The organism is Burkholderia sp. Bp9140, from assembly GCF_003853425.1.
GTDB lineage: Bacteria > Pseudomonadota > Gammaproteobacteria > Burkholderiales > Burkholderiaceae > Burkholderia.
This window is the reverse complement of record NZ_QTPQ01000017.1, coordinates 1-113,304: the sequence shown is the minus strand read 5'-3', so window position 1 is coordinate 113,304 and position 113,304 is coordinate 1. Positions and strand designations below refer to the sequence as shown.

Below are 113,304 nucleotides of genomic sequence, written 5' to 3'. Positions count from 1 at the left end.
GATGCTGATCTATCCGGGCGTGACGGGCAACCAGGACACCGAATCGCACGCCCGTCTCGCGAACGGCTACCTGCTGACACAGGACACGATCCAGTGGTTCTTCACGCAATACGTGCGCGATCGTTCCGACCGCGACGACTGGCGTTTCGCGCCGCTCGACGGCGAGCGCGATGCGCCGTCGTTCGCCGGTGTCGCGCCGGCCTGGATCGCGATGGCGGAATACGATCCGCTGAGCGACGAGGGCGCCGCATACGCGGACAAGTTGCGTGCAGCCGGCAATACGGTCACGCTGGTCTGCTATCCGGGGATGATCCACGAGTTCTTCAAGATGGGTGGCTACGTGCCCGAGGTGCGGGCCGCGCATGCCGATGCGGTGGCGGCGCTCAGGGCCGCATTCGACGACGTTTGACGGCGGCGGCGCCCGACGCCGCGCGGAGGAAGCGATGACCGACGGCTGGGTGGAAACGGGCGACTGGGCGGTGCTGGGCGGCGATGCCGCACGCATTCGCGACGCGGTGTTCGTGCGCGAGCAGCGGATTCCGCCGGAATGGGAACTCGACGACGAGGATCCGCTGTCGCTGCACGCGGTGGCTTACCGGGTCGATGCGGCGACCGGCGCACGCCGCGCGGTCGCGACGGGACGGCTGTTGCGCTCCGGCACGATCGGCCGTGTCGCGGTGCTGGCCGACGCGCGCGGGCAGGGCGCCGGGTCGGCCGTGCTGCATGCGTTGCTGGACGCGGCGCGCCACCGCGGCGAGCCGGTCGTGCGGCTCTACGCGCTGGATGCCGCGGTGTCGTTCTATGCGCGGCACGGCTTCGCCGCGATCGGCGAACCGTTCGTCGAAGCGGGCGTGCCGCACGTCGAGATGGCGCGGGCGCCCTAGCGCCGCACGCGCAGGCTCAGCGCGGCTGCGTCGCGTCGATGTCGAACGTGAACGCGCGCTCGAACGTGCCCGGGCGAACGGTGCGGTGCGAGCCGTCGTCGTCGCAGCGCTCCTTGATGTCGACCGTGAGCCGCACGCCTTCCTTCATCGTCACGCGCAGCGCGGTCGTGCCGCGCGTGCCGTATTCGGGCGTCTCGATGAACGCGGCCGACAGCGCACGCTCGCGCTCGATCGGAATGCCGGTGTGCGGCAGCGCGTCGTCGTCCGCGACATGCGGATCGCGCATCAGTTCGATCAGTTCGTCGAGCGACGGAGTCGGGTTGTCGGTCAGCAGCGTGCCGAGTTCCGCGCGCTTGCGCACGACTTTCGGCCAGGGCGTATCGAGCCGCGCGTTCGACAGCGCATGCACGCCGGCGCCGATCGCGACCGGCGCGGCGACACCGGTTTCGCCTTCGGCCGCGCGGTTGCAGAACCACGCGAGTTCGCGCCGCTTCCAGTCGCCGGCCAGCAGGTTGAAGCCGTTGTATACGGCCGCGTGCTCGGCCAGTTCGCGGAGGTAATCGAGCGGCGCGACGGACGGGCTGCGGAGGAAATCGGACACGAGCTTGCCGCGGGTCGGCGCGCCCGCGCGAATGTCGAACGGCGCGCGGTAATTGGTCAGCGCCGCGAAGCGGCCGTCGCGCGACACGCCGAGCCACGTGCCGCCCGCTTCGAGATCGCGGCCGGCCAGCACGCCCGGCACGTCCTCCCACCACGAAAGCGGCGCACTCGTACGGCGAAAGAATTCGTCGCGGTTGGCGGTCAGGGTAAAGACAGGACCGGCGGCGGCATCAGGCTGCCAGTCGAACGCAATCAGACACATCGGACGAATCTCTCGCAGGAAACATCGGGCGCCGGCCGCCATCTGCGAGCCGGCGTGCGAACGGGTTGTCAGTGCGTCACGCTTCCGTCGGCCACGCGTACGGCAGCGCGTCGAACGCAAGCGCCGGACCGTCGGCCGAACCGAGGTGCACCGTGCCGTCGTCGAGCGCGGCCAGCTTGATCTCGACGAGCGCGTCGACGCCGCCCGCGGGCGCGGCCGCCGCGGTGACGATCATCCCGCACGGCTGGCCCGGGTCGTCGCTGTGGAACAGCTCGACGCCAGCATGCACGGTGTCGGTCTCGCCGGCGACGTTCGCGAGCGCGGTGCGGCGCTTGATCGTGCCGCGGTACTGGCTGCGCGCGACGATCTCCTGGCCCGGGTAGCACCCCTTCCTGAAGTTAACGGCGCCGATCACGTCGAAGTTGACCATTTGCGGCACGAACTGTTCGACGGCCGGCTGCGTGATGCGCGGCTCGCCCGCGCGTATGTCGAGCCAGTCCCAGACGGCCGGCGACACGACCGGCAGCGTGCCGGCGAGCGTGGCGAGACGCGCGTCGACTTCCGCGCGCGGCCCGATCCACAGGTAGCGCTTGCGGCCGGCCGCGTCCGGCACGCGGATCAGCGCCCCGGCCGGGCCGTCGACCTTCACGTGCACGCCGTCCGGCAGCGCGTCGAAGATGCCCGACAGCGCCTCGCGCACGTCGCCCGCGAAGCCGACCACCGCGAGCGTGTCGCTCGCGTCCGTCAGCTTCGCCTTCGCACGCAGCACGAACATTGACAACCGTTTCTGCACGGCGGCCTGGACGTCCTTCGAGACCAGCAGGCGCACGCCGTGACCGGCGCGCCATGCGAGGAACGACGCGAGCAGGCGGCCCTTCGCCGAACAGTAGCCGGACAGGCGCGCGCTCGCGGCATCGAGATGCTCGATGTCGTTGGTGAGCTGGCTGTGCAGGAACGTCGCGGCGTCGTCGCCGGCCACGTCGATCACGCCGAACTGCGCGAGCGGCATGCAGGCGCCCGGCGCGTCGAAATCGGCAGCGGACGGACGGGGGAAAACGGGGAGCGAGGCAGATGCGGCCTGGGCAGCCGGTGAAGCGAACGGTGTGCTCATGGAATGAGGGGACAGTCAACCCTGACTTTGACGAAGGCGAGCAAGTATTATATGGGTCTTACCTGAGTCTCGTTTCCATGTCCCTACTGAAGAAATGCGCCGCGACGGTCGTGGCGCTGGTCGTCGTTGTGGCCGCTGCCGGCGCGGGCGGCGGGTATTACTGGGCGACCCGGCCGCTGCTGCTGGGCGCTGCAGCGCTCGACGTCACGATCAAGCCGCGCAGCAGCGTGAAGAGCGTCGCGCTGCAGCTCAAGCGCGGCGGCGTGCCGATGGCGCCGCTCGGCTTCGTCGCGATGACGCGCCTGCTCGGGCTGTCGAGCCGGCTCAAGTCCGGCAACTACGAATTCAAGACCGGCATCACGCCGTACGACGTGCTGCAGAAGATCGCGCGCGGCGACGTGAACGAGTACGTCGCGACCGTGATCGAAGGCTGGACCTTCAAGCGGATGCGCGCGGAACTCGACGGCAATCCCGATCTCGCGCACGCGACGGCCGGCATGAGCGACGCCGAGCTGCTGCGCGCGATCGGCGCATCGGACAGCGCGATCCAGCGCGCGAGTGGCGAGGGGCTGTTTTTCCCCGACACCTACCTGTTCGACAAGGGCACGAGCGACCTGAACATCTACCGGCGCGCGTACCACCTGATGCAGACGCGCCTCGACGAAGCGTGGGCCGCACGTGCGCCGGGGCTGCCGTACAAGACGCCTTACGAAGTGCTGACGATCGCGTCGATCGTCGAAAAGGAAACGGGCCACGCGGCCGATCGCGCGTTCGTCGCGGCGGTGTTCGCGAACCGGCTGCGCATCGGCATGCCGCTGCAGACCGATCCATCGGTGATCTACGGCCTCGGCGACACGTACGACGGCCGCCTGCGCAAGCGCGACCTGCAGGCCGACACTCCTTACAATACCTATACGCGCCGCGGACTGCCGCCGACGCCGATCGCCTTGCCGGGCGTCGCCTCGCTGCAGGCGGCGATCAATCCGGCCCCGACGAGCGCGCTCTATTTCGTCGCGAAGGGCGACGGCACGAGCGTGTTCTCGGACACGCTCGGCGATCACAACAAGGCCGTGGACAAGTACATACGAGGTCAATAATGGCGAGCGGTAAATTCATCACGTTCGAAGGCATCGACGGGGCGGGGAAGACCACCCACCTGCAATGGTTCTGCGAGCGCCTCCAGGCCAGGCTGGCCGCGAGCGGCCGGCAGGTCGTCGTCACCCGCGAGCCGGGCGGCACGCAGCTCGGCGAGAAGCTGCGCGAGATCCTGCTGAACCAGCCGATGGATCTCGAGACCGAAGCGCTGCTGATGTTCGCCGCGCGGCGCGAGCACCTCGCACTCGTGATCGAGCCCGCGCTCGCGCGCGGCGACTGGGTCGTGTCCGATCGCTTCACCGACGCGACGTTCGCGTACCAGGGCGGCGGCCGCGGGCTGCCGCGCGACAAGCTCGAGACGCTCGAACGCTGGGTGCAGGGCGGGTTCCAGCCCGACCTGACGGTGCTGTTCGACGTCGCACCGCAGGTGGCGAGCGAGCGCCGCGGTGCCGCGCGCATGCCCGACAAGTTCGAAAGCGAGTCGGACGCGTTTTTCTCGCGCACCCGCGGCGAATACCTGCGGCGCGCGGAAGAGGCGCCGCACCGCTTCGCGATCGTCGACGCGACGCAGACGATTCCCGAGATCCGCCAGCAGCTCGAACGCGTGCTCGCCGCGCTGTAACCCGAAGGAACGCATCACATGATCTATCCGTGGCAGACCGACGACTGGAACCGTCTGCAGCAGCTGCGCCCGCAATGGCCGCATGCACTGCTGTTGCATGGCCAGGCCGGAATCGGCAAGCTGCAGTTCGCCCAGCATCTCGCGCGGGGCTTCCTGTGCGAAGCGCCGCAGCCGGACGGCGAGCCGTGCGGCACCTGCGCGGCCTGCACGTGGTTCGCGCAGGGCAACCATCCGGACTACCGGATCGTGCTGCCCGAGGCGCTCGCGGGCGAAGCGCCGGGCGCGGCCGACGACGCGAAGCCGGCCGACGCGGACGAAGGCGGCAAGAAGACGCGCGCGCCGAGCAAGGAGATCAAGATCGAGCAGGTGCGTGCGCTGCTCGACTTCTGCGGGGTCGGATCGCACCGCGGCGGCGCGCGCGTCGTCGTGCTGTATCCGGCCGAGGCGCTGAACGTCGCCGCGTCGAATGCGCTGCTGAAGACACTGGAGGAGCCGCCGTCCGGCGTCGTGTTCCTGCTGGTGTCCGCGCGCATCGACCGGCTGCTGCCGACCATCATCAGCCGCTGCCGGCAGTGGCCGATGACCGTGCCGGCGCCCGACGCGGCCGCGGCGTGGCTCGCGGCGCAGGGCGTCGACGATGCGCGCGCGCTGCTCGCCGAGGCCGGCGGCGCGCCGCTCGCCGCGCTGGCGCTGGCGAGCGACGAGAACCGGCCGCTGCGCGATTTCACGCTCGGCCAGCTCGCGGCCGGCGCCGCGTGCGATCCGTTCGCCTGCGGCGAGACGCTGCAGAAGCTGCCGGTTCCGCTGGTGCTCGGCTGGCTGCAGCGCTGGCTGTACGATCTGCTCGCGCAGCGGATGGCGGGCGCGCCGCGCTACTTCCCGACGCAGGCGGCGGCGCTCGCGCGTTGCGCGCAAGCCGTCGACGCGAGTGCGTTCGCGCGCTTCATGAAGGCCGTGACGCGCCAGCGCACCGTCGAGAACCATCCGCTCAATGCGCGGCTCGTTTTCGAGGAACTGTTTCTCGGCTATCGGGAAATGTTCGCGTGAGCGCACATTGTTTCCCCGGGGTGGGGAAACGATTGCCGGCGAGCGCATGAGCGCCCGTCTTACGTATTCAGGAAACACGATGTTCGTCGATTCTCACTGTCACATCAATTTCAAGGGTCTCGCCGACCGCCTGCCTGCCGTGCTGGAGAACATGCGCGAGCACGACGTCACGCACGCGCTGTGCGTGTCGGTCGACTTCGAGACGCTGCCCGACGTGCTCGCGATCGCGCAGGCGCACGACAACGTCTATGCGTCGGTCGGCGTGCATCCGGATCACGAGGACGCACGGGAGCCGACGCTCGCGGAGCTGATCGAGCTGGCCGCGCACCCGAAGGTCGTCGCGATCGGCGAGACGGGCCTCGACTACTACCGCCTCGAAGGCCGCTCGATCGCCGACATGGAGTGGCAGCGCGAACGCTTTCGCACGCATATCCGCGCGGCGACCGCGACGATGAAGCCGCTGATCATCCATACGCGCTCGTCTTCGGAAGACACGCTGCGGATCATGGCCGAGGAGCGCGCGGACGTGCCGGGCGGCGTGATGCACTGCTTCACCGAGCCGTGGCCCGTGGCCGAGCAGGCGCTCGCGCAGAACTTCCATATCTCGCTGTCGGGGATCGTCACCTTCAAGAACGCGACCGACGTGCAGGACGTCGCGCGGCGCGTGCCGCTCGACCGGCTGCTGATCGAGACCGACTCGCCGTACCTCGCGCCGGTGCCGTATCGCGGCAAGCCGAATGAACCTGCGTACGTCAGCCATGTCGGACGCTTTATCGCATCCGAGCGCGGGATCGCCGTCGAGGCGCTGGCCGATGCGACGACGCAGAACTTTTTCCGGCTGTTCAAGATCGCCCGCTAACGACGCGCGTCCAGCCGACAACCCAGGGAAGGAGCCCACAACAATGACGAAGCCGACCACATATCTGCCCAAGCGCGCACTCGTCGCCGCCGCGCTCGTCGCGAGCGGCCTCATTGCCGCCGCCGGCGCGCATGCCGAGTCGCTCGACGCGATCGTCAAGGCGGTCAAGTTCGACGACATCGACGACATCGGCAAGCAGTTGAAGAGCGGCAAGCTCGATCCGAACACGCTCGCGCCCAACGGCGATCCGCTGCTCGTGATCGCCGCACGCGAGAAATCCGACAAGGTCGCGGCGGCGCTCGCCACGACGCCGAACGTCGACCTCGAGAAGGAAGACAAGGCGGGCGAGAACGCGCTGATGCTCGCGTCGCTGAATGGCGACGTCGGGCTCGTCAAGCTGCTGATCGACAAGGGCGCGGAAGTCAGCAAGAAGGGCTGGGCGCCGCTGCATTACGCGGCCACCAACGGCCAGGACGCGGTCGTCAGGGTCCTGCTCGACCACGACGCGTATATCGACACCGCGTCGCCGAACGGCACGACGCCGTTGATGATGGCCGCGCGCGGCAACCATGCGACGACCGTCAACCTGCTGCTCGACCAGGGTGCCGATCCGCAGGTGAAGAACCAGCTCGGCATCACCGCGCTCGAGTTCGCGAAGCACTACAAGGCGCCGGACGCGATCGACATCCTGAGCAAGCGGACGGTGCGCGTCGGCGCATCGGCGCCGGCAGATGCCCAAAAGAGTGCAAAATGACGGTTTTCGGCGCGGTGGCGCAGCGCCCGGCCGGCCGGAGCGCGGCCGGCAGCGGGCGTCCGGCCGCCGCGCCGGTCAGCGCAGTGAGCGGCCTGGGCCGCATTGACATAAGGAACACCATGTTGCGGGCTATGTTTTGTGCCGCGGCGTTTGCCGTGCCGTTGTCGGCTGCGGCTTTCACGGGCGCGGATCTCGACCGGCTGTGCGCGAAGACGGACGTCAAGTCGCGGGCGTCGTGCGCGGCCTACATCGAAGGCGCCGCCGATGGCGTCTACAACACCATCGACGCGATCGGCGGCACCACCGGGCCGCGCGTCGGGCAGTATTTCTGCCTGCCGCCCGACATCCGGGCACAGCAGATGACCGACGCGGTGCGCAAGTACATCGCGGAGAACCCGAAGCTTGCCGACTACAACGCGAGCACCGCGGTGTCGCTCGGTCTCGGCAAGGCGTTTCCGTGCCGGGGCGGCAACTGATCTGATGCCGGTCCGGGCGCGCGCGTCGCCCGGACGTCGCCGACGCATCCAGGACGAGGCCGCCGCGCCTCATAACCGAAGTATCCCGGGCGCCGATGATTTCAATCGAGGAAGTGCGGCGCGTCGCCGATGCGCCGCTGCATACGTGGCTCGGCACGCTGTGCGTGTCGGTCATCGTCGTACTCGTCGTCGTGATCGGGCATCGTCTCGGTGCACGCATCGTCAAGCGGATCGCGCGGCCGTATCCGCTGATGAGCGCGATCCTGCGCTACATCGACAAACCGTCGCTCGTCACGCTCGGGCTGCTCGCGCTCGAATTCCTGTGGGTCCAGGCGGACGACGGCATGTCATTCGTAGGCGGAATGCGTACCGCGGCCGCGGTCGGCTCGATCGTGGCGCTGACCTGGCTGCTGGTGCGGCTCGCGGCCGGGGTCGGCGATGCGATCATCCAGGCCCATCCGATGGATGCGGCCGACAACCTCCACGCGCGGCGCGTCCACACACAGGCCAGGGTGCTCGTGCGTACCGTGATGGTGCTCATCGTGATCATCGGCACGGGTGCCGCGCTGATGACGTTCCCGAACGTGCGGCAGATCGGCGCGAGCCTGCTGGCGTCGGCCGGCGTCGCGGGGCTGGTTGCCGGCATCGCCGCGCGGCCGGTGCTCGGCAACCTGATCGCCGGGCTGCAGATCGCGCTCACGCAGCCGATCCGGCTCGACGACGTCGTCGTGATCCAGGGCGAGTGGGGCCGCATCGAGGAAATCACCGGCTCGTTCGTGTCGGTGCGGCTGTGGGACCAGCGCCGGCTTGTCGTCCCGTTGCAGTGGATCATCGAAAACCCGTTCACGAACTGGACGCGCAGCAGCTCGGAGATCATCGGCACGGTGTACCTGCCGGTCGACTACCGCACACCGCTCGCGCCGCTGCGCGAGGAGCTCGCGCGGCTCGTCCACGCGGCGCCCGAGTGGGACGGCCGCGTGCAGGTGCTGCAGGTCACCGACGCGACCGAGCGCACGATGCAGTTGCGCGCGCTCGTCAGCGCGGTTGATTCGTCGGCATGCTGGGACCTGCGCTGCCGCGTGCGCGAAGGGTTGATCGCCTACCTGCAGGCGCGCTTTCCGCAATGCCTGCCGCGCAGCCGGATGGAACTGTATCCGCACGAATCCGCGCCGGGCGAGCCGAGTCCCGAACGGCCGCACGCGCGGCCGCCTGCCGCCAGCACGGCGGCCAACACCGCGGCCGATCCGAAGGCAACCGAAGGCCGCTGAACGCGCGCCGGTAGCCGTTGCCATTTTTCTCCCATGACCGCGCTGAAGCCGCTCGCCATTGCCAACTACCGCTCGCTGCGCGAGCTGATCGCGCCAATCGCGGCGCTCACCGTCGTCACGGGACCGAACGGCAGCGGCAAGTCGAGCGTGTACCGTGCGCTGCGGCTGCTCGCCGATACCGCGCAGGGGCGCGTGATTCCGTCGCTCGCGCGCGAAGGCGGGCTGCCCTCGACGTTGTGGGCCGGCCCCGAGCGCTTTTCGCGTTCGATGCTCGCCGGCGACACGCCGGTGACCGGCACGGTGCGCAATGGACCCGTGAGCCTCAAGCTCGGTTTCGCGGGCGACGATTTCGGCTATGCGATCGATCTCGGCATGCCGACCCCGAGCCGGTCGCAGTTCGCGCGCGATCCTGTCGTGAAGCGCGAATGCATCTGGGGCGGCGCGCTGCTGCGTCCGTCGACGCTGCTGGTCGACCGGCAGGGCGCGCAGATTCGCACCCGCACCGGCGCGGGCGACTGGCACACCGTGCCGCAGCCGGTCGCGAGTTTCGACAGCAAGATGACCGAGTTCGCGGATCCGGCCGGCGCGCCGGAGATGATCGCGGTGCGCGAGCGGATCCGGTCGTGGCGTTTCTACGATCATTTCCGGACCGACGCACAGGCGCCGGCCCGGCAGTCGCACATCGGCACCCATACGCCGGTGCTCGCGGACGACGGCGCCGATCTGGCCGCCGCGCTGCAGACGATCCGTGAGATCGGCGACGCCGCCGCGCTCGATGCGGCGATCGACGACGCGTTCCCCGGCGCGTCGATCGACATCGACAATCCGGGCGGCCGCGGCCGCTTCGACGTGTCGATGCGCCAGCCGGGGTTGCTGCGGCCGCTGTCGGCCGCCGAGCTGTCGGACGGCACGCTGCGCTACCTGCTGCTCGCGGCCGCGCTGCTGACGCCGCGGCCGCCCGCGCTGATGGTGCTGAACGAACCGGAGACGAGCCTGCACCCCGATCTGCTGCCGGCGCTCGGCCGCCTGATCGCGCAGGCCGCGCAGCGTTCGCAGGTGCTGGTCGTGTCGCACGCGGCGCGGCTCATCGCGACGCTCGAACGCGAGGCCGGCTGTGAATCGCTGATGCTCGACAAGCAGCTCGGCGCGACCGTGCTCGTCGATGCGGACACGCGCGAACTGCCGCGATGGAAGTGGCCGTCGCGCTGACGGGCGGGGTGGAGCGCGCGCGGCTCGCCGCCGGCGGCATGCCGTCGGTAGCCGCCGCCGCGGTCCGGTCGCACCGAAGCGGTGCGGGCGGGCCCGAGGATGAATGTATCCTGTCTGTAACAACCCCCATAAAATGAAAGACCGGCGCTTCCGGGCGCCGGGATCGCGAATAATAATGCGATATTCGACCGGCACGATGCCGGCCGCGCGCTGCACGGCGCTGGCGGTACGCAAGCACCCGTGCCGGCCGACCGAGGACACAGGAGACATGGACCATGAGAATTGCCCAGATCGCCCCGCTGACCGAATCCGTGCCGCCGAAGCTGTACGGCGGCACGGAGCGTGTCGTGTCCTACATTACCGAGGCGCTGGTCGACCTCGGCCATGACGTGACGCTGTTCGCCAGCGGCGATTCGACGACCCGGGCGAAGCTCGAACCGGTGTGGCCGCGCGCGCTGCGGCTCGACTCGTCGATCCGCGACCGCGTCGCGCCGCACATGCTGCTGATGGAGACGGTCGCGCGCCGCGCGAAGGACTTCGACGTGCTCCATTTCCACATGGATTACTACTCGTTTTCGGTTTTCAACCGGCAGGAAACGCCGTTCGTGACGACGCTGCACGGCCGGCTCGACCTGCCCGAGCAGCAGCCGGTGTTCGACACGTTCAACACCGCGCCGGTGATTTCGATCTCGAATTCGCAGCGCCAGCCGCTGCCGCAGGCGAAGTGGCTGACGACCGTCTACCACGGGCTGCCCGACACGCTGTACCTGCCGCAGCCCGTCGAGCCGCGCTATCTCGCGTTCCTCGGCCGCATCTCGCCGGAGAAGCGGGTCGACACGGCGATCCGCATCGCGCGCCAGTGCGGGCTGCCGATCCGGATCGCCGCGAAGATCGATGCGGCCGACGAGGAGTACTTCGAACGGGAGATCAAGCCGCTCTTCGCGCTGCCGCACGTCGAATACATCGGCGAGATCGCCGATCACCAGAAGGCCGAATTCCTGTCGGGCGCGCATGCGCTGCTGTTTCCGATCGACTGGCCGGAGCCGTTCGGGCTGGTGATGATCGAGGCGATGTCGTGCGGCACGCCGGTGATCGCGTTCAATCGCGGCGCGGTGCCGGAAGTGTTGGACGAGGGCGTGTCGGGCTTCATCGTCGAGGACGAGATCAGCGCGGTGGCCGCCGTGAACCGGCTGCACCTGCTGCCGCGCGCACGCGTGCGGCAGCGCTTCGAGGAGCGCTTCACGTCGCGGCGGATGGCGCAGCAGTACGTCGACGTGTACCAGTCGCTGATTCGCGCGCAGAAGCGCTCGCGCTTCAAGGTGATCGATTCGACGACCTGAAGCCCGGGTGCGCCAGGCGCGCGGGTAAAAAAACGGCGATGCCCGCAAGGACATCGCCGTTTGCATGTCGCCCGCGCGCGGCGCGCACGGGCGAGGACGCCGCAGCGTCAGATCTTCAGCTTCGTGACCTTCGTGCCGTTGATCGACACGTCGCCCATCAGGCCGGCGTTGGTCAGCACGACGACCTGGACCGGCGCGGTGGCCGTGGTCGTGTCGACCGCGCCGTTCGCGCCCATCTTCACGAGCGCGACCGAGGCGCCGGCGCCGGCTGCCCAGCCGTCCGAGCCGCGGAATTCGTCGAGCGCTTCCTGCGTCATGAAGAGGAACACGATCGCCTTCGACTGCGCGCCGGCCTGCAGGCCGACCGACAGCGACGACGTGTTGTAGTAGCCGACGGTGCTGCCGCCGACGCGCAGCGCGCCGTTGCCGGTCTGGCCGCCGACGATGAAGCCGGCCTGGATCACGTCCGGGAAGACCAGCACGCCGCGTGATTTCGCGACGAGTTCACGCGAACCCTTGACCGTGGAATACATGCGCGACAGCGTTGCGTCGACGCTCGAATCGATCGCCTGACGCTTCGACGCGTTGGTCGCCGCGTTGTCGGGCTTGTCAGGGGTGGTGGTGCAGCCGGTGAGCGCGAGGCTGCCGACGATCAGCGCAGCGGCGGCCTTCAGCACAAGATTCCGTTTTTGCATCGTTCTTCTCCATCGGATGATGTTCGGAGTGAGTCTCGCTCAATGAGCGGATCACGCCGGCAGTTATATCACAGCGGATTACAGCCTCATTTCGTCGTCGCGTGAAAAAGCGTCAAATCGTCCCGAGGATGTCGTGGTGTGCCAACGGACGAATCGGCGCGCGCACGCCCACGCGTCGCGCGCGCGGCCGACGGCGGGCAGAAAAACGGGAATCAGGCGCGGCGGTGCGCGTCAGTGCGTGACAGGCGGCGCCGGCGGGGTGGGTGGCTTGATCGGCGGGCGCCGCAGCGCGCGGCGGATCAGCGCGATCACGACCCCGCACGCGAACAGGAACGCGGCCGGCACGACCCAGTAGCCGACGAACGCGTGCCACAGGTAACCGGCGAGCGTATTGCGGCGCACCACGTATTCGTCGCGGGCCGCCTGCTGGCGTGCCGCGTTGGCAGCCAGCACGTCGGCCGGGCAGCCGGCCGCACGTGCCGCGTCAGGATCCCCGTGGCACTTCGCGGCGGCGCCCGCGGCCTGCTGCGCGTCGGTGAGCTGCCAGGTGCTCAGCGCGAGCGCCAGGTCGGCCTTGTTGTACGCCATTTCCTCGCGGATCTCGCGCACGGCAACGATCGCGACGGGCACGGCCCAGAACACGATCACGATCAGCCAGCGGCGGAACCAGCGGTGTTGTCTCCATGCCATCCATGCCTCCGTTTGACGCGGCGTGCGCGTCCGTCTCGAGGGCGGCCCGATGGCGCTTCTTGTACTTGGATGGGCCGCGTTGCAGCCATCATAGAAGAAATCGCGGCGAATTGCCGCACCATGTGTCGGCATTCGCACGGCGCGCCCGGAAAGCGGGGCGGGAGGGCGGCGGGGCGTATCGCGGCGGTGGCGTAACGGTGCCGTCGGCCGGACGGTGCAGCGAGGCGCCCGGCGTCGTCGCACGCGTCGATGCGCGTGCAACGAAAACAAAAATGCCGCGCTCGCCGAAGCGGTGCGCGGCATTCGCGCGGGAGCGCCGGAACTCAGGCGGCCGGCTGGCTGCTCAGGCAGCTCTTCATGAACGCCTTGCGGTCGTCGCCCTTCTTGTCGGCGGCCTGGGTGTTGCAGGCCTTCATCTTTTCCTGCTGCGACATCTTCTTCGCGGGCTTGGCCGACAGGCAGTCCTTCATGAACGCCTTGCGTTCGTCGCCCGTCTTGCCGGCAGCCTGCGTGTTACAGGCCTTCATCTTGTCCTGCTGGCTGTTCGCCGCGAACGCGGGGGAAGCCAGCATGCCGCCGAGAAGCACTGCGGCTACGAGCGATTGGATTTTCATTTCGACACTCCCATGGGGTGAATTGCGTTTTATATCGACGCCGTCACGAAGCCCGGCGCAACGGGAACAGGGCCGCATCGCGTCGCGCGCTCCGATTATGGCAAATCAATGTGAAAACACCAGAACGGCATTCCTATAACGCGGCGGGCCGCGTCGCCGTTGACGGTGCGTGCGCGCGCAGGCGATCGGGGCAAACCATGACGCGCGGCGTCCGGCCGGCCGTACACGCGGAATACCGGAGGCCGGCCGCGAGCCATTACAATCGCGGCCATGAATACTCCGAACCCCGCATCCCCTTCGTCCGCGACGGCCCTGCCGCGCATCGCCGTACTCGCCACCGGCGGCACGATCGCCGGCGCCGCGCCGGACGCCGCCAGCACGGCCGGCTACCAGGCCGGCGCGCTCGGCGTCAATTTCCTGCTCGACGCGGTGCCGGCGCTCGCGTCGGTCGCGCGCATCGACGCCGAGCAGGTCGCCAGCATCGACAGCAAGGATCTCGCGCTCCCGCTGTGGAATACGCTCGCCGCGCGCATCGACGCGCTGATGGCCGATCCGGCGATCGACGGCATCGTGATCACCCACGGTACCGACACGCTCGAGGAAACCGCGTACGCGCTGCATCTGGTCGTGACCGGCGACAAGCCGGTCGTGCTGACGGCCGCGATGCGGCCGGCCACCGCGCTGTCGTCCGACGGCCCGCTGAACCTGCTGAACGCGGTGACGGTCGCCGCTCACCCGGCCGCGCGCGGGCAGGGCGTGCTCGTTGCGTTCAACAACCGGATCCACGGCGCGCGTGACGTCGTGAAGACGAGCACCTACGCGGTCGACGCATTCCAGTCGCCGGAACTGGGCGCGCTCGGCTGGGTGCAGGACTGCCGCGTCGAATTCGCGCGACGCGTGACGCGCGCGCGCGATGCGCAACTGGCGATCGCCGCGGCGTGGCCGCCGGTCGAAGTCGTCGCGAGCTATGCGGGCGTGACGCGCACGGCCGTCGACGCGCTCGTCGCGGCGGGCGTGCGCGGCCTCGTCGTCGCGGGCACCGGCAACGGGTCGATCCATGCGACGCTGCAGGCGGCGCTCGCCGATGCGGCGAGCGCGGGCGTCGCCGTGGTGCGCGCGTCGCGCGTCGGCTCGGGGCACGTGATGCGCAATGGCGCCGCGAACGACGATGCGCTCGGTTTCGTGAGCGCCGGGTCGCTGAGCCCGTTCAAGGCGCGCGTGCTGCTGATGCTGGCGCTCGCGAACGGCATTCACGGGTGCGACGCGCTGCAACGCGCATTCGACACGCTGTGACCGGCGGCCGCCGATCGGGCGGCCCGCGGCGCGCATGAAAAAAAGGCAGACCGATGGCCTGCCTTTTTTGCGTCAGTGCTGCGCGATTGCTCAGGACTGCGGCGGAATCACGAGCTTCTGGCCCGGATAGATCCGGTCCGGGCTCGACAGCATCGGCTTGTTCGCCTCGAAGATCGCCGGGTACTTGTTCGCGTCGCCATACACTTCCTTGGCGATCGCCGACAGCGTGTCGCCCGGCTTCACGTCGTGGTACTGAACTTCCGCATCGTCCGGCTGCAGATCGTCGTCGTTCACGCCTGCGACGCCTTGCACGTTGCCGGCCGCGACCTTGACCTTCGCCTTCGTGTCGAGATCGGCGACGCTGCCCGACAGCGTGACGGTACGCGAAGCGCCGTCGAATGCGACGACCAGGTTCGACGTGTCGAGACCTTGTGTGCTGATGTAGTTCTTGATCGCATCGGCCGCGGTCTGGTTCGCGGCATTCGGATCTTCCGCTGCCTGTGCATCAGCGTGACCCAGCAGTTTTTCACCCGCCTCTTTGATAAACGAAAGAAGACCCATCGCTGCACTCCCTAGGTGGTTGAAAAGAAAACGCGCCGTGAAGTGGCGAAAAAAACACCGCGCTGGGCGCGATCACCGGAGTGAGCGCAAGCGCGGCGGATTTCTCGAAAGGCGTGGCGAAAGTGTAGGCGTTCATCACGACGATTGCATGAAAAATCGTACGCTTGAACGTAAAGAAATGTAATACGCGAAATCCGACAGGCGGACACCCGACGACGACGTCTGACCGACCAAGGCTTCCCCGGCGCCGCCGGGTGCCGCTGCGGACCCCACCACGCCGCTCTCAGCCCAGAGCGGCGTTTTTCGCCCCGTCGCGCACGCGTTCAGCGCGGCGCGGCGGGGCGCCCCACCGTGATGCGCGTGTGTTCGCGCATCGATGCGACCGGCCGCGGCCGGATCGCGTGTGTTCGTCGCGCGCCTCCGTCATTGCAGCGGAAACGCGCGGTGCGGCATCCGCGTTACGCGGCCGGCGTCTGGCCGATCTCGAAGTTCGACATGATCTCGAGCGCACGCACGAGCGCCGAGTGATCCCAGGCCTTGCCGCCGTGCGATGCGCACACGCTGAACAGCTGCTGCGCGCTCGCCGTGTGCGGCAGCGCGAGGCCGAGCTTGCGCGCGCCGTCGAGCGCGAGGTTCAGGTCCTTCTGGTGCAGCTCGATGCGGAAGCCCGGATCGAACGTGCGCTTGGTCATCCGCGCGCCGTGCACCTCGAGGATGCGCGACGCGGCGAAGCCGCCCATCAGCGCCTGGCGCACGCGCTCCGGATCGGCGCCCGAACGCGCGGCGAACAGCAGCGCTTCGCCGACCGCCTCGATGTTCAGCGCGACGATGATCTGGTTCGCGACCTTGCAGGTCTGGCCCGCACCGTTGTCGCCGACGAGCGTGATGTTCTTGCCCATCTTCTCGAACAGCGGCTTCGCGCGCTCGAATGCCTGCTCCGGGCCGCCGACCATGATCGTCAGCGTCGCTTCGCGCGCGCCGACTTCGCCGCCGGACACCGGCGCGTCGAGGTAGTCGCAGCCGAGCGCGTTGATCTGCTTCGCGAACGCCTGCGTGTCGAGCGGCGAGATCGAGCTCATGTCGATCACGAGCTTGCCGGCCGTCAGGCCCTTCGCGACGCCGTCGTCGGCGAACAGCACGTTACGCACGTCGGGCGTGTCCGGCACCATCGAGATGATGATGTCCGCGTTCTGCGCGACTTCGGTCGAGCTCGCGACGACCTTCGCGCTCGCGCGCAGGTCGTCGGGAATCGGGAACGCACCGTTCACGACGAGCTGATGATCGCCCTTGAGCAGGTTGCGCGCCATGTGCGCGCCCATGATGCCGAGGCCGATGAAACCGATGGTTGCCATGTGAAAGTCTCCTATAGGGGCGTATGCGGGAAGGGCGGTTCTCAGGCGGCGCGGCGCGCCGAGCCCGGTGCGCAGCCGGCGACGCTTTGCAGCCAGCCGAGCCCTTCCGTCGTGGTGGTGCGGGGCTTGTATTCGCAGCCGACGTAGCCGGCATAGCCGAGCCGGTCGAGCAGTGCGAACAGGAACGCGTAGTTGATCTCGCCCGTGCCCGGCTCGTTGCGGCCCGGGTTGTCCGCGAGCTGGACGTGGCCGATCGACGCGAGGTTGCGTTCGATCGTCGCGGCCAGTTCGCCTTCCATCCGCTGCATGTGATAGATGTCGTACTGCAGGAACAGGTTGTCCGAGCCGACCGCGCGGATCACGTCGAGCCCTTCGGCCGAGCGGTTCAGCGCGAAGCCCGGGATGTCGAAGCTGTTGCACGGCTCGACCAGCAGGCGGATGCCTTCGCGCTTCAGCGCGTCGGCGGCGAAGCGCAGGTTGTCGACGATCGTGACGAAGGTCTTGTCGCGCGCCGTGCTCGCCGACGGGATGCCGACGAGGCAGTTCAGCTGCGGCACCTTCAGCGCCTGCGCATACTCGATCGCACGGCCGACACCTTCCTGGAACTCGCCGACGCGATCGGGCAGGCACGCAATGCCGCGCTCGCCCTGGTCCCAGTTGCCGGCGGGCAGGTTGTGCAGCACGAGGCGCAGGCGGTGCGTCTCGAGCCGCTCGGCGAGTTCCTCTTTCGCGTACGGGTACGGGAACAGGAACTCGACGGCGTCGAAGCCGGCGTCCGCGGCCGCCTTGAAGCGGTCGAGGAACGGCACTTCGTTGAACAGCATGGTCAGGTTTGCAGCAAACTTCGGCATGAGCTAAGCCTCTTCGGTCGGTCAGTCAAAAAAGATGTCGTGCGGATCAGTCGAGCAGCGAGATCGCGGTCGGCGCGTGCTCGGCCTTTTCGGCGAGTTCCTCGAACTCGTTGATCGCGTCGATTTCGGCGCCCATCGAGATGTTCGTCACGCGCTCGAGGATCACTTCGACGACCACCGGCACGCTGAACTCTTCCGCGAGCGATTGCGCCTGACGCAGCGCGGGCTCGATCTCTTCCGGCTTGAACACGCGCAGCGCCTTGCAGCCGAGGCCTTCGGCGACGGCCACGTGGTCGACGCCATAGCCGTTCAGTTCCGGTGCGTTCACGTTGTCGAACGCGAGCTGCACGCAGTAGTCCATGTCGAACGCACGCTGTGCCTGGCGGATCAGCCCGAGGTACGAGTTGTTCACGACGACGTGCACGTACGGCAGCTTGAATTGCGCGCCGGCCGCCAGTTCCTCGATCATGAACTGGAAGTCGTAGTCGCCGGACAGCGCGACGATCTGTCGGGTCGGGTCGGCCGCCCGCACGCCGAGCGCGGCGGGGATCGTCCAGCCGAGCGGGCCGGCCTGGCCGCAGTTGATCCAGTTGCGTGCCTTGAACACGTGCAGGAACTGCGCGGCGGCGATCTGCGACAGGCCGATCGTGCTGACGTAGCACGTATCGCGGCCGAACACCTTGTTCATCTCTTCGTACACGCGCTGCGGCTTGACCGGCACGTTGTCGAAGTGGGTCTTGCGCTGCAGCGTGTGCTTGCGCGCCTGGCACTCGGACACCCACGTGCTGCGATCCTTCAGCTTGCCGGCGGCCTTCCATTCCTGCGCCACCGCGACGAACAGTTCGAGTGCGGCCTTCGCGTCGGACACGATGCCGAGATCCGGGCCGAACACGCGGCCGATCTGGGTCGGTTCGATGTCGACGTGCACGAACTTGCGGCCCTTCGTGTAGACCTCGACGCTGCCCGTGTGGCGGTTTGCCCAGCGGTTGCCGATGCCGAGCACGAAGTCGGACGCGAGCATCGTCGCGTTGCCGTAGCGGTGCGACGTCTGCAGGCCGACCATGCCGGCCATCAGCGGGTGGTCGTCCGGAATCGCGCCCCACGACATCAGCGTCGGGATCACCGGCACGCCGATCGTTTCGGCGAACTGGACGAGCAGGTCTTCGGCCGCGGCGTTGAGCACGCCGCCGCCCGACACGATCAGCGGCTTGTCCGCGTCGTTGAGCATCGCGAGCGCCTTCTCGATCTGCGCGCGGGTTGCCGCGGGCTTGTAGACCGGCAGCGGTTCATACGTGTCGATGTCGAATTCGATCTCGGCGAGCTGCACGTCGATCGGCAGGTCGACCAGCACCGGGCCCGGGCGTCCCGAGCGCATCAGGTGGAATGCCTGCTGGAACACGCGCGGCACGAGCGCCGGCTCGCGCACGGTGACGGCCCACTTGGTGACGGGCTTCGCGATCGACTCGATGTCGACGGCCTGGAAGTCCTCCTTGTACAGGCGCGCACGCGGTGCCTGGCCCGTGATCGCGAGGATCGGAATCGAGTCGGCCGACGCGGAGTAGAGGCCGGTGATCATGTCGGTGCCGGCGGGGCCCGACGTGCCGATGCACACGCCGATGTTGCCCGGCGCGGCACGCGTGAAGCCTTCGGCCATGTGCGACGCGCCTTCGACGTGGCGGGCCAGCACGTGGCTGATGCCGCCCGACTTGCGCATCGCGGAATAGAACGGGTTGATTGCCGCGCCCGGCACGCCGAACGCGGTCTGGATGCCTTCCTTCTCGAGCACGAGTACGGCTGCGTCGACGGCTCTCATCTTGGCCATGAATGTCTCCTTGAATGTGCGGATCTTGCGAATCGGTCTGTTGGGAACACTTTAGGGACGCAGGAATGGTTTGATAAGATCAGCCGAAGTCGCTTATTTCGAAACTAAAAGTATGGAATGACGGCCGGACGGGGCTTCCCGCCGGTGTCGGAGCCGGGACGGAGACAGGACATGGATCGTTTCAAGCAGATCGAGACGTTCGTGCGGGTCGCGGATGCAGGCAGCCTCGCGGCGGCCGCGCTCGAGGAGGGCGTGTCGCCGGTGGTGCTCGGGCGGCGCATCGACGCGCTCGAGAAGCGCCTCGGCGTGAAGCTGATGTACCGCTCGACGCGGCGGCTGGTGGTCAGCGAGGAGGGCGCCGCGTTCCTCGAGCGCTGCCGCGGGCTGCTGTCCGAATGGGACCAGGCCGAGAATGAGCTGGCCGCCGGGCGGCGCGCGGTCAGCGGGCACCTGATCGTGTCCGCGCCGGCCGCGTTCGGCCGCAAGCACGTCGCGCCGCACGCGCCCGGTTTCCTCGCCGACAAGCCGGAAATGCAGCTGTCGTTCAACCTGACCGACCGCGTCGTCGATCTCGTGCGCGAAGGCTACGACCTGTCGATCCGGATCGGCGGCGCGGTCGACCCGAACTTCGTCGCGGTGAAGCTCGCATCGAACCGGCGTGTCGTGTGCGGCACGCCCGACTATTTCCGCCGCCACGGCCGGCCGAAGTCGCTCGACGACCTGCTCCGGCACAACTGTCTCGCCTTCAACCTGCAGGGCGGCCAGAACCGCGGCTGGTATTTCCAGCGCCACGGCAAGATCGTGACGATGCGGGTGGCCGGCAATCTCGACTGCAACGACGGCGAGCTGCTGCATCGCTGGGTGGCCGAGAGCCTCGGGCTCGGCTGGCGCTCGACCTGGGAAATCGCCGCGCAACTCGAGACCGGCGAACTCGAGACGGTGCTCGACGAATATGCGCTGCCGGACTACGACATCCTCGCGGTCTACCCGCAGCAGCGCTACGTGCCCGCGCGCGTGCGCTACTTCATCGACTACCTGCGCGACGCGTATGCGCGCCCCGGCTACTGGAGCACCACGCCGTAGCGGGAGCGGGCGGCCCGACGCGGCCCGGCCGGTGTTTTTTTACGCTTCATGAGCGCGGCGCGGGAATAAACTCGATGCAGCGGCGGTAAGGTCATCGAGCGCGCACGTTGCCGGTCTGTCCGGGCGCCGTGCGCGGAACGGGCGCGGCGTTCGCCGCCGGGACCAGGGAGGCCATGTGGGGCAAGCCGGACAGGCGGTCGATGAACGGGCGGAGGACGACGGGGTCGCGCGCGGCGAGCGGTTTCGCGTGCTCGTGCTGCCGCATCTCGACGCCGCGTACAACCTCGCGCGCTGGCTGAGCGGCAACGCCGGCGATGCGGACGACGTCGTCCAGGACGCGTGCGTGCGCGCGCTGCGCTTCGTCGATTCGTGTCGCGGCGACGACGCGCGGCCGTGGCTGCTGACGATCGTGCGCCACACCTGGTACACCGAATGGCGCCGCCGCACCCATGCGCACGAGGTTGCGCTGCCCGACTCGCTCGACGACGCCGACGTTCCCGACGACTGGCAGCCCGCGACCGAGGATCCGCTCGCGCACCTGCTGCGCGGCGAGAACGTGCGGCTCGTGAATGCGGCGCTCGCGAAGCTGCCGCCCGAATACCGCGAGGTGCTCGTGCTGCGCGAGATGGAGGACCTGAGTTACCGCGAGATTGCGGCGATCGCGGATGTGCCGGTCGGCACGGTAATGTCGCGGCTCGCGCGCGGCCGCCGCAAGCTCGCCGCGCTGCTGGGCGGCGACGCAGCAACGGCGTCCGGCGCGAGGCCGGGGCGCACGCCGGCGGGCGGAACTGCATCGGAGGCGATCGATGGACTGTAACGAAGCGCGCGCATTGCTCGACGCGGACGTCGACCGGGAGCTGCCGGCGCCCGATGCGTTGCGCGTCCAGCGCCATGTCGAAGGGTGCGATGCATGCCGCCGCGAACGCGAGCGGATCGTCGCGCTGAGCCGGGCCGTGCGGCAGGCCGATTACCATCGCGCGCCGGCCGAGTTGCGCGCGCGCATCCTGGCGAGCCTGCCGGTGGAGGACGACGCGTCGGTCGGGGTGCTGTCGCGCCCGGAACCGGCGCCCCGGCCCGAGCCCCGATCGCAGCCGCAGCCGCAGCCGCAGCCGCAGCCGCAGCCGCGCGGTCGCCGCTGGTTTTCCTGGCCGGGCGGCCGTGGCGCATCGGCGCGCCCGGCGCCTGCCGGCCCGGGGCCGCGCGTCGCGGCGCTGCCGGGGCTCGGCTGGGGCGTGGCGCTGATGGTCGCGCTGGCCGCGGCGGCGGGGATGGCGCTGACTGCGCGCCACGCCGAGACCGACCGCACGGTCGACGAACTCGTGTCGAGCCACGTGCGGGCCGGCCTGTCGGCGCGCGACATCGATGTGATCTCGACCGACCGGCACACGGTCAAGCCGTGGTTCAACGGCCGGCTCGACTATGCGCCGCCGGTCGAGGATCTGGCCGCGAACGGCTTCGCGCTGGCCGGCGGCCGGCTCGACTACGTCGGGCGTCGCCGCGTCGCCGTGCTCGTGTACCGCTACCGGCAGCACGTGATCGACGTCTACGTGCGGCCGGCCGGCGAGGGACAGGCCGCGGCGCCTTACACGACCGTGTCGCAGGGCTACGCGCTCGACCGCTGGGACGCGGCCGGGATGACCTGGTGGGCCGTGACCGATGCCGAACCGCCGGCGCTGGCCGCGTTCAGGACCGCGCTCGACGCGCGGCTCGCCGGGGCGCGTACCGAATAGCGGCAAGCGGCGCGCGTCGTTGGCCGCGGAGGGGGCCGGCCGGCCCGGGCCCGCTGCAAGGCCCGGCCGCCGGCGGATCGCTCGCGCCGGCAACGATCCGGACCCGAATGCAAAACGGCCGCGCAGCCCGGCCGGCCCAGCCGTTGTTGCGGCCCGAGCGGCTCAAGTCGTTGAAAACATGGCCGAATCCGCCCGGAAATCGTCGATCGGTGTTGCATGTGCCCCGTATCCGGGTTAGAATCTTCGGCTTCTCACTTGCCACACCGGTTCAGACGCCCGGGTGGCTTCAATCCACAAGGAGTGTGTAATGCGTCATTACGAAATCGTATTCATCGTGCACCCCGATCAGAGCGAGCAAGTGCCCGCGATGATCGAGCGTTACAAGACCACGATCACGACGCACGGCGGCCAGATCCACCGTGTCGAAGACTGGGGCCGTCGCCAGCTGGCCTACATGATCGAGAAACTCGCGAAGGCTCACTACGTCTGCATGAACATCGAGTGCGACCAGACGACGCTCGACGAACTCGAACACGCGTTCAAGTTCAACGACGCCGTGCTGCGCCACCTCATCGTCAAGATGAAGAAGGCCGAGACCGGCCCGTCGCCGATGATGAAGGAAGTTCAGCGCGAAGAAGCCAAGAAGGCGGCTGCAGCTCAGCCGACCGAAGCGCAGGCTTAAGTTCGTCACTTATTTAAGCCATCAAGGAGCGCGTCACTTACGTGAACAGATTGCAATTGACGGCGAGCGTCGTCGAACGCGAACCGGTGCGATATACGCCGGCGGGTGTTCCGATCGCAAGCGCCACATTGCATCACCGCACGGAAGTCGTCGAGGCAGGCATTCCCCGTCAGGTCGAAATGACGATCGAGGCGGTGGCGGCCGGTGAGGCGAGCGGCAGGCTGGAGAGCCGTGAAATGGGCGTCGAGACGCTGTTCACGGGCTTCCTGGCGAAGAAAAGCCGCAACGCGAGAACCTTGGTGTTTCACATCACTGCATTGCAGGACATAGGAAAGGACTGAAATCATGGCCCGCCCGACTGGTAAGAAATTCGACAAGCGTCGTCAGCAACAAAACCCGCTCTTCAAGCGCAAGAAGTTCTGCCGTTTCACGGCAGCAGGCGTCGACCAGATCGACTACAAGGACACGGATACGCTGAAGGACTTCATCGGCGAAAACGGCAAGATCACGCCGGCTCGCCTGACGGGTACGAAGTCGCACTATCAGCGTCAGCTGGATACGGCAATCAAGCGTGCGCGTTTCCTCGCGCTGCTGCCGTACACCGATCAGCACAAGGCGTAATCAGGCGACGCAATAAGGAGAATTCGAATGCAAATCATTCTGTTGGAAAAAGTCGCCAATCTGGGCAACCTCGGCGATATCGTCAAGGTCAAGGACGGTTACGCTCGCAACTTCCTGATCCCGAACCGCAAGGCTCGCCGTGCAACGAAGGAAGCGATCGCCGAATTCGAAGTTCGCCGCGCTGAACTCGAAAAGATCGCCGCTGAAAAGCTGGCGGCATCGCAGGCAGTCGGCGAGAAGCTGAACGGCCAGTCGTTCGAAGTCACGCAGAAGTCGGGCGTTGACGGCCGCCTGTTCGGCTCGGTCACGAACGGCGACGTCGCGGAACTGCTGAAGAAGGCAGGTTTCGAAGTCGAGAAGCTGCAGGTTCGCATGCCGGAAGGCCCGCTGAAGATGATCGGCGAGCACAACGTCCAGGTCGCGCTGCACACGGACGTCGTCGTCGACGTCACGATCAACGTGATCGGCGACCACGCGTAAGCGTACGCAAGCTTTCCGGGCGGCTTCCGCCGTCCGGACAAGGGCAGGCGCCCGGGCAACCGGGGCCTGCCTTTTTTATTGCCGCATCACTGGCGGCCGGTATGGCGCCGTCCTGTGTAATTCGCGATAATCCCAACCCATGAACGCGCCGCAAGATCCTCAAATCGAATCGCTGAAAGTCCCGCCGCATTCGGTCGAAGCCGAGCAGTCGGTGCTCGGCGGCCTGTTGCTCGACAACGCGGCCTGGGACCGGATTGCCGACTTCCTGTCGCAGGGCGACTTCTACCGCTACGACCACCGGATCATCTACGAGCACATCGGCCGGCTGATCGCGTCGACGCGTCCGGCCGACGTCGTGACCGTGTATGAAGCGCTGGTCACGTCCGGCAAGGCCGACGACGTTGGCGGGCTCGCCTACCTGAACGCGCTCGCACAGAACACGCCGAGCGCAGCGAACATCCGTCGCTATGCGGAAATCGTGCGCGACCGGGCGGTGCTGCGCCGGCTCGTGTCGGTCGCCGATGAAATCTCGGCCGACGCGTTCAATCCGCAGGGCAAGGAAGTCCGCCAGCTGCTCGACGAGGCCGAGTCGAAGGTGTTTTCGATCGCCGAGGAAGGCGCGCGCGGCAATCAGGGCTTCCTCGAAGTCGGCCCGCTGCTTACGCAGGTCGTCGAGCGCATCGATACGCTGTATCACACCGCGAATCCGAGCGACGTCACGGGCACGCCGACGGGCTTCGTCGACCTCGACCGGATGACTTCCGGGATGCACGGCGGCGAGCTGATCATCGTCGCGGGGCGCCCGTCGATGGGCAAGACCGCGCTGTCGATGAACATCGGCGAATATGTCGCGGTCGAGTACGGGTTGCCCGTTGCGGTGTTCTCGATGGAAATGCCGGGCACCCAGCTCGTGATGCGGATGCTCGGCTCGATCGGCCGGCTCGACCAGCACCGGATGCGCACGGGCCGCCTGACGGACGAGGACTGGCCGAAGTTGACGCACGCGGTGCAGAAGATGAGCGAGGCGCAGCTCTTCATCGACGAGACGGGCGGCCTGAACCCGATGGAATTGCGCTCACGCGCGCGGCGTCTCGCGCGGCAATGCGGCAAGCTCGGCTTGATCATCGTCGACTACCTGCAGCTGATGTCGGGTTCGTCGCAGGGCGAGAACCGCGCGACCGAAATCTCGGAAATCTCGCGATCGCTGAAGAGTCTGGCGAAGGAGCTGGACGTGCCGGTGATCGCGCTGTCGCAGCTGAACCGCGGGCTGGAGCAGCGTCCGAACAAGCGTCCGGTGATGTCCGATTTGCGCGAATCGGGCGCAATCGAACAGGACGCGGACGTGATCCTGTTCATCTACCGCGACGAAGTCTACAACCCGGACAGCCCCGACAAGGGTACGGCCGAAATCATCATCGGCAAGCAGCGTAACGGCCCGATCGGTCCCGTTCGGCTCACGTTCCTGGGGCAATACACGAAGTTCGACAACTTTGCCGGGGCCCAGAACTTCCACGGCGACTAACGCCCGAAGTAAACCCTTATTTCGCCGACGTTGTATTCAATCCCGGCGTGCGCATATGCGCACGCCGCGTCACGCGTGGAAACGGTACAATGTCGCCCGTTTTCGTGACAGTAGTTTGACAATCTCTCAGGAATCCCATGTTCGGTCGATTCATGCCCACCGAGGGCAAGTTCTTTGAACTCTTCAACGCGCACGCCAAGCACATCGTGGCCGGCGGACGCGAACTCGAACTGCTGATCGACAATCTCGCCGACGCCGAGATTCACAAGCAAAACGTGCAAACCGCCGAGAAGGCCGCTGACAAGCTCACGCATGAAGCGATCGATCTGCTGCACAAGACCTTCATCACGCCGCTCGATCGCGACGAGATCCACAAGCTGATCACGACGATGGACGACATCCTCGACCTGATGGAGGACGTCGCGACGGCCGTGTCGCTGTACGACGTGCAGTCCGTCACGTCCGAGGCGAGCCAGCTCGCGCACATCGTCACGCAGTCGGCCCAGCACGTGCAGCAGGCCGTCGGCTTGCTGTCCGACATGAAGCAGTCGGCGCAGATCCTCAAGCAGTGCGAGGAGATCGACCGCTGGGAGTCGGAGGCCGATCGCGTGCTGCGCGCGGCAATGTCGAAGCTGTTCCGCGAGGAAGACGACGTGAAGACGCTCATCAAGCTGAAGGCGATCTACGAGCTGCTCGAAGAGATCACCGACAAGTGCGAGGACGTCGCGAACATCATCGAAGGCATCGTGCTGGAAAACGCCTGAGCGGACCACGATGCATTCGATACAACTCGCCCTATGGATGGTCGCGACGCTGGTGCTCGTCGCGCTCGTATTCGACTTCATGAACGGCTTTCACGACGCGGCGAACTCGATCGCCACGGTCGTGTCGACCGGGGTACTGAAGCCCCAGCAGGCCGTGGTGTTCGCGGCCGCGTTCAACGTCATCGCGTATTTCATCTTCCACCTGAAAGTTGCACAGACCGTCGGCAAAGGCACGATCGACCCCGAGATCGTCGACCACTACGTGGTGTTCGGCGCACTCGTCGGCGCGATCGGCTGGAACGTGATCACGTGGTACTACGGGATTCCGTCGAGCTCGTCGCATGCGCTGATCGGCGGCCTCGTCGGCGCGGCGCTCGCGAAGTCGGGCTGGGGTTCGCTGAACATCGACGGGTTGCTGAAGACGGTTGCGTTCATCTTCATCTCGCCGCTGCTCGGCTTCATTCTCGGCTCGCTGTTCATGCTCGGTGTTTCGTGGCTGTATTTCCGCACCGCGCCCAGCAAGGTCGACCGGCGGTTCCGCCGGCTGCAATTGCTGTCGGCCGGGCTGTACAGCCTGGGCCACGGCGGCAATGACGCGCAGAAGACGATCGGCATCATCTGGATGCTGCTGATCGCGTCGGGCTACGCGTCGGCGACGTCCGATGCGCCGCCCGCGTGGGTGATCGGCGCGTGCTATCTGTCGATGGGCCTCGGCACGCTGTTCGGCGGCTGGCGCATCGTGCGCACGATGGGCCAGAAGATCACGAAGCTCAAGCCGGTCGGCGGTTTCTGTGCGGAAACCGGCGGCGCGATGACGCTGTTCCTCGCATCGTTCCTCGGCATTCCGGTGTCGACCACGCACACGATCACCGGTGCGATCGTCGGCGTCGGCGCGACGCAGAAGCTGTCGGCCGTGCGCTGGGGCGTCGCCGGCAACATCGTGTGGGCGTGGGTGCTGACGCTGCCGGCGTCCGCGCTGTTCGCGGCCGGCGGCTGGTGGCTCGGGCACCAGATCTTCTGATTCCGCCGCTGCCGGACACGAAATGCGCCGCAAGCCGAAAGGTTGCGGCGCATTTTCTTTGGTGGTCGGGAAGGGGGCGGCCCATGGCGGGGCCGCCGCCGGGGATGCGCCGCGTCAGTAAGTTCCGTTCGCGAAGCGGGCGATCGGATCGTCCGCCGTGCCGGTGCGCGGACTGACGGGCGCGGATTGCGTCGACGCCCGCAGCACCTGCACGGGTTCGGTGGTGCGCGGCGACGGTGCGGTGGCCGCGGGCGGCGGTTCGTCATCGAACGCGGCCGCCTGGGCGGCTGTCAGTGCCGTCGTCGGAATCTGCGTGCCGACCTCTGCCGGGCCGGCCGGTGCTGCATTCGCGGTCAGGGTGGTCAGGTCGCCGTTCGCCGAGGTTGCCTGCTGCCGGGCGGCTTGCACGCGCGGCGGCGGTTCGTACGGATCGGCGGCGGGCACGGCTGCCGGGGCAACCGCGGCGGTCGCCACGACCGGAGCGGGCGACGGAGTCGCTCCGGCTTGCGACGGCGCATAGGCCGGCTGTCGCGGCGCGGCGGCCGTGACGACAGCGGCCGGTGCGGCCGCCGGCGCGTCGCGCCGTGCCTCGTAGGTCGGCGCATCGAATGGCGTCGGCGTGCCGCGCGGCGGCGCGACGCGGCGAATGCCGTCGAAGCGCTTGGCCCAGTACGGGTTCGTCAGGTAATCGAGCCGCACGGTGCCGCCGGTCGACGGCGCGTTGACGAAGCGCAGCTTGCCGACATAAATGCCGACGTGCGAGTGCGGGCGTCCGGTCGTGTTGAAGAAGATCAGGTCGCCCGGCGCGACCTGGTCGGGGTCGATCGACACGCCGCGGCTGCTCATGTCGGCGGTCGTGCGCGGCAGGTCCACGTCGGCCGCGCGGCCGATCACGTAGCGCACGAGCCCGCTGCAGTCGAAGCCGCTCGTCGGCGTGTTGCCGCCCCAGCGATACGGCACGCCGACGAGGCTCATCGCCTGGATCGAGATTTCTTCCTGACCGACGCTGTGATCGACGAACTTCGGGAAATTGGCGGGCGCCGGGAACGCGCGCGGCGTCGTGATCTTCATGCCGGAGGTGCGCGATGCCGACTGCGGCGGCACGCTGGAGCAGGCCGCGAGCAGTGAAACGACGGCGACGGGAACCCAGATTCGAAGCATGACAAGGCGGACGAGCGCGGCGCGCTCGCGAATCGTATGACAACAGACAGACCCGATGGTAGACGTTCCGGCGGGGCTTAGGCAACCATTCCTGAGAATTTACTTGAAGTTTCGTGCGTAAGTGAGGTCGTTGCGTAACGAAGCATGACCAACGATTCCGACCCCATAAATAAAAACGGCGCTCCGGGAACGGAGCGCCGCATGGCGTCGAAGGCCGGCGAGGAGCCGGCGTATCGCGTTACAGGATGTCCGACGCGTAGTCGGCGAGCCGCGAGCGTTCGCCGCGTGCGAGCGTCACGTGGCCGCTGTGGCCCCAGCCCTTGAAGCGGTCGACGACGTAGGTGAGGCCCGAACTGCCTTCGGTCAGGTAAGGCGTGTCGATCTGCGCGATGTTGCCGAGGCACACGATCTTCGTGCCGGGGCCCGCGCGCGTCACGAGCGTCTTCATCTGTTTCGGCGTCAGGTTCTGCGCCTCGTCGATGATTAGGTACTTGTCGACGAACGTGCGGCCGCGCATGAAGTTCATGCTCTTCACCTTCAGGCGCGAACGGATCAGTTCCTGCGTCGCCGCACGGCCCCATTCGCCGGCTGCGTCGTCGGTCTTCTGCAGCACTTCGAGGTTGTCGTCGAATGCACCCATCCACGGCTGCATCTTCTCTTCCTCGGTGCCGGGCAGGAAACCGATGTCCTCGCCGACGGGCACGGTCGCGCGCGTCACGATGATCTCGTTGTAGCGCTTGTCGTCGAGCACCTGCGCGAGGCCGGCCGCGAGCGCGACGAGCGTCTTGCCGGTGCCGGCCTGGCCAAGCAGCGTGACGAAGTCGATCTCGGGGTTCATCAGCAGGTTCAGCGCGAAGTTCTGCTCGCGGTTGCGCGCGGTAATGCCCCACACGTTGTTCTTGTGGTGGCTGTAGTCGCGCAGCGTCTGCAGCAGCGCCGTCTTGCCGTTCAGCTCGCGGACGATCGCGTGGAACGTCGGTTCGCCGTTCTGCGGCTCGAGATAGACGAACTCGTTGACGAGCATCGACGCGACGAGCGGGCCCGTCACGCGGTAGTACGTGGTGCCAGTCTTCGTGTCCTGCCAGCTCTCCATGCCCTTCGCGTGCCTGGTCCAGAAGTCCTGCGGCAGTTCGCGCACGCCGGAATACAGGAGGTCCTTGTCCTCGAGTACCTGGTCGTTGAAGTAGTCTTCCGCGGGCAGGCCGAGCGCATGCGCCTTGATCCGCATGTTGATGTCTTTCGACACCAGCACGACCTGGCGGTCCGGCCGGTCGCGCTGCAGTGCGCGCACGACGCCGAGGATCTGGTTGTCGGCCTTGCCTTCCGGCAAACCTTCGACCGGCGCGATGTCCGTGAGCTTCGTCTGGAAGTACAGGCGGCCGAGCGCCTCGCGGCTGCCGAGGCGCGACAGCGGAATGCCGGCCGAGATCGGGCCGCCGTCGGCGACCAGCGCGTCGAGCGTGCGGCTCACCTGGCGTGCGTTGCGCGCGACTTCGGACATCCCCTTCTTGTGGTTGTCGAGTTCCTCGAGCGTCATCATCGGCAGATAGACGTCGTGTTCCTCGAAGCGGAAGAGGCTGCTCGGGTCGTGCATCAGCACGTTGGTGTCGAGCACGAACAGCTTCTGCAGTTCGGCTTCGGCCGGCTTGCGGCTGCGCGACTTTGTCGCGGCGCCGGCATCGCGCGCGGGTGCCGCGGCAGGCTTCCCGGCAGCGGGCTTGTCGTGACGCGCGACGACCGGCGCGGCGGGGGCTGCGGGTGCCGCGGGTTCGGCCGGCGCCTGCATCGGCTGCAGCAGGGCAGCCGTCTGCCTGGTCTTGCGGCTGCGTGCGGGCGTGCCTGCGGCGTCTTGCGCCGACGATGCGACGGCGCGCAGCGGCGCGGCCGTGTTCGCGGCTTCGGTCATCGGTTGGGCCACGCTGGCCGGGCCATAGTCACCGGCTGTGGATGCGTCCCCTTCGGCGGATTTCTTCGCGGCTTTCGCGGGCCGCGCTTTCGCCTTGTATTCGTCGGGCGGCAGCAGGCTGCCGAGCTTGCTGGGGGGAGTAGGCAAAGGCATGGTGTCCCTCGGGAGGAATCGTGTCGCATGAAGTGCGCCGCTGATCGCATCCTGCGTGACGTAGACGCATGCAGTTTGCGCGCGGTGGCGCACAGGAATTTCGTCTAGCCGGTTCGCCTAGGTGTCGATCAGCTCCTTGACAGGGTGAGGGCCGGACCGAGGGCCGGCGCGCAGTCCATAAAAAAAGCCGCTGCCCCGTCGACAGGGACATGCGGCTCGGCTGATGCCGTCGTGATGCGCGTCAGGTGCCAGGAAGCATCGCAACGGGCACCGGCGCAGCTACGAGAAATATGGGGCGAACTGGCATTCATTGCGGCCCAATATAACGCGCCTCAAAGCGCTTGTACAGCACTTAGCACGTCGTCCACGTGACCGGGCACCTTGATGCCGCGCCATGCGTGGCGAAGCACGCCGTCGGCGTCGATGAGGAACGTCGAGCGCTCGATTCCGCGCACTTCCTTGCCATACATTTTCTTCATCTTGATGACATCGAACAGCGCGCACAGCGCTTCATCGGCATCGGAAATCAGCGGGAACGGCAGTTCCAGCTTTGCCTTGAAATTGTCATGCGAGCGCAGGCTGTCGCGCGACACGCCGATGACTTCGGCGCCGGCCTTCTTGAACTTCGGATAGAGATCGCGGAACTGCAGGCCTTCGGTCGTGCAGCCCGGCGTGTTGTCCTTCGGATAGAAATACAGGACGAGCTTCTTGCCCTTCAGGTCGGACAGCGAAATGTCGCCGCCCGTCGCCGGCGCGGTGAAATCGGGAACTTGACGGTCAACTTCGACGGACACGTGTTTCTCCTGTTGTTATGGAAAGGCGCCGCTCGGGCGGCGCGGTTCGGCGGGGCGCCGCGGCGGCACGCCGCAAGGGCGGCGCCGGCGCGCGCGAACTCAGTCGGGCTGGACGATCAGTTCGCCGGAGCGGCCGGGGATCTCGCCCCACGTGACAGGGTACGATGGCAGCGAGTCGCGGTCCAGCGTCGCGTGGTAATCGCCCATCGTCGCAAACGTATGGCCCTGCGCGCGCCAGCCGGCGAGCAACTGCTCGAACACGGGCGCGAGCTTCTGGCCTTCGAGTTCCGCATGCAGCGTGAACACCTGGTCGTGCGGATTGGTTTCCGTGAACTTCAGGATGTGCGCGGCGACGTTGTGCGTGTCGATGCCGTCGATGCCGAGCACTTCGTCGAGCGTCGGCAGCGAGGTCGGCATCTGCACGTGCGACAGCGTGCGGCCGCCGACCACGGGCAGGTACGGCGAATGGCCGCGACCGTCGGATGCGTAGCGCATCCCCCATGCGTCGATCTGCTCGAACGCCGCGTCGTTCATCTGCCAGCCGGCCGCGCCGTGCGTGACGGGCGGCGCGCCGAAGATGTCGATGAAGCGCGCGTGGCTCTTCTGCATTTCACGCGCGGTCCAGTCGCGATCGCGCATGCGCACGTTGTCCTGCCAGTACACGTGATCCCACGTATGGATCCCGCATTCGAAGCCGGCCTCGTGGATCGCGCGCATGTCGGCGATCGCGCGGCGGCCGATGTCGGGGCCCGGCAGCAGCACGCCGTACATCAGCTGCTTCACGCCGTAATGCTCGACCACCGACGTGCGCGACACCTTCTTCAGGAAGCCGGGGCGGAACACGCGCCGCAGCGCCCAGCCCGTGTGATCGGGCCCGAGGCTGAAGAGGAAGGTCGCGCGCGCACTGAAGCGGTCGAAGATGCGCGCGAGGTTCGGCACGCCTTCGCGTGTGCCGCGCAGCGTGTCGACGTCGATCTTGAGAACGATGCGAGCCAAGCGAGCGTCCCGATCAGCCTTGCTGTTCGACGAGCGCGCGCGCGTCGGCGACGTGGCCGCGATACGCTTCGAAGATGTTGCGCAGTGCGTCGTCGAACGTGGCTTGCGGCGCCCAGCCGAGTTCCTGCATCGTGTTGTCGATCTTCGGCACGCGGTTCTGCACGTCCTGGTAGCCGTTGCCGTAGTACGCGCCGGATGTCGTCTCGACGAGCTTCACCTGCTTGGCCGAATCGGCGTACTCGGGGAATTCCGCTGCCAGCTCGAGCATCTTGTGCGCGAGTTCGCGAACCGAGAAGTTGTTCTTCGGATTCCCGATGTTGTAGATCTTGCCCGACGCGACACCGTCCTTGTTCTCGATGATCTTCATCAGCGCACTGATGCCGTCGCCGATGTCGGTGAACGCGCGCTTCTGCGAGCCGCCGTCGACGAGGCTGATGTTCTCGCCGCGCACGATGTGGCCGAGGAACTGCGTGACCACGCGCGAGCTGCCTTCCTTCGGCGTGTAGATCGAGTCGAGGCCCGGCCCGATCCAGTTGAACGGACGGAACAGCGTGAAGTTCAGGCCTTCCATCCCGTAGCCCCAGATCACGCGGTCCATCAGCTGCTTCGAGCATGCGTAGATCCAGCGCGGCTTGTTGATCGGGCCGTAGGTGAGCGCCGATGCGTCCGGATCGAACTGCTCGTCCGAGCACATGCCGTAGACCTCGGAGGTCGACGGGAACACGAGGTGCTTGCCGTACTTGACGGCCGAACGCACGATCGGCAGGTTCGCCTCGAAGTCGAGCTCGAACACGCGCAGCGGCTGCTGGACGTAGGTCGCGGGCGTCGCGATCGCCACGAGCGGCAGGATCACGTCGCACTTCTTCACGTGATACTCGACCCACTCCTTGTTGATCGTGATGTCGCCTTCGAAGAAGTGCATCCGCTCGTGGTTGACGAGGTCGCCCAGCCGATCGGTCTGCATGTCCATGCCGAACACTTCCCAATCGGTGGTTTCAAGAATGCGCTTCGACAGGTGATGGCCGATGAAGCCGTTCACACCCAGGATCAGGACTTTTTTTGCTTTCATGAATGACGGGAAGAATGAATGAACTGCGCGAATTCCGCGGGCGTCACGACGGATTCGCTGCCGTCGCGCTGCTGCCACAGCTCGAGAATGGATAGGGCGCGGCTGTCGCCGCAGACGCCGAATAGCGCATTATCGCTTACGTGCAGGCCGGGCGGCAAATCCGCTGCGGCCGCGGCGAGCGCGCTGCCGGGCGCCGCGAGGCGCGCGCGGGCGATCACGAAACGCGTGCCGCCGATGTCGGTGAACGCGCCCGGATACGGGGGCGCGACCGCGCGCACCAGGTTGTAGACCTGCGCGGCCGGCTTCGACCAGTCGACGCGGCCGTCCTCCGGCTTGCGCCCGCCGTGGTAGCTGCCGCTCGCGAGATCGTTCGGCAGGTGCGGCGCATCGCCCGCGAGCAGCGCGGGCAGCACGCGCCAGAGCGTCTGCTCGGCGGCGACCGTCACCTTGTCGAACACCTGCGTGGCCGTGTCGTCGGGCAGGATCGGCACCGCGGTCTGGCCGATGATCGCGCCGGCGTCCGGCTTGGCGGCCATCTCGTGCAGCGTCGCGCCGGTTTCCGTTTCGCCGTTCAGCACGGCCCAGTTGGTCGGTACCCGACCCCGGTATTTCGGCAGCAGCGAACCGTGCATGTTGTACGCGCCGCGCGGCGCGATCGCGAGCAGGTCCACCGGCAGCATGTGGCGGTAGTAGAAGGAGAAGATGAAGTCCGGCTGCGCGTCGGACACCGCGCGGCGCAGCGCCGGGTCGGCGGGGTCGGCCGGCGTGACGACCGGAATCCCGTGCTCGGCGGCGACCGACGCGACGCTGCCGAACCAGATGTTCTCGTTCGGGTTGTCCTCGTGCGTGACGACGAGCGCGACGTCGACGCCGCGTGCCAGCAGTACCTGCAGGCAGCGCACGCCGACGTTGTGATACGCGAAGACGACGGCGCGCGGCTTCATTGCGCGGCCCCCGTGCGGTTCGTGGCGGCCGGCACCGCCGGCATGCCGTCGTGCTGTTCGAGCACGGCCTGGATCAGGTAGCGCGGCCGTGCACGCACCTGCTGGTAAATGCGGCCGACGTATTCGCCGAGCAGGCCGAGCGCGAAAATGATCACGCCGAGCAGGAAGAACGTGATCGCGAACAGCGTGAACACGCCTTGCACTTCCGCGCCGACGATGAAGCGGCGCACGAGCAGCAGCACGAACAGCGCGGCGGAGCCGAGCGACAGGATCACGCCGATGAACGACAGCCACTGCAGCGGCACGACCGAGAAGCCCGTCACGAGGTCGAAGTTCAGCCGGATCAGGCTGTACAGCGAGTACTTCGACTCGCCCGCGAAGCGTTCCTCGTGCGCGACCTCGATTTCGGTCGGTTTCTGCGCGAACGTGTAGGCCAGCGCGGGGATGAACGTGTTGACTTCGCCGCACACGTTGATCGTGTCGATGATGCGGCGGCTGTACGCGCGCAGCATGCAGCCCTGGTCGGTCATCTTGATCCGCGTGATGCGCTCGCGCAGCCGGTTCATCATCTGCGACGCCTTGCGCCGCCACAGGCTGTCCTGACGCTGCTTGCGGATCGAGCCGACGTAGTCGTAGCCCTCGCGCATCTTCGCGATCAGCTTGCCGATTTCTTCCGGCGGGTTCTGCAGGTCGGCATCGAGCGTGATGACGATCTCGCCGTGCGACTGCGCGAAGCCGGCGAGGATCGCCATGTGCTGGCCGTAGTTGCCGTTGAGCAGCACGACGCGCGTCGTGTCGGGGCGCACGTGGAACTGGTCTGCCAGCATCGCGGCCGAGCGGTCGCGGCTGCCGTCGTTGATCAGGATCACTTCGTACGACGTGCCGAGTGCGTCGAGTGCCGGGTAGAGCCGCGCGAACAGCGCAGCCAGGCCGTCTTCCTCGTTGTACACGGGGATGATGACCGATACCTCCGGGTTCGCGGCGCCCGGATGCCCGGCGCGTGCTTCAAGGTGATTCATGTACGCTTATTTTCCGTATTGTTCGCAAATGTGGTTGATGGCGTCGGCCACGCGACGCACGTCGTCTTCCGTCATCTGCGTGAAGAGCGGCAGCGTGACGGTCGATGCGCCGTACCGTTCGGCGTGGGGGAACATGCCCTCCTTGAAGCCGCGCGCACGGTACAGCGTGAAGAGATGGACGGCCGGGTAGTGGACGCCCGTGCCGATCCCGCGTTCCTTCATCTGCGCCATGAAATCGGCGCGCGAGATCGACAGCCGGTCGAGCGGCAGCGTGACCTGGAACATGTGCCAGTTGCTGTTCTCGAAATCGGCGACGGGCAGGCCGAGCCCGAGCTCCACGGCCGGGCCGCCGTCGAGCGCGGCGAAATACGCGCGCGCGAGTGCGCGGCGCTGCGCGGTGAAGCGCGCGAGGTGCGGCAGCTGGCCGAGGCCGACCCGGGCGGCGACGTCGGTCAGGTTGTACTTGCCGCCGAGCACGTCGCAGTCCATCCCGTCGAAGCCGGTGCGCGTGATGCCCTGCAGCCGGTACTTCTGCGCGAGCGTCGCCTCGGCCTCGTTGTTCAGCACGAGCGCGCCGCCTTCGATCGTCGTCAGGTTCTTGTTCGCGTGGAAGCTGAACGACACGATGTCGCCGAGCGCGCCGATCCGCTGGCCTTTCCACGTCGAGCCGAGCGCCTGCGCGGCGTCCTCGATCACGCGCAGGTTGTGCGCGCGTGCGATCGCGTACAGGCGGTCCATGTCGACCGGCAGGCCGGCCAGGTAGACCGGGATGATCGCCTTCGTGCGCGGCGTGATCGCCTGCTCGAGCTTGTCGAGGTCGATGTTGCGCGTGACGGGGTCGATGTCGGCGAACACGGGCGTCGCGCCGGTCTCGAGGATCACGTTGCTGGTTGATACCCACGTCGCCGGCGTCGTGATCACTTCGTCGCCCGGGCCGACGCCCGCAATGCGCAGACCGATCTCGAGCGTGCAGGTGCCCGAATTGAACGCACGGACCGGACGGCCGCCGCAATACTCGGACAGCGCGGCTTCGAATTTCTGGCTCTGCGGGCCGGTGGTGATCCAGCCCGAGCGCAGCACGTCGACGACGCCCTGGATGGTTTCCTCATCGATCTCGGGGCGGGTGAACGGCAGAAACGGAGCGGTAGTCTGGCTCATGAACGCGTTGGTCTGTAATGGCGTGTAATAAAGGGGTCGGGCGATCCGGCCCGAAACCGGCATTAAACACCGGTTGGCGGATTCGTACCGTGATTTTTTGTAGGCGGACGCTTAACGTGCGCCGGGCCCGCCGCGCGCGCTCAACTGCGCGCGAGCACGAGCACGCCGATCAGAATGATGCCGATGCCGACGAGCCGCTGGACCGACAGCACTTCGCCGAACAGGTACCAGGCGGCGAATGCGTTGACCACGTAGCCGAGCGACAGCATCGGATACGCGATCGACACGTCGACCCGCGACAGCCCGAGAATCCAGACGACGACGCTCAGCACGTAGCAGCCGAGGCCGCCGATGATCGGCAACTGGGTCGCGATCTTCAGGCCGACCGGGACGATGTTCGCACGGCTGAATTCGAAGTGTCCAACGGCGTTGACGCCGGCCTTCAGCAGAAGTTGCGCACAGGCGTTGAGCATCACGCCGGTGATGATGCAGACGAACGAAACGGGATTCATGCGGTGGACATCCTTACGATTGCGGTTTCTCGACGATCACGCGGCGGTTGTCGCGCGCGATCACGCGCATCGGCACGCCTTGCCTGACCAGCGTGTCGTACTGGCCGGGCGGCATGATCGCGAGCGCATGGGTTTCCTGCTTCCAGCGTTCGATCCATTGGTCGACGGTCGGGATCCATTTGTTCGGCTCGACCGAGATCCCGAAGGCGAGCTCGTCCTGGCGCTGGACCATGATCGTCGTGTGGCCCATGTAGAACGGGAACGTGTGATCGAGCATCTCGATCGAGTAGAACGGCGTGTCGGGCGGCAGCTTCGCCAGTTCGGCGCGCACGGCGGGCGCGAGCAGCGCGCCCGAGCTGTAGCGGCCGAATTCGTCGTGGCCGGTGCCGCCGATCGTGCCGAACGCGAGCCACGCGGCGCCGAACGCGGTGATCGCCGCCGCGACGCCCACGCGGCGGTTCAGCCAGGCAGCCGCGAGCGTCAGCGCGGCCGCGACGGCAAGGCCTGCGTACAGCCACATCTGGAACGCGCGGTACAACGCGTTCGGCGTGCGGGCGTCGCCCTGGTAGGCAAGGAAGATGATCCCGAACGCCGCGACGACGAAGAACACGAGATAGCCGAGCAGGTGACGACGGAACCGCTCGGCGGTCAGCAGCGGCAGGTACGCGCCGATCATCAGCGCGAGCGCCGGCGCGACCGGCAGCACGTACGAGATCAGCTTCGAATGCGACGCGCTGAAGAACAGGAAGATGAACGCGCTCCAGGTCAGCAGCACGAGCATCGGGGAGAAGCCGTTCGGCTGGCGCGGCATGCGCAGCGCATGGCGGATGCTCTGCCACGCGACCGACAGCCATGGCAGGAAGCCGACCAGCAGCACCGGCACGAAATAGTAGAGCGGGCCCGGGCGGTTCTGTTCCGGGGTCAGGTACCGGCGGAACTGCTGAACGATGAAGAAGAAGTTGAAGAACTCGGGGTTGCGCTGCTGGACGAGCACGAACCATGGCGTGACGATCGCGAAGAAGATCACGAGGCCGCTCACCAGGTACAGCCGCTTCCACAGCGCCCAGTCGCGGGCGATCAGCGTATAGAGCACCAGCACGGCGCCGGGCAGGATCAGGCCGACGAGGCCCTTGGACAGCACGGCGAACGCCATCGCGGCCCAGCACGTCCACATCCAGCCGCGCACCGCGCCCGCGGGCAGCCCGGGGCGCTGCGCGAGCAGCAGCGAGCAGAGCGACAGCGTCATCCAGAACGCGAGCCCCATGTCGAGCGCGTTGAAGTGGCCCATCAGGTTCCAGTACGGCGAGCACGCGAGCACGACGGCCGCGAGGAGGCCCGACAGCGGGTTGAACAGGCGCGCACCGGTGAAGCCGACCAGCAGCACGCCGGCGAAGCTGACGAGGCCCGTGTAGAGGCGCGCCTGCCATTCGCCGATGCCGAACCACGCGAACGTCAGCGCGTTCAGCCAGGTCTGCAGCGGCGGTTTCTCGAAGTACTTGTAGCCGTTGTAGCGCGGCGTGATCCAGTCGCCGGTGACGAACATTTCCCGCGCCATCTCCGCGTAGCGGCCTTCGTCGCTCGGGATCAGGTGGCGCAGCCCGAGCGGCGCGAACCAGACGATCGCGAGCGCGGCGAGCAGGAGGACGAGCGTGATGCGATTGAGCGGTAGCCTCGACGGCGTATCGTTCATGGATTTTCAGCCTGTTGGTTGTTGTGATGGGCCGCCGGCGGGTTACGCCGGGGGCGGGCGGCTCGCCGGTTATCGATCCGGGTGATGATCCGGGGATCGACCCGGTGTGCCGGCCCGAGTTTTACCGCATCGGGGATTAACGTTCAATTAAGAGCGCGGCGGCGACTTTGCGGCCTTCGGCCATCAGGATGTTGTAGGTGCGGCAGGCGGCCTGGAAATCCATCGTTTCGACGCCGATCCGCTTGGCCGTGAGCGCGGCCACGAGCCGCGGGTGCGGGAAGCGCAGCCGCGCGCCGCTGCCGAAGATCACGAGTTCGGGCGCCGGGTCGAGCAGCATCGCGAAATGCTCGGGCGCGAGCGCGTCGAACGACGACACAGGCCAGTCCCGCACCGGTGCGCCGGGCAGCACGATGACGCTTCCTTCGTGGCGTTGGAGGTTGACGTCGACATAATCGGGGCCGTAGCCGGTGACGGTGTTGAGCGCGCCGCTCGTGTCCTGGTGCAGTTTCAAATCGGTATTCCGCGGTTCCGTGGAGGGAATGTCTGGCAAGGGCCGCACGGGCCCGGGGCGGCCGGTTTCGCGACCGGCGCACGCGGGGGCGCCTGACGGCGCGGGCCCGGAGCGGCCATGGTGCATTGCGAAAGTCGGCCAAAATCCGCTAAATTATAACTTTTTGGTCGCCCCCGGGCGCCACTTGCATCGGGCGCCGCCACAAGCCGCGTCCGACCGCCCGCTTTTTTCCCAGTCTAGACAGCGCGCACAGACCGGCCGCTCTCCAGTTTTGATCCCGTCCCCCGGCCGCAAGGCCAACCCAGGAACCGTGTCGTCGTGAAACCGATTCAGAAGTCGAACAAGCTGCTCAACGTCTGCTACGACATCCGTGGCCCGGTGCTCGAGCACGCGAAGCGCCTCGAGGAAGAAGGCCATCGCATCATCAAGCTGAACATCGGCAACCTCGCGCCGTTCGGGTTCGATGCGCCGGACGAGATCATCCAGGACATGATCCGCAACCTGCCGGCGTCGTCCGGCTATTCGGATTCGAAGGGCGTGTTCTCGGCTCGCAAGGCCGTGATGCACTACACGCAGCAAAAGGGCGTCGTCGGCGTCGGCCTCGACGACATCTACATCGGCAACGGCGCGTCCGAGCTGATCGTGATGGCGACCCAGGCGCTCCTGAACGACGGCGACGAGGTGCTGCTGCCGGCGCCCGACTATCCGCTCTGGACGGCCGCCGTGAGCCTGTCGGGCGGCACGCCCGTGCACTACGTGTGCGACGAGCAGAACGCGTGGATGCCCGACCTCGACGACATCCGCCGGAAGATCACGCCGAACACCAAGGCGATCGTCGTGATCAACCCGAACAACCCGACCGGCGCGCTTTATTCCGACGAATTGCTGCTCGAGCTGCTCGAGATCGCGCGCCAGCACGGGCTGATCGTGTTTGCCGACGAGGTCTACGACAAGATCGTCTACGACGGGCTCGAGCACACCGCGCTGGGTTCGCTGTCGGAAGACGTGATCACCGTCACGTTCAACAGCCTGTCGAAGAGCTATCGCTCGTGCGGCTACCGCGCGGGCTGGATGGCCGTGTCGGGCCTCGGCGGCGACAATCGCCGGCGCGCGAAGGATTACCTGGAAGGCCTGGGGATCCTGTCGTCGATGCGCCTGTGCGCGAACGTGCCCGGGCAGTTCGCGATCCAGACCGCGCTCGGCGGCTACCAGAGCATCAACGAGCTGATCGTGCCGAGCGGGCGCCTGTACAAGCAGCGCGATCTCGCGTACGACATGCTCACGTCGATCCCCGGCGTGACCTGCGTGAAGCCGCAGGCCGCGCTGTACATGTTCCCGCGCCTCGATCCGAAGCTCTATCCGATCCAGAACGACCAGCAGTTCATCCTCGACCTGTTGCTCGAGGAACGCGTGCTGCTCGTGCAGGGGACGGGCTTCAACTGGGCGGACCCGGATCATTTCCGCGTGGTGTTCCTGCCGAACCTCGACGACCTGACCGATTCGATCAACCGGATCGCGCGCTTCCTCGACGGCTACCGCAAGCGCCATTCGGTCTGAGCGGACCGATTCCCCCCGGCATTCATTCACTCTTACTCATCGATCACACGCAGCATGGAACCGATCAAAGTTGGCCTGTTGGGCTTCGGCACCGTCGGCAGCGGCACCTTCACGGTGCTGCACCGCAACCAGGAAGAAATCAAGCGACGCGCGGGGCGCGGCATCGAGGTTGCGCGCATTGCGGTGCGCAACCCGGCCAAGGCGCGGGCTGCGCTCGGCGATAACGCCGGCGCCGTGCAGATCACCGACGATTTCAACGCGGTCGTCGACGATCCGTCGATCGCGATCATCGCCGAGATGATCGGCGGCACGGGCATCGCGCGCGAGCTCGTGCTGCGCGCGATCGCGAACGGCAAGCACGTCGTGACGGCGAACAAGGCGCTGCTCGCGGTGCACGGCACCGAGATCTTCGAGGCCGCGCGCGAACAGGGCGTGATGGTCGCGTTCGAGGCGGCCGTCGCCGGCGGCATCCCGATCATCAAGGCGCTGCGTGAAGGCCTGACCGCCAACCGCATCCAGTACATCGCGGGCATCATCAACGGCACGACGAACTACATCCTGTCGGAAATGCGCGACCGCGGGCTCGACTTCGCGACCGCGCTGAAGGCCGCGCAGGAGCTCGGCTACGCGGAAGCCGATCCGACCTTCGACATCGAAGGCGTCGACGCCGCGCACAAGGCGACCATCATGAGCGCGATCGCGTTCGGCGTGCCGGTCCAGTTCGACCGTGCGTACGTCGAAGGCATCAGCAAGCTCGACGCGACCGACATCCGCTACGCGGAAGAGCTCGGCTACCGGATCAAGCTGCTCGGCATCACGCGCCGCGCCGAAAACGGCATCGAGCTGCGCGTGCACCCGACGCTGATCCCGGAGAAGCGCCTGCTCGCGAACGTCGAAGGCGCGATGAACGCGGTCGTCGTGCACGGCGACGCGGTCGGCACGACGCTGTACTACGGCAAGGGCGCGGGCGCGGAACCGACCGCGTCGGCGGTCGTCGCGGATCTCGTCGACGTCACGCGCCTGCATACGGCCGACCCCGAGCATCGCGTGCCGCACCTCGCGTTCCAGCCGGACAGCCTGTCGAACACGCCGATCCTGCCGATCGACGAAGTGACGAGCGGCTACTACCTGCGCCTGCGCGTGGCCGACCAGACGGGCGTGCTCGCCGACATCACGCGCATCCTCGCCGCATCGGGCATCTCGATCGACGCGCTGCTGCAGAAGGAGTCGGAACAGGTCGACGACGCGAACGGCGAAACCGACATCATCCTGATCACGCACGTCACGCTCGAGAAGAACGTCAATGCGGCGATCGCGCAGATCGAGAACCTCCCGACGGTGGTCTCGAAGGTGACGAAGCTGCGCATGGAAGCGCTGAACTGAGGACCCGGAACGACATGAACTACATCTCCACGCGCGGCGCCGGCATCGGCGAGCGCCACACGTTCTCCGACATCCTGCTCGGCGGTCTCGCGAAGGACGGCGGGCTGTACCTGCCGGCCGAATATCCGCAGGTGTCCGCCGACGAGCTCGCGCGCTGGCGCACGCTGCCGTATGCGGATCTCGCGTTCGAGATCCTGTCGAAGTTCTGCGACGACGTGCCGGCCGAGGACCTGCGCGCGATCACGCGCCGCACGTACACGGCCGCCGTGTACAGCAACACGCGCCACGGCGAGAACGCGTCCGACATCACGCCGCTGAAGACGCTCGGCACCGAGAGCGGTGCGGCGCTGTCGCTGCTCGAACTGTCGAACGGCCCGACGCTCGCGTTCAAGGACATGGCGATGCAACTGCTCGGCAACCTGTTCGAGTACACGCTCGCGAAGCACGGGCAGACGCTGAACATCCTCGGTGCGACGTCGGGCGACACGGGCAGCGCGGCCGAATACGCGATGCGCGGCAAGGCCGGCGTGCGCGTGTTCATGCTGTCGCCGCACAAGAAGATGAGCGCGTTCCAGACGGCCCAGATGTTCAGCCTGCAGGATCCGAACATCTTCAACCTCGCGGTCGAAGGCGTGTTCGACGACTGCCAGGACATCGTCAAGGCCGTGTCGAACGATCACGCGTTCAAGGCGCAGCAGAAGATCGGCACGGTCAACTCGATCAACTGGGCGCGCGTCGTCGCGCAGGTCGTGTACTACTTCAAGGGCTATTTCGCGGCGACGCAGTCGAACGACGAGCGCGTGTCGTTCACGGTGCCGTCGGGCAACTTCGGCAACGTCTGCGCGGGCCATATCGCGCGGATGATGGGCCTGCCGATCGCGAAGCTCGTGGTCGCGACCAACGAGAACGACGTGCTCGACGAGTTCTTCCGCACCGGTGCATATCGCGTGCGCAGCGCGGAGAACACATATCACACGAGCAGCCCGAGCATGGACATCTCGAAGGCGTCGAACTTCGAGCGCTTCGTGTTCGACCTGCTCGGCCGCGATCCGGCACGCGTGATGCAGCTGTTCCGCGACGTCGAGGAGAAGGGCGGTTTCGACCTCGCGGCGAGCGGCGATTTCGCGCGCGTGGCCGAATTCGGCTTCGTGTCGGGCAGCAGCAGCCACACGGACCGCATCGCGACGATCCGCGACGTCTTCTCGCGCTACGACACGATGATCGATACGCATACGGCCGACGGCGTGAAGGTCGCGCGCGAGCATCTCGACGCGGGCGTGCCGATGGTCGTGCTCGAGACGGCCCAGCCGATCAAGTTCGGCGAGACGATCCGCGAGGCGCTCGCTCGCGAGGCCGAGCGGCCGGCCGCATTCGACGGGCTCGAGGCGCTGCCGCAGCGTTTCGAGGTCGTGAAGGCCGACGCGCAGCAGGTGAAGGACTTCATCGCCGCGCATACGGGCGCGTAACGCAGCGCCGGGCTGCCGGGTTCCCAGCCCGGCGGCGCGGGACGGCCGGAATGCCGATTCGTCGCACGGATCGGGGTTCCGGCCGTTTCGTTTGGTGGCGGCCATGCGCATGCGTGCCGTCCGATGCCGCGCGAAACAAGTGCCAGTGCAGCGCGTTCGCGCCGATCACAGTTTTCGCATGTCCGCCATATCGCGCGTGGGCGCGACGGCGTCGCTACAATGACGTATTGACACCAACGATCCCCGATTCCATCGATGTCGAACCCGAATCCCGCGGCGCCGCGCGCGCCGATGCTGTCGACCGCCGAAGCGCTCGCCGCGCTGCTCGATGCCGCGAAGCCGCTGCCCGGCGCCGAAACCGTCGCCACGCTCGATGCGCTCGGCCGCGTGCTGGCGGCCGACGTGAGTTCGCCGCTCGACGTGCCGCCGATGCATACGAGCGCGATGGACGGCTATGCGGTGCGAGTCGCCGACCTGCTGCACGGCGAGCGGCGCCTGCCGGTGTCGCAGCGGATTCCGGCAGGCCATCCGGCCGCGCCGCTCGCGGCCGGCACGGCCGCGCGGATCTTCACCGGCGCGACGGTGCCGCCCGGCGCCGACGCCGTCGTGATGCAGGAGCAGACGGCGGCCGACGGCGATGCGGTCGAGATCCTGCACACGCCGAAGGCCGGTGAATGGATCACCGCGCAAGGCGCGGACATCCGCCAGGGTTCGGTGATCCTGCCGGCCGGCACGCGGCTCACGCCGCAGGCGCTCGGCCTCGCCGCATCGGTCGGCCGCGCGCAGCTGCCGGTCGCGCGGCGGATTCGCGTCGCGGTGTTCTTCACCGGCGACGAACTGACGATGCCGGGCGAGCCGCTCAAGCCCGGCGCGATCTACAACTCGAACCGTTTCACGCTGCGCGGGCTGCTCGAGCGGCTCGGCTGCCATGTGACCGACTACGGGATCGTGCCCGACTCGCTCGCCGCGACCCGCGACACGCTGCGCGAGGCCGCGCGCGATCACGACGTGATCCTGACGAGCGGCGGCGTATCGGTCGGCGACGAGGATCACGTGAAGCCGGCCGTCGAGGCCGAAGGGCGGCTCGCGCTGTGGCAGATCGCGATGAAGCCCGGCAAGCCGCTCGCGTTCGGTGCGCTCCGCCGCGGCGACGAGCGCCCCGACGCACACTTCATCGGGCTGCCGGGCAACCCCGTGTCGAGCTTCGTCACGTTCCTGCTGTTCGTGCGGCCGTTCCTGCTGCGCCTGTCCGGCGTGCGCGACGTCGCGCCGCGCGCGCTGTCGCTGCGCGCGGACTTCTCGCAAGGCAAGGGCGACCGGCGCAACGAGTTCCTGCGCGCACGCGTCAATGCGGCCGGCGGCCTCGACCTGTTCCCGAACCAGAGTTCGGCGGTGCTGACGTCGACGGTCTGGGGCGACGGCCTGATCGACAATCCGCCGCAGCACGCGATCAGCGCGGGCGAGACCGTGCGTTTCATTCCGTTTTCCGAACTGCTGTCGTAACGCGACGGCTTCCCGACCTATGAAGATTCAACTGAAATTCTTTGCAAGCGTGCGCGAGGCGCTGGGCGTGTCCGATGAGCAGGCCGACGTGCCGGACGGCGTGACGACCGTCGGCGACGTGCGTGCGTGGCTGCGCCTGCGCGGCGGTGCGTGGGCCGAAACGCTCGCCGAAGGGCGCGCGTTGCGTATGGCGTGCAATCACGAGATGACCAACCCTGACACGCGGCTCACCGATGGTTGCGAGGTCGCGTTCTTTCCGCCGGTAACGGGCGGTTGAGGGAGGCCGGGCGATGGCTACGGTACGAGTCCAGACCGGCGATTTCGACCTGGGCGCCGAAGTGGCGGCATTGCGCGCGCGCAATCCGAAGATCGGCGCGGTCGCGTGTTTCGTCGGCACGGTGCGCGACCTGAACGAAGGCGATTCGGTCGCCGCGATGGAGCTCGAGCACTATCCGGGGATGACCGAGAAGGCGCTCGAGAAGATCGCCGCCGAAGCCGGCCGGCGCTGGCCCGGGATCGACGTCGCGATCGTGCATCGCGTCGGCCGGCTGCTGCCGCTCGACCAGATCGTGATGGTCGCGACGGTCGCGTCGCACCGCGGCGATGCGTTCGCGTCGTGCGAGTTCGTGATGGATTACCTGAAGACCGAGGCGCCGTTCTGGAAGAAGGAAACGACGCCGGACGGCGAGCGCTGGGTCGATGCCCGCAGCACCGACGACGCGGCGCTTGCGCGCTGGGGCGTCGAATCGGGCAACACGCCGCGCTGAGCGCGCGTTCGGGTCGTGCGGCGATGTGCCGCAGGCGGCTCGATTGTCGCGAGCCGGTCAAGCGTCCGGATCGGCGCCGCGCCCGATGATCCTCGTCGGAAACGGCTCGCCGCGGGCGCGTGACGGCAGCGCATGCGGATCGTCGCCCGCGTCGCGGCGGCGCGGCGCGATCGCATCGAGCAACGCCTGCTGCTCGGGCGGAATCTGATAATCCCAGCCGAAGCGGCTCAACTGCAGGCTCTGCGCGATCCGCAGCGCGGGTTCCATGAAGCGGATCGCAGCGGGCGGCGTGTAGCGGCCCTCGACGGTTTTCAGGAACAGCGACAGCCAGCGGCTGAAATGCGCGGGCTCGATCCCGTCGAGCGGCTGGTGCGCCTGCTGCACGTTGCCGCGATAGCCTTTGGTGCCGAGCACGAGGCTCGACCAGAAGCTGACCATCTTCGGCAGATGGTCGTCCCAGCGGCCGTCCAGCTTCGCGTCGAACACGGGCCCGAGCAGCGGATCGGCGCGCACGCGGTCGTAGAACGCGTAGACGAGGTCGCGGATATTGTCTTCGGTCGGTTCGGCGTCGCGAGGGCGGGCCGGTGCGGTATCGGGCGAGGCGGGCAGGGCGGTCATGGCAAAAAGGGCCGGAAAATCGGGGCGTCGGCGGCGCATCGGCGCGGTGCCGCTGGAACGGCGGCGCGGGCAACGCGCAGGACGCCGACAGGATTTTGACGCAAAATAGCGTCCACCAACGCCTGAAAAATGTGTGGATGCCATGCATCTTATTGCGCGCAGGCCGTCCCGGCAACCCGGCGCCGTCAAGCGGCTCCGAGAGCCGGTCCGGCGCGCGCGTCGATTGCCCCGGCTTGCACAATCGGGGCACGATCGATAATTTTCCGTATTCGCTCATGAGACTCACCGACTACACCGACTACTCGCTGCGCGTCATGCTGTACCTCGCCGTGCGCGGCGAGGGGCTCGCGACGATCCAGGAGATCTCGGACGCCTACGGCATTTCGAAGAACCATCTGATGAAGGTCGTCCAGCAGCTCGGCGAGCTTGGCTGGGTCGATACCGTCCGCGGCCGCAACGGCGGGCTGCGGCTGTTCCCCGAATCGCTGAAGCTGACGGTCGGCCAGGTGGTGCGCGCGACCGAGAGCGATTTCGCGCTGGTCGGCTGCTTTGCGGCCGACGGCGGCGAGTCGCGCGGCTGCGTGATCGAGCCGCAGTGCCGCCTGAAGGGCGTGCTGGCGGCGGCGCGCGATGCGTTCTTCGCCGAACTCGACCGCCACACGCTCGGCGAGCTGGCCGTGCCCGCGTCGCCGCTCATCGCGTTGCTGGGCATTCGTCCGATTGCACTGGTGCGTGCCGGGCCGCTCGAGGATGACGCACCTGCCTCCGCCGAATCACCGTCGAAGGCCGGCTGACACGCCGGCGCAGCACCCTCTCATCCGGCTGCGGCGAGCCCGCAGGCCGCCGCGTCGCCGCCCGGCAATGTTTGTGCTGAATCAACCTGAATTTCGCTTGAAACCCGTATAACCATCCTCATCTTGGTGTTAATCGAAAATTGGAGGTCTCACTCAATGAGAATCGACAAGCTCACCACCAAGTTCCAGGAAGCAATCGCGGACGCGCAGAGCCTCGCGGCAGGCCGTGACAATCAATACATCGAACCCGTTCACGTGCTGGCCGCGCTGGTCGCGCAGCAGGACGGCTCCGCCCGCTCGCTGATGTCGCGCGCAGGCGTTCACGTGCAGGCGCTGCAAGGCGCGCTGAACGAGGCGATTTCGCGCCTGCCGCAAGTGACGGGCACGGGCGGCGACATCCAGGTCAGCCGTGATCTGGCGGGGCTGCTGAACCAGGCCGACAAGGAAGCGCAGAAGCTCAACGACACGTTCATCGCGAGCGAGATGTTCCTGCTCGCCGTGTCCGACGACAAGGGCGAAGCCGGCAAGCTGGCCCGCCAGCACGGCCTCACGCGCAAGGCGCTCGAAGCCGCGATCGCCGCGGTGCGCGGCGGCTCGCAGGTGCACAGCCAGGACGCGGAAAGCCAGCGCGAGGCGCTGAAGAAATACACGGTCGACCTGACCGAGCGCGCCCGCGCGGGCAAGCTCGATCCGGTGATCGGCCGCGACGACGAAATCCGCCGCTCGATCCAGATCCTGCAGCGCCGCACCAAGAACAACCCGGTGCTGATCGGCGAGCCGGGCGTCGGCAAGACCGCGATCGTCGAAGGGCTCGCGCAGCGGATCGTCAACGGCGAAGTGCCCGAGACGCTGAAGGGCAAGCGCGTGCTGTCGCTCGACATGGCTGCTCTGCTCGCCGGCGCGAAATATCGCGGCGAGTTCGAGGAGCGCCTGAAGGCCGTGCTCAACGACATCGCGAAGGACGAAGGCCGGACGATCGTGTTCATCGACGAGATCCACACGATGGTCGGTGCCGGCAAGGCCGAAGGCGCGATGGACGCGGGCAACATGCTGAAGCCGGCGCTGTCGCGCGGCGAGCTGCACTGCATCGGCGCAACCACCCTCGACGAATACCGCAAGTACATCGAGAAGGACGCCGCGCTCGAGCGCCGCTTCCAGAAGGTGCTCGTCGACGAGCCGAGCGTCGAGGCGACGATCGCGATCCTGCGCGGGCTGCAGGAGAAGTACGAACTGCACCACGGCGTCGACATCACCGACCCGGCGATCGTCGCCGCGGCCGAACTGTCGCATCGCTACATCACCGACCGTTTCCTGCCGGACAAGGCGATCGACCTGATCGACGAGGCTGCCTCGAAGATCAAGATGGAAATCGATTCGAAGCCCGAGGAGATGGACAAGCTCGACCGTCGTCTGATCCAGCTGAAGATCGAGCGCGAGGCCGTGAAGAAGGAGCAGGACGAAGCGTCGCAGAAGCGCCTGCAGCTGATCGAGGAAGAGATCGAGCGCCTCGGCCGCGAGTATGCGGACCTCGAGGAGATCTGGACCGCCGAGAAGGCCGCGGTGCAGGGCAGCGCGCAGCTCAAGGAAGAGATCGAGAAGGCGCGGGCCGACATCGCCCGTCTGCAGCGTGAAGGCAAGCTGGAGAAGGTCGCCGAACTGCAGTACGGCAAGCTGCCGCAGCTCGAGTCGCAACTGAAGCAGGTCACGCAGGCCGAAGAGCAGGAGCAGCACAACCCGACGCGTCCGCGTCTGCTGCGCACGCAGGTCGGCGCCGAGGAAATCGCGGAAGTCGTGTCGCGCGCAACCGGGATTCCGGTGTCGCGGATGATGCAGGGCGAACGCGAGAAGCTGCTGCACATCGAGGAAAAGCTGCACGAGCGCGTGGTCGGCCAGCACGAGGCGATCAGCGCGGTCGCGGATGCGATCCGTCGTTCGCGCGCGGGTCTCGCCGATCCGAACCGTCCGTACGGCTCGTTCCTGTTCCTCGGCCCGACGGGTGTCGGCAAGACCGAGCTGTGCAAGGCGCTGGCGTCGTTCCTGTTCGATTCGGAAGATCACCTGATCCGCATCGACATGAGCGAGTTCATGGAGAAGCACAGCGTCGCGCGGCTGATCGGCGCGCCGCCGGGCTATGTCGGTTATGAGGAAGGCGGCTACCTGACGGAGGCCGTGCGCCGCAAGCCGTACAGCGTGATCCTGCTCGACGAGATCGAGAAGGCGCATCCGGACGTGTTCAACGTGCTGCTGCAGGTGCTCGACGACGGTCGCATGACCGACGGGCAGGGGCGTACGGTCGACTTCAAGAACACGGTGATCGTGATGACGTCGAACCTCGGCTCGCAGGTGATCCAGGCCCTGACGGGTTCGCCGCAGGAAGAGATCAAGGACGCCGTGTGGCTCGAGGTGAAGCAGCACTTCCGTCCGGAATTCCTGAACCGGATCGACGACGTCGTCGTGTTCCACGCGCTCGATCGCAGCAACATCGAATCGATCGCGAGGATCCAGCTCGCCCGCCTGCACGACCGGCTCGCGAAGCTCGACATGGCGCTCGACGTGTCGCCGGCGGCGCTCGAACAGATCGGGAAGGTCGGCTACGATCCGCTGTTCGGCGCGCGGCCGCTGAAGCGCGCGATCCAGCAGGAGATCGAGAACCCGGTCGCGAAGCTGATCCTCGCGGGCCGCTTCGGTCCGAAGGACGTGATCCCGGTCGACGTCAACGACGGCAAGTTCGTGTTCGACCGCGTCGTGCACTGATCGCCGGTGATCGGCCGCACGCCCGGTTCGCGCCGGGCGCGCAAAAACAAACACCCCGCCTCAGAGCGGGGTGTTTGCATAGGGAGCGGCCGAAACCGCTGCCGCGGCTGTCGGCCGGCGCTGTCCGGGCTCAGGCCTGCTTGTTGCCGCCGAACATGCCGGCGAGCTGCGTGAGCGTGCCGAGCACGTTCGACGTGTCGACCTGGCCGCCGGCCGGCACTTCGCCGTTCGGCGTCGCGCCGTTGACGACGTGCGGCAGCACCTGCGCGAGGATCGACGATGCCTGGGACGGATCGATGCCGACCTTGCTCGCGAGCGCACCGACGATGTCGGAGCCGAGCACGTTCTGCAGCGTGTCGGCCGAGATCGGCTGGTTTTCGCCGGTGCCGACCCACGAGCCGATGATGTCGCCGGCGCCGCCGGCCTTGAACTTCTCGATCAGCCCGTTCAGGCCACCCGGCTGGTTGTTGATGAATTCGAGCGCGGTCGTGATGAGTGCGCTTTGCGAGTTGCCGCCGGCCTGGCCGCCGATCAGACCGCCAACGATGTCGAGGAGACCCATGGTTCTTCACCTTCACTGAAAAGGGCGCCGCAACGACGGCGCCCGTTGATCGAATGCCGCGCGCACGCCGTCGCGCGCGCGGCGCACATCAGGCGCCCGACGCCGCGGCGGCGGAGGCTGCCTTGTCCTTCTTGCTCTTCTTCTTCGAACCCTTCGTCGCCTGCGTGGACGACGCTGCGGCCGGCGCGCTCGCGCCCGCGTCGGCGGATGCCGCCGCGGCTGAGGCCGTCTTGTCCTTCTTCGATGCGCGTTTGCTCTTCGCCGGCTTGGCTGCTGCTTCCGGTGCGCTCGCGGACGGCGCCGGTGCCGTCGCCGTCGTGCCGGCCGTCGCGGTCGTCGATGTCGAGGCGGTGCCTGCCGACGTCGTGGCCGACGTGGTCGCCGACGTCGTCGCGGCCGGCTTCGACAGCTTCACGCCCTTCGGTGGCGTCGACGAGCCGCCGATCGTCAGGCCGTTTTCCTCGAGATGCCCGACCGACTTGGTGCCGAGACCCTTCACGCGGTTCGCGAGATCGTCCGCGTCCTTGAACGGGCCGTTCTTGGTGCGTTCGTCGACGATCGCCTTCGACTTCACGGGCCCGAGCCCCTTCACCGATTCGAGCGCGGCCTGGTCGGCCGTGTTGACTTCGACGGCCGCGGCGAGGCCGGCGGCGAGCGACAGCGACAGCGCGACGAACAGCATCAGCAGCTTCTTCAGCATGGCAAAGGCTCCCTGGTTCTGACGGATGAATGGCTGTTGCAACGGACGGCGGGGTGAGGCCTGGCCGGGCGTCGCCGTTAAGCATAGGACAAATGCGTGCCCTTTTTGAGACAAGCTGACCGAATCTTGCTGAAGGCTTGCGTTGCTGTAAAGACGGAAAGCCACGCCGGACGACGGTTTTGACCATTCTTTACGGTGTCCGCGAAGGTGTGCGCGGCGGGGACTGCGGATTGTCGTACTTGGCGGTTCGATGATGCTTGACTTAGAGTGAACTCTAACTCCTAACCTTGCTCCTGCCATGTCGAAAACCGTATCCAGACCTTCCGCCGCCGGTCCGCTGACGATCGGGCAAGTCGCCGAACTGACCGGCGTGTCGACGCATACGCTGCGGTATTACGAGCAGGCCGGCCTGCTGCGCGCGATTTCGCGCACGGCGGCCGGGCACCGGCTCTATGCGCCGGCCGACCTTGACTGGCTTGCCTTCGTGATGCGCCTGAAGGCGACCGGCATGCCGATCGCGCAGATGCAGCAGTTCGCGGCGCTGCGTGCGGAGGGCGAGTCGACGTTCGGTGCGCGGCGGCGGTTGCTGGTCGCGCATCGCGACGCGGTGCGCGCGCATATCGCGGAGCTGCAGGCGAGCCTCAACGTGATCAGCGACAAGATCGAGAACTATGAGGCACAGGAGCGGGATATGGCACGACGGGCAAAACCTTCTCACTCTCCATCGGAACAGGACGGACACAATGGAACGACTCGTTGAAGACCGCTACACCCGCGGCTGGAACAAACTGAAGGAAATCGACGGCGAAGTGGGTGAGCGCGTGATTGCGGCCCTCGCACCGATCGCGCCGGATTTCGGACGGCTGATCGTCGAGTTCAGCTTCGGCGACATCTACAGCCGGCCGCAACTCGACCTGAAAGCGCGCGAAATCGCGACGATCGCGGCGCTGGCCGCGCTCGGCAATGCGCAGCCGCAGCTGAAGGTGCATATCGAGGCCGCGCTGAACGTCGGCTGCACGCGCGACGAGATCGTCGAGGTCTTCATGCAGATGGCCGTATACGCGGGTTTCCCGGCCGCGCTCAACGCGCTGTTCGCCGCGCACGAGGTGTTCTCGCGGCGTGACGAAGGGGCCGGCAAGGCCGGAGCGGCGAGCGAAGCGGCTGGGCAGGCCTCATGATGGAGCGGAGCGCGCGCCCACACGTTACGCCCGATGCGGCGCGACGATCCGGTGCTTCGCGATGCGCCGGTACAGCGTCGCGCGCGAGATGCCGAGCGCCTGCGCGGCCGCTTCGGGCCGCCAGCGATGCGCGGTGAGCGCCGCGACGATGCGGCCGCGTTCGTCGTCCGGCAGCGCGCCGGCCGGACCGGCACCGAGCTGCGCGGCGAGATCGGCCGGCAGGTCGCGCATCGTCACGCGCGCGGTGTCGCACACCGCGCACGCATAACGCAGCACGTTGCGCAGCTGGCGCACGTTGCCGGGCCACGGATACGCGGCGAGCTGCTCGGCGAGCGTCGCGTCGAGCGTGAGCACGTGGCCGGTCGCCTGCGCCTCTTCGGCGAACACCGCGGCGATCACGTCGCGCACGTCCGCGCGCCCGCGCAGCGGCGGCAGCTCGAACGTCGCGCCGCTCAGCCGGTAATACAGGTCCTCGCGGAACGTGCCGTCGGTCACCATCTGGGCGAGATCGCGGTGTGTCGCGCAGATCACGTCGAGATCGACACGCACGGGCGTATCGCTGCCGAGCGGTACGAGCTCGCCGTCGGCGAGCACGCGCAGCAGGCGCGTCTGCAGCGTGAGCGGCATGTCGCCGATTTCGTCGAGGAACAGCGTGCCGCCGTCGGCGAGCGCGATCTTGCCGCGCGCGCCATGCTTGCGCGCACCGGTGAACGCGCCGGCCGTGTAGCCGAACAGTTCGCTTTCGATCAGTGCCTCGGGCAGCGCGCCGCAGTTGACCGCGACGAACGGCCGCGCGCGCCGCGCGCCGGCGTCGTGGATCGCGCGGGCGAACACCTCCTTGCCCGCGCCGGTTTCACCCAGCACGAGGATCGGCAGCCGCTTGCTCGCCACGCGCAGCGCGAGTTCGGCCTGCTGTGCGACGCGCGCGTCGCTGCTGTTCAGGAACGGCGCCAGCGCGCCGACGTGACGCTGCGCGGTGCCGGGGCGGCGCGATGCCGGGGCGGCCCGTGCCGTGCCGGTCTCGCGGCCGGCGCGCCGTAGCGGCGCACGCAGTCGCGCATAGAGCGGGGCACCGGTCGCGCGCAGTCGCAGCGCGACGATCGCATCGAGCCGTGCGGCGTCGCGCAGCGGCATCTCGGTCGCATCGAAGATCTCGTCGATATGGCGCGGTTCGCGTAGCGCCGGCAGCGCGTCGCGCGCCTGCCGGTTCGCGGCGACGATATTGCCGCATTCGTCGAACGCGATCAGCCATTCGGGCTGTGCCTCGACGTAGTGACGGTTCGGATGCCCGAACAATATCCAGTGCTGCGCGGTGCTGTGCACGAAATAGCCGTCCTCGATCAGCGCCGCGCTCTGCCGCACGAGCTGGTACACGAGACGCTGGCTGTCGCGGCCGTCGGGCGACTGGACGGCCGACGCATCGAGCACGCCGATCAGTTCGCCGCCCGGCGAGAAGATCGGGGCCGCGCTGCAGGTGAGCGTGGTGAATGCCGCGCGGAAGTGGTCGGTCTTGTGCACGGTGATCGGCGCGAGATCGGTCAGCACGCTTGCCACGCCACAGGTGCCTTCCTCGCTTTCCGACCAGCACGAGCCGATGTGCAGCCCCGCATGACGGAAGTCGGTGCGGCGCTCGCGGTCGATCCGGTAGTCGATCGTCACGCCGTGCGCGTCAGTCAGCATCACGCAATAGTCGGCGACGCGAATCATGTCGTGCAGGCGCGTGAGGCACTGGCCCGAGGCGCGCAGGAACGCCTCCTCCTTGTCGCGCACCTCCCGCAGCTCGGCCGCGGTCAGCACGCGCGGGCCGATCGACGACGCGGGGTCGAGCGCGTAGCGCTCGAGCGAGCGCTGCCACGACGACACGAGGCGCGCGGAGTCCGCCGGCGCGGGCAGGCGTCCGGCGAGCGCGCCGAGCACACGGTCGGCGTGCTGGGCCTGGGGGACGGCGTAGGGCATGGTCGGCTCCGGTTCCGTACGGCGGGAATGCGATGTTCTTGTAGCACATCCGCTTGCGCGGATCACATTGCATCGCAGCACGCGCGCGGCGTGAGACGTTCGTCTCAGCGGTATCTCAGCCGATCTCGCGCGGTTGAGACGCGGGGACATGCCACGCGCGACAGTGGTCCGGAGCACGGCGGTGCGCGTCGCGCCGCGATCCGCGTGGCTTGCCGGCGAAATCGCAACGCGGATGAAGGTGCCGAAACCGGTGCGCCGGGAGCGCGGCGGCGTGAGACGCACGGGCGGTTTCGCGCAGCGTCGGGCTGCCACGGCAGCCCGGTGTCGATGACAGGCGTACCCGCCGAGCCAGTCCGTACGCGGGTTTCGCGGTCGTTGCCCACACGGTGGCACGCGGCTTGCAGATGTCACGGGCAAGTCCGGCGCGGTCGCGTCGGCGACGACGATCCGCTGCCCTCGATGACGGCGGACGACACATGCGGGGCCGGTGCGCGAGCGCCGGTCCACTGGATGGAGACAAGCCCGTGACGACGCCCGTGACCGTCGGCGTGATCGCGAACCCCGCATCGGGGCGCGACATTCGCCGCCTGACGACACATGCATCCGTGTTCCCGACCGCGGAAAAGGCCAACATGGTCGTACGCCTGCTCGCCGGCCTCGGCGCGATGGGCGTCGAGCGCGTGCTGACCCTGCGCGACAAGACCGGCATCGCGACGCTGCTGATGCGTGCGCTCGAGACGCATCGCGCGCTCGTGCCGCAGGAACGCTGGCCCGACGTCGAATTCGTCGACCTGCCGATCTCGGATACCGTCGCCGACACACAGGCGGGCGCCGCGTACATGCACCGGATGGAAGTCGCGCTGATCGTCGTGCTCGGCGGCGACGGCACCCATCGCGCAGTCGCCGCGCATTGCGGCGCGACACCGCTCGTCGCGCTGTCCACCGGCACCAACAACGCGTTTCCCGAACATCGCGAGGCGACCGTCGCGGGCGTCGCGGCAGGACTCGCCGCGACCGGCGCCGTGCCGGCCGAGGTCGCGTTCATGCGCAACAAGCGGCTCGTCGTGCGCTGCGTGGCGGGGGCGAACGCGGGGCGCGAGGAGATTGCGCTCGTCGACGTGTGCGCGGCACGCCAGCGCTTCATCGGCGCGCGCGCGATCTCGGCGCCCGACGACATCGACACGCTCTACCTGACTTTCGCGGAACCGGACGGCATCGGCCTGTCCGCGCTCGGCGGCGCGTGGGCGCCGCTCGAGCGCAGCGCGCCGCACGGGCTCGCGATGCGCTTCGCCGCCGACGGCAGGACGGCCGGCACGCCGCTCGTCGCGCCGATCGCACCCGGGCGCGTCGATCGTGTCGTGATGCGCAGCTGCGAGCGGCTCGAACCGGGTGCGTGGCAGACGATCCCGTTCGAGCACGGCACGCTCGCGTTCGACGGCGAGCGCGAGATCGAGGTCGCGCGCGGCGACCGCTACGAGATCGCGCTCGACTGGCACGGGCCGCTGACGGTCGATGTCGGCCGCACGCTCCGTTACGCGTCGTCGCGGCAGGTGTTGCGCGACGCCGGCGCGTGGCGCGGTTGAGCCTCCGCTGTCCCGGACGGAATTTCGACATCCATAACGATCATCAAGGAGACATCGCCATGACAACCCCACTCGAAGGACAGGTCGCCATCGTGACCGGCGGCGCGCGCGGCATCGGCCGCGGCATTGCGCTGACGCTCGCCGGTGCGGGCGCGGACATCCTGCTGGCCGATCTGCTCGACGACGCACTCGACGCGACCGCCCGCGAAGTGCGCGCGCTCGGCCGCCGGGCGGCGGTCGCGAAGGTCGACGTCACACGGGCCGCGCAGGTCGATGCGATGGTCGCGCAGGCACTCGCCGAACTGGGCCGGCTCGACATCCTCGTGAATTGCGCGGGCGTGATCAGCATTCATCCGGTCGAGGCGCTGACCGAGCGCGACTGGGATTTCGTGATGGACGTGAACGCGAAGGGCACGTTCCTCGGTTCTCGCGCGGCGCTCCCGCATCTGAAGGCGCAGGGGCGCGGCCGGATCATCAACGTCGCATCGATCGCCGGCAAGGAAGGGTTTCCGAATCTCGCCCACTACAGCGCATCGAAATTCGCGGTGGTCGGCTTCACGAACGCGCTCGCGAAGGAGCTCGCGCGCGACGGCGTGACCGTCAACGCGATCTGCCCGGGCATCGTGCGGACCTACATGTGGGACCGGCTGTCCGACGAATGGAAGACCGGCGGCGAATCGGTCGAGCAATCGTGGCAGCGGCACCAGCTCACGCTGATTCCGCAGGGCCGCGCGCAGACGCCCGAGGACATGGGCCGGCTCGCGCTGTTCTTCGCGACGATGGACAACGTGACCGGCCAGGCCGTGAACGTCGACGGCGGCTTCACGTTCCATTGACGGCGCAAGCCGTGCAATCCGTCGCCGCGGCGTTGCCGCGGCGGCATTCGCAGTCAGACCTACCAGGAGACACACATGACCGTTTCGACACAGCTCAGCAGGGACACGCTGCTGGACGCCTACCGGCTGATGCGCACCATCCGCGAATTCGAGGAGCGCCTGCACGTCGAGTTCGCGACCGGCGAAATCCCCGGCTTCGTTCACCTGTACGCGGGCGAGGAGGCCTCCGCGGTCGGCACGATGCTGCACCTCGGTCTCGAGGACTACGTCGCGACCACGCACCGCGGGCACGGCCACTGCATCGCGAAAGGCGTCGACGTGCACGGCATGATGGCCGAGATCTACGGCAAGCAGACGGGCATCTGCCACGGCAAGGGCGGCTCGATGCACATCGCCGACCTGTCGATGGGGATGCTCGGCGCGAACGGGATCGTCGGCGCGGGCGGCCCGCTCGTGTGCGGCGCGGCACTCGCGGCCAAGCACAAGAAGACCGGCGGTGTCGGCGTGTGCTTCTTCGGCGATGGCGCATCGAACCAGGGCGTGATCTTCGAATCGATGAACCTCGCGTCGGTGTGGCGGCTGCCGGCAATCTTCGTGGCCGAGAACAACGGCTATGCGGAAGCGACGTCGTCGAGCTGGTCGGTCGCGACCGACAACATCGCCGATCGCGCGAACGGCTTCGGGATGCCCGGCGTGATCGTCGACGGCTTCGACTTCTTCGCGGTGCACGAGGCGCTCGGCGAAGCGGTCGCACGCGCGCGCAACGGCGGCGGCCCGACGCTCGTCGAGGTGAAGTTCACGCGCTACTTCGGCCACTTCGAAGGCGATGCGCAGACCTACCGCGCGCCGGGCGAAGTGCAGAAGCTGCGCGACGAGAAGGACTGCCTGAAGCATTTCGAAACGCGTGTCGTGCGCGCCGAAGCGCTGACGACCGACGACCTGCGTGCGGTCGATGCGCAGGTGAAGGCGCTGATCGACGACGCGGTCGCGCAGGCGAAGGCCGCGCCGCTGCCCGACGCGGCCGACCTGCTGACCGACGTGTACGTGTCGTACCCGTGAGCGCGGCCTGATCCACCCGCTGGCAGCCGGCACGGCGAACCGAATATCCCAGGAGACAGACATGGCAAGGAAAATCACTTATTCGCAGGCGATCAACGAGGCGCTCGCGCAGGAAATGGCGCGCGACGACAGCGTGATCGTGATGGGCGAGGACAACGCAGGCGGCGCGGGCGCGCCGGGCGAGGACGACGCATGGGGCGGCGTGCTCGGCGTGACGAAGGGGCTGTTCCACAAGTTTCCGGGCCGCGTGCTCGATACGCCGCTGTCGGAAGGCGGCTACATCGGCGCGGCGGTCGGCGCGGCCGCATGCGGGATGCGGCCCGTCGCGGAGCTGATGTTCATCGATTTCATGGGCGTGTGCTTCGACCAGATCTTCAACCAGGCCGCGAAATTCCGCTACATGTTCGGCGGCAAGGCGGTGACGCCGGTCGTGATCCGCGCGATGTATGGCGCCGGCCTGCGTGCGGCCGCGCAGCATTCGCAGATGCTCACGTCGCTGTTTACGCACATTCCGGGGCTGAAGGTCGTGTGCCCGTCGACGCCTTACGACGCAAAGGGGCTGTTGATCCAGTCGATCCGCGACAACGACCCGGTGATCTTCCTCGAACACAAGCTGCTCTATACGCGCGAAGGCGACGTTCCAGAGGAATCCTATGCGATTCCGTTCGGCGAGGCGAACGTCGTGCGCGACGGCGACGACGCGACGATCGTCACGTATGGCCGGATGGTGCATCTCGCGACCGACGCGGCCGCGAAGCTCGCGAAGGACGGCATCCAGGTCGACGTGATCGACCTGCGCACCACGTCGCCGCTCGACGAGGACACTATCCTCGAGAGCGCGGAGCGCACCGGGCGCGTGGTGGTGGTCGATGAAGCGAACCCGCGCTGCTCGATCGCGACCGATATTGCCGCACTGGTCGCCCAGCGGGCGTTCCGTTCGCTGCAGGCACCGATCGAGCTCGTTACCGCGCCGCACACGCCCGCGCCGTTCGCCGGCGTGCTGGAAGACCTGTACATCCCGTCCGCCGATGCAATCGCGCAGGCGGTACTGAAGACGAGGAGCTGACACGATGTCGATTCACATGATCACGATGCCCAAGTGGGGGCTGTCGATGGAGCAGGGGCAGGTCAACGGCTGGCTGAAGGCGATCGGCGAGCGCGTGACGAAGGGCGACGAAGTGCTCGACGTCGAGACCGACAAGATCTCGTCGGGCGTCGAGTGCGCGTTCGACGGCACGCTGCGCCGGCAGGTCGCGCAGGAGGGCGAGACGCTGCCGGTCGGTGCGCTGCTCGGCGTGGTGGCCGCGGCCGAGGCGAGCGATGCCGACATCGACGCGGCGATCGCCGAATTCCAGCGCGATTTCGTGCCGAGCGCGACCGCCGACGACGCGGCGGGCCCGCAGCCCGAGAAGGCGCAGATCGGCGGACGCACGGTCCGGTTCCTGAAGTTGGGCGAGGGTTCGGGCACGCCTGCCGTGCTGATCCACGGCTTCGGCGGCGACCTCAACAACTGGCTGTTCAACCATGCGGAACTCGCCGCGCACCGGCCCGCGTGGGCGCTCGACCTGCCCGGGCACGGCGAGTCGGGCAAGACGGTCGACACCGGCAGCCTCGACGAACTGGCCGGCGCGGTGCTCGCGCTGCTCGATGCGCGGCACATCGACCGCGCGCACCTGATCGGCCATTCGATGGGCGGCGCGGTCGCGATGGCGGCGGCCGAGCGCGCACCGGAACGCGTGGCGTCACTGACGCTGATCGCGAGCGCCGGGCTCGGCACCGACATCAACCGCGGCTACATCGACGGCTTCGTCGCCGGCAACAGCCGCAATGCGCTGAAGCCGCACCTCGGCGCGCTGTTCGCGGACCATGCGCTCGTCACGCGGCAACTGGTCGAGGACCTCGTCAAGTACAAGCGGCTCGAAGGCGTGCAGGCCGCGCTGGAGAAGATCGCGAATGCCGCGTTCGATGGCGCGACCCAGCGGCGCGTGTTCCGCGACCGCGTCGCGTCGCTCGCGCCGCGCACGCTCGTGATCTGGGGCGAGCGCGACCAGGTGATTCCGGCGCAGCATGCGCAGGGCTTGCCGGACGGCGTGCGGGCCGAGGTGATCGCCGGCAGCGGCCACATGGTGCAGATGGAGGCGGCTGCCGACGTGAACCGCCTGATCGTCGCGTTTCTCGGAGACTGACGATGGCCGCCGCGCTCGAACGACCCAGCCTCACCGCGCTCGGCCAGCCGGGCGCGAGGAGCCGCGACAAGCTCGCGCGCATTCCGGTGCGCGTCGAGCCCGCGGCCGGCGCGGCGCTGCCGAAGCCGCCGTGGCTGCGGGCGCGGCCGATGATGAGCGGGGCGGTCGCCGACATGGCGGCCGTGCTGCGCGATCACCGGCTGCATTCCGTCTGCGAGGAGGCGATGTGCCCGAACATCGGCGAATGCTTCGCGCAGCGCACCGCGACCTTCATGATCATGGGCGGGCTGTGCACGCGGCGCTGCCCGTTCTGCGATGTCGCGCACGGGCGTCCCGAGCCGCTCGATCCCGGCGAGCCCGCGCGGCTCGCCGACGCGGTCGCGGCGCTCGGGCTGCGCTACGTCGTGATCACGTCGGTCGATCGCGACGACCTGCGCGACGGCGGCGCCGCGCACTTTGCCGCGTGCATCGCGGCGGTGCGCGCGAGCGTGCCGGGCATCGGCGTCGAGGTGCTGACGCCCGATTTCCGCGGCCGCGTTCCACGTGCGCTCGATGCATTGTCGTCGGCGTGGCCGGACGTGTTCAATCACAACATCGAGACGGTGCCGTCGCTGTATCGGGCGGCGCGGCCCGGCGCCGACTATCGCGGCTCGCTCGAACTGCTCGCGCAGGCGAAGGCCGCGCGGCCGACGCTCGTGACGAAATCGGGGTTGATGCTCGGGCTCGGCGAGCGCGACGACGAGGTGCGCGACACGCTGCGCGACCTGCGCGCGCACGAGGTCGACGTGCTGACGCTCGGTCAGTATCTGGCGCCGTCCGCGCACCATCTGCCGGTGCGGCGCTACGTGAGCCCGGACGCGTTCGCCGCGTGGCGCGACGAAGGGCTGGCGCTCGGTTTCAGGGAAGTCGTTGCCGGCCCGCTCGTGCGGTCGTCGTATCACGCGGCCAACGTGCTGGAGGATGCTTAAACCGCGGGCCGAATGTCTGCGCCGACGGACAGTTGCGCGCGGCTGACGTGGCGCAGGTAGAGCGCGAGCCCCGCGCCCGCGAGCATCAGGCTGATCGTGTTCGCGAACCAGAAGCCGCGCGCGCCGGTCAGCCATGCGGGCGCGATGCCGCCGACGTCGAAGCCGAGCACGTAGCCGCCGCCGAGCCCGACGCCCCACAGCGCGACCGCATAGATGACGGTCGGCACGATCGCGACCTTGTATGCGCGCAGCACGAATGCGGACGTGATCTGCAGCGCGTCGAAGAAGTGATAGCAGGTGACGATCGCGACCAGTGGCAGCGCGGCGGCGGCCACGGCCGGGTTCGGCGTGTAGCCGGCGACGATCAGCGGACGCAGCGTGAACACGAGCACGCCGTACACGGCCGCGATCCCGCACGCGAGCATCACGCTGTGCCGGCCGAGCAGGCGCGCCTCGTCCGCGCGGCCGGCACCGAGTGCGCGCGCGACGAGCGTCGATGCCGCGACGCCGATCGACAGCGGCGTCATGTACAGCACCGCGCCGATGTTGCCGGCGATCTGGTGGCCGGCGAGCGTCGTCGTGCCGAACTGCGCGATGAAGAGCGCCATGCACGTGTACGACGTGACCTCGATCAGGTACGACAGGCCCATCGGCACGCCGAGCTTCAGGATCGCCTTCTGGCGCGCCCAGACGGGCCAGCAGAAGCGCGAGAAGATCGCGAGCGGCGCGAACACGTCGAGCTTCGCGAGCAGCGTGAAGCCGATCAGCGCGAGCGCCCAGTTGATCAGCGTGCTCGCGAGCCCGCAGCCGGGGCCGCCGAGGGCCGGCATGCCGAACCCGCCGAAGATGAACCACACGTTGAGCGGAAACTTGAGCAGCAGCGCGCCGACCTGCAGGATCATCGCGAGGCGCGGCTTGCCGGCCGCGTTGGTCAGCGCGTTGTAGATCCGGAACACGAGGCTCGCCGGCAGGCCGTACGACAGGGTCCGCAGGTAATCGACGGTGCGGTCGTGCAGCGCGGGCGGCGCGTGGGCGACATGCAGCAGCGGTTCGGGAAAATGCAGCAGCAGGAAGCCGGGTACCGCGAGCATCAGCGCGAGCCACAGCGCCTGGCGGACTTCCTCGCCGATTTCCGCATGGCGCCGCGCGCCGTACAACTGCCCGGTGATCGGCTGCAGCGCGGACAGGATGCCCGTCATCCCGATGTAGACGGACACGTAGATCGACGAACCGAGCCCGAGCGCGGCCAGGTCGATGGCCGAGTAGCGGCCGACCATCGCCGTGTCGATCACACCGAACGCGATGATCGCGAGCTGGCCGACGAGCACCGGCCACGCCAGACCGACGATCCGGCGGATGTCGGCGAGCATCGTCAATCGACCGCCCGGTGGCGCGGGCCGCGGCGCTTGACGGGCGCCGTCGGCCGCTCGATGCGCTCGTACAGGCGGAAGCGCTCGTCGCGGTCGGCGACGCGGCGGCCTTCCCACACGAGACGCCACACGTATCGCGACATCGCGCTCGGCTCGCCGAAGTCCGCGCGGTCCTGGCGCAGGATCACGTCGCAGTCGCCCGAGAATTCGAAGTGCATGTCGCCGAAGTACGCGAAGGTCGCGATCTGCGCATCGCCGAGCCGGACAGGCGAGATGCACTCATAGTCTTTCGGCAGGTGCGACGCGATCTGTTGCGCGACGTCGCTGTAGGTCCGGCCGTAGTTGACGATCGGCAGCCACAGCGTCATCAGCAGCACCCACATCAGCGTGGTGCCCGCGCCCGACAGCACGACGCTGCGCCACAGCACCTTCGGCTGTCGCGAGACGCGCCAGCGCGCGAGCAGGCACCAGCACGCGGTGACAATCACCGCGCAGATGAACGACAGGATCTTGAAGTGCGGTTCGTAGCCCGGCACGAGGCGTGCGAGGTTGCGCGCGAGCGGATGCGGGAAGCCCGTGAGCGACGCAAGCCACACGAGCCACACGAAGGTGCCGAGGATCGTGAAGCTCAGCACCGCGAACCAGTCGAACGCATTGATCGCGCCGCGCTTGAGGGTCGGCAGCGCGAAGGTGGCGAGCACCGCGAGCGGCGGCAGCAGCAGCATGTACATGCGGTTCGACTGCTGGCTCTGCAGGATCACGAGCGCGACGAGCGGCACCACGACCGACAGCGGAATCGCGATGTGCGCGCGGCGACGCATGCCGGCCCAGCTCCACCAGGCCCAGATCGCGAGCGGCCACGCGGGCCACGTGAACAGCGGCAGGTTCTTCGCCGCGTAGGCGAGCACCGCGGTCGGCGGGCCCGAGAAGCGCATCAGGCTGCCGTGGATCCACTGGTTGAAGAACCACGCGGCGTCGTCGGGCGCCGCATTGACGGCGGCGAGCGGCCACAGCGCGAAGATCGCGGCCGCGAGCGGCAGGCCGACCAGCGGCAGGCGCAGGTTGCGCATCTCCGGCGTGACGAGCCACAGCGCGGCCGTGCCGGCGAGCAGCGCGACGACGAGCACCGGATTGCCGGACAAGGCGACGAGGCCGACCGCGACGCCCCACCACAGCGCACCCTGCATCGGCTTGTCGATGCCGCGCACGATGCCGTACACGAGCATCGCGATCCACGCGAACTGCGCGAGCTGCGGCGTCGTTTCGTGGCCGCGCTCCGCGAGCCCGAAGCACGCGACGAGGATCAGCAGTGCGCCGTCGGCGAGCGTGCGGCCGTAGTCGCGCGGTTCCGGCTCGCCGCCGAATGCGTACTTGAACGGCTGGACCTCGGCACGCCGGCCGAGCAGGTAGGCGGCGTACCAGACGAACGCGCAGGCGACGCAGAACAGCACGCCCGTGTCGACGCGCGACGCGTTGCTCGCGTCGACCCACGGCGCCAGCGCGCGGATCGACAGTGCGCCGAGCCAGTAGCCGAGCGGCCCGTCGGTCGTGATGAACTTGCCGACGAGATTCGGCAGCAGCCAGTCGTGCCAGCCGCCGGTGGCCATCGTCCACATCACGCCGAAGCCCGCCGCGTCCTCGTTCTTCCACGGGTCGCGGCCGAACAGGCCGAACGCCGCGTAGACGAGGCAGAGCGTGAGCAGCAGCCAGCGCGGCAGCGCGCGCGTGGCGGAGGCGGTGAGACGAACGACAGGCTTCATGCAGATGAGCGATTTGTTATGGGCGGGCGGCCGGTGCGGTCATGCGCCGACGGCGCTCGGATTCGAGCATCCGGCATTGTAGACGCGCCGGCCGTTGCGCGTCAGGCGATTGCCTGGGCGCCGGCCGGCGTGTGGCGTTTTCCCGGCGAGCGGAGACAAAAAAGGGCAGCCTGGGCTGCCCTTTCGTGCGGTACCGGTGCGTTGCAGCCACCGGATCGGTGCGAAGCTTACTTCGCCTTGCCGCTGGCGCGTACGCCGAACTTGTTCTTGAACTTCTCGACACGGCCTGCCGTGTCCATGATCTTTTGCTGACCCGTGTAGAACGAGTGCGATTCCGACGACACTTCGATCTTGGCGAGCGGGTAGGTCTTGCCTTCGTGTTCGATGGTTTCACGCGTCTGGATCGTCGAGCGCGTGATGAACTTGAAGCCGTTCGACATGTCTTGGAAGACGACTTCGCGGTAGTTCGGGTGGATGCCTTCTTTCATGGTCTTTCCTTGGTGAGAGCGGTAGCCAACCCGCCGCTTGCCGTGCCGGATCGCGCAATTTGCGCGGATCAGCCGACGTCAAGCCCGGCGCGAGCCACTTGCCTAAGGTCGAAAAACGAAGATTATGCCAGAAAATCAGACGGTTGACGAATAATTTTCATCACGCGTCGAGGGCGCCCGTCCGGGCCGGATCCTGCCGGTAGTAGCGGGCGAGCAGGCGGTAGAGCTCCGGAAATTCGGACTCGAACGCACGCGGCCGCACGAACAGCGCCTCGCTGCACACCGCAAAGAATTCCGACGGATGATCGGCCGCATAGGGATCGATCAGCGAGTCGCGCTCGAAGCGCGCCCACGCGCGATCCGGCACCGCATCGACCCGCGCGCAGAACTGGTCGTACGCGTGCTCGAACACGTCGGCCCACGCCTGCGCGTCCAGGTGCGGCGCGTGCCAGCGGCGAAAGAGGGGCGGATACCCGTTGGCCTCGCCGTTGACCATGTCGATCTTGTGCGCGAACTCATGGATCACGACGTTGTACGCGTCGCGGCCGTCCGTCATCTGCGCGTCTTCCCACGACAGGATCACTGGGCCGCCTTCCCACGCTTCGCCGCTCGCATCCTGCTCGACTTCATGGACGACGCCGTCCTCGTCCTGCACGGTCTTGCGGATCACGAATTCGCCCGGATACACGACGACGCCGACCCAGCCGTCGTACAGCGATAAATCGAGGTTCAGCACGGGCAGGCACGCCTGGGCGGCGATCGCGACGATCATCTCGTCGGTCAGTTCGAGCCCGTGCGCGGTCGAAAACGATTTCTTCGCGATGAACAGGCTCGTCAGCGCGCGCAGCCGGCCCAGGTCGCCGGGCGTCAGCGCATCGAGGAACGGCAGGCGCGCGACGGTGTCCTGCCACAGCGCATCGGGAATCGGGTGGCTCCGCAGTGCGCGGTCGCGGCGGCGGTCGTCGAACCAGCGGGTCAGTTTCGAGAGCATGGAAGCAGCGCAGGAAGATCCAAAGCCTGTCTTTTAACTCAATCGATCTCTTTTTGCCATGCCGCGAAGAGGCCGCCGACCAGCGCGACGCCCGCGAGGAAATAGAAACCGTCGAGCGACGCGAGGAACGACGCCTGTTGCGCGACCATCCGCGCGATCGACGCGATCGCGAGCGCGTGTGCCTCGTTCAGTGCATGGCCGGCGGCCGCATAGCTGCGCGTGAGGGCGTCGACGGTCTGCTGGAACAGCGGATCGAACACGTTCGCGCGCTCGACGAGCCGCGTCTGGTGGACGGCCAGCCGGTGCTGCTCGACGATGATCACCGATGACGTCGCGAACGAGATCGTCAGTTGCCGCACGATGTTCTTCAGCCGGTAGCCGTGCGTGTATTCGTCGATCGCGAAGATGCGGAACGTCAGGTTCGCGACCGGCAGCACGATGAACAGCAGCAACAACCCGCGCAGCAGCAGCGGGACGATCAGCGCGGCCTCGCCGACCTGAGGCGTCATCCGCGTCATCCACAGCGCGGCGGCGATCGCGATCGCGAACCCCGGCACCACGAACCATTTCTTGTGCGTGACGCGCTTCGCATGGCGCAGGTAGGCGAACAGCGCGGTGGCCGAGATCAGCGACATCGTGCCGACCAGGCGCCCGGCGTTCTCGACCGGATAGCCGAGCCCGCCTTCGAGCAGGCGGGAGGTCAGGTAGCTGAAGCCGGTCGACTCGTAGTAATAGAACATGTACAGCAGCAGCCCGACCTGGAACGTGCGCTCGCGAAACGCATGCAGCCGCACGAGCGGCGTCGGATGGTGCCACTGGTGATGGGCGAACCACGCGAGCGCGCCGAGACCGGCGAACGTCAGCATGATCAGCATCGGCGAGCCGCTGTAGAGCTGGTAGTGCACCTGCTGCAGCACGATCTGCAGCGCGCCTTGCGCGAGCGCGAACACGACGTAGGGCCAGAAATGCCCGGAGCCGCGTTCGTCGTCGGGCGTCCGGCCCGAATCGGGCAGCGTGAGGAGGGCGAGGATCGCGAACGCGATGCCCGCGGGCGCGGTGCACGCGAACAGCGCGCGCCACGTCGAATGCGCGACGAGCAGCCCGCCGACGATCGGCGCGAGCGCGCTGCCGAGCAGGATCATGATCAGGAACGCGCGCGTGGCGGGCGGCCGCTCCTGCGGCTTGAAGCTGACCTGGATCAGGATCCGGCAGGCTCCCATCATCGGGCCGATGAAGTAGCCCTGGAAGCCGCGCGCGAACGCGAGTTCGAGCGACGTGTCGGCGAGCGCGGCGGCGATCGCGCCGAACGAGAACATCAGCATGCAGCCGGCGACGTAGCGGCGATGCCCGAGCCGGTCGACCCACCATTGCTGCTGCAGGATGCCGAGCACGGCCGTGACCGCGTATGCGCTCGACGACCACACGAGTTCGTCGGGCGACGCGTTGATGCCGCCCGCGATGTAGCTCGCGAAGAACGAGAAGGCTGCGTTGTCGAAGTAGTCGATGCCGGTGACGAGCGCGAGCGCCCACGGGAACAGGTCGGCGCGCAGGTTCGCGCGGCTCCAGAGCGGCGAGCGACCTGGCGCGACGTTCATTCGCGGTTCTTGCGCGCGCGTCGCGTGCCGGCTTCCGCCTGCCGCTGCGCGATCAGCGCGTCGGGGTTTTCGCCGGCGAGCCGCCGCTCGATGTAGTCGATGTCGTGCTGCAGTTCCTTGCGCAGCGCGACGGCTTCCTTCAGTTCGCGCTGGACGGCCGCGATCCGCTGGTCGAGCGTGTCGATCTGCTCGGCCAGCCCCGTGCGGATGTCGCGCAGCGATGCGTCCGAATAACGACGCCGGCCGTCGCCCGTTTCCTCGAGCGGGCGCTTGAGCATCTCGGTGATGCCGTGCAGCGAAAAGCCGAGCGCGCGCAGCCGCAGGATGCGGGCGAAGCGTTCGAGATCGGCTTCGTCGTAAAGGCGATAGCGCCCGCCGCTGCGCGACGGCGTGACGAGCCCGCGCTCTTCGTAATACTTCAGCGTGCGCGGCGTGACGCCGAGCCGCGACGCGGCGTCGCTCACGGTCAGCAGCGAGGAAGGCGTGTCGTTCGGCATCGGGATGGCGGGACTTCGGTCGAGGCAATGGCGCGATTATAGATCAACCTGTACGTTCACGTACAGGTTGGGTCGAAAAAACGGCCGCCGTGCGACGCGCGCGGGCGGCCGTTCGTTGCGCGGCGAGGGCGATCAGCCGCCGCGGCGCATCAGGTCGAAGAACTCGGAATTGCTCTTCGTCTGGCGGATCTTGTCGAGCAGGAATTCCATCGCCTCGACTTCGTCCATGTCGTGGATGAACTTGCGCAGCACCCAGATCTTTTGCAGGATCTCGGGCTTGATCAGCATTTCCTCGCGCCGCGTGCCCGACTTGTTCAGGTTGATCGACGGATAGACGCGCTTTTCCGCGAGACGGCGTTCGAGGTGCACTTCCATGTTGCCGGTGCCCTTGAACTCTTCGTAGATCACGTCGTCCATGCGGCTGCCGGTTTCGATCAGCGCGGTGCCGATGATCGTCAGCGAGCCGCCTTCCTCGATGTTGCGCGCCGCGCCGAAGAAGCGCTTCGGACGCTGCAGCGCGTTCGCGTCGACACCGCCCGTCAGCACCTTGCCCGACGCCGGGATCACGGTGTTGTACGCGCGTGCGAGACGCGTGATCGAATCGAGCAGAATCACGACGTCGTGTTTCATTTCGACGAGGCGCTTGGCCTTCTCGATCACCATTTCGGCGACCTGCACGTGACGCGTGGCCGGTTCGTCGAACGTCGACGCGATCACTTCGCCGGCGACCGAGCGCTGCATTTCGGTCACTTCTTCAGGACGCTCGTCGATCAGCAGCACGAACAGGATGACGTCCGGGTGGTTCTGCTTGATCGCGTGTGCGATGTGCTGGAGCATCACGGTCTTGCCCGACTTCGGCGACGCGACGAGCAGGCCGCGCTGGCCCTTGCCGATCGGCGCGATCATGTCGATGATGCGGCCCGTGACGTTCTCCTCGCCGCGCATCTCGCGTTCGAGCGACAGCGGCTTGTTCGGGTGCAGCGGCGTGAGGTTCTCGAACATGATCTTGTGTTTCGAGGCCTCGGGCGGCTGCCCGTTGACTTTGTCGACCTTCACCAGCGCGAAGTAGCGCTCGCCGTCCTTCGGCGTGCGGACTTCACCTTCGATCGTGTCGCCGGTGTGCAGGTTGAAGCGGCGGATCTGCGACGGGCTGATGTAGATGTCGTCGGTGCTCGCGAGGTACGACATTTCCGGCGAGCGCAGGAAGCCGAAACCGTCCGGCAGCACTTCGAGCGTGCCGTCGCCGAAGATCGTCTCTCCCGTCTTGGCGCGCTTTTTGAGAATGGCGAACATCAGCTCCTGCTTGCGCAGGCGGTTCGCGTTTTCGATCTCCAGGCCATTGGCCATTTCGATCAGTTCGGACACGTGCAGAGACTTGAGCTCGGATAAATGCATACGGAGAACCCGCCAGGGAGGAGAAGCGACGAAAAGAAATAAGGGAGGAGGGCGAGCGGAAGCGCTCTGAGACTTAATGCGTCTTGTAGACGTTTTTTGATTCTAGCATACGCCGATTCGTGCCTGAGCGGCCGACCGGCGGCTTGACGGCGGACGTGTTGCCGGTTGACAACACGTCCGCGGAACAGCCGGTATTACAGGTGGCTGTCCAGGAATGCGGTGAGCTGCGACTTCGACAGCGCGCCGACCTTCTGTGCGGCGGCCGCACCGTTCTTGAACAGGATCAGCGTCGGGATGCCGCGCACGCCGAACTTCGCAGGCGTCGCCTGGTTGTCGTCAACGTTGATCTTTGCGATCTGCAGCTTGTCGCCGTAGTCTTTCGCGACTTCGTCGAGGATCGGGGCGATCATCTTGCACGGACCGCACCATTCGGCCCAGAAGTCGACGAGCACGGGCTTGTCGGATTTGACGACGTCCTGTTCGAACGATGCGTCGCTGATGTGTTTGATCTGTTCGCTCATTGGGTCAATACCTCTTACGGTTCGGGGACTGCCTGCTTGGCGCGTTGCGGCGCTCCGGCCGCCTGACGGCTGCCGGCCGCTGCGGCAGGCCACTCCGCTCTCCGGAAGGAAGGGCGTAAGCGCTGCATCGCGCGGCTCGCGGGTCGTTCGGGCGTCATATTAGCCTAAATTGCTATCTGCTGCGGGCGGCGATAGTAGCCGCTACGCGAGTAGGGGTACGACGCGCCGTTCGACCGTTGTGTTCCGAAGGTGGAGGCCGGCCTGCAAAATACAAGAGTCGCAATACGGGAGAGTCACGGCCATTCCTGCGCGCTCGCACCGGCTTCATGCGCCCATGCGCGCGCCGGTTTGCTCGATCATTCGCATTGTTGCGAACAAACGGTCGCATTCGGCCGGAAGCGGTGATAGAATATGCCGTGACGGGCCTCCTCGCATGGTGGGGCGGTGAACCTGGTCAGGTCGGGAACGAAGCAGCCACAATCGTTTTCCGCCAGTGCCGAGGGTCGGGCTCGTCACCTTTCCTCTCGCCCCGTTCGCCGGGCGTTTTTTATTTCTGCGTCATTCTCCGTTTTACCCGCGCTTTGCCCGTCTTCCGCACCGTTTCGCGTGTCGGCGCGACGCAGCGTTACTGATACAATTTCCCGATGACCTATCAAGTTCTCGCACGCAAGTGGCGTCCGAAGGATTTCGCTTCGCTCGTCGGCCAGGAGCACGTCGTCAGGGCGCTCACGCACGCGCTCGACGGCGGGCGTCTCCATCACGCCTATCTGTTTACCGGAACCCGCGGCGTCGGCAAGACGACGCTGTCGCGGATCTTCGCGAAGGCGCTCAACTGTGAAACCGGCGTCACGTCGCAGCCGTGCGGCGTGTGCCGCGCGTGCCGCGAGATCGACGAAGGCCGCTTCGTCGACTACGTCGAGATGGATGCGGCGAGCAACCGCGGCGTCGACGAGATGGCCGCGCTGCTCGAGCGCGCGGTATACGCGCCCGTCGATGCGCGCTTCAAGGTCTACATGATCGACGAAGTGCACATGCTGACGAACCACGCGTTCAACGCGATGCTGAAGACGCTCGAGGAGCCGCCGCCGCACGTCAAGTTCATCCTCGCGACGACCGATCCGCAGAAGATTCCCGTCACCGTGCTGTCGCGCTGCCTGCAGTTCAACCTGAAGCAGATGCCGGCCGGGCACATCGTGTCGCATCTCGAACGGATCCTCGGCGAAGAGCGGATCTCGTTCGAGCAGCAGGCGCTGCGCCTGCTCGCGCGCGCCGCGCAGGGCAGCATGCGCGATGCGCTGTCGCTGACCGACCAGGCGATCGCCTATTCGGCGAACGAAGTGACCGAATCGGCGGTGTCGGGCATGCTCGGCGCACTCGACCAGACCTACATGGTGCGCCTGCTCGAAGCGCTCGCGGCCGGCGACGGCCCGGAGATCCTCGCGATCGCCGACGAGATGTCGCTGCGCAGCCTGTCCTTTTCCACCGCGCTGCAGGATCTCGCGAGCCTGCTGCACCGGATCGCATGGGCGCAGTTCGCGCCGGGCTCGGTGCTCGACGAATGGCCGGAAGCGGCCGACCTGCGCCGCTTCGCGCAGGCGCTGAGCGCCGAGCAGGTGCAGCTGTTCTATCAGATCGCGACAGTCGGACGTGCGGAGCTCGGCCTTGCGCCGGACGAATACGCCGGCTTCACGATGACGCTGCTGCGGATGCTCGCGTTCGAGCCGGCCGTCGGTGCCGGCAGTGCGCCGGGCGGTCAGCCGGCCGTGCCGCGTGCCGTACCCGCACCTGCGCCGCGTGCGGCCGCTGCTGCGTCGGCCGCGGCGCTCAAGCCGCCCGCCAACGCAACTGCCGCGGAGGCCGCCCGCCCGCAAGCTGCCGCACCGGTCGCGCCCGCTGCACGTCCGTCGCCGGCCCAGTCCGGCGATGCGGCGACTTCGCCCGCCGTGAAGCCTGCTGCGACACCGGCGGCGGCTGCGGCCGACGTGCCGGCCGCACCGCAGCCGCAAGCGAACCCGGCACCTCAGGCGGCACCGGCGAGCGATGCGCCGCCGGCCGTCCGCAACGAACCTGAACCGCCTGCTGCCGCCAAGCGCAACGACGCGCCTGCAACGCCAGCCGAACCGCCGCCGCGAGCCGTGCCGGCCGAGCCTGCCGCGCGTCCGTCGGCCCGCGGTGGTGCCGCTGCCGCACTCGACGTGCTGCGCAATGCCGGCATGCGCGTGTCCTCCGACCGCTCGCGGGCGGGCGCCGCGCCGAAGCCGGCGGAGGCCCGGCCGGCCGCCGAGAAACCGGCGCCGTCGCGCCCTGCCGTGCAGGTGCCGACGCCGCGTGCGGCGGCCCGCGCGCCGCAGGCTGCCGACACGCGCCAGGCGCCGCCGCCGTGGGAAGACATTCCGCCGGACGAATACGTGCCGCTCAGCGCCGACGAGATGTTCGGCGGCGGGGCCGACGACGGCTTCGTCCCGGTATTCGACAGCGGCCCGGACGATCTGCGCATTGCGCCGAAGCCGGCGGAGGTCCGTCCGTCCGCACCGGTCGACACGCGCCCGCTGCCGCCGGCGATCGCGCTCGACCCGGTCGGCTTCGACGGCGAATGGCCGGCGCTGGCCGCGCGGTTGCCGCTGAAGGGCGTCGCGTATCAGCTTGCGTTCAACAGCGAGCTGACGGCTGTCGACGCGACGACGTTGAAACTGTCCGTGCCGGTGCCGCAGTATGCGGATGCCGCCCAGGTCGCGAAGCTGAAGGCCGCGCTGGCCGACGCGCTCGGCAAGCCTGTCGAGGTCGCGGTCGAGGTCGGGCCCGCGCGGCGCACCGCGGCGGCGCTCGATGCGGCCGCACGCGCGGCACGCCAGCGCGAGGCGGAGCAGGACATCCATGGCGATCCGTTCGTCCAGCAGCTCGTGCGTGATTTCGGCGCGCGTATCGTCGAAGGCTCGGTGCGGCCGCTCGCCGATTCGGCGCCGGACGGCACGCCGCCGACGCTGCATTGAACGAATCGCACCGCGACAGGCACAATCACGCCCGCACACATTGACCGGCACGCGCCGCGTGCCGGTTTTCACACGATCAAGAAGGAGTATTTCCATGTTGAAAGGCAACCTCGCCGGACTGATGAAGCAAGCGCAGCAAATGCAGGAAAACATGAAGAAGATGCAGGAGCAGCTTGCGCAGATCGAAGTCGAAGGGCAGTCGGGCGCCGGCCTCGTCAAGGTGACGATGACCTGCCGCAACGAAGTGCGTCGCGTGGCGATCGACCCGAGCCTGCTCGCGGACGACAAGGACATGCTCGAGGATCTGGTCGCGGCCGCGTTCAACGATGCCGTGCGCAAGGCCGAAGCGACGTCGCAGGAGAAGATGAGCGGCATGACGTCGGGCCTGCCGCTGCCCCCGGGCTTCAAGCTGCCGTTCTGAGCGCAGCGTCCGTGCAGCCCGTTCAGCCTTCAGCCGCCGTATGAAACAGCCGTCTGCCCTGTCCGCGCTCGTCGAGGCGCTGCGCGTATTGCCCGGTGTCGGGCCGAAATCCGCGCAGCGCATGGCGTACCACCTGATGCAGCACGATCGGGAGGGCGCGGAGCGGCTCGGCCGGTCGCTGCTGTTCGCGACCGAGCACCTGCAGCACTGCGAGAAGTGCAACACGTTCACGGAAGCGCAGATCTGCGAGGTGTGCAGCGACGAGGAGCGTGATCCGACGTTGCTGTGCGTCGTCGAGACGCCGGCCGACCAGATCATGCTCGAGCAGACGATGACGTACCGCGGGCTGTATTTCGTGCTGATGGGGCGGCTGAGCCCGCTCGACGGGATCGGCCCGAAGGAAATCCATTTCGACCGCCTCGTGCGGCGCGCGTCCGACGGCGTCGTCAAGGAGGTCGTGCTCGCGACCAACTTCACGAACGAGGGCGAAGCCACCGCGCACTATCTCGGCCAGACGCTGAAGGCGCGCGGGCTCGCGGTCACGCGCCTCGCGCGCGGCGTGCCGGTGGGCGGCGAGCTCGAATACGTCGACGCGGGCACCATCGCCCGCGCGATGCTCGACCGCCGCACGATGTAAGCCGGGCGCCGCCGGCCGGCGGCGCCGTTCCTCATGCCAGGGAGACACATGAGCACCAGCCAGGGCCCGCTCGCGGGCGTCAAAGTGCTCGAATTCGGGACGCTGATCGCGGGGCCGTTCGCGTCGCGCCTCTTTGCCGAATTCGGCGCGGAAGTGATCAAGATCGAGGATCCGAACGGCGGCGACCCGCTGCGCAAGTGGCGCAAGCTGCATCCGGAGCAGGGCGGCACGTCGCTGTGGTGGTCGGTCCAGGCGCGCAACAAGAAATCGGTCACCCTCAACCTGAAATCCGATGGCGGCAAGGCGATCGCGCGGCAACTCGCGCGCGAGGCCGACATCGTGATCGAAAACTTCCGCCCGGGCCTGCTCGAGAAGCTCGGGCTCGGCTACGACGTGCTGTCGGCCGACAACCCGGGCCTCGTGATGGTGCGCTTGTCCGGCTACGGGCAGACGGGCCCGTACCGCGACCGGCCCGGCTTCGGCGCGATCGCCGAATCGATGGGCGGATTGCGTCACATCACCGGCTATCCGGACCTGCCGCCGCCGCGCATCGGCATCTCGATCGGCGACTCGATCGCCGCGCTGCACGGCGTGATCGGCGCGCTGATGGCGCTCCACCATCGCAAGGTGAACGGCGGCGCGGGGCAGGTGGTCGACGTTGCACTGTATGAAGCGGTGTTCAACATGATGGAAAGCGTGGTGCCCGAGTACGGCGTGTACGGGATGGTGCGCGAGCGCACCGGCGCGTCGCTGCCGGGCATCGTGCCGTCGAATACCTACGCGTGCCGCGACGGCAGCATCGTGATCGGCGGCAACAGCGATCCGATCTTCAAGCGGCTGATGAAGGCGATCGAGCGCGACGACCTCGCCGACGATCCTGCACTCGCACGGAACGACGGCCGCGTGCCGCGCACGCAGGAGATCGACGACGCGATCGCAGCGTGGCTCGCGCCGCGCACGATCGACGACGCGCTGGCCGTGCTCAACGCGGCCGACGTGCCGGCCGGGCGCATCTATAGTGCCGCCGACATGTTCACCGATCCGCAGTTCGTCGCGCGCCAGATGATCCAGCATTTCAAACTGGCCGACGGCACCGACATTCCGCTGCCGAACATCACGCCGAAGCTGTCCGGCACGCCGGGCGAAACGCGCTGGCTCGGGCCCGAACTCGGCGAGCATACGGACGAGGTGCTGCGCGGCCTCGGCTACGACGCGCAGGCAATCGCCGCGCTGCGCGAGGCCGGCGCGATCTGAGCGCCACGAAACCTGGCGCTGTGCGCCGGGCTCCCCCCGAGGGGACTTCCTCCAAGGCGGAAAACTGCAGGCGGCCCGGTGTTTCCTCGAACGAGCGGAACGCCGCCGCGCAATGCGGCGGCGCACCGCACACGCGTCGTGCGCGGGGGGAGCCAGCCGCCGCCGGACTGTCGCTCTCGCGCCATCTTTCCTCGGTTACAATCGCCGGATGCGAATCCTACTCAGCAACGACGACGGCTATCTCGCCCCCGGTCTCGCCGCGCTCAGCGACGCGCTGCAGCCGCTGGCCGACCTCACGGTGATCGCGCCCGAGCAGAACTGCAGCGGCGCATCGAATTCCCTGACGCTGTCGCGGCCGCTGTCGGTGCAGCGTGCGACGAATACGGGTTTCTTCTACGTGAACGGTACGCCGACCGATTCGGTGCACGTCGCGTTGACGGGGATGGCCGACGAGCGGCCGGACCTCGTCGTGTCGGGGATCAACAACGGCCAGAACATGGGCGAAGACACGCTCTATTCAGGGACAGTTGCGGCCGCCACCGAAGGCATCATGTTCGGCGTGCCGGCCATCGCGTTCTCGCTGGCCGACAAGGGCTGGGCGCATCTGACGGACGCCGCGCGCGTCGCCGCGGAAATCGTCGAGCATTACCTCGCGCATCCGCTGCCCGGTCAGCCGCTGCTGAACGTCAATATTCCGAATCTGCCGTACGGCGAACTGAAAGGCTGGAAGGTCACGCGCCTCGGCAAGCGTCACCCGTCCCAGCCGGTGATTCGCCAGACCGACCCGCGCGGCGAGCCGGTCTACTGGATCGGTGCCGCGGGTGCGGCGCTGGACGCGAGCGAAGGCACCGATTTCCATGCCGTCGCAAACGGTTTCGTGTCGATCACGCCGCTGCAGCTCGATCTCACGCATACGCAAATGCTGCCTGCAACGCGCGAATGGGCGCGCGCAGGAGGGCGGGCTTCATGAGCGGCGAGCGCGCGAAGCGGTTCCCGCTCGCGCTCGAAGATCTCAAGCGAGCGCCACGCAAATCGGAGGGCCGGGCCGGCGAACGCCATGCGGCGATCGGTGTGCCGAAGGCCGTCGACAAGCCCGCCGCCGTGCCCAAGCCGGTGGCGGTGAAGACCGGCGCCGCCCGCGCGCTGCCCGGCACGGTCGCCACGAAGCCTGCGACCGCACCGAAGCCGACGGTGCTGAAGCCCGCGCTGCCGAAGCCGGCCGCGCCGAGCATCGCGCCGGCCGGCGCGTTCGCGCTGACGTCGGAACGCGTGCGCGAGCGCATGGTCGAACGCCTGCGTGCGAACGGCGTGACCGACGCGCGCGTGCTGGATGCGATGGCCGCGGTGCCGCGCCACATGTTCGTGGATCCGGGGCTCGCGACGCAGGCCTATGAGGATTCCGCGTTGCCGATCGGCCACCAGCAAACGATCTCAAAGCCGTCGGTCGTCGCGCGCATGATCGAGCTCGCGATGGCCGGCCGCACGCTCGATCGCGTCCTCGAGATCGGCACCGGTTGCGGCTACCAGGCCGCGGTGCTGAGTCACGTGGCACGCGACGTGTATTCGATTGAACGCATCAAGCCGCTCTATGAGCGCGCAAAGCTGAACCTGCGGCCGCTGCGCGTGCCGAACATCCGTCTGCATTACGGCGACGGGCGGGTCGGCCTGCCTTCCGCGGCTCCGTTCGACGCGATCGTGATCGCGGCGGCGGGGCTCGACGTGCCGCAGGCGCTGCTCGAGCAGCTCGCGATCGGCGGGCGGCTCGTCGCGCCGGTCGGCGCGCAGAGCGGGCAGCACCAGGTGCTCACGCTTGTCGAGCGCGTCGCGCAGACGCAATGGCGAGAGTCGCGGCTTGATCGCGTTTTCTTTGTCCCTTTAAAATCCGGAGTGATTTGAAACCGATGAGTATGTTGCGCGCGATGCAAAACAACCGAACCAGGGAACCGCTCACGTTCGCCCAGCGCGCGATCTGTGTGGCTGCGTTTTCCACGCTGCTGGCCGCCTGTGCGACGCGGCTCGACAACGCGCCCGTCGTCGACCGCTCCGGATCGCTCGGCACGACCGCTGCCGCGCAGCCGGCGGTGCCGCTCGGCCCGCCGCCGCCCGGCTTCTACCGTGTGAAACCGGGTGACACGCTGTACCGGATCGCACTCGAGAACGGGCAGAACTATCGCGACATCGCCGCGTGGAACAACCTGGCGAACGCGAACCAGATCGAAGTCGACCAACTGCTGCGTGTCGCGCCGCCGGGCGGCGCCGCGGTTGCCGGTTCGCCGGCTGCCGCGCCGATCGCCGGCGCCGCCGTCGCGACCGCACCGCTCAGCAGCGGCCCCGCGACGCCGGCCGCCGGCTCGTCGTCCGCGATCACGCCGCCGGCTGCCGCCGCATCGAGCGATACGGCTGCCGCGCCGAGCGGCCCCGTGACGTTTGCATGGCCCGTGCGCGGCCCGTTGCTGAACGGTTTCGACGACGCGAAGAACAAGGGCGTCAATATCGGCGGCACGTCCGGTGAAGCCGTGAAGGCGGCGGCAGACGGCCGTGTCGTCTACTCCGGCAATGGCCTGCGCGGCTACGGCAACCTCATTATCATCAAACACGATGCAACTTACCTCACGGCGTATGCACACAATCGCGCTTTGATGGTAAAAGAGGGGGACGCGGTAACGAAGGGGCAGAAGATCGCCGAGATGGGTAACAGCGATGCCGACCGCGTGATGCTGCATTTCGAGGTTCGCCGGCAGGGTAAACCTGTCGATCCGCTGAAGTATTTGCCGCCTCAATAACCGAGACGACCATGCCGAAATCGAAGCGCCACGAGCCGCAAGCCGAGTCTGAGAAGATCAGTCGTGCCACGCAAGCATCGGTGGAGCGAGCTGGCGCTTCGACGGACGACGAAGACGACGTCGCGGACAACGAACGTGACCTCGAGGCACGCGACGCCGAAGCGGACGGCGAAGAGGAGCGCGAAGGCCGGGCGGAAGCCGCGCCCGACGTCGACGATTTCCGCGCATTGCTGCAGGCCGAACTCACGGCCGACACGATCCAGCATTACCTGAACCGCATCAGCGTGAAGCCGCTCCTGACCGTCGAGGAGGAGCAGCGCTATTCCCGTCTTGCGAAGGCCGGCGAATTCGAGGCGCGGCAGGTGATGATCGAACGCAACCTGCGTCTCGTCGTCAGCATCGCGAAGGGTTACCTGAACCGCGGCGTGCCGCTGCTCGACCTGATCGAGGAAGGCAACCTCGGCCTGATGCACGCGATCGAGAAATTCGACCCGACGCGCGGTTTTCGCTTCTCGACCTATGCGACGTGGTGGATCCGCCAGAGCATCGAGCGGGCGATCATGAACCAGGCCCGCACCGTGCGCCTGCCCGTGCACGTGATCCGCGAACTGAACCAGGTGCTGCGCGCGAAGCGCCACCTCGAAAAGAATTCGATGTCGACGGGTGAGGCGGCCGAGCGCCGCGAAGCCAGCATCGACGACATCGCCTATCTCACCGGCAAGACCGCCGAGGAAGTCACCGACATCCTCGCGCTCAACGAGCACACCGCGTCGCTCGACGCGCCGCTCGACCTCGATCCCGCGAGCAGCCTGCTCGACCTGCTGCCCGACGACCAGAGCCAGTCGCCCGATGCCGAGGTGCAGCACCGCGAGCTCGAGACGCTCACGCGCGCGTGGCTGTCGCGGCTGTCCGACAAGCACCGGCACGTGATCGAGCGCCGCTTCGGCCTGAACCACATCGAACCGGCGACGCTCGAGGAGCTGGCCGACGAGATGGGGCTCACGCGCGAGCGCGTGCGGCAGATCCAGCAGGAAGCGCTGGTGCGCCTCAAGCGGTTCTTCGCCTCCAATGGCGTGCGCAAGGACGCCGTTCTGTAACCGATGACTCCGATTCTCGTTTTTGACATCGAGACCATTCCCGATGTCGACGGCATTCGCCGTCTGGAAGACCTGCCCGCGACGCTCGACGATGCCGCGGTGGCCGAGCATGCGTTCGCCGCGCGCCGCGAGAAGACCGGCAGCGATTTCCTGCCGCATCATCTGCAGCGCATCGCGGCGATTTCCTGCGTGTTCCGCGACAACAACGGTTTTCGCGTGCGCTCCCTGGGGACGCCCCAGGACAACGAGGCGACGCTGGTCCAGTCGTTCTACCGCGTGATCGAGAAATACACGCCGCAGCTCGTGTCGTGGAACGGTGGCGGCTTCGATCTGCCGGTGCTCCATTACCGTGCGCTCGTGCACGGGATCCCCGCGACGCGCTACTGGGATCTGGGCGAGGACGACCGCGACTTCAAGTGGAACAACTACATCTCGCGCTATCACTCGCGGCATACCGATCTGATGGACGTGCTCGCGATGTATCAGGCACGTGCGAATGCGCCGCTCGACGCGCTGGCGAAGCTGTGCGGCTTTCCGGGCAAGCTCGGGATGGACGGCAGTCAGGTGTGGCCGGCGTTCCAGGACGGGCGGATCGAGGAAATCCGCAACTACTGCGAGACCGACGTCGTCAACACGTATCTGCTCTATTGCCGGTTCCAGCTGATGCGCGGCGGCCTGACGCCGAGCGAATATGCGGACGAGATCCTGCTCGTGAAGAACGCGCTTGCGCAGGAGCCCGCGTCGCATTGGGCCGAATACCTGGCCGGTTTCGACGTGTGACGCGGGCGGCCCGCGTCGCGGCCGCAATCAATCTCGATCGAGTTCGAGCACGACCGGCTGATGATCCGACGCGCGCACGTCGCCGTCGATCTCGCAGCGCGTGACGCGCGGCAGCAGCGTATCGGTCACGAACACGAAATCGCACGCGAGCGGCCCCTCCGACCATTGCACCGTGTCGTAGACGCCGGCCGTCGGCGGCGGCGTGCGGCCCGGGTGCCGGGCGACCCACGCATCGATGAACGGCGGCGCGTCGGCGATCGGTTCGAGCAGGCGCCGGTAGGCATCGCTGTCGAACGCGCTGTTGAAGTCGCCGCAGACGATCGCATCGCGCGGCTGGCCGGTCGACGCGAACGGCCCCGCGGCATTCTCCGCCGGCGCGGGCCGGTCCGCGTGCGCGCAGGCCTCGCGGTGCCGGGCGCGCAACGCATCGACCTGCGCGAGTCGCTGGCGCGCCGAGTAGTATTCGAGGTGTGTCGTGACGACCCGCAGCGGGCCTGACGGCGTCGCCAGCTCGACATCCAGCGCGACGCGCGGCATCGACGGCGCGCCGGGGTCGGCCGGCCAGGGCAGCAGCTGGCGCAGCACGCGCCCGACCGGCAGCCGCGTCGCGATCGCATTGCCGAACTGGCGGCGCGGCGCGCCGGGTTCGAGCGCCGGCAGGTCGGCGCCGATCGCGTCGACGATCGTATAGCCGGGCAGCAACGCCGCCAGCTCGGCGAACTGGTCGGGGCCCGGCTGGCCGGGCAGGGCGCCGAAGCCGCGCGTGACTTCCTGCAGGCACAGCACGTCGAAGTCGCCGAGCCGGCGGGCGGCGGCGATGGTGCGCGGGAGGTCGACGACGCCGTCCGCGTCCCGACCCCATTGAATGTTCCAGTCGATCAGTCGCATGGTCGAGTCTCCTGCGAGCAGAATGTGTATGGCCGGTTGGCTGGCGAGGTGTCGCGCATGCGGGCCGGCGGCGGGCGGCCGGCTCGCATGCCGGCAGGCCGTTCGTGCATCACGTGGCGCGATCGATGCGTCAGCGTCGACGCTTGCGCCACGAAAGCGGGCGATGCGGGCTTTCGTCGTCTACAATCTCGCCTTCTTCAACGTTTTGTCAGGAAAAGCTGGTGTCCGAAGCCGTCCCCACTTCTGCGCGCAAATCGAAAAACGCGCCCGTCGCGCCCGGGCCTGCCCCGGTTCTCGAGATCGAATCGCTCGACATGGAAGCGCGCGGTGTCGGCCGCACGGCGACCGAGGACGGCACGCCGGGCAAGGTCATCTTTGTCGAGGGCGCGCTGCCCGGCGAGCGCGTGACCTATTCGAGCTACCGTCGCAAGCCGAGCTACGAGCAGGCGACCGTTGTCGACATTCTGCGCCCGAGCGTGCTGCGCACGCAGCCGAAATGCAAGTTCTTCGGCACCTGCGGCGGTTGCTCGATGCAGCACCTCGACATGCGCGCGCAAGTGGCGATCAAGCAGCGCGTGCTCGAGGACAACCTGTGGCACCTGTCGAAGCTGCGCGCCGAGACGATGTTCGCGCCGATCCATGGCCCGTCATGGGGCTACCGTTATCGCGCGCGCCTGACCGTGCGCAACGTCGCGAAGAAGGGCGGCGTGCTGGTCGGGTTCCACGAAAAGAAGAGCAGCTATGTCGCCGACATGACGAGCTGCGAAGTGCTGCCGCCGCACGTGTCGGCGATGCTCGTGCCGTTGCGCCGGCTGGTCGAGGGGCTGTCGATCCGTGACCGGATGCCGCAGATCGAACTCGCGGTCGGTTCGCAAGTCACGGCGCTGGTGCTGCGCGTGCTGGAGCCGATCAATGCGGACGACGAAGCGCTGCTCCGCGCGTTCGCGGACGAGCACAAGGTGCAGTTCTGGCTGCAGCCGAAGGGTCCGGACACGGTGACGCCGTTCTATCCGCTCGACGTGCCGCTCGACTACACGCTGCCGGAGTTCGGCATCCGCATGCCGTTCAAGCCGACCGACTTCACGCAGGTCAACCATCAGATCAACCGTGTGCTGGTCGGCCGCGCGCTGCGCCTGCTCGCGCCGTCGCGCGATGATCGCGTGCTCGACCTGTTCTGCGGGATCGGCAACTTCACGCTGCCGCTCGCGCGGCTGTCGCGCGAGGTGATGGGCATCGAAGGCAGCGAAACGCTGACGACGCGCGCGCTGGCGAATGCGCGCGAGAACGGCGTCGACGGCCACACGACGTTCGCGTGCCGGAACCTGTTCGAAGTGACGGGCGACGACATCCGCGCGCTCGGCGCATTCGACAAGTTCCTGATCGACCCGCCGCGCGAAGGCGCGCTCGCGGTGTCGAAGGCGCTGGCCGAAATCGCGCAGAGCGGCGAAGGCCCGCTGCCGAAGCGCATCGTCTACGTGTCGTGCAACCCGTCGACGCTCGCGCGCGATGCAGGCCTGCTCGTGCACGAGGCCGGCTACCGCCTGAAGGGCGCCGGGGTCGTGAACATGTTCCCGAATACGTCGCACGTCGAATCGATCGCGCTGTTCGAGCGCGACTGAGCGGGCGGACGGCGGACGTAAAAAAACCGGCCCGCGGGCCGGTTTTTTTATGGGGTGCGGCGAACGTCAGTTGCGGTTGCCGCCGAAGATGCCGAGCAGCGCGAGCAGGTTCGTGAACACGTTGTACAGGTCGAGGTAGATCGCGAGCGTGGCCGAGATGTAGTTCGTCTCGCCGCCGTTCACGACGCGCTGGACGTCGAACAGCATGTAGGCCGAGAAGATCGCGATCGCGAGCACCGACACCGTGAGCATCAGCGCCGGCAGTTGCAGGAAGATGTTCGCGACCGAGGCCAGCAGGATCACGATCACGCCCATGAACAGCCACTTGCCGAGCCCCGAGAAGTCACGCTTGCTGACGGTGGCGATCGTCGCCATCGCGGCGAAGATGATGCCGGTGCCGCCGAACGCGAGCATGATCAGCGACGGGCCGTTCGAGAAGCCCAGGATGAAGCTCAGCAGGCGCGACAGCATCAGGCCCATGAAGAACGTGAAGCCGAGCAGCACGAACACGCCGGCCGCGCTGTTTTTCGTCCGCTCGATCGCGAACATGAAGCCGAACGCGATCGCGAAGAAGGCAAGCAGGCTCATCATCGGGCTCGTGGCCGCGAACAGCGAGAAGCCCGTCGCGACGCCGACCCAGGCGCCCAACACGGTCGGCACCATCGATAGCGCGAGCAGCCAGTACGTGTTCCGCAGCACGCGGTTGCGAACTTCGGCGGTGCTGACGGAACCGCCGCGGCCGAAATTGTACGGATAGTCGTTCATGGTTTCTCCTAACATTGAACGCGTGGGCGTCCGGGGCCGGTTCGGCGCGCGCGGTGTGCGGCGCAGCAAACCGGAGCAGCTATGGCTAAGATACGTTCCGCGCCGCGAGGTTTCAATGGCCGGGCGGCGCAAAAACATATGGATTCGGAACCTTTCACTCGTGTAAGGGTTCAATCGCAATGATACACGGGATCGTGCTACAATAGCGGATTCATTTGAACCTGTAACTTCTTAATTTCTTGGAGTTTTTATGGCAATCGAGCGCACCCTGTCGATCATCAAGCCGGATGCGGTGGCAAAGAACGTGATCGGCCAGATCTACAGCCGTTTCGAAGGCGCCGGCCTGAAGATCGTCGCATCGCGCATGGCACACCTGTCGCGTGCGGACGCAGAGAAGTTCTACGCAGTTCACGCAGCACGTCCGTTCTTCAAGGACCTCGTCGATTTCATGATCTCGGGCCCGGTGATGATCCAGGTTCTGGAAGGTGAAGGCGCGATCCTGAAGAACCGCGACCTGATGGGCGCGACGGATCCGAAGAAGGCGGAACAGGGCACGATCCGCGCCGACTTCGCCGACAGCATCGACGCGAACGCCGTGCACGGCTCGGACGCTGCCGAAACGGCCGCGGTCGAAGTCGCGTTCTTCTTCCCGGAAATGAACGTTTACTCGCGCTAAGCCCTGGCTGGCAACAAGTAGGCAGGATTCAGCGCACGCGGCAAGGCAGCACATCATGACGAGCGAAACTTCCGTCAATCTTCTCGACTTCGATGCCGAGGGTCTTGTCGCGTACTGCGGCAGCCTCGGCGAGAAGCCGTTCCGCGCCAAGCAATTGCAGCGCTGGATCCACCAGTACAACGCCGGCGATTTCGACGGCATGACCGATCTCGCGAAGTCCCTGAGAGAAAAGCTCAAGGGCCGCGCGTCGATCGTGATGCCCGATATCGTCAGCGATCACGTTTCCACCGACGGCACGCGCAAGTGGCTGATCGACGTCGGAAACGGCAATGCGGTCGAAACCGTGTTCATCCCGGAAGAGACGCGCGGCACGCTGTGCGTGTCGTCGCAGGCCGGGTGTGCGGTCAACTGCCGCTTCTGCTCGACGGGCAAGCAGGGTTTCTCCCGCAACCTGTCGACAGCCGAAATCATCGGCCAACTCCGGATGGCCGAATTTGCACTGCGTGCGTCGCTCGGTCGCGCGCCCGGTCCGAACGGCAAGGCCGAACGGGTCGTCACCAACGTGGTGATGATGGGCATGGGCGAGCCGCTGCTGAACTACAGCGCGGTCGTGCCCGCGATGCGGCTGATGCTCGACGACAACGCGTACGGCCTGTCGCGCCGCCGCGTCACGCTGTCGACGTCCGGCGTGGTGCCGATGATGGACCGCCTCGGCGCCGAATTGCCGGTCGCGCTCGCCGTTTCGCTGCACGCGCCGAACGATGCGCTGCGCGACGAACTGGTGCCGCTCAACAAGAAGCATCCGCTTCGCGAGTTGATGGCCGCGTGCCAGCGCTATCTGAAAGTCGCACCGCGCGACTTCATTACTTTCGAATACTGCATGCTCGACGGCGTCAACGACACCGAAGCGCATGCGCGCGAATTGCTGGCCGTCACGCGCGACGTGCCTTGCAAGTTCAATCTGATCCCGTTCAATCCGTTTCCGGAATCGGGCCTCATCCGCTCGAAGCCGGAGCAGATCAAGCGTTTTGCACAGGTCCTCATCGACGCGGGTGTCGTCACGACCGTGCGCAAGACGCGCGGCGACGACATCGACGCCGCGTGCGGCCAACTGGCCGGCGCCGTGAAGGATCGCACGCGCCTGGCGGAGCGAACGGGCGCAGCAGCAAAAATCATCGAAGTTCGGGCGGTTTGACGGGGACGCCCAGTCGGGGCGGCCTGGCCGCGGATGCCCGAATTTTTTGGCGGTACAACACGCGAATAGCGATCGGTCGCGGCGCCTCGGCGCCGCGCATGGTATGGACAGTTGCGGGTGCCGACCGGCAAGAGCCGGCGACGCCCCAGTGAAGAAGAATCGACGCGAGGACAAGGATGAGTGAGCCGCAGCCGACAAACGGCGCAGAGACGAATGCCGCGAAGCCGGCACCGGCGGGACTGGAAACGCTGGTGGCCGTCGGCGGCCGGCTGGCGCAGCTCCGGGAAGCGAAGGGCTGGACGGTCGACGACGTGTCGGCGCGGCTCAAGGTCGCCCCGCAGAAGCTGCGGGCGCTCGAGGCAGGCGACATCAGCCATTTGCCTGGCGTGACGTTCGCGCTCGGCGTCGTGCGCAGCTACGCAAAGATGCTCGGCGTCGATCCGGAGCCGTTTGCGCAGGCGTTGCGCCGCGAACGCGGCGTCCCGGAAGTCGATCTGTCGATGCCGGCGTCGTCGGGGACGGATCTGCCGCGCGGCCGCGTATCGATTCCGCTCGGCGGCTCGTCGCGCCATCATCCGTGGCTGTGGGGGACGGCGATCGTCGTCGTCGCGGTGATCGCGGTGCTCATGTGGCACACTGGCGGCGATTCGTCGAGCTGGCTTGCACGTATCAAGGGCGGCGACGCGGAGCATGCGTCGGCGGCCAGCGCGCCGGCGGCTTCTTCCGTCGAGGAAGCGGCCGCGGGCGGCGCGTCGACGGCAGCCGGCAACGACGCCCCGGCGCAGGTTGCGGCATCCGCCGTGGCGCCGCAGGCCGTTGCGTCGGCTGTGCCGGCGCCTGCCCCGATCGCTGCAGCGCCTGCGTCGCAACCCGTCGTCGCAACCGCGGCGGCGAGCGGTGCGGCCGCGCCGGCCCAGCCGGCGAGCGTCGTGGTGGCGGCAGGCCAGTCGATGGTCGAACTGAAGGTCAAGCAGGATTGCTGGTTCAGCGTGCGCGACAAGAACGGCAAGGAGCTGTTCTCGGCGCTGGTGCGGGCCGGCGAGACGAAGCAGGTCGCCGGCGACGGGCCGTTCAAGGTTACGATCGGCAACAAGGCAGGCCTTGATTCCGTCGCGTTCGACGGAAAACCGGTCGATCCGGCAAAATATTCGGCAGCGCGGGGTAACGTGGCGCGGTTCACGTTGCCCTGACGTCAAGCGCCGTGGCGAAGGCCTGTCCTGGGCAGGCCGCGAGGGCACGGCGCTTTTTCAATTCATGCGCCGCCTCGCGGCGCATTCCGCGTAAATGGATCTATCGATGCAATCCGAAGCTCAATCCCCACGCAGCAGTCAGATTTGTTCAACCGAGCCGGTGTTCGGCGGGCATCAGCCGCGTCGCGTGTCGCATGCGGTGGATGTTCGTTGGGGCGGGCAGCTCGTCACGATCGGCGGCGATGCGCCGGTGCGCGTGCAGTCGATGACGAATACCGACACGGCCGACGCGATCGGCACGGCGATCCAGATCAAGGAACTTGCGAACGCAGGCTCCGAGCTGGTGCGTATCACCGTCAACACGCCGGAGGCCGCGGCCGCCGTGCCGGCGATCCGCGAGCAACTCGACCGGATGGGCGTGACCGTCCCGCTCGTCGGCGATTTCCACTACAACGGCCACCTGCTGCTGCGCGACTATCCGGGCTGCGCGGAGTCGCTGTCGAAGTACCGGATCAACCCGGGCAACGTCGGTCAGGGCGCGAAGCGTGACACGCAGTTCGCGCTGATGATCGAAGCGGCCGCCAAGTACGACAAGGCGGTGCGGATCGGCGTGAACTGGGGCAGCCTCGACCAGGACCTGCTCGCGCGCATGATGGACGAGAACGGCGCACGTTCGCAGCCGTGGGATGCGCAGAGCGTGATGTACGAAGCGCTGATCCAGTCGGCGATCGGGTCGGCCGAGCGCGCGGTCGAGCTGGGCCTCGGCCGCGACCGCATCGTGCTGTCGTGCAAGGTCAGCGGCGTGCAGGACCTGATCGCCGTGTACCGTGAACTCGGCCGCCGCTGCGGCTTCGCGCTGCACCTCGGCCTGACCGAGGCCGGCATGGGCTCGAAGGGCATCGTCGCGTCGACGGCCGCGCTCGGCGTGCTGCTGCAGGAGGGGATCGGCGACACGATCCGTATTTCGCTGACGCCGGAACCGGGCGCGTCGCGCACCGGCGAGGTGATCGTCGGCCAGGAAATCCTGCAGACGATGGGCCTGCGCTCGTTCGCGCCGATGGTGATCGCGTGCCCGGGCTGCGGCCGCACGACGAGCACGCTGTTCCAGGAACTCGCGATGCAGATCCAGACCTACCTGCGCGAGCAGATGCCGGTCTGGCGCAAGGCGTATCCGGGCGTCGAGAAGATGAACGTCGCGGTGATGGGCTGCATCGTCAACGGCCCGGGCGAGTCGAAGCACGCGAACATCGGCATCAGCCTGCCGGGCTCGGGCGAGAACCCGGCCGCACCCGTCTTCATCGACGGCGAGAAGGTCAAGACGCTGCGCGGCGAGCGGATCGCCGAGGAATTCCAGCAGATCGTCAGCGACTACGTCGCACGCAATTACGGCCGCACCGAGGCCCTGAACTAAATTCGTCCAAACACACGAACGATGACTGAACAGAAACGCAAGATCGAGAAGCTCAGCGGCGTCAAGGGCATGAACGACATCCTCCCGCAGGATGCCGGCCTGTGGGAGTTCTTCGAAGCTACCGTGAAATCGCTGCTGCGCGCGTACGGCTACCAGAACATCCGCACGCCGATCGTCGAACACACGCAGCTTTTCACGCGCGGCATCGGCGAAGTCACGGACATCGTCGAGAAGGAGATGTACAGCTTCACCGATGCGCTGAACGGCGAGAACCTGACGATGCGCCCGGAAAACACCGCGGCCGTCGTGCGCGCGTCGATCGAGCACAACATGCTGTACGACGGCCCGAAGCGCCTGTGGTACATCGGCCCGATGTTCCGTCACGAGCGTCCGCAGCGCGGCCGCTACCGCCAGTTCCACCAGGTCGGCGTCGAGGCGCTCGGCTTCGCGGGCCCGGATGCGGATGCCGAGATCATCATGATGTGCCAGCGCCTGTGGGACGACCTCGGTCTGACCGGCATCAAGCTCGAGATCAACTCGCTCGGCCTCGCCGAAGAGCGTGCCGCGCACCGCGTCGAGCTGATCAAGTACCTGGAGCAGTTCGCCGACGTACTGGACGAGGACGCGAAGCGCCGCCTGTATACGAATCCGCTGCGCGTGCTCGACACGAAGAACCCCGCGCTGCAGGAAATCGCGCAAAACGCGCCGAAGCTGATCGACTTCCTCGGCGACGAATCGCGTGCGCACTTCGAAGGGCTGCAGCGCCTGCTGCTCGCGAACAACATTCCGTTCAAGATCAACCCGCGTCTCGTGCGTGGTCTCGACTACTACAACCTGACCGTGTTCGAGTGGGTGACCGACAAGCTCGGCGCGCAGGGCACGGTCGCGGCCGGCGGCCGCTACGATCCGCTGATCGAGCAGCTCGGTGGCAAGCCGACCGCCGCATGCGGCTGGGCGATGGGTATCGAGCGCATTCTCGAACTGCTGAAGGAAGACGATCTCGCGCCCGAGCAGGAAGGTGTCGACGTGTACGTGGTGCACCAGGGCGAGACGGCGCGCGAACAGGCGTTCATCGCGGCCGAGCGTCTGCGCGATACGGGTCTCGATGTGATTTTCCACTGCAGCGCCGACGGCGGGCCGGCAAGCTTCAAGTCGCAGATGAAGCGTGCCGACGCAAGCGGCGCCGCGTTCGCGGTGATCTTCGGCGAAGAAGAGGTCGCGAACGGCACGGTGGGCGTGAAAGCGCTGCGCGGTGCGGGCGAGGAAGGGGAAAAGAACGTTCAGCAGACCGTACCGGTCGAAAGCTTGACCGAATTCCTAATCAATGCGATGGTTGCATCCGCCGAAGACGGCGACGACTGATCGCGCTGGCATTCGCTCGACAAGAAAAGCCTGAAAAGGAAGGAATCGCTCGCCGATGAGTTATCACGACGAACAAGAATCGATTGAAAGTCTGAAGGCGTGGTGGGCCCGCTGGGGCAACCTCACCACGTGGATCGTGCTCGCGGCGCTGGTCGTCGCGGCCGGTTTCAACGGCTGGAATTACTGGCAGCGCCGTCAGGCCGCCGAGGCTTCCGGGTTGTACGAGCAGGTCCAGAAGGCCGCCGCCGCGAACGACAAGGCGACGATGGCCCGTGCGGCCGCCGACATGGAAGACAAGTTCGGCAGCACGCCGTACGCGCAGATGACCGCACTGTCGGCCGCGAAAACGCTGTACGCGGCCGGCGACGCCGCCGGCGCGAAGGCGCAGCTGCAATGGGCCGTCGATCACGCCAAGGACGACGAGTACAAGCAGATCGCGAGGCTGCGTCTCGCGTCGCTGCTGCTCGACGAGAAGGCGTACGACGCGGGCCTCGCGCTGCTGTCCGGCACGCCGCTCGACGCATTCAAGGGCCTCGTGGCCGATCGCCGCGGCGACCTGCTCGCCGCGCAAGGCAAGACCGACGACGCACGCGCCGCGTACAAGCTCGCGCTCGACGGCCTGTCGCAGGACGACCAGTCCGCGCGCCAGCTCGTGCAGTTCAAGCTTGACGCTCTCGGCGGCTGATCCCGGTCCCCTCAACCTCTTAACTCTGCTTCGCTAACCGATGAATTTGCTGAAACGTTACGCTGTGCCCGTAGCCTGCGCGGCGGCTGTCCTGGCATTGGCGGCCTGCTCGTCGTCGAAGGACGCGCGCCGCGTGCCGACGCCGCTCACCGAGTTCAAGCCCGTCATGGACGTGCAACAGGTCTGGAAGGCGGGCGTCGGCAAGGGCGGGCGCTACCTGTTCTCGCCGGTGGCCGTGGGCGACGCCGTCTACGCGGCGGGCGAGAACGGTTCGGTCGAGAAGATCGACGCGAAGACGGGCCAGACGCTGTGGCGCGCGAAGGTCGGTTCGGATCTGTCGGCCGGGGTCGGCAGCGACGGCAACCTGACCGCGGTCGGCGCGCTGAAGGGCGGCGTGTTCGTGCTCGGTCCCGACGGCAAGCAGCTGTGGAAGACGAGCGTGCAGGGCGAGATCTTCTCGCCGCCGCTGGTCGGCAACGGCCTCGTGATCGTGCGCACGATCGACGGCCAGGTGATCGCGTTCAACGCGCAGACGGGCGAGCAGAAGTGGAACTACCGCAACCGCGCGGTGCCGCTGAACCTGCGCGTGTCGGCCGGCATGACGTTCGCGGGCGATGCGGCCGTGCTGGCGGGCTTCCCCGGCGGCGGTCTCGTCGCGATCAACCTGCAGACGGGCGAGCCGTTCTGGCAGACGCCCGTGTCGTTCCCGAAGGGCGTGACCGAAGTGGAGCGCATCAACGACGTCAGCGGTCCGCCGACGCTCGTGGGTGCCCAAGCGTGCGCGGTCACGTTCCAGGGTCAGCTCGGCTGCTTCGACGCGAACTCGGGTCGTCCGCTGTGGGAAAAGGCGTTCTCGAGCCGCAGCGGTCTCGCGCAGGACGATTCGGTCGTCGCCGGCGGCGACGACTGGTCGGTCGTGACGGCCTACGACGCGGCGAGCGGCAACCAGCTCTGGCGCAACGACAAGCTGAAGAGCCGTGACGTCGGCGTGCCGTACCTGCTCGGGCACGCGGTCGTGATGGGCGATTACAAGGGCTTCGTGCACTTCCTGTCGCGCGAGGACGGCAGCTTCATCGCCCGGATGAAGACCGACGGCAGCGCGATTACGGCGGCGCCGGTCCTCGCGGGCAACACGCTCGTCGTGCAGACGAAGGACGGCGGCCTGTACGGATTCCGTCCGCGCTGACGCGCAGGAAACATGCGCGGCCGCGGCGCGGCGGGCTTGTCCCGCGCGCCGCGGCCGCGCGACTTGAAGGCGGCCGGCGCTCCCGGCCGCTCGGTATTTGAAAGGCAGTTCGCAACGAAAGACGACGGCGCGCAACGCGCGCCCGGCGCGCGCATCCGGCGCGGCGCGAATTCGTGATATTTTCATTCAGCGCAGCCGCCCGCAGCAGCGGGCCTCCCGCTGCTGCGCATCACCGTAGAAAACACAGATGAAACCGGTCATTGCCCTCGTTGGGCGCCCCAATGTGGGGAAATCCACGCTGTTCAACCGGCTCACGCGCTCGCGCGATGCGCTGGTCGCCGACCTGCCGGGCCTGACGCGCGATCGCCATTACGGCGAAGGGCGCGTCGGCGAGCGTCCGTACCTGGTCGTCGATACGGGCGGCTTCGAGCCCGTCGCGAAGGACGGCATCCTGCACGAGATGGCACGCCAGACACGGCAGGCCGTCGAGGAAGCCGACGTCGTCGTGTTCATCGTCGACGGCCGTAACGGGCTCGCGCCACAGGACAAGTCGATCGCCGACTACCTGCGCAAGACCGGCCGGCCGATCTTCCTGGTCGTCAACAAGGCCGAGGGGATGAAATACACGGCGGTCGCGACGGACTTCTACGAGCTCGGGCTCGGCGATCCGCGCGCGATCTCGGCCGCGCACGGCGACGGCGTGACCGACATGATCAACGAGGCGCTGGAAGTCGCGTACGCGGGCCAGCCCGAGGAAGCGGACGAGGACGATCCGTCGCGCGGCATCAAGATCGCGATCGTCGGCCGGCCGAACGTCGGCAAGTCGACGCTCGTGAACGCGCTGATCGGCGAGGACCGCGTGATCGCGTTCGACATGCCGGGCACCACGCGCGACTCGATCTATGTCGACTTCGAGCGTAACGGCAAGAAATACACGCTGATCGATACCGCGGGCCTGCGGCGTCGCGGCAAGGTGTTCGAGGCGATCGAGAAGTTCTCGGTCGTGAAGACGCTGCAGTCGATCTCCGACGCGAACGTCGTCATTCTTCTGCTGGATGCGCAGCAGGATATTTCCGACCAGGACGCGCACATCGCCGGCTTTGTCGTCGAACAGGGCCGCGCGCTCGTGATCGGCGTCAACAAGTGGGACGGTCTCGACGATCATGCACGCGATCGCGCGAAAGCGGATTTGACCCGCAAGCTGAAATTCCTCGACTTCGCGAAATCGCACTACATTTCGGCCGCGAAGAAGACGGGCATCGGCGCGCTGATGCGCTCGGTCGACGACGCGTACACGGCGGCGATGGCGAAACTGCCGACGCCGAAGCTCACGCGCGCGCTGATCGAGGCCGTCGAGTTCCAGCAGCCGCGCCGTCGCGGCCCGGTGCGTCCGAAGCTGCGCTACGCGCACCAGGGCGGCCAGAATCCGCCGCTGATCGTCATCCACGGCAACGCGCTCGACGCGGTGACCGAGACGTACAAGCGCTACCTCGAAAACCGATTCCGCGAAACTTTCTCCCTGACCGGGACTCCATTGCGCATAGAGTTCCGTTCGTCGAACAATCCGTACGCGGACAAGGGCTGAAGCATGCCTGCCACGCACGTCCGGCAAGGGGTAGGCCGCATGGCCTGCTGCCGGGCGGGGCAGGCAAAATCAGCTATAGTGTAGCGATTGGCGCCGGATCTCTTTTTCTTCGTCGCCAATCCAGATCAACCTGCAAAAAAAGATGGAGTACGCCATGAGCAACAAAGGGCAATTGTTACAAGACCCGTTTTTGAACGCACTGCGCAAAGAGCACGTTCCCGTTTCGATCTATCTCGTCAACGGCATCAAGCTCCAAGGGAACATCGAATCGTTCGACCAGTACGTCGTGTTGCTCCGTAATACGGTGACCCAGATGGTCTACAAGCACGCCATCTCGACGGTCGTGCCGGCCCGCCCGGTGAATTTCCACCCGGACGCGGAAGCCTCGTCCTAACCTATCGCAGCGGCCGGCATCCGGTCGCCGCGAGCGACCGATGCCAGCCGCCTTATCTTGACATCCGATAATTTGATCAACGCAGCGCTCGTCGGCATCGACTTCGGCAAGACCGATTTCGAAGCCAGTCTGGAAGAACTCAGTCTTCTCGCCTCCAGTGCGGGGGCCCGTCCCGCCGTCACCCTCACCGGTCGTCGCGCCAGTCCCGATGCCAAGATGTTCATCGGCAGCGGCAAAGCCGAAGAACTGCGGCTTGCCTGCGACGCACACGACGTCGAAATCGTCATCTTCAACCACGCACTGGCACCGGCCCAGCAACGCAATCTGGAGCAAGCGCTTAACAGGCGGGTGGTCGATCGCACGAGCCTCATCCTCGACATCTTTGCGCAGCGCGCCCGCAGCCATGAAGGCAAGCTGCAGGTCGAGCTTGCGCAGCTGCAATACCTGTCGACCCGCCTGATTCGCGCGTGGACCCACCTGGAGCGGCAAAAGGGTGGTATCGGCCTGCGCGGCCCTGGCGAAACCCAGCTCGAAACCGACCGCCGGCTGATCGGCGAGCGCATCAAGATGCTGAAGTCGCGGCTCGACCGGCTGCGCCGGCAGCACAGCACGCAGCGTCGCCAGCGCGCGCGCAGCGGCACGATGTCGGTGTCGCTCGTCGGCTATACGAACGCGGGCAAGTCGACGCTGTTCAACGCGCTGACGAAAGCGCAGGCCTATGCGGCCGACCAGCTGTTCGCGACGCTCGATACGACGTCGCGGCGCGTGTACCTCGGCGACGAGGCCGGCCAGATCGTCGTGTCCGATACGGTCGGGTTCATCCGCGAACTGCCTCACCAGCTGGTTGCCGCGTTTCGCGCGACCCTCGAGGAAACGATTCATGCGGATCTGCTGCTGCACGTGGTCGACGCGTCGAGCGCGGTGCGGCTCGAACAGATCGAGCAGGTGAACGGTGTGCTGCACGAGATCGGCGCGGACACGATCCGGCAGGTGCTGGTCTTCAACAAGATCGACGCCGTGCCGGAGCTGGCGGCCCGCGGCGATGCGGTCGAGCGGGACGAGTATGGTAATATTTCGCGCGTCTTTTTGAGCGCGCGCACCGGTCAGGGTCTTGACGCGTTGCGTGCCGCCATCGCCGAGATCGCCTCCGCGGAACATCTTTCCGGCGCGACGTTACCCAACGGCGCGCTCGACGGCGCACCCGCTGAACCACGCGAAGACCACACGATTTCCGAACACGGGCGCTAACCGGTCCCGGCCGGTTCGCCGGCGTCTAATCTGGTGAACAAACTCTGGTGAACGAATACAACGAGCGGAGTACCTGGCGGCGGATGCGCGCCTTGCTGTCGATCAACGATCCCCGCTGGGGACGCGGCGAAGGCAAGGGCAACGACGGATCCCGTCCGCGTGCGAATGAATCGAAGCGTCCGCCCGGTGGCGACGGTGACGGTCCGCCCGATCTCGACGAGATGTGGCGCAACTTCAACCGGCGTCTGAGCGGCCTGTTCGGCGGCAAGGGCGGCAACGGCTTCCGGCCCGACAACGGCCGGGCCGCGCGCGTCGGCGTCGGCATCGTGATCGGCGTGCTGGTCGCGGTCTACGCGGGCAGCGGGTTGTTCGTCGTGCAGGACGGCCAGACGGGCGTCGTGCTGCAGTTCGGCAAGCTGTCCGGCACGGTCGGGCAGGGTGTGCACTGGCGTGCGCCCTATCCGTTCGCGTCGCACGAGATCGTCGACACGTCGCAGGTCCGTTCGATCGAGATCGGCCGCAACAACGTCGTGCGTCTCGCGAACGTGAAGGAAGCGGCGATGCTGACGCGCGATGCCGACATCGTCGACGTGCGTTTCGTCGTCCAGTACCGGATTCGTTCGGCGACCGATTACCTGTTCCGCAGCGTCGATCCCGAGCGCAGCGTGTCGCAGGCCGCCCAGGCCGCGGTGCGTGCGATCGTCGGCACGCGCAGCGCGGCCGACATGCTGAACCAGGACCGCGACGCGCTGCGCGGGCAGTTGTCCGCCGCGATCCAGCGCGATCTCGACCGTTACCAGTCGGGGCTCGAGGTCACGGCCGTGACGATGCAGAGCGTCGCCGCGCCCGAGCAGACGCAGGCCGCGTACGCCGAAGTCGCGAAGGCGCGCGACGACCGCGAGGCCACCAAGCGTGCCGCGCAGGCCTATGCGAACAACCTGCTGCCGAAGGCGCAGGGCGATGCCGCGAAACTCGTCGACGAAGCGAAGGCGTATGCCGATCGCGTGGTCACGGAGGCCGAGGGCGACGCCGACCGGTTCAAGCAGGTCTATGCGCAGTATTCGAAGGCGCCCGCGGTGATCCGCGAGCGGATGTACCTCGAGACGATGCAGGAAATCTATTCGAACGCGACGAAGGTGTTCGTCGGCAACAAGGGCGGCAACAGCGTCGTGTACCTGCCGCTCGACAAGCTCGTCGAGCAGGGGCGACAAGGCGCCGTGAATGGCACGAATGCCGCGACGCCCGCCGGCGCATCCGCGTCCGACGCGGCGTCGGCCCCTGTCGCAGCCGCGGCGAGTGCACCGGCGAGCGCGGCTTCGGCCGCGGCGGCGCCCGCACCGGGCAGCGACGTGCTGCGGTCGCGCGAAGCGTTCCGCAGCCGCTCGCGCGAAGACGATACGAAGTAACGGGGAGCGCAGAACATGAACCGAATCATTGCGCTCGTCGTCGCAATCGTGATCGTTGCCTTCGCGGCATCGTCGACCGTCCTGACCGTCGATCCGCGCCATACGGCCGTGCTGTCGGGCCGCGACGGCGCACAGCCCGAACTCGCGGGCCCCGGTATCCATTTCAAGTTGCCGCCGCCGCTCCAGACGGCGACGCTGATCGACACGCGCCTGCAATCGCTGGAAGCGCCGGATCCGCTGCAACTGGCGACCGAAGACAAGCACGACCTGCTCGTCGCGTATGCGGTCAAGTACCGTATCAGCGATCCGATGAAGTACTTCACGGCAACGAGCGGCGACCCGGCGGCCGCTGCCGAGCGTCTGGCCGGCGCGCTGAAGAGCGCGCTCGGCGAGGCGTTCGGCAAGCGCGCGCTGGACGACGCGCTCGGCGGGCAGCGCGACATAGCCGATGCGGCGCGCGATGCGGCCCGTGCGAAGGCATCCAGCTTCGGCGTCGACGTGGTCGATGTGCAGTTGACGCGCGTCGACCTGCCGGCTGCGCAGACGGACGCCGTTTATCAGCGGATGATTGCCGCGCTGCGCGACCAGGCCGCACAGGTGCGCGCGGATGGCGCCGCCGATGTCGAGCAGATCAAGGCCGATGCGGAACGCGAACAGCAGGCGGTGCTCGCGAATGCGTACAAGTCCGCGCAGACGATCAAGGGCGAGGGCGACGCGAAGGCCGCGTCGATCGCCGCCGACGCGTTCGGCCGCGATCCTCAGTTCTACCAGTTCTACGCGAGCCTGCAGGCTTACCGGAATACCTTCAAGCGCAACGACATCATCGTCGTCGATCCCGACAGCGAGTTTTTCCGTTTCATGCGCAGCCCGACGGGCGGTGCCGCACCGGCGGCACCCGCTCCCCGCAAACACTGACCTTGGGGCGCCGCGTCGAGCGGCGCCGTCGCTCGCATGGATCTGGCTGGCTCGTTGTTGCTTGCAGTAGCACTGATGCTGATCATCGAGGGGGCGTTCCCCTTCGTGTTTCCCGTCGCCTGGCGCGACACGTTTCGTAGAATAGCGGAGCGGCCGCCGCATCATATCCGGATCGGCGGGCTCATCGTGATGGCGCTCGGGCTCGTCCTGCTGCTGCTCGCGACCTGATCAGGACGGCACACCCGCCGTTCGTTCCGCCCGATTCCGATTTCCGATTCATCTCGCGGCGCGCGCGTCGCGCCCTGTTTCCCGTCGTAGGACCGTACCGATGTCGACCTGGTTACTTCCCGAGAATATCGCCGACGTACTGCCGTCGGAAGCGCGCAAGATCGAGGAGCTGCGCCGCAGGCTGCTCGACCGCTTCCGTTCGTACGGCTACGAAATGGTGATGCCGCCGCTGCTCGAATATCTCGAGTCGCTGCTGACGAGCGGCGGCACCGATCTGCGCCTGCGCACCTTCAAGCTGGTCGACCAGCTGTCGGGCCGCACGCTCGGCCTGCGCGCGGACATCACGCCGCAGGTCGCACGGATCGACGCGCACCTGCTGAACCGCCAGGGCGTCACGCGCCTCTGCTATGCGGGCCATGTGATGCACACGCGTCCGCGCGGCCTGCACGCGACGCGCGAACAGATCCAGATCGGCGCCGAAATCTACGGGCACGCCGGGCTGGAAGCCGACCTCGAGATCCAGCAGCTGATGCTCGACGCGCTGCACCTCGCGGGGCTGTCGCGAATCCGTCTGGACCTGTGCCACGCGGGCGTGCTCGCGGCGCTGCTCGCGCGCGACGCGCAGGCCGCCGAGCGCGGCGAGGCGCTGTACGACGCGCTGTCGGGCAAGGACGTGCCGCTGCTGAACGAACTCACCGACGATCTCGGCGCCGACACGCGCGCGGCGCTGCGTGCGCTGCCGCATCTGTACGGCGACGCGAGCGTGCTCGACGAGGCGCGCGCACGCCTGCCGGTGCTGCCCGAGATCACGCGCGCGCTCGACGATCTCGCGCAGCTCGCGTCTCAGGCGAAGGGCGTCGAGGTGGCGATCGATCTCGCCGACCTGCGCGGCTATGCGTACCACAGCGGCGCGATGTTCACGGCGTACATCGACGGCGTGCCGAACGCGATCGCGCGCGGCGGCCGTTACGACCACGTAGGCCAGGCCTACGGTCGCGCCCGCCCGGCGACGGGCTTCTCGCTCGACCTGCGCGAGCTCGCGCGGATTTCGCCGATCGAGGCGCGCGGCGCCGCGATTCTCGCACCGTGGGCGCAGGACGACGCGCTGAGCGCGGCCGTTGCGGCGCTGCGCGATGCGGGCGAGGTCGTGATCCAGGCATTGCCGGGGCACGACCACGTGCTCGACGAATTCGCCTGCGACCGTTCGCTCGTCGAGCGTAACGGCGCATGGGTGGTCGAACCCCGATAAACAGGCGTTCGCGGGCCGTCGTTCGGCGTGCATATCGTTGAAGCGAAACGGAAAAATTCGGAATCGCCCGCGAACCTAGGTAGAATACGTTTTTAACCAGCTAACGAATCAACATGTCTGCCAGCGCAGTGAACGTGACTCCCGGGCGCAATGTCGTCGTCGTGGGAACGCAATGGGGTGATGAAGGCAAGGGCAAGATCGTCGACTGGCTGACGGACCACGCTCAGGGCGTCGTGCGTTTCCAGGGCGGTCACAACGCCGGCCACACCCTCATCATCGGCGGCAAGAAAACCATCTTGCGCCTCATTCCGTCGGGCATCATGCGTGAAGGCGTCGCCTGCTACATCGGCAACGGCGTCGTCCTGTCCCCCGAGGCACTGTTCAAGGAAATCGGCGAGCTGGAAGAGGCCGGCGTGAACGTGCGCGATCGCCTGTTCATTTCCGAAGCCACGACGCTGATCCTGCCGTACCACATCGCGATCGACCAGGCGCGCGAAGCGCGCAAGGGCGCGGGCAAGATCGGTACGACCGGCCGCGGCATCGGCCCCGCGTACGAAGACAAGGTCGGCCGCCGCGCGCTGCGCGTGCAGGACCTGTTCGACGCGAAGACCTTCGCCGACCGCCTGCGCGAAAACCTCGATTTCCACAACTTCGTGCTGACCCAGTACCTGGGTGGCGCGGCCGTCGATTTCCAGGCCACGCTCGACACGATGCTTGGCTATGCCGATCGCCTGAAGCCGATGGTGGCCGACGTGTCGCGCCGCCTGTACGACGCGAACAACGCCGGCCAGAACCTGCTGTTCGAGGGCGCGCAAGGCACGCTGCTCGACATCGACCACGGCACCTATCCGTTCGTCACGTCGAGCAACTGCGTCGCGGGCGCGGCATCGGCCGGCGCCGGCGTCGGTCCGCAGAAGCTGAACTACATTCTCGGCATCACGAAGGCGTACTGCACGCGCGTCGGCTCGGGCCCGTTCCCGAGCGAGCTGTATGACGCGGACAACCCGCAGCGCCAGGACCAGGTCGGCGTCACGCTGGCGAACGTCGGCAAGGAATTCGGCTCGGTCACCGGCCGTCCGCGCCGCACCGGCTGGCTCGACGCAGCGGCACTGCGCCGCTCGATCCAGATCAACGGCGTGTCGGGCCTGTGCATGACGAAGCTCGACGTGCTTGACGGCCTCGACGAAGTCAAGCTGTGCGTCGGCTACAAGATCGACGGCAAGGACGTGGACATCCTGCCGCGCGGCGCGGCCGACGTTGCGCGTTGCGAGCCCGTGTACGAAACCTTCGCCGGCTGGAAGGAAAGCACCGTCGGCATCAAGACGTGGGACGCGTTGCCGGCGAATGCACAGGCATACCTGACCCGTGTCCAGGAAGTGGCCGGCGTGCCGGTCGACATGGTTTCGACGGGTCCGGATCGCGACGAAACGATCCTGCTCCGCCATCCGTTCAAGGTGTAATTGTCAGCATGACGCAGCAAATCACGATGACGGCGGCAGACTTGATGACCGATCCGCGCAACGACGACAAGAACCTGTGGGTAGGCTGGGACGAATACCATCGTCTGATCGAGCTGCTCGCGCTCCAGGTGCATGAATCGGGCTGGAAGTTCGACCAGATCCTGTGCCTCGCGCGCGGCGGTCTGCGCGTCGGCGACCAGCTGTCGCGCATCTATGACGTGCCGCTCGCGATCCTTGCGACGAGCTCGTACCGCGAAGCGGCCGGCACCGAGCAGGGCGCGCTCGACATCGCGCAGTACATCACGATGACGCGCGGCCACCTCGCGGGCAACGTGCTGCTGGTCGACGATCTCGTCGATTCGGGCGTTACGCTCGCGCGCGTGCAGGAGCACCTGAAGGAGCGCTATCCGTCCGTTACGGCAGTGCGTTCGGCAGTGCTCTGGTACAAGGGGTGCTCGAAGGTCAAGCCCGACTACCACACGCAGTATCTGCCGACGAATCCGTGGATTCATCAGCCGTTCGAAGAGTGGGACACCGTTCGTCCGCACAATCTCGCGGCCTGGATCAAGCGCGGTCGCGCGCAGCGCGACGGTTCGGGCGCGTAAGCGGCCGGCCGATCGATGGAAAGCCTTGTACGGCGCCGCTCGCGGCGCCGTTTTTTTTGGGGTGCGGCGGACCGGCGGGCACGGCGGCCGGCATGCACGGTAGGCAGACGGCGTGGCCCCGGCTATGATGGCAGCCCTGCCACAGCTTGCGCAGGATTGCATGCGCGGCGTGGATCACGTGGCTTCAGGGCAACAGGGCAGGACGGTGTTTCAGGGGGGCGCGAGTAGAATAGCGCTCGTTTTGTCCGACTCCGGACCCGATTATTACGTTTCATATGAACGACACGACCCAGGCGACCGACGCAGCCCACGCGCATTCGACGCACCAACATTCGATGCAGGCGCTCGCGATAGCGGCCATCGGCGTCGTATTCGGCGACATCGGCACGAGCCCGCTTTACGCGCTGAAAGAGGCGTTCAGCCCCGCCCACGGCATTCCGCTGACCGAAAGCTCGATTCTCGGCGTGATCTCGCTGCTGTTCTGGGCGATCATCCTGGTGGTCGGCGTCAAGTACCTGCTGTTCGTGATGCGGGCGGACAACAACGGCGAGGGCGGTGTGCTTGCCCTGATGGCGCTGTCGCTGCGGCCGCTCAACTCGAAATCCCGCGTGACGGGCGCGCTGATGGCGCTCGGCATCTTCGGCGCCTGCATGTTCTACGGCGACGCGGTGATCACGCCGGCGATCTCGGTGATGTCGGCGGTCGAAGGTCTCGAGATCGCGACGCCGCACCTGTCCCATCTCGTGCTGCCGATCACGATCGTGATCCTGATCGCGCTGTTCTGGATCCAGCGCCACGGCACCGCGACGGTCGGCAAGCTGTTCGGTCCGATCATGGTGCTGTGGTTCATCGTGATCGCGGCACTCGGCGTGTACCACATCATGCGTGTGCCGGGCATCATCGCGGCAATCAATCCGTACTACGCGGCGTCGTTCATGGCAGATCACCTGCTGCAGGCGTATGTCGTGCTCGGCTCTGTCGTGCTGGTGCTGACCGGCGCGGAGGCGCTCTATGCGGACATGGGGCACTTCGGTGCGAAGCCGATCCGCTTCGCCGCGTACGGGCTCGTGATGCCGTCGCTCGTGCTGAACTACTTCGGCCAGGGCGCGCTGCTGATCCAGAACCCGAAGGCGATCGAAAACCCGTTCTTCCTGCTCGCACCGGACTGGGGGCTGCTGCCGCTCGTCGTGCTGTCGACGGTCGCGACCGTGATCGCTTCGCAGGCCGTGATCTCGGGCGCGTATTCGCTGACGTCGCAGGCGATCCAGCTCGGCTACGTGCCGCGCATGAAGGTGCTGCACACATCCGAACTGGCGATCGGCCAGATCTACGTGCCGGTCGTGAACTGGCTGCTGCTGTTCGTGATCCTTTGCATCGTGATCGGCTTCAAGAGCTCCGACAACCTCGCGGCCGCGTACGGCATCGCGGTGACGGCGACGATGGTGATCACGACCGTGCTCGCGGCGGTCGTGATGGTGAAGGTGTGGAACTGGAACCGGCTGCTGGTTGGTGCGATCATCGCGGTGTTCCTCGCGATCGACCTCGGCTTCTTCGGCGCGAACCTGCTGAAGGTCGCGCAGGGCGGCTGGCTGCCGCTCGGGATCGGCGCGCTGCTGTTCTTCCTGCTGATGACCTGGTACAAGGGCCGCCACATCGTCAAGGAACGCACGGCCGCCGACGGTATCCCGCTCGAGCCATTCCTGCAGGGGCTGCTCGCGCATCCGCCGCACCGCGTGTCGGGCACCGCGATCTACCTGACCGGCAACGACAAGCTCGTGCCCGTCAGCCTGCTGCACAACCTGAAGCACAACAAGGTGCTGCACGAGCGGACCCTGTTCCTGACGTTCGTCACGCGCGACATTCCGTACGTGCGCGACGACAAGCGCCTGAGTGCGCGCGATGCGGGCGGCGGACTGTACATCGTCAAGGCCGAGTACGGCTTCAACGAGACGCCGGACGTGAAGGCCGTGCTCGAGGAATTCGGCCGTACGCACGACATGACGTTCGAGTTGATGGACACGTCGTTCTTCCTCGCGCGCGAAACGGTCGTGCCGACGCATCTGCCCGGCATGTCGATCTGGCGCGAACGCGTGTTCGCGTGGATGCATCAGAACGCGGCGAAGCCGACCGACTTCTTCTCGATCCCGGCGAACCGCGTCGTCGAACTCGGCACCAAGATCGAGATCTGACCGGCGCGCGCGGGCCGCGGATGCGGCCCATGCCCATTCGGCAGCGCGTTCGCCGAAGCCATGAAAAAGCCCGCACTTTCGGCGGGCTTTTTGACGTTCGTCGACAGTCTTCGCGTGCTCAGCGCTTCAGCTTCGCGAACGCCGCAGCCATCGCGCCGGCCGGTTCCGGCTCGCGCGAACGCTGCGGGCGGGCCGCGCCGCGGCCGGCATTGCCGCGATCCTGGCCGCCGCGCGGCGCCATGCCGGGCGCGGCCGCTTCGTCGTCGAGGCGCATCGTCAGCGAAATGCGCTGGCGCTTCACGTCGACGTCGATCACCTTGACCTTGACGACCTGGCCGGCCTTCACGACTTCGTGCGGATCCTTGATGAACTTCGTCGACATCGCGGACACGTGGACGAGGCCGTCCTGGTGCACACCGACATCCACGAACGCGCCGAATGCCGCGACGTTCGTCACGACCCCTTCGAGCAGCATGCCCGGCATCAGGTCGGACACCTTCTCGACGCCGTCGCGGAACGTGGCGGTCTTGAACTCGGGGCGCGGGTCGCGACCCGGTTTTTCGAGTTCGGACAGGATGTCGCGCACGGTCGGCAGGCCGAAACGTTCGTCAACAAATTCCGCCGGCGACAGGCCGGACAGCGCGTCGCGGCTGCCGAGCACGTCGTCGATCCGCTTGCTGATCTTCGCGAGGATCCGTTCGACGACCGGGTAGGCTTCCGGGTGGACCGACGAGCGGTCGAGCGGATTTTCGCCGCCGTTGATGCGCAGGAAGCCGGCGGCCTGTTCGAAGGTCTTGTCGCCGAGGCGCGGCACCTTGCGCAGTTGGGCGCGCGACGGGAACGGCCCGTTCGCGTCGCGGTAGTCGACGATGTTGCGCGCGAGCGTGGCATTCAGGCCCGACACGCGCGCGAGCAGCGCGACCGACGCGGTATTCGCGTCGACGCCGACCGCGTTCACGCAATCCTCGACGACCGCGTCGAGCGAGCGGGCGAGTTCGCGCTGGTTCACGTCGTGCTGGTACTGGCCGACGCCGATCGCCTTCGGCTCGATCTTCACGAGCTCGGCGAGCGGGTCCTGCAGGCGGCGGGCGATCGACACGGCGCCGCGCAGCGACACGTCGAGTTCTGGGAATTCCTTCGCGGCCAGCTCGGACGCCGAGTAGACCGACGCGCCGGCTTCCGACACGACGATCTTCTGCAGCCGCAGTTCGGGATGCTTCGAGATCAGCTCGCTCGCGAGCTTGTCGGTTTCACGGGACGCGGTGCCGTTGCCGATGCTGATCAGCTCGGCCTGCGTCTGCGCGGCGATGCGCGCGAGCTTCGCGAGCGAGCCGTCCCAGTCGCGGCGCGGCTCGTGCGGGTAGATCGTGTCGGTCGCGAGCAGCTTGCCGGTGCGGTCGACCACGGCGACCTTCACGCCCGTGCGCAGGCCGGGGTCGAGACCGATCACGGCCTTCGGGCCGGCCGGCGCGGCCAGCAGCAGGTCCTTCAGGTTGCGCGCGAACACGCGGATCGCTTCGGCTTCCGCCGTTTCGCGCAGCTGCGTGAGCAGTTCGTTCTCGATGTGCGGCTGCACCTTCACGCGCCAGCACCAGCGGCACACGTCGGACAGCCACTTGTCGGCCGGGCGGCTCTGGTTCGCGATCCCGAAATGGCGCGCGATCATCGCTTCGCCGGGATGCGGGACCTGCGCGTCGAGTTCCTCGCCGAGGCCGAGCTTGACGGTCAGCACACCGGCGTTGCGGCCGCGGAACAGCGCGAGCGCGCGGTGCGACGGCACGGTCCGGATCGTCTCCGCGTAGTCGTAGTAGTCGCGGAACTTCTCGCCTTCCTCGTTTTCCTTGCCTTCGACGACGGCCGACGACACGACGCCCTGGCTGTGCAGGTAGTCGCGCAGCTTGCCGAGCAGTTCGGCCGTTTCGCCGAACTGTTCGGACAGGATGTCGCGGGCGCCGTCGAGCGCAGCCTTCACGTCGGCGACGCCCTTGTCGGCATCGACGTACGCGGCGGCTTCCGTCTGCGGGTCGAGCAGCGGATTCGCGAGCAGCGCCTGCGCGAGCGGCTCGAGGCCGGCTTCGCGGGCGATCTGCGCGCGCGTGCGGCGCTTCGGCTTGTACGGCAGATAAAGGTCTTCGAGCACCTGCTTGCTGTCGGCCGCGTCGATCGCGGCGCACAGTTCGTCGGTCAGCTTGCCCTGTTCGTCGATGCTCGACAGGATCGCCGCGCGTCGATCCTCGAGTTCGCGCAGATACAGGAGGCGTTCCTCGAGCTGGCGCAGCTGCGTGTCGTCCAGGTTGCCGGTCACTTCCTTGCGGTACCGGGCAATGAACGGAACGGTCGAGCCTTCGTCGAGGAGTTGCACTGCCGCCGCGACCTGGCGCGGCTGGACGGACAGTTCGGTGGCGATGCGCTGTACGATCTTGAGTGCTACGGTTTCCGTCATGTCGTGGATGATCTGCCTGCTGAAATCGCGGCGCGGGCCGGCAGACCGCGCGGCGGGCTGCGAGACGGGCCCGCCGGACCAGATGCCGCGGGTGAGTGAAGCGGGGCATTTTGCCATAAATGGCGGAGCGTCCAGCCGGGGGTGATAGAATTTGACACATGTCCCGCAGCTTTCCTACGACGTTGCCAACTTCCCGCATTTCTCTCGTCGCGCTCGGCGTAGCGCTTGTCGCGGCTTTGTCCGCCGGGTCCACCGCCGCGTACGCACAGGCATCGGGCGCAGCCGCGCCGGATGCCGCCGCCGTGCCCGTCGCGGCCTCCGTCACGCAGGATTTTGACGCCCGTCAAAAAGTGCTCAATCAACGTTCCGCGGAAAACGATTATCGTTATGCCGTGGCGGAGCACGATTGCTACAGCAAGTTCTTCGTCAATCACTGTCTCGGCAAGGCGCGCGACCGGATGCGCGAGGAGCGGGCAAGCATCCGTCAGGAGCAGCTCGCGCTCGACGACGAACAGCGCGCGGTGCGGGCGCAGCAGCGCGACCAGCAGCAGGCGCTGAAGCAGGCGCAGAATGCGGCGGAAGCGCCGCAGCGCGCGGCGAACGACGCGGCGAACGCGGCTGCGTTCCGCGACAAGCAGGAGCAGAATGCACTGAAGCAAGCGCAGCGCGGCGCGGAAGGGCCGCAGCGTGCCGCGAACAAGCAGGCATACGGCCAGAAGCAGGCAGACTTCCAGCGCAAGCTCGACCAGGCGCACCAGCAGGCCGCGCAGAAGGCGCAGGAGCGCTCGGACAACGCCGCGCGCTACGAGCAGAAGCAGAAGGAAGCCGCCCAGCACAAGGCCGATGTCGAGCGGCGTCAGCAGGAAGCGGCCGAGAAGGCCAAGCAGCAGAAGCAGCAGGGGCAGTAACGTGTTGGATTGATCCGGAGTCAGTCTCGTGCGTGCCGGCACGCCAGTCGGCGCGCTGCTTCGATGAGGAGGCGCATATGCAAAACCGTCCCACGGAACAGCAGCAGGAATTGCACAACCGTTTGGCCGCATTGCAGGAGCAGCACCAGCAGCTCGCTCGGGAGATCGAGCTGAAGGAAGGACACTCCGACATCGACGACATCACGCTGCACCGGCTGAAGAAGGAAAAGCTGGCGGCCAAGGACAAAATCATTTTGCTGCAATCGCAGCTGGAACCGGATAAGCGCGCCTGAGCGCGGCCTGGCAAGCGCCGGCGCCGCTCGGGCGCTGGACACAGGAACGCTTGCCTTGAATTCACCGCTTGAAGCCAATCCCGATGCCCGGCGTGACGCGTCGTCCGCCGGGCGCGTTCGTGCGCCCGAAGGCACCTTCGAGCTGAGCCGCAAGCGCGTCGACGAACTCGACACGATCTTCGGTGAAGGCGGGCTGCTTGCGCGCGCGCTCGACGGCTATCACCCGCGTCAGTCGCAGATCGAGATGGCGCGCGCGGTCGCGTCGGCGATGGAGGCGTCCGCGCGCCGGATGCCCGAGCCGGAAATCTTCGAAACCCGCAAGCGGCCGGCGCGCCGTCTGGGCGAAGGCGACAAGGCGGCCGAGTCCGCCGCGGACGGCGCGGCGGCCGATACCGACAGCGACGCCGGCGACAACACGCTGATCGTCGAGGCCGGCACCGGCACCGGCAAGACCTATGCGTACCTGGTGCCCGCGATGCTGTGGGGCGGCAAGGTGATCGTGTCGACCGGCACGAAGCACCTGCAGGACCAGCTGTTCCAGCGCGACATCCCGACCGTGCGCAACGCGCTCGCGGTGCCGGTGACGGTCGCGATGCTCAAGGGCCGCTCGAACTATCTGTGCCATTACTACCTGCAGCGCACGGCCGACAACGGCCGCCTGCCGTCGCGACAGGACACCGCATACCTGCAGGAAATCGTCCGGTTCGCGAAGATCACGAAGAGCGGCGACAAGGCCGAGCTCGCGAGCGTGCCGGAGACGGCGCCGGTGTGGTCGATGGTCACGTCGACGCGCGACAACTGCCTCGGCCAGGAGTGCCCGCATTACAAGGAATGCTTCGTGATGCAGGCGCGGCGCGAGGCACAGCAGGCCGACATCGTCGTCGTCAACCATCACCTGTTCTTCGCGGACATCATGCTGCGCGACACCGGGATGGCCGAACTGCTGCCGAACGCGAACACGGTGGTCTTCGACGAAGCACACCAGTTGCCGGAGACGGCCACGCTGTTCTTCGGCGAGACGCTGTCGACCACGCAGATCCTCGAACTCGCGCGCGACACGGTCGCCGAAGGCCTGAGCCATGCGCGCGATGCGGTCGAGTGGGTGAAGCTCGGCGGTGATCTCGAGCGTGCGGCGCGCGACCTGCGCCTCGCGTTCGCGAACGATCAGATCGTGCGCATGTCGCTTGCGCAACTGGGCGACGATCACCCGATGTTCGGTGCGCTCGACGCGCTCGAGGCGGCGCTGGATGCGCTCGCATCGGCGCTCGCGAGCCAGGCCGAGCGGGCGGAATCGCTCGGCGCGTGCCTGCGGCGCGCGCGCGAACTGCAGGACCTGCTCGCGGGCTGGGTCGCGCCCGGTGCGGCGCAAGTGGCCGAGAAGGCCGATGCCGCGGCAGCCGGCGGCAAGGCGGCTGCCGACGACCCGAACGAGAAGGTGCGCTGGGTCGAAGTGTTCGCACATACCGTGCAGCTGCACGAGACGCCGCTGTCGGTCGCGCCGATTTTCGCGAAGCAGCGCGCGGGTGTGCCGCGCGCGTGGGTCTTCACGTCGGCGACGCTGTCGGTACGCGGCGACTTCACGCATTACGCGGCCCAGATGGGTCTCAGCTCGCGTCGCTCGATGACGCTCGCGAGCCCGTTCGACTATCAGACGCAGGGCCTGCTGTACGTGCCGCGCAACCTGCCGCAGCCGTCGTCGCCGGCGTTTACCGACGCGGTGTTCGACGCCGCGCTGCCGGCGATCGAGGCGTCGGGCGGCGGCGTCTTCATGTTGTGCACGACGCTGCGCGCGGTCGACCGGATCGCGTCGAAGCTGCGCGACGTGATCGAGTCGCGCGGCTGGAACATGCCGCTGCTGGTGCAGGGCGATGCCAGCCGTACCGAGTTGCTCGATCGTTTCCGTTCGTACGGCAATGCGATCCTCGTCGGCAGCCAGAGCTTCTGGGAAGGTGTCGACGTGCGCGGCGACGCGCTGTCGCTCGTCGTGATCGACAAGCTGCCGTTCGCGCCGCCCGACGATCCGGTGCTGGCCGCGCGACTCGATGCGCTGACCAGGAAGGGCTTGAGCCCGTTCGCGGTTCACCAGCTGCCGCAGGCCGTGATCACGCTGAAGCAGGGCGCGGGCCGCCTGATTCGTGCGGAGACGGATCGCGGCGTGCTGATGATCTGCGACACGCGGCTCGTCGACAAGCCGTACGGTCGCCGCATCTGGCAGAGCCTGCCGCCGTTCAAGCGCACCCGCGAGATCGCGGTCGTGCGGGACTTCTTCGACGAGCATCGCGCGGAAAAACGCGCGTAAACGCACCGCCGCCCGTTACGGGCGGCGCCAATAAAAAACCCGGCTCGATGACCGGGTTTTTTATTGTGCAGCAGGCGTCGCTCAGAACTGCCACCAGGACTTCTTCGTGCCGGGGCGCGAGTGGCCGGTGATGTACGGGCTGTCCGGGAAGGTCCCCGCGAGCACGCGCTTGGTGTCTTCCGCGAGTTGCGGCTGGTTCAGCTTGCCGTAAGACAGGATCATGATGTGCAGCGCGTCCTCGATCGCCGGCGCGCCCTTGTAGTCCTTGATCGCGAGCTGCGCGCGGTTGATTGCCGCGACATAGGCGCCGCGCCGATAGTAGTAGTCGGCCGCGTGCACTTCGTGCGAGGCGAGCGCGTTGACGATGTAGCGCATCCGCGCTGCGGCGTCCGGCGCGTACTTGCTCTTCGGGAAGCGGTCGACGACGACCTTGAACGCATCGTACGATTCGCGCAGTGCCTGCGGATCGCGCTCGCTCATGTCCTGGCCGGAGAAGCGCCCGAACAGGCCGAGATCGTCGTTGAAGTGGATCATCCCCTTCAGGTAGTACGCGTACGGGATATCCGGGTGATCCGGGTGGAGCTGGATGAAGCGGTCGACGGCCTGGTCGGCGGCTGCCGCTTCGTTGTCCTTCCAGTTGCAGTACGCGACGTTGATCTGCGCCTGTTGCGCGAAATGGCCGAACGGATCGCGGCCTTGCAGCGATTCGAAATATTTCGCGCACTTGCCCCAGTCGCCGCCGGACAGTGCGTCCTGGGCCTCTGAGTATAATTTGTTGTTCGACCAGGTAGCCGTCTCGTCCTGCTTCTGCGGCAAGCCGTGGCAGCCGGCGATGAGGGCCGCGGCCGCTACCACCGCAGCTCGGGCGGCGACGGTTTTGGCCGTACGTTTGGTCGAATTCATCATGCTCGCATGTCCTAGCTTCAAGTCTCGGTGACCCAGTCTAAATGACCCGTTCAAGTTCGCAGAATGCCCCGCGGGGCAAGTCAAATCGCGAAGATTATAGCCCAAGCGATCGGCTCGCCGACGCTGCGTCGGGGGATTCCCCCGATGACGATCTGGCTGCAGGCGCGATGCAGCCGCCTGTCGTGCCGTCCGCGGCCGCCGATGAGGCGCCGCGCGTCGTCGAAGTGCCGCTGTCGCTCGCGGGCGAACGCCTCGACAAGGCGCTTGCCCAGCTGTTCCCCGAATTCTCCCGCAGCCGCCTGCAAAGCTGGATCGAGGCGCAGCGCGTGCTGGTCGACGGCGCGCCGGCGAAGATCCGCCAGCCGGTGCCGCTCGGCGCAAGGATCGAGCTCGTGCCCGACCTGCTGCCGGAGCAGCTGGCGTTCACGCCGGAGCCGGTGCCGCTCGACGTGATCTACGAGGACGACGCGCTCGTCGTCATCAACAAGCCGGCCGGCGTGGTCGTCCACCCGGCGGCCGGCAACTGGAGCGGCACGATCCTCAACGGGCTGCTGCACCGCTACGGCGACGCGGCGGCCGGCCTGCCGCGTGCCGGGATCGTGCACCGGCTCGACAAGGAAACGTCCGGCCTGATGGTGGTCGCGCGCACGCTTGCCGCGCAGACCGACCTCGTGCGCCAGCTGCAGGCGCGCACGGTGAAGCGCCGCTATTTCGCGCTCGTCTGGGGCACGATGCCCGAAGACGGCACGATCGACGCGCCGATCGGCCGCGATCCGCGCGAGCGCACGCGCATGGCCGTCGTCACCGGCGCGTCGGGCAAGCCCGCGCGCACGCATTTCCGCACGGTTGACACATGCATGTGGCAACGTCAGCCGGTGTCCGCGATCCAGTGCGACCTCGAAACCGGCCGCACGCACCAGATCCGCGTGCACTGCTCGCATGTCGGGCATCCGCTGCTCGGCGACCCGGTGTACGGGCGCGCGCGCGGCAAGCGCTCGGTCGCGCCGCTGCCGGACGGGTTCGCGCGGCAGGCGCTGCACGCATGGCGGCTCGGCCTCGTGCATCCGGTCACGGGCAAGACGATGCAGTGGCGCTGCCCGTTGCCGGACGACATGACCGCGCTCGTCGCGGCGCTCGGCTTCGGGCAGGGCGACGAGGAATTCGACGATGAAGACGGCATCTACGAGGATGACGACTTCGCCGGCGAATATCGCGAGCACGGCGAGGATCACGACGAGGATTACGACGATGAGGAGGAGTGAGTGCCGATGACGAACCTGGCGCCGTTGACGTGGCAGGACTGTGTGCAGCCCGACTGGCAGGTGTCGCCGCGTGTGCGCGCGCTGGTCACGACGCGCGACGGTGGCGTGAGCGAAGGCCCGTACGGGCGCTGGCAGGCCGGCGCGGCGTTGCCGGGCGGGATGAATCTCGGCCTGCATACCGGTGACGATCCCGGCCATGTCGCCGAGAATCGCGCGCGCTTGCTCGCGCTGGCAGGCCAGTCGCGCGCGGCGTGGCTCGAGCAGGTTCACGGCGCGCGGATCGTGCGCGCGGACGAGGTGATCGAGGCCGCGCCGGGTGCCGCGGCGGCGCCCGTGCAGGCCGACGCGAGCGTGACGGACCGTGCGGACGCGGTCTGCGTCGTGATGGTCGCGGATTGCCTGCCGGTGCTGCTGTGCGACGCGCAGGGCCGGGCGGTGGGCGCCGCGCACGCAGGCTGGCGCGGGCTCGCGGCCGGCATCGTCGAGCAGACCGCAGCCCGTGTCGCGGCGCTTGCCGGCGGCGCGACGGATGAACTCCATGCGTACCTCGGGCCCGCGATCGGGCCGCGGGCGTTCGAAGTCGGCGCCGACGTGCGCGAGGCGTTTCTCGACACGGCTGCGCAGTCGGAGCATGATGAGACGCGGCAGGCGTTCGTCGCGATGGACGGCGCGCCCGGCAAGTTCCTCGCCGACCTCTATGCGCTCGCGCGCCTGCGCCTCGCGCGCGCAGGCGTGGCACATGTGAGCGGCGGGACCGCCTGCACGGTCACCGAACACGCGCGCTTCTATTCGTACCGGCGCGACCGCGTGACCGGCCGCATGGCGGCGGCGATCTGGCTAGCCGATTGATGGCTGACCGCGCGCGTCGGCGCGCGCGGTCTGTTGCGCTGCGAAATCAGGTTATCTCGATATTGACGCGGCAATGCGGCGTTGCATGGACAACCGAATGGATAATCGCGAAGTCAAGTCAATCAAAATGTTTTATGTTTTGCCGGAAGCCTTGTCCCGCCTGTTGCGCGAGGATTATCTCCGGGCAGAAATGTTCAGTGGTTTGACGCAGCGCTTCACATGGGGAAAACGATAATGATAAAAATACCGCACTGCGGCAGAATCTGGAGACGCCTCTCCAGAGCATGACGGCCCGGCTCGCAACCGGCACGCCGCGCGCGAGCAGGATTTCACGATTGACGCTCACGAATCACCGGTAAGGCAGGTAATGACAGTATCGAAAAATTCGTCGACGTCCGCTCAGGCGGGCACTTCCGCAGGCAGCACCGGATTCGGCCAGGCTGCCCAGCCGATGCAGCAGATGTTCGAGGCATGGCTGAACGCCTGGCGCGGTTTCGCCGATCCCGCGCGTGCCGCCACGGCGGCGACCACCGCGAATCCCTTCGCCGCATTCCAGTTCCCGACATCGGTTCCGTTCCAGATGCCGTCGATGCCCGATCTGGGCAGCCTCGGCGGCCTGGCATCGCCATTCGCGGGGCTGAAGCTGCCGGTTGCCGCGATCCCGCCCGAACGGCTCCAGAAGCTGCAGGCCGACTATGCGCGCGACTGCATGACGCTGATGCAGCAGGCCGCTGCCGCGAAGCTCGAGTCGCCTGAGCTGAAGGACCGCCGCTTCAGCGCGGATGCGTGGAAGGCATCGCCCGCGCATGCGTTCGCGGCTGCGTGGTATCTGCTCAACGCGCGCTACCTGCAGGAGCTGGCCGACGCGCTCGAGACGGATCCGAAGACGCGCGAACGCATCCGTTTCTCCGTCCAGCAATGGACGGCCGCCGCTGCACCGAGCAACTTCCTCGCGCTCAATCCCGATGCCCAGAAATCGATCCTCGAGACGCAGGGCGAAAGCCTGCGGCAGGGGATGATGAACCTGCTCGGCGATATGCAGCGCGGCAAGATTTCGCAGACCGACGAATCGCAGTTCGTGGTCGGCAAGAACCTCGGGTGTACCGAAGGCGCGGTCGTCTACGAGAACGATCTGATCCAGCTGATCCAGTACACGCCGAAGACCGACAAGGTGTTCGAGCGGCCGCTCCTGATCGTGCCGCCGTGCATCAACAAGTTCTACATCCTCGACCTGCAGCCCGAGAATTCGCTCGTCGCGCATGCGCTGTCGAACGGCCATCAGGTGTTTCTCGTGTCGTGGCGCAACGCCGATGCGTCGGTCGCGCACAAGACATGGGACGACTACATGAACGAAGGGCTGCTCGCGGCGATCGACGCCGTGCAGCAGGTCAGCGGCCGCGAGCAGATCAACACGCTCGGCTTCTGCGTCGGCGGCACGATGCTCGCGACCGCGCTGTCGGTGCTCGCCGCGCGCGGCGAGCATCCGGCCGCGTCGATGACGCTGCTGACTGCGATGCTCGACTTCACCGACACCGGCATCCTCGACGTGTTCGTCGACGAGGCGCACGTGCAGATGCGCGAGCAGACCATCGGCGGCAAGAACGGCGCGGCGCCGGGCCTGATGCGCGGCGTCGAGTTCGCGAACACGTTCTCGTTCCTGCGACCGAACGACCTCGTGTGGAACTACGTCGTCGACAACTACCTGAAGGGCCGCACGCCTGCCGCGTTCGACCTGCTGTACTGGAACAGCGACTCGACGAGCCTGCCGGGTCCGATGTACGCGTGGTACCTGCGCAATACCTATCTTGAGAACAAGCTCCGCGTGCCGGGCGCGCTGACCGTGTGCGGCGAATCCGTCGATCTGTCGCGCATCGACGTGCCGACCTTCATCTACGGTTCGCGCGAGGATCACATCGTGCCGTGGCAGACGGCCTATGCGTCGACGTCGATCCTGACGGGCCCGCTGAAGTTCGTGCTCGGCGCGTCGGGCCACATCGCGGGCGTGATCAATCCGCCCGCGAAGAAGAAGCGCAGCTACTGGGTCAACGACAGCGACCTGCCCGAATCCGCGGACGACTGGTTTGCAGGCGCGACCGAGCAGCCGGGCAGCTGGTGGACGACCTGGGTCGAGTGGCTCGACCAGTACGGCGGCCGCAAGGGGGCGCCGCCCGCCAAGGCCGGGTCCGCGCAGTTCCCGGTGATCGAGCCGGCGCCGGGCCGCTACGTGTTGCAGCGCGATTGACGAAAACCGGACAGCGGCGCACGCTGTCCGATGCACCGCAGTTTTTTTAACAGGGCCGGTAGCGATGCGCCGTGTCGTGCGGGCCCGGAGGAAACGGAAATGACGGACGTAGTGATCGTATCGGCCGCGCGGACCGCGGTCGGCAAATTCGGCGGCTCGCTTGCGAAGGTCGCGGC

Annotated in this window: 109 protein-coding genes, 1 other RNA gene and 1 pseudogene (1 of these 111 only partly in view); 73 read left to right on the top strand and 38 right to left on the bottom strand. The window is 67.4% G+C overall.

The genetic code is table 11. The features are described from left to right. Nucleotides 1–409: the end of an alpha/beta hydrolase gene (locus tag DIE21_RS16240; RefSeq protein WP_124498651.1), read on the top strand. It extends 551 nt beyond the left edge of the window; only the last 409 of its 960 coding nucleotides appear in the window; its start codon lies beyond the left edge, outside the window; the stop codon is at nt 407–409. A 34-nt stretch (nt 410–443) separates the two neighbouring features. Further along, nucleotides 444–884 (top strand): GNAT family N-acetyltransferase, encoded by a 441-nt coding sequence (locus DIE21_RS16235; protein ID WP_124498650.1) that lies wholly within the window; start codon nt 444–446, stop codon nt 882–884. A 16-nt stretch (nt 885–900) separates the two neighbouring features. Here the strand turns inward: DIE21_RS16235 and DIE21_RS16230 are convergent, their stop codons facing one another. Both DIE21_RS16230 and DIE21_RS16225 read right to left on the bottom strand, forming a co-directional pair. Then, on the bottom strand, nt 901–1,746 hold the full coding sequence (locus DIE21_RS16230) for an NRDE family protein (protein WP_124498649.1): 846 nt from the start codon (nt 1,744–1,746) through the stop codon (nt 901–903). 76 nt (nt 1,747–1,822) lie between these two features. Next, nucleotides 1,823–2,857 carry a folate-binding protein YgfZ gene (locus tag DIE21_RS16225; RefSeq protein WP_124498648.1) on the bottom strand — a complete coding sequence of 345 codons (1,035 nt, stop codon included), beginning with the start codon at nt 2,855–2,857 and terminating at the stop codon, nt 1,823–1,825. 77 nt (nt 2,858–2,934) lie between these two features. Here DIE21_RS16225 and mltG point away from each other — a divergent pair, with 77 nt between their 5' ends. From mltG to DIE21_RS16180, 9 genes are all read left to right on the top strand, one after another. Continuing rightward, nucleotides 2,935–3,954 (top strand): endolytic transglycosylase MltG, encoded by a 1,020-nt coding sequence (mltG, locus tag DIE21_RS16220; RefSeq protein WP_124498647.1) that lies wholly within the window; start codon nt 2,935–2,937, stop codon nt 3,952–3,954. Then, the gene (gene tmk / locus DIE21_RS16215) at nt 3,954–4,574 is read left to right on the top strand and encodes a dTMP kinase (protein WP_124498646.1); all 621 of its coding nucleotides are present in this window, start codon (nt 3,954–3,956) and stop codon (nt 4,572–4,574) included. Before mltG ends, tmk begins: the two co-directional genes overlap by 1 nt. Before the next feature lie 18 nt (nt 4,575–4,592). Beyond that, nucleotides 4,593–5,621 carry a DNA polymerase III subunit delta' gene (locus DIE21_RS16210; protein WP_124498645.1) on the top strand — a complete coding sequence of 343 codons (1,029 nt, stop codon included), beginning with the start codon at nt 4,593–4,595 and terminating at the stop codon, nt 5,619–5,621. 79 nt (nt 5,622–5,700) lie between these two features. Beyond that, complete coding sequence (locus tag DIE21_RS16205; protein WP_059538079.1) at nt 5,701–6,480, top strand: TatD family hydrolase; 780 nt, start codon at nt 5,701–5,703, stop codon at nt 6,478–6,480. A 43-nt stretch (nt 6,481–6,523) separates the two neighbouring features. Beyond that, a complete protein-coding gene (locus DIE21_RS16200; RefSeq protein ID WP_124498644.1) occupies nt 6,524–7,234 on the top strand; it encodes an ankyrin repeat domain-containing protein in 711 nt (236 codons plus the stop codon). A gap of 119 nt (nt 7,235–7,353) precedes the next feature. Then, nucleotides 7,354–7,710, top strand: a complete 357-nt coding sequence (locus DIE21_RS16195) for a Rap1a/Tai family immunity protein (RefSeq protein ID WP_011885036.1) — start codon at nt 7,354–7,356, stop codon at nt 7,708–7,710. Between the two features lie 95 nt (nt 7,711–7,805). Then, on the top strand, nt 7,806–8,978 hold the full coding sequence (locus DIE21_RS16190; protein WP_124498643.1) for a mechanosensitive ion channel family protein: 1,173 nt from the start codon (nt 7,806–7,808) through the stop codon (nt 8,976–8,978). 33 nt (nt 8,979–9,011) lie between these two features. Further along, entirely contained in the window at nt 9,012–10,187 is a 1,176-nt protein-coding gene (locus DIE21_RS16185) for an AAA family ATPase (RefSeq protein ID WP_124498642.1), read from the top strand. Nucleotides 10,188–10,462: 275 nt separating this feature from the next. After that, complete coding sequence (locus DIE21_RS16180; RefSeq protein WP_124498641.1) at nt 10,463–11,527, top strand: glycosyltransferase family 4 protein; 1,065 nt, start codon at nt 10,463–10,465, stop codon at nt 11,525–11,527. 107 nt (nt 11,528–11,634) lie between these two features. Here the strand turns inward: DIE21_RS16180 and DIE21_RS16175 are convergent, their stop codons facing one another. The 3 genes from DIE21_RS16175 to DIE21_RS16165 all read right to left on the bottom strand — a co-directional run bounded on the left by DIE21_RS16175 (nt 11,635) and on the right by DIE21_RS16165 (nt 13,526). Next, nucleotides 11,635–12,222, bottom strand: coding sequence for a YSC84-related protein (locus tag DIE21_RS16175; protein WP_124498640.1), 588 nt, complete (start codon nt 12,220–12,222; stop codon nt 11,635–11,637). A gap of 231 nt (nt 12,223–12,453) precedes the next feature. Then, nucleotides 12,454–12,912 carry a hypothetical protein gene (locus DIE21_RS16170; RefSeq protein ID WP_124498674.1) on the bottom strand — a complete coding sequence of 153 codons (459 nt, stop codon included), beginning with the start codon at nt 12,910–12,912 and terminating at the stop codon, nt 12,454–12,456. Between the two features lie 323 nt (nt 12,913–13,235). Beyond that, nucleotides 13,236–13,526: a PsiF family protein gene (locus DIE21_RS16165; protein WP_044843641.1), complete on the bottom strand. Its 291-nt coding sequence runs from the start codon at nt 13,524–13,526 to the stop codon at nt 13,236–13,238. A 270-nt stretch (nt 13,527–13,796) separates the two neighbouring features. On the opposite strand from DIE21_RS16165, the gene DIE21_RS16160 reads away from it, so the two are divergent. Further along, a complete protein-coding gene (locus DIE21_RS16160; RefSeq protein WP_124498639.1) occupies nt 13,797–14,819 on the top strand; it encodes an asparaginase in 1,023 nt (340 codons plus the stop codon). Between the two features lie 90 nt (nt 14,820–14,909). On the opposite strand, the gene lysM is transcribed toward DIE21_RS16160, so the two are convergent. From lysM to gcl, 4 genes are all read right to left on the bottom strand, one after another. Further along, entirely contained in the window at nt 14,910–15,380 is a 471-nt protein-coding gene (lysM, locus tag DIE21_RS16155; RefSeq protein ID WP_124498638.1) for a peptidoglycan-binding protein LysM, read from the bottom strand. Between the two features lie 458 nt (nt 15,381–15,838). Further along, nucleotides 15,839–16,747: a 2-hydroxy-3-oxopropionate reductase gene (locus tag DIE21_RS16150; protein WP_260426741.1), complete on the bottom strand. Its 909-nt coding sequence runs from the start codon at nt 16,745–16,747 to the stop codon at nt 15,839–15,841. A 26-nt stretch (nt 16,748–16,773) separates the two neighbouring features. Next, a complete protein-coding gene (gene hyi / locus DIE21_RS16145) occupies nt 16,774–17,583 on the bottom strand; it encodes a hydroxypyruvate isomerase (protein ID WP_124498636.1) in 810 nt (269 codons plus the stop codon). Nucleotides 17,584–17,629: 46 nt separating this feature from the next. Continuing rightward, the gene (gene gcl / locus DIE21_RS16140; RefSeq protein ID WP_124498635.1) at nt 17,630–19,405 is read right to left on the bottom strand and encodes a glyoxylate carboligase; all 1,776 of its coding nucleotides are present in this window, start codon (nt 19,403–19,405) and stop codon (nt 17,630–17,632) included. A 171-nt stretch (nt 19,406–19,576) separates the two neighbouring features. Here gcl and DIE21_RS16135 point away from each other — a divergent pair, with 171 nt between their 5' ends. The 10 genes from DIE21_RS16135 to DIE21_RS16090 all read left to right on the top strand — a co-directional run bounded on the left by DIE21_RS16135 (nt 19,577) and on the right by DIE21_RS16090 (nt 27,308). Then, entirely contained in the window at nt 19,577–20,488 is a 912-nt protein-coding gene (locus tag DIE21_RS16135; protein ID WP_124498634.1) for a LysR family transcriptional regulator, read from the top strand. A 175-nt stretch (nt 20,489–20,663) separates the two neighbouring features. Next, nucleotides 20,664–21,305: an RNA polymerase sigma factor gene (locus DIE21_RS16130; protein WP_124498633.1), complete on the top strand. Its 642-nt coding sequence runs from the start codon at nt 20,664–20,666 to the stop codon at nt 21,303–21,305. Further along, nucleotides 21,295–22,218 (top strand): anti-sigma factor, encoded by a 924-nt coding sequence (locus tag DIE21_RS16125; protein ID WP_124498632.1) that lies wholly within the window; start codon nt 21,295–21,297, stop codon nt 22,216–22,218. The genes DIE21_RS16130 and DIE21_RS16125 overlap by 11 nt, the downstream gene beginning before the upstream one ends. A 307-nt stretch (nt 22,219–22,525) precedes the next feature. Next, a complete protein-coding gene (rpsF, locus tag DIE21_RS16120) occupies nt 22,526–22,900 on the top strand; it encodes a 30S ribosomal protein S6 (protein WP_006755436.1) in 375 nt (124 codons plus the stop codon). 41 nt (nt 22,901–22,941) lie between these two features. Continuing rightward, on the top strand, nt 22,942–23,241 hold the full coding sequence (gene priB / locus DIE21_RS16115; protein WP_124498631.1) for a primosomal replication protein N: 300 nt from the start codon (nt 22,942–22,944) through the stop codon (nt 23,239–23,241). A 4-nt stretch (nt 23,242–23,245) separates the two neighbouring features. Further along, nucleotides 23,246–23,521 (top strand): 30S ribosomal protein S18, encoded by a 276-nt coding sequence (rpsR, locus tag DIE21_RS16110; protein WP_124498630.1) that lies wholly within the window; start codon nt 23,246–23,248, stop codon nt 23,519–23,521. A gap of 27 nt (nt 23,522–23,548) precedes the next feature. Next, nucleotides 23,549–24,001, top strand: a complete 453-nt coding sequence (gene rplI, locus DIE21_RS16105; RefSeq protein WP_124498629.1) for a 50S ribosomal protein L9 — start codon at nt 23,549–23,551, stop codon at nt 23,999–24,001. Between the two features lie 139 nt (nt 24,002–24,140). Next, nucleotides 24,141–25,523: a replicative DNA helicase gene (locus DIE21_RS16100; RefSeq protein WP_124498628.1), complete on the top strand. Its 1,383-nt coding sequence runs from the start codon at nt 24,141–24,143 to the stop codon at nt 25,521–25,523. Nucleotides 25,524–25,660: 137 nt separating this feature from the next. Beyond that, nucleotides 25,661–26,287 (top strand): DUF47 domain-containing protein, encoded by a 627-nt coding sequence (locus DIE21_RS16095; protein WP_046545887.1) that lies wholly within the window; start codon nt 25,661–25,663, stop codon nt 26,285–26,287. Between the two features lie 10 nt (nt 26,288–26,297). Next, entirely contained in the window at nt 26,298–27,308 is a 1,011-nt protein-coding gene (locus DIE21_RS16090; protein ID WP_124498627.1) for an inorganic phosphate transporter, read from the top strand. Between the two features lie 114 nt (nt 27,309–27,422). Here DIE21_RS16090 and DIE21_RS16085 read toward each other — a convergent pair whose 3' ends face one another. After that, the gene (locus DIE21_RS16085) at nt 27,423–28,469 is read right to left on the bottom strand and encodes a C40 family peptidase (RefSeq protein ID WP_124498626.1); all 1,047 of its coding nucleotides are present in this window, start codon (nt 28,467–28,469) and stop codon (nt 27,423–27,425) included. Nucleotides 28,470–28,707: 238 nt separating this feature from the next. Next, entirely contained in the window at nt 28,708–30,528 is a 1,821-nt protein-coding gene (locus DIE21_RS16080; protein WP_124498625.1) for a PhoH family protein, read from the bottom strand. Here DIE21_RS16080 and DIE21_RS38155 point away from each other — a divergent pair. Further along, nucleotides 30,424–30,668, top strand: a pseudogene (locus DIE21_RS38155) (hypothetical protein); the annotation flags it as partial. The gene DIE21_RS16080 and the pseudogene DIE21_RS38155 sit on opposite strands and share 105 nt — an antisense overlap. 192 nt (nt 30,669–30,860) lie before the next feature. Here the strand turns inward: DIE21_RS38155 and DIE21_RS16070 are convergent. The 9 genes from DIE21_RS16070 to DIE21_RS16030 all read right to left on the bottom strand — a co-directional run bounded on the left by DIE21_RS16070 (nt 30,861) and on the right by DIE21_RS16030 (nt 39,221). Further along, the gene (locus tag DIE21_RS16070) at nt 30,861–31,322 is read right to left on the bottom strand and encodes a peroxiredoxin (protein ID WP_014896859.1); all 462 of its coding nucleotides are present in this window, start codon (nt 31,320–31,322) and stop codon (nt 30,861–30,863) included. Between the two features lie 99 nt (nt 31,323–31,421). Beyond that, nucleotides 31,422–32,318 carry a polysaccharide deacetylase family protein gene (locus DIE21_RS16065; RefSeq protein WP_124498624.1) on the bottom strand — a complete coding sequence of 299 codons (897 nt, stop codon included), beginning with the start codon at nt 32,316–32,318 and terminating at the stop codon, nt 31,422–31,424. 13 nt (nt 32,319–32,331) lie between these two features. Then, nucleotides 32,332–33,387, bottom strand: a complete 1,056-nt coding sequence (locus tag DIE21_RS16060; RefSeq protein WP_006482864.1) for a bifunctional UDP-4-keto-pentose/UDP-xylose synthase — start codon at nt 33,385–33,387, stop codon at nt 32,332–32,334. Next, a complete protein-coding gene (locus DIE21_RS16055) occupies nt 33,384–34,331 on the bottom strand; it encodes a formyltransferase (RefSeq protein WP_124498623.1) in 948 nt (315 codons plus the stop codon). The genes DIE21_RS16060 and DIE21_RS16055 overlap by 4 nt, the downstream gene beginning before the upstream one ends. After that, nucleotides 34,328–35,350: a glycosyltransferase gene (locus tag DIE21_RS16050; protein ID WP_124498622.1), complete on the bottom strand. Its 1,023-nt coding sequence runs from the start codon at nt 35,348–35,350 to the stop codon at nt 34,328–34,330. Before DIE21_RS16050 ends, DIE21_RS16055 begins: the two co-directional genes overlap by 4 nt. Nucleotides 35,351–35,356: 6 nt before the next feature. Then, a complete protein-coding gene (locus DIE21_RS16045) occupies nt 35,357–36,508 on the bottom strand; it encodes a DegT/DnrJ/EryC1/StrS aminotransferase family protein (protein ID WP_124498621.1) in 1,152 nt (383 codons plus the stop codon). 140 nt (nt 36,509–36,648) lie between these two features. After that, a complete protein-coding gene (locus tag DIE21_RS16040) occupies nt 36,649–37,020 on the bottom strand; it encodes an EamA family transporter (protein ID WP_124498620.1) in 372 nt (123 codons plus the stop codon). Between the two features lie 13 nt (nt 37,021–37,033). After that, the gene (locus DIE21_RS16035; protein ID WP_124498619.1) at nt 37,034–38,710 is read right to left on the bottom strand and encodes a glycosyltransferase family 39 protein; all 1,677 of its coding nucleotides are present in this window, start codon (nt 38,708–38,710) and stop codon (nt 37,034–37,036) included. A gap of 136 nt (nt 38,711–38,846) precedes the next feature. Beyond that, nucleotides 38,847–39,221 carry an Mth938-like domain-containing protein gene (locus tag DIE21_RS16030; protein WP_006754746.1) on the bottom strand — a complete coding sequence of 125 codons (375 nt, stop codon included), beginning with the start codon at nt 39,219–39,221 and terminating at the stop codon, nt 38,847–38,849. 318 nt (nt 39,222–39,539) lie between these two features. Here DIE21_RS16030 and DIE21_RS16025 point away from each other — a divergent pair, with 318 nt between their 5' ends. From DIE21_RS16025 to DIE21_RS16000, 6 genes are all read left to right on the top strand, one after another. Beyond that, on the top strand, nt 39,540–40,778 hold the full coding sequence (locus DIE21_RS16025) for a pyridoxal phosphate-dependent aminotransferase (protein ID WP_124498618.1): 1,239 nt from the start codon (nt 39,540–39,542) through the stop codon (nt 40,776–40,778). A 54-nt stretch (nt 40,779–40,832) separates the two neighbouring features. Further along, on the top strand, nt 40,833–42,161 hold the full coding sequence (locus tag DIE21_RS16020; RefSeq protein ID WP_124498617.1) for a homoserine dehydrogenase: 1,329 nt from the start codon (nt 40,833–40,835) through the stop codon (nt 42,159–42,161). A 14-nt stretch (nt 42,162–42,175) separates the two neighbouring features. Next, nucleotides 42,176–43,627, top strand: a complete 1,452-nt coding sequence (gene thrC, locus DIE21_RS16015; protein WP_124498616.1) for a threonine synthase — start codon at nt 42,176–42,178, stop codon at nt 43,625–43,627. Between the two features lie 255 nt (nt 43,628–43,882). Further along, nucleotides 43,883–45,130, top strand: a complete 1,248-nt coding sequence (glp, locus tag DIE21_RS16010) for a gephyrin-like molybdotransferase Glp (protein ID WP_124498615.1) — start codon at nt 43,883–43,885, stop codon at nt 45,128–45,130. Between the two features lie 19 nt (nt 45,131–45,149). Then, nucleotides 45,150–45,407 (top strand): molybdopterin converting factor subunit 1, encoded by a 258-nt coding sequence (gene moaD, locus DIE21_RS16005; protein ID WP_124498614.1) that lies wholly within the window; start codon nt 45,150–45,152, stop codon nt 45,405–45,407. Nucleotides 45,408–45,420: 13 nt separating this feature from the next. Continuing rightward, nucleotides 45,421–45,897: a molybdenum cofactor biosynthesis protein MoaE gene (locus DIE21_RS16000; RefSeq protein WP_124498613.1), complete on the top strand. Its 477-nt coding sequence runs from the start codon at nt 45,421–45,423 to the stop codon at nt 45,895–45,897. Between the two features lie 57 nt (nt 45,898–45,954). Here the strand turns inward: DIE21_RS16000 and DIE21_RS15995 are convergent, their stop codons facing one another. Then, on the bottom strand, nt 45,955–46,515 hold the full coding sequence (locus tag DIE21_RS15995) for a group III truncated hemoglobin (protein WP_124498612.1): 561 nt from the start codon (nt 46,513–46,515) through the stop codon (nt 45,955–45,957). A gap of 275 nt (nt 46,516–46,790) precedes the next feature. Here DIE21_RS15995 and DIE21_RS15990 point away from each other — a divergent pair, with 275 nt between their 5' ends. Both DIE21_RS15990 and clpB read left to right on the top strand, forming a co-directional pair. Next, complete coding sequence (locus tag DIE21_RS15990) at nt 46,791–47,309, top strand: Rrf2 family transcriptional regulator (RefSeq protein ID WP_124498611.1); 519 nt, start codon at nt 46,791–46,793, stop codon at nt 47,307–47,309. Between the two features lie 156 nt (nt 47,310–47,465). Then, on the top strand, nt 47,466–50,063 hold the full coding sequence (clpB, locus tag DIE21_RS15985; RefSeq protein WP_124498610.1) for an ATP-dependent chaperone ClpB: 2,598 nt from the start codon (nt 47,466–47,468) through the stop codon (nt 50,061–50,063). Nucleotides 50,064–50,193: 130 nt separating this feature from the next. Here clpB and DIE21_RS15980 read toward each other — a convergent pair whose 3' ends face one another. Then, nucleotides 50,194–50,625, bottom strand: a complete 432-nt coding sequence (locus DIE21_RS15980) for a YidB family protein (RefSeq protein ID WP_124498609.1) — start codon at nt 50,623–50,625, stop codon at nt 50,194–50,196. An 88-nt stretch (nt 50,626–50,713) separates the two neighbouring features. Continuing rightward, the gene (locus DIE21_RS15975) at nt 50,714–51,325 is read right to left on the bottom strand and encodes a helix-hairpin-helix domain-containing protein (RefSeq protein WP_124498608.1); all 612 of its coding nucleotides are present in this window, start codon (nt 51,323–51,325) and stop codon (nt 50,714–50,716) included. Between the two features lie 298 nt (nt 51,326–51,623). Between DIE21_RS15975 and DIE21_RS15970 the strand changes: the two genes are divergently transcribed. Then, entirely contained in the window at nt 51,624–52,085 is a 462-nt protein-coding gene (locus DIE21_RS15970; protein ID WP_124498607.1) for a MerR family transcriptional regulator, read from the top strand. Further along, entirely contained in the window at nt 52,069–52,503 is a 435-nt protein-coding gene (locus DIE21_RS15965; protein WP_124498606.1) for a carboxymuconolactone decarboxylase family protein, read from the top strand. The genes DIE21_RS15970 and DIE21_RS15965 overlap by 17 nt, the downstream gene beginning before the upstream one ends. A 24-nt stretch (nt 52,504–52,527) precedes the next feature. Here the strand turns inward: DIE21_RS15965 and DIE21_RS15960 are convergent, their stop codons facing one another. Further along, nucleotides 52,528–54,459 carry a sigma-54-dependent Fis family transcriptional regulator gene (locus DIE21_RS15960; RefSeq protein WP_124498605.1) on the bottom strand — a complete coding sequence of 644 codons (1,932 nt, stop codon included), beginning with the start codon at nt 54,457–54,459 and terminating at the stop codon, nt 52,528–52,530. Between the two features lie 524 nt (nt 54,460–54,983). Here DIE21_RS15960 and DIE21_RS15955 point away from each other — a divergent pair. The 6 genes from DIE21_RS15955 to lipA all read left to right on the top strand — a co-directional run bounded on the left by DIE21_RS15955 (nt 54,984) and on the right by lipA (nt 61,091). Beyond that, entirely contained in the window at nt 54,984–56,042 is a 1,059-nt protein-coding gene (locus tag DIE21_RS15955; protein WP_124498604.1) for an ATP-NAD kinase family protein, read from the top strand. 59 nt (nt 56,043–56,101) lie between these two features. After that, nucleotides 56,102–56,878: an SDR family NAD(P)-dependent oxidoreductase gene (locus DIE21_RS15950; protein ID WP_124498603.1), complete on the top strand. Its 777-nt coding sequence runs from the start codon at nt 56,102–56,104 to the stop codon at nt 56,876–56,878. Between the two features lie 75 nt (nt 56,879–56,953). Next, on the top strand, nt 56,954–57,937 hold the full coding sequence (locus DIE21_RS15945) for a thiamine pyrophosphate-dependent dehydrogenase E1 component subunit alpha (RefSeq protein ID WP_124498602.1): 984 nt from the start codon (nt 56,954–56,956) through the stop codon (nt 57,935–57,937). Between the two features lie 61 nt (nt 57,938–57,998). Continuing rightward, on the top strand, nt 57,999–59,003 hold the full coding sequence (locus tag DIE21_RS15940; RefSeq protein ID WP_124498601.1) for an alpha-ketoacid dehydrogenase subunit beta: 1,005 nt from the start codon (nt 57,999–58,001) through the stop codon (nt 59,001–59,003). Between the two features lie 4 nt (nt 59,004–59,007). Beyond that, entirely contained in the window at nt 59,008–60,123 is a 1,116-nt protein-coding gene (locus tag DIE21_RS15935) for an acetoin dehydrogenase dihydrolipoyllysine-residue acetyltransferase subunit (protein ID WP_124498600.1), read from the top strand. Nucleotides 60,124–60,125: 2 nt separating this feature from the next. Next, nucleotides 60,126–61,091, top strand: coding sequence for a lipoyl synthase (gene lipA / locus DIE21_RS15930; protein WP_124498599.1), 966 nt, complete (start codon nt 60,126–60,128; stop codon nt 61,089–61,091). Here lipA and DIE21_RS15925 read toward each other — a convergent pair. The 8 genes from DIE21_RS15925 to trxA all read right to left on the bottom strand — a co-directional run bounded on the left by DIE21_RS15925 (nt 61,088) and on the right by trxA (nt 69,708). Then, complete coding sequence (locus DIE21_RS15925) at nt 61,088–62,461, bottom strand: MATE family efflux transporter (RefSeq protein WP_124498598.1); 1,374 nt, start codon at nt 62,459–62,461, stop codon at nt 61,088–61,090. The two genes, lipA and DIE21_RS15925, sit on opposite strands and share 4 nt — an antisense overlap. 2 nt (nt 62,462–62,463) lie before the next feature. After that, nucleotides 62,464–64,221, bottom strand: coding sequence for a glycosyltransferase family 39 protein (locus DIE21_RS15920; protein ID WP_124498597.1), 1,758 nt, complete (start codon nt 64,219–64,221; stop codon nt 62,464–62,466). Between the two features lie 227 nt (nt 64,222–64,448). Continuing rightward, nucleotides 64,449–64,709 (bottom strand): type B 50S ribosomal protein L31, encoded by a 261-nt coding sequence (locus tag DIE21_RS15910; protein ID WP_124498596.1) that lies wholly within the window; start codon nt 64,707–64,709, stop codon nt 64,449–64,451. Nucleotides 64,710–64,869: 160 nt separating this feature from the next. Further along, the gene (locus tag DIE21_RS15905) at nt 64,870–65,700 is read right to left on the bottom strand and encodes a zinc-dependent peptidase (RefSeq protein ID WP_124498595.1); all 831 of its coding nucleotides are present in this window, start codon (nt 65,698–65,700) and stop codon (nt 64,870–64,872) included. A 38-nt stretch (nt 65,701–65,738) separates the two neighbouring features. Continuing rightward, on the bottom strand, nt 65,739–67,295 hold the full coding sequence (locus tag DIE21_RS15900; RefSeq protein WP_124498594.1) for an MFS transporter: 1,557 nt from the start codon (nt 67,293–67,295) through the stop codon (nt 65,739–65,741). Next, nucleotides 67,292–67,792, bottom strand: a complete 501-nt coding sequence (locus tag DIE21_RS15895) for a MerR family transcriptional regulator (RefSeq protein WP_124498593.1) — start codon at nt 67,790–67,792, stop codon at nt 67,292–67,294. The genes DIE21_RS15900 and DIE21_RS15895 overlap by 4 nt, the downstream gene beginning before the upstream one ends. A 132-nt stretch (nt 67,793–67,924) precedes the next feature. Next, on the bottom strand, nt 67,925–69,187 hold the full coding sequence (gene rho / locus DIE21_RS15890) for a transcription termination factor Rho (protein WP_006478662.1): 1,263 nt from the start codon (nt 69,185–69,187) through the stop codon (nt 67,925–67,927). Nucleotides 69,188–69,381: 194 nt separating this feature from the next. Continuing rightward, nucleotides 69,382–69,708 (bottom strand): thioredoxin TrxA, encoded by a 327-nt coding sequence (gene trxA / locus DIE21_RS15885; protein ID WP_006402348.1) that lies wholly within the window; start codon nt 69,706–69,708, stop codon nt 69,382–69,384. A gap of 418 nt (nt 69,709–70,126) precedes the next feature. On the opposite strand from trxA, the gene ffs reads away from it, so the two are divergent. The 10 genes from ffs (at nt 70,127) to DIE21_RS15835 (ending at nt 79,670) form a co-directional block, all read left to right on the top strand. Then, an RNA gene (gene ffs, locus DIE21_RS15880) (signal recognition particle sRNA small type) lies at nt 70,127–70,225 on the top strand. Nucleotides 70,226–70,352: 127 nt separating this feature from the next. Continuing rightward, nucleotides 70,353–72,698, top strand: a complete 2,346-nt coding sequence (locus tag DIE21_RS15875) for a DNA polymerase III subunit gamma/tau (RefSeq protein ID WP_124498592.1) — start codon at nt 70,353–70,355, stop codon at nt 72,696–72,698. Nucleotides 72,699–72,792: 94 nt separating this feature from the next. Continuing rightward, nucleotides 72,793–73,119, top strand: a complete 327-nt coding sequence (locus tag DIE21_RS15870) for a YbaB/EbfC family nucleoid-associated protein (protein ID WP_006755698.1) — start codon at nt 72,793–72,795, stop codon at nt 73,117–73,119. A gap of 40 nt (nt 73,120–73,159) precedes the next feature. Continuing rightward, the gene (gene recR, locus DIE21_RS15865; protein ID WP_044847271.1) at nt 73,160–73,756 is read left to right on the top strand and encodes a recombination mediator RecR; all 597 of its coding nucleotides are present in this window, start codon (nt 73,160–73,162) and stop codon (nt 73,754–73,756) included. Between the two features lie 48 nt (nt 73,757–73,804). Continuing rightward, nucleotides 73,805–75,010 (top strand): CaiB/BaiF CoA-transferase family protein, encoded by a 1,206-nt coding sequence (locus DIE21_RS15860; RefSeq protein ID WP_124498591.1) that lies wholly within the window; start codon nt 73,805–73,807, stop codon nt 75,008–75,010. A gap of 208 nt (nt 75,011–75,218) precedes the next feature. Then, a complete protein-coding gene (surE, locus tag DIE21_RS15855; RefSeq protein ID WP_124498590.1) occupies nt 75,219–75,980 on the top strand; it encodes a 5'/3'-nucleotidase SurE in 762 nt (253 codons plus the stop codon). Continuing rightward, a complete protein-coding gene (locus DIE21_RS15850; protein ID WP_124498589.1) occupies nt 75,977–76,906 on the top strand; it encodes a protein-L-isoaspartate(D-aspartate) O-methyltransferase in 930 nt (309 codons plus the stop codon). Before surE ends, DIE21_RS15850 begins: the two co-directional genes overlap by 4 nt. A gap of 5 nt (nt 76,907–76,911) precedes the next feature. Beyond that, a complete protein-coding gene (locus tag DIE21_RS15845) occupies nt 76,912–77,793 on the top strand; it encodes a peptidoglycan DD-metalloendopeptidase family protein (RefSeq protein ID WP_124498588.1) in 882 nt (293 codons plus the stop codon). An 11-nt stretch (nt 77,794–77,804) separates the two neighbouring features. After that, nucleotides 77,805–78,890 carry an RNA polymerase sigma factor RpoS gene (gene rpoS / locus DIE21_RS15840; protein ID WP_124498587.1) on the top strand — a complete coding sequence of 362 codons (1,086 nt, stop codon included), beginning with the start codon at nt 77,805–77,807 and terminating at the stop codon, nt 78,888–78,890. A gap of 3 nt (nt 78,891–78,893) precedes the next feature. Continuing rightward, nucleotides 78,894–79,670 (top strand): 3'-5' exonuclease, encoded by a 777-nt coding sequence (locus tag DIE21_RS15835; RefSeq protein ID WP_059449876.1) that lies wholly within the window; start codon nt 78,894–78,896, stop codon nt 79,668–79,670. Nucleotides 79,671–79,697: 27 nt separating this feature from the next. Here DIE21_RS15835 and DIE21_RS15830 read toward each other — a convergent pair whose 3' ends face one another. Continuing rightward, nucleotides 79,698–80,558, bottom strand: a complete 861-nt coding sequence (locus DIE21_RS15830; RefSeq protein WP_124498586.1) for an endonuclease/exonuclease/phosphatase family protein — start codon at nt 80,556–80,558, stop codon at nt 79,698–79,700. A gap of 221 nt (nt 80,559–80,779) precedes the next feature. Between DIE21_RS15830 and rlmD the strand changes: the two genes are divergently transcribed. After that, entirely contained in the window at nt 80,780–82,177 is a 1,398-nt protein-coding gene (rlmD, locus tag DIE21_RS15825; protein WP_124498585.1) for a 23S rRNA (uracil(1939)-C(5))-methyltransferase RlmD, read from the top strand. 66 nt (nt 82,178–82,243) lie between these two features. Here rlmD and DIE21_RS15820 read toward each other — a convergent pair whose 3' ends face one another. Then, nucleotides 82,244–82,942: a Bax inhibitor-1/YccA family protein gene (locus tag DIE21_RS15820; RefSeq protein ID WP_006761414.1), complete on the bottom strand. Its 699-nt coding sequence runs from the start codon at nt 82,940–82,942 to the stop codon at nt 82,244–82,246. 250 nt (nt 82,943–83,192) lie between these two features. On the opposite strand from DIE21_RS15820, the gene ndk reads away from it, so the two are divergent. The 17 genes from ndk (at nt 83,193) to DIE21_RS15725 (ending at nt 101,926) form a co-directional block, all read left to right on the top strand. Next, nucleotides 83,193–83,618 (top strand): nucleoside-diphosphate kinase, encoded by a 426-nt coding sequence (ndk, locus tag DIE21_RS15815; RefSeq protein ID WP_047900843.1) that lies wholly within the window; start codon nt 83,193–83,195, stop codon nt 83,616–83,618. A gap of 55 nt (nt 83,619–83,673) precedes the next feature. Further along, nucleotides 83,674–84,813, top strand: a complete 1,140-nt coding sequence (gene rlmN, locus DIE21_RS15810; RefSeq protein ID WP_014896906.1) for a 23S rRNA (adenine(2503)-C(2))-methyltransferase RlmN — start codon at nt 83,674–83,676, stop codon at nt 84,811–84,813. Nucleotides 84,814–84,989: 176 nt separating this feature from the next. Next, nucleotides 84,990–86,003, top strand: coding sequence for a helix-turn-helix domain-containing protein (locus DIE21_RS15805; RefSeq protein ID WP_124498584.1), 1,014 nt, complete (start codon nt 84,990–84,992; stop codon nt 86,001–86,003). Nucleotides 86,004–86,109: 106 nt separating this feature from the next. Next, nucleotides 86,110–87,414: a flavodoxin-dependent (E)-4-hydroxy-3-methylbut-2-enyl-diphosphate synthase gene (ispG, locus tag DIE21_RS15800; protein ID WP_124498583.1), complete on the top strand. Its 1,305-nt coding sequence runs from the start codon at nt 86,110–86,112 to the stop codon at nt 87,412–87,414. Between the two features lie 21 nt (nt 87,415–87,435). Further along, nucleotides 87,436–88,776: a histidine--tRNA ligase gene (hisS, locus tag DIE21_RS15795; protein ID WP_124498582.1), complete on the top strand. Its 1,341-nt coding sequence runs from the start codon at nt 87,436–87,438 to the stop codon at nt 88,774–88,776. Nucleotides 88,777–88,831: 55 nt separating this feature from the next. Then, nucleotides 88,832–89,461 carry a tetratricopeptide repeat protein gene (locus tag DIE21_RS15790; RefSeq protein ID WP_124498581.1) on the top strand — a complete coding sequence of 210 codons (630 nt, stop codon included), beginning with the start codon at nt 88,832–88,834 and terminating at the stop codon, nt 89,459–89,461. Nucleotides 89,462–89,501: 40 nt separating this feature from the next. Continuing rightward, nucleotides 89,502–90,647, top strand: coding sequence for an outer membrane protein assembly factor BamB (gene bamB / locus DIE21_RS15785; RefSeq protein ID WP_124498580.1), 1,146 nt, complete (start codon nt 89,502–89,504; stop codon nt 90,645–90,647). A 247-nt stretch (nt 90,648–90,894) separates the two neighbouring features. Then, a complete protein-coding gene (der, locus tag DIE21_RS15775; protein ID WP_124498579.1) occupies nt 90,895–92,232 on the top strand; it encodes a ribosome biogenesis GTPase Der in 1,338 nt (445 codons plus the stop codon). A gap of 154 nt (nt 92,233–92,386) precedes the next feature. Beyond that, on the top strand, nt 92,387–92,626 hold the full coding sequence (hfq, locus tag DIE21_RS15770) for an RNA chaperone Hfq (protein ID WP_006399927.1): 240 nt from the start codon (nt 92,387–92,389) through the stop codon (nt 92,624–92,626). Between the two features lie 72 nt (nt 92,627–92,698). Continuing rightward, on the top strand, nt 92,699–93,874 hold the full coding sequence (hflX, locus tag DIE21_RS15765) for a GTPase HflX (RefSeq protein WP_185642788.1): 1,176 nt from the start codon (nt 92,699–92,701) through the stop codon (nt 93,872–93,874). Nucleotides 93,875–93,921: 47 nt separating this feature from the next. Beyond that, nucleotides 93,922–95,280, top strand: coding sequence for an FtsH protease activity modulator HflK (hflK, locus tag DIE21_RS15760; protein WP_124498577.1), 1,359 nt, complete (start codon nt 93,922–93,924; stop codon nt 95,278–95,280). Nucleotides 95,281–95,295: 15 nt separating this feature from the next. Further along, nucleotides 95,296–96,195 (top strand): protease modulator HflC, encoded by a 900-nt coding sequence (gene hflC / locus DIE21_RS15755; RefSeq protein ID WP_124498576.1) that lies wholly within the window; start codon nt 95,296–95,298, stop codon nt 96,193–96,195. A 36-nt stretch (nt 96,196–96,231) separates the two neighbouring features. Then, on the top strand, nt 96,232–96,423 hold the full coding sequence (locus DIE21_RS15750; RefSeq protein ID WP_009687995.1) for a DUF2065 domain-containing protein: 192 nt from the start codon (nt 96,232–96,234) through the stop codon (nt 96,421–96,423). A 100-nt stretch (nt 96,424–96,523) separates the two neighbouring features. Then, entirely contained in the window at nt 96,524–97,672 is a 1,149-nt protein-coding gene (locus tag DIE21_RS15745; RefSeq protein WP_124498575.1) for an ATP phosphoribosyltransferase regulatory subunit, read from the top strand. 113 nt (nt 97,673–97,785) lie between these two features. Beyond that, a complete protein-coding gene (locus DIE21_RS15740; protein WP_044848883.1) occupies nt 97,786–99,132 on the top strand; it encodes an adenylosuccinate synthase in 1,347 nt (448 codons plus the stop codon). Nucleotides 99,133–99,140: 8 nt separating this feature from the next. Beyond that, nucleotides 99,141–99,737 (top strand): phosphoribosyltransferase, encoded by a 597-nt coding sequence (locus tag DIE21_RS15735; RefSeq protein ID WP_185640670.1) that lies wholly within the window; start codon nt 99,141–99,143, stop codon nt 99,735–99,737. Between the two features lie 275 nt (nt 99,738–100,012). Next, nucleotides 100,013–101,926 (top strand): potassium transporter Kup, encoded by a 1,914-nt coding sequence (locus DIE21_RS15725; protein ID WP_124498573.1) that lies wholly within the window; start codon nt 100,013–100,015, stop codon nt 101,924–101,926. Nucleotides 101,927–102,044: 118 nt separating this feature from the next. On the opposite strand, the gene DIE21_RS15720 is transcribed toward DIE21_RS15725, so the two are convergent. Then, complete coding sequence (locus tag DIE21_RS15720) at nt 102,045–104,369, bottom strand: Tex family protein (protein WP_124498572.1); 2,325 nt, start codon at nt 104,367–104,369, stop codon at nt 102,045–102,047. A gap of 158 nt (nt 104,370–104,527) precedes the next feature. Here DIE21_RS15720 and DIE21_RS15715 point away from each other — a divergent pair, with 158 nt between their 5' ends. The 3 genes from DIE21_RS15715 to DIE21_RS15705 all read left to right on the top strand — a co-directional run bounded on the left by DIE21_RS15715 (nt 104,528) and on the right by DIE21_RS15705 (nt 107,869). Continuing rightward, entirely contained in the window at nt 104,528–105,277 is a 750-nt protein-coding gene (locus DIE21_RS15715; protein ID WP_124498571.1) for a hypothetical protein, read from the top strand. Between the two features lie 77 nt (nt 105,278–105,354). Beyond that, a complete protein-coding gene (locus DIE21_RS15710; protein ID WP_006755091.1) occupies nt 105,355–105,570 on the top strand; it encodes a YdcH family protein in 216 nt (71 codons plus the stop codon). A gap of 55 nt (nt 105,571–105,625) precedes the next feature. Then, nucleotides 105,626–107,869, top strand: a complete 2,244-nt coding sequence (locus DIE21_RS15705) for an ATP-dependent DNA helicase (RefSeq protein WP_124498570.1) — start codon at nt 105,626–105,628, stop codon at nt 107,867–107,869. Between the two features lie 81 nt (nt 107,870–107,950). Here DIE21_RS15705 and DIE21_RS15700 read toward each other — a convergent pair whose 3' ends face one another. Then, a complete protein-coding gene (locus DIE21_RS15700; RefSeq protein ID WP_124498569.1) occupies nt 107,951–108,775 on the bottom strand; it encodes an outer membrane protein assembly factor BamD in 825 nt (274 codons plus the stop codon). Between the two features lie 41 nt (nt 108,776–108,816). On the opposite strand from DIE21_RS15700, the gene DIE21_RS15695 reads away from it, so the two are divergent. Both DIE21_RS15695 and pgeF read left to right on the top strand, forming a co-directional pair. Further along, nucleotides 108,817–110,037: an RluA family pseudouridine synthase gene (locus DIE21_RS15695; protein ID WP_124498568.1), complete on the top strand. Its 1,221-nt coding sequence runs from the start codon at nt 108,817–108,819 to the stop codon at nt 110,035–110,037. Between the two features lie 6 nt (nt 110,038–110,043). Then, nucleotides 110,044–110,886 (top strand): peptidoglycan editing factor PgeF, encoded by an 843-nt coding sequence (gene pgeF / locus DIE21_RS15690; RefSeq protein ID WP_124498567.1) that lies wholly within the window; start codon nt 110,044–110,046, stop codon nt 110,884–110,886. A 118-nt stretch (nt 110,887–111,004) separates the two neighbouring features. Here the strand turns inward: pgeF and DIE21_RS15685 are convergent, their stop codons facing one another. Continuing rightward, nucleotides 111,005–111,232, bottom strand: a complete 228-nt coding sequence (locus tag DIE21_RS15685; protein ID WP_124498566.1) for a hypothetical protein — start codon at nt 111,230–111,232, stop codon at nt 111,005–111,007. A gap of 21 nt (nt 111,233–111,253) precedes the next feature. On the opposite strand from DIE21_RS15685, the gene phaC reads away from it, so the two are divergent. Further along, nucleotides 111,254–113,128: a class I poly(R)-hydroxyalkanoic acid synthase gene (phaC, locus tag DIE21_RS15680; protein WP_124498565.1), complete on the top strand. Its 1,875-nt coding sequence runs from the start codon at nt 111,254–111,256 to the stop codon at nt 113,126–113,128. On the opposite strand, the gene DIE21_RS37535 is transcribed toward phaC, so the two are convergent. Continuing rightward, a partial coding sequence (locus DIE21_RS37535; protein WP_221622389.1) for a hypothetical protein occupies nt 113,107–113,304 on the bottom strand: 198 nt, incomplete at its 5' end. The two genes, phaC and DIE21_RS37535, sit on opposite strands and share 22 nt — an antisense overlap.

Bases quoted from the DNA above. Each gene is read 5' to 3' on its own strand.
- moaD (WP_124498614.1), top strand. From the start codon at position 45,150: ATGAAGATTCAACTGAAATTCTTTGCAAGCGTGCGCGAGGCGCTGGGC.
- DIE21_RS15745 (WP_124498575.1), top strand. From the start codon at position 96,524: ATGTCGACCTGGTTACTTCCCGAGAATATCGCCGACGTACTGCCGTCG.
- ndk (WP_047900843.1), top strand. From the start codon at position 83,193: ATGGCAATCGAGCGCACCCTGTCGATCATCAAGCCGGATGCGGTGGCA.
- DIE21_RS15975 (WP_124498608.1), bottom strand. From the start codon at position 51,325: ATGCTGAAGAAGCTGCTGATGCTGTTCGTCGCGCTGTCGCTGTCGCTC.
- DIE21_RS15925 (WP_124498598.1), bottom strand. From the start codon at position 62,461: ATGCTCGCCGACATCCGCCGGATCGTCGGTCTGGCGTGGCCGGTGCTC.
- der (WP_124498579.1), top strand. From the start codon at position 90,895: ATGAAACCGGTCATTGCCCTCGTTGGGCGCCCCAATGTGGGGAAATCC.
- DIE21_RS15845 (WP_124498588.1), top strand. From the start codon at position 76,912: ATGAGTATGTTGCGCGCGATGCAAAACAACCGAACCAGGGAACCGCTC.
- DIE21_RS16165 (WP_044843641.1), bottom strand. From the start codon at position 13,526: ATGAAAATCCAATCGCTCGTAGCCGCAGTGCTTCTCGGCGGCATGCTG.
- rho (WP_006478662.1), bottom strand. From the start codon at position 69,187: ATGCATTTATCCGAGCTCAAGTCTCTGCACGTGTCCGAACTGATCGAA.
- DIE21_RS16080 (WP_124498625.1), bottom strand. From the start codon at position 30,528: ATGCCTTTGCCTACTCCCCCCAGCAAGCTCGGCAGCCTGCTGCCGCCC.
- tmk (WP_124498646.1), top strand. From the start codon at position 3,954: ATGGCGAGCGGTAAATTCATCACGTTCGAAGGCATCGACGGGGCGGGG.
- DIE21_RS16060 (WP_006482864.1), bottom strand. From the start codon at position 33,387: ATGAAAGCAAAAAAAGTCCTGATCCTGGGTGTGAACGGCTTCATCGGC.
- phaC (WP_124498565.1), top strand. From the start codon at position 111,254: ATGACAGTATCGAAAAATTCGTCGACGTCCGCTCAGGCGGGCACTTCC.
- DIE21_RS15920 (WP_124498597.1), bottom strand. From the start codon at position 64,221: ATGAAGCCTGTCGTTCGTCTCACCGCCTCCGCCACGCGCGCGCTGCCG.
- DIE21_RS15735 (WP_185640670.1), top strand. From the start codon at position 99,141: ATGACGCAGCAAATCACGATGACGGCGGCAGACTTGATGACCGATCCG.
- DIE21_RS16170 (WP_124498674.1), bottom strand. From the start codon at position 12,912: ATGGCATGGAGACAACACCGCTGGTTCCGCCGCTGGCTGATCGTGATC.
- DIE21_RS15960 (WP_124498605.1), bottom strand. From the start codon at position 54,459: ATGCCCTACGCCGTCCCCCAGGCCCAGCACGCCGACCGTGTGCTCGGC.
- lipA (WP_124498599.1), top strand. From the start codon at position 60,126: ATGGCCGCCGCGCTCGAACGACCCAGCCTCACCGCGCTCGGCCAGCCG.
- DIE21_RS16095 (WP_046545887.1), top strand. From the start codon at position 25,661: ATGTTCGGTCGATTCATGCCCACCGAGGGCAAGTTCTTTGAACTCTTC.
- DIE21_RS16235 (WP_124498650.1), top strand. From the start codon at position 444: ATGACCGACGGCTGGGTGGAAACGGGCGACTGGGCGGTGCTGGGCGGC.
- rplI (WP_124498629.1), top strand. From the start codon at position 23,549: ATGCAAATCATTCTGTTGGAAAAAGTCGCCAATCTGGGCAACCTCGGC.
- DIE21_RS15790 (WP_124498581.1), top strand. From the start codon at position 88,832: ATGAGTTATCACGACGAACAAGAATCGATTGAAAGTCTGAAGGCGTGG.
- DIE21_RS15995 (WP_124498612.1), bottom strand. From the start codon at position 46,515: ATGACCGCCCTGCCCGCCTCGCCCGATACCGCACCGGCCCGCCCTCGC.
- lysM (WP_124498638.1), bottom strand. From the start codon at position 15,380: ATGGGTCTTCTTTCGTTTATCAAAGAGGCGGGTGAAAAACTGCTGGGT.
- DIE21_RS15700 (WP_124498569.1), bottom strand. From the start codon at position 108,775: ATGATGAATTCGACCAAACGTACGGCCAAAACCGTCGCCGCCCGAGCT.
- mltG (WP_124498647.1), top strand. From the start codon at position 2,935: ATGTCCCTACTGAAGAAATGCGCCGCGACGGTCGTGGCGCTGGTCGTC.
- glp (WP_124498615.1), top strand. From the start codon at position 43,883: ATGTCGAACCCGAATCCCGCGGCGCCGCGCGCGCCGATGCTGTCGACC.
- DIE21_RS16000 (WP_124498613.1), top strand. From the start codon at position 45,421: ATGGCTACGGTACGAGTCCAGACCGGCGATTTCGACCTGGGCGCCGAA.
- DIE21_RS15940 (WP_124498601.1), top strand. From the start codon at position 57,999: ATGGCAAGGAAAATCACTTATTCGCAGGCGATCAACGAGGCGCTCGCG.
- DIE21_RS15820 (WP_006761414.1), bottom strand. From the start codon at position 82,942: ATGAACGACTATCCGTACAATTTCGGCCGCGGCGGTTCCGTCAGCACC.
- DIE21_RS16195 (WP_011885036.1), top strand. From the start codon at position 7,354: ATGTTGCGGGCTATGTTTTGTGCCGCGGCGTTTGCCGTGCCGTTGTCG.
- trxA (WP_006402348.1), bottom strand. From the start codon at position 69,708: ATGAGCGAACAGATCAAACACATCAGCGACGCATCGTTCGAACAGGAC.
- DIE21_RS16045 (WP_124498621.1), bottom strand. From the start codon at position 36,508: ATGAGCCAGACTACCGCTCCGTTTCTGCCGTTCACCCGCCCCGAGATC.
- DIE21_RS16185 (WP_124498642.1), top strand. From the start codon at position 9,012: ATGACCGCGCTGAAGCCGCTCGCCATTGCCAACTACCGCTCGCTGCGC.
- DIE21_RS16090 (WP_124498627.1), top strand. From the start codon at position 26,298: ATGCATTCGATACAACTCGCCCTATGGATGGTCGCGACGCTGGTGCTC.
- DIE21_RS15945 (WP_124498602.1), top strand. From the start codon at position 56,954: ATGACCGTTTCGACACAGCTCAGCAGGGACACGCTGCTGGACGCCTAC.
- rpoS (WP_124498587.1), top strand. From the start codon at position 77,805: ATGCCGAAATCGAAGCGCCACGAGCCGCAAGCCGAGTCTGAGAAGATC.
- hfq (WP_006399927.1), top strand. From the start codon at position 92,387: ATGAGCAACAAAGGGCAATTGTTACAAGACCCGTTTTTGAACGCACTG.
- rlmN (WP_014896906.1), top strand. From the start codon at position 83,674: ATGACGAGCGAAACTTCCGTCAATCTTCTCGACTTCGATGCCGAGGGT.
- DIE21_RS15715 (WP_124498571.1), top strand. From the start codon at position 104,528: ATGTCCCGCAGCTTTCCTACGACGTTGCCAACTTCCCGCATTTCTCTC.
- DIE21_RS16175 (WP_124498640.1), bottom strand. From the start codon at position 12,222: ATGCAAAAACGGAATCTTGTGCTGAAGGCCGCCGCTGCGCTGATCGTC.
- DIE21_RS16100 (WP_124498628.1), top strand. From the start codon at position 24,141: ATGAACGCGCCGCAAGATCCTCAAATCGAATCGCTGAAAGTCCCGCCG.
- DIE21_RS15900 (WP_124498594.1), bottom strand. From the start codon at position 67,295: ATGAACGTCGCGCCAGGTCGCTCGCCGCTCTGGAGCCGCGCGAACCTG.
- DIE21_RS15875 (WP_124498592.1), top strand. From the start codon at position 70,353: ATGACCTATCAAGTTCTCGCACGCAAGTGGCGTCCGAAGGATTTCGCT.
- DIE21_RS15870 (WP_006755698.1), top strand. From the start codon at position 72,793: ATGTTGAAAGGCAACCTCGCCGGACTGATGAAGCAAGCGCAGCAAATG.
- DIE21_RS15725 (WP_124498573.1), top strand. From the start codon at position 100,013: ATGAACGACACGACCCAGGCGACCGACGCAGCCCACGCGCATTCGACG.
- DIE21_RS16050 (WP_124498622.1), bottom strand. From the start codon at position 35,350: ATGAATCACCTTGAAGCACGCGCCGGGCATCCGGGCGCCGCGAACCCG.
- DIE21_RS16225 (WP_124498648.1), bottom strand. From the start codon at position 2,857: ATGAGCACACCGTTCGCTTCACCGGCTGCCCAGGCCGCATCTGCCTCG.
- DIE21_RS16040 (WP_124498620.1), bottom strand. From the start codon at position 37,020: ATGAATCCCGTTTCGTTCGTCTGCATCATCACCGGCGTGATGCTCAAC.
- DIE21_RS16020 (WP_124498617.1), top strand. From the start codon at position 40,833: ATGGAACCGATCAAAGTTGGCCTGTTGGGCTTCGGCACCGTCGGCAGC.
- DIE21_RS15720 (WP_124498572.1), bottom strand. From the start codon at position 104,369: ATGACGGAAACCGTAGCACTCAAGATCGTACAGCGCATCGCCACCGAA.
- hisS (WP_124498582.1), top strand. From the start codon at position 87,436: ATGACTGAACAGAAACGCAAGATCGAGAAGCTCAGCGGCGTCAAGGGC.
- DIE21_RS16135 (WP_124498634.1), top strand. From the start codon at position 19,577: ATGGATCGTTTCAAGCAGATCGAGACGTTCGTGCGGGTCGCGGATGCA.
- clpB (WP_124498610.1), top strand. From the start codon at position 47,466: ATGAGAATCGACAAGCTCACCACCAAGTTCCAGGAAGCAATCGCGGAC.
- DIE21_RS15830 (WP_124498586.1), bottom strand. From the start codon at position 80,558: ATGCGACTGATCGACTGGAACATTCAATGGGGTCGGGACGCGGACGGC.
- DIE21_RS15980 (WP_124498609.1), bottom strand. From the start codon at position 50,625: ATGGGTCTCCTCGACATCGTTGGCGGTCTGATCGGCGGCCAGGCCGGC.
- DIE21_RS15970 (WP_124498607.1), top strand. From the start codon at position 51,624: ATGTCGAAAACCGTATCCAGACCTTCCGCCGCCGGTCCGCTGACGATC.
- surE (WP_124498590.1), top strand. From the start codon at position 75,219: ATGCGAATCCTACTCAGCAACGACGACGGCTATCTCGCCCCCGGTCTC.
- DIE21_RS16035 (WP_124498619.1), bottom strand. From the start codon at position 38,710: ATGAACGATACGCCGTCGAGGCTACCGCTCAATCGCATCACGCTCGTC.
- thrC (WP_124498616.1), top strand. From the start codon at position 42,176: ATGAACTACATCTCCACGCGCGGCGCCGGCATCGGCGAGCGCCACACG.
- hyi (WP_124498636.1), bottom strand. From the start codon at position 17,583: ATGCCGAAGTTTGCTGCAAACCTGACCATGCTGTTCAACGAAGTGCCG.
- DIE21_RS16205 (WP_059538079.1), top strand. From the start codon at position 5,701: ATGTTCGTCGATTCTCACTGTCACATCAATTTCAAGGGTCTCGCCGAC.
- DIE21_RS15950 (WP_124498603.1), top strand. From the start codon at position 56,102: ATGACAACCCCACTCGAAGGACAGGTCGCCATCGTGACCGGCGGCGCG.
- DIE21_RS15835 (WP_059449876.1), top strand. From the start codon at position 78,894: ATGACTCCGATTCTCGTTTTTGACATCGAGACCATTCCCGATGTCGAC.
- DIE21_RS15860 (WP_124498591.1), top strand. From the start codon at position 73,805: ATGAGCACCAGCCAGGGCCCGCTCGCGGGCGTCAAAGTGCTCGAATTC.
- DIE21_RS15965 (WP_124498606.1), top strand. From the start codon at position 52,069: ATGGAACGACTCGTTGAAGACCGCTACACCCGCGGCTGGAACAAACTG.
- DIE21_RS16210 (WP_124498645.1), top strand. From the start codon at position 4,593: ATGATCTATCCGTGGCAGACCGACGACTGGAACCGTCTGCAGCAGCTG.
- DIE21_RS15850 (WP_124498589.1), top strand. From the start codon at position 75,977: ATGAGCGGCGAGCGCGCGAAGCGGTTCCCGCTCGCGCTCGAAGATCTC.
- rpsR (WP_124498630.1), top strand. From the start codon at position 23,246: ATGGCCCGCCCGACTGGTAAGAAATTCGACAAGCGTCGTCAGCAACAA.
- DIE21_RS16200 (WP_124498644.1), top strand. From the start codon at position 6,524: ATGACGAAGCCGACCACATATCTGCCCAAGCGCGCACTCGTCGCCGCC.
- DIE21_RS15695 (WP_124498568.1), top strand. From the start codon at position 108,817: ATGACCCGTTCAAGTTCGCAGAATGCCCCGCGGGGCAAGTCAAATCGC.
- DIE21_RS16180 (WP_124498641.1), top strand. From the start codon at position 10,463: ATGAGAATTGCCCAGATCGCCCCGCTGACCGAATCCGTGCCGCCGAAG.
- DIE21_RS16190 (WP_124498643.1), top strand. From the start codon at position 7,806: ATGATTTCAATCGAGGAAGTGCGGCGCGTCGCCGATGCGCCGCTGCAT.
- pgeF (WP_124498567.1), top strand. From the start codon at position 110,044: ATGACGAACCTGGCGCCGTTGACGTGGCAGGACTGTGTGCAGCCCGAC.
- DIE21_RS16055 (WP_124498623.1), bottom strand. From the start codon at position 34,331: ATGAAGCCGCGCGCCGTCGTCTTCGCGTATCACAACGTCGGCGTGCGC.
- recR (WP_044847271.1), top strand. From the start codon at position 73,160: ATGAAACAGCCGTCTGCCCTGTCCGCGCTCGTCGAGGCGCTGCGCGTA.
- DIE21_RS15990 (WP_124498611.1), top strand. From the start codon at position 46,791: ATGAGACTCACCGACTACACCGACTACTCGCTGCGCGTCATGCTGTAC.
- rpsF (WP_006755436.1), top strand. From the start codon at position 22,526: ATGCGTCATTACGAAATCGTATTCATCGTGCACCCCGATCAGAGCGAG.
- DIE21_RS15905 (WP_124498595.1), bottom strand. From the start codon at position 65,700: ATGCTCTCGAAACTGACCCGCTGGTTCGACGACCGCCGCCGCGACCGC.
- DIE21_RS15895 (WP_124498593.1), bottom strand. From the start codon at position 67,792: ATGCCGAACGACACGCCTTCCTCGCTGCTGACCGTGAGCGACGCCGCG.
- hflC (WP_124498576.1), top strand. From the start codon at position 95,296: ATGAACCGAATCATTGCGCTCGTCGTCGCAATCGTGATCGTTGCCTTC.
- DIE21_RS16085 (WP_124498626.1), bottom strand. From the start codon at position 28,469: ATGCTTCGAATCTGGGTTCCCGTCGCCGTCGTTTCACTGCTCGCGGCC.
- DIE21_RS16230 (WP_124498649.1), bottom strand. From the start codon at position 1,746: ATGTGTCTGATTGCGTTCGACTGGCAGCCTGATGCCGCCGCCGGTCCT.
- DIE21_RS15805 (WP_124498584.1), top strand. From the start codon at position 84,990: ATGAGTGAGCCGCAGCCGACAAACGGCGCAGAGACGAATGCCGCGAAG.
- bamB (WP_124498580.1), top strand. From the start codon at position 89,502: ATGAATTTGCTGAAACGTTACGCTGTGCCCGTAGCCTGCGCGGCGGCT.
- gcl (WP_124498635.1), bottom strand. From the start codon at position 19,405: ATGGCCAAGATGAGAGCCGTCGACGCAGCCGTACTCGTGCTCGAGAAG.
- DIE21_RS15750 (WP_009687995.1), top strand. From the start codon at position 96,232: ATGGATCTGGCTGGCTCGTTGTTGCTTGCAGTAGCACTGATGCTGATC.
- DIE21_RS15710 (WP_006755091.1), top strand. From the start codon at position 105,355: ATGCAAAACCGTCCCACGGAACAGCAGCAGGAATTGCACAACCGTTTG.
- DIE21_RS16125 (WP_124498632.1), top strand. From the start codon at position 21,295: ATGGACTGTAACGAAGCGCGCGCATTGCTCGACGCGGACGTCGACCGG.
- DIE21_RS15935 (WP_124498600.1), top strand. From the start codon at position 59,008: ATGTCGATTCACATGATCACGATGCCCAAGTGGGGGCTGTCGATGGAG.
- ispG (WP_124498583.1), top strand. From the start codon at position 86,110: ATGCAATCCGAAGCTCAATCCCCACGCAGCAGTCAGATTTGTTCAACC.
- DIE21_RS16160 (WP_124498639.1), top strand. From the start codon at position 13,797: ATGAATACTCCGAACCCCGCATCCCCTTCGTCCGCGACGGCCCTGCCG.
- DIE21_RS15910 (WP_124498596.1), bottom strand. From the start codon at position 64,709: ATGAAAGAAGGCATCCACCCGAACTACCGCGAAGTCGTCTTCCAAGAC.
- DIE21_RS15740 (WP_044848883.1), top strand. From the start codon at position 97,786: ATGTCTGCCAGCGCAGTGAACGTGACTCCCGGGCGCAATGTCGTCGTC.